Here is a 112,315-nt window from a genome sequence, read left to right on the forward strand (position 1 = left end):
CAGAGGGTATTATCTGTTGAACGCCGGACTGGAAAAGAAGTTGATGGATAACAAATTATCCTTCGTTTCAATGCAGAGAATCTGCTGAACTTATAGATCCGAAGGTACTTCTCAGGCGGGCGTTTATTCTTTGCAGGTATTGCTTATCACCTGCGGTAGCAGCAGTTATTTCTTACTTTGCCGGGTCCGATGCCAAAGGTTTGGTAAATGCGCGATTGAAGTGTGATACATATTTGTAACCGGTTAATGGGCCACTTCTGTAATGGAGGTGCCTGACTGCAGGAGTTCTTTGGCTGATTCATCTTGGTAAAATGCAGGTAGCCAATACGGTGGTGCCGAACACTGTTTTGAAGTGACGTTTCAGATATGCATCATTGGTGCCTACCTGTGTGCCAGATCAATGAGAGAACAGGGGCTTTGCAGGTTAGATACGATGATTTCCCGTGCCTGATGCATTCTTTCGATATCAGCCGGTCTGAGTGTCTTTTCTGTTTTGCCACGACGGGTCTGCAGATTTTGCTCGAATGCATCCAGTTCGATAGACAGTAATTCGCCCAGTTTACTTTGATATAAAGCTGTTTATATCTGCCATCCAGCGGACAATTGATCATCTTATACAGGATACATTACTTTCTGTTTGCAGGAAAAGATTTGAACTGCTCATGGGCGTTGTCTCATTCTTTTCAATGCTCCGGTGTAATAGTGCGTAAAACGGATGTTCCTGCGGAAGATAGTTAAGCATGAGTTCCGGACTGACACTGACTTCAAATATTTCAAGTCTTTCTCCGGGTTGCCAGTTCAGATGTACCTGTTCTTTTGAGAAGAACAGATAATTGTACTCCTGTTTTTGAAGGGAAGTACCCGGTGTTTACCATTATGTACGTGATAACTTTTGTTACCACTGATGGTGTAGGTGAGTTGTATAAACGGTTGGTATTTTTAATGACTACTTTGCCCGGTTGGCTGGATGTTACATTGTAATATCCCAGGTTAATGCCATCAGGTGAGGATAGTCATAAATAAGGCCTTTATGTCCGCCTTGTGCAACTGCGCGGCGTCTTTCCTTTAAAGCAGCTTCTTCCGCCTGATATATGTCAAAATTACAATACATCACCCCTGCATTCTTTTCAAAAAGCATGTCTTCCATGGAGAGGAATAAAAATTTACGGTTGGTCGAATAGGTAAATACCGCAATACTATGTTTTTTAATGCCAGCCCTCTTTACGCATTTGGGAATTTTTTTGTCTGGCAATGAAACGTACTTATTTACAATGAGATAGATAGAAAATTAGATTCCGTAAATGGTAATTAATTCCGTTTATGGTAATCGGGAGAAATGTGCATGAAAGATCAGGGATTACGAATGGGTTATCTTACGTCCATTCATCATCCTGATCCGTTGTTTTTATTGTTGCTATTTTTCTCTTCCTTTTTCTTGACTGACTCTTCATCTTCGCCGAAGTTATCATCTCCGGCTTCTTCCAATTTTTTGATGATAGAAGAAATGGGGCCTTCCATATGCTCCTGCGGTTCCGGTCCTAATGTTTCAGGATCGGGTTGTATACCGGCATCTTCATTTTTCTTTTTTACTTCCTTGTCTTTGGGATCGTTGTTTATCATGGCATTATAGGTTTATTGTAGTATATCTGTCAAAAAAATCATGCCAGCGGAATACAACAATACATGGGGCTGTCTGTTTCCCTGTAGGCTGTGGTATTCCGTCACCGGACTGGTGGTTTGAATTTTGTAAGCATCGCATTGATATTCGCAAGCTGTGGAAATTCAGGTACGATTACCTTTGTTGCCAGCAATTTAAAACGTAAACATATATGAAACTAACAGGCAATAAAATTCTGATCACTGGTGGCGGAAGCGGCATCGGTCTTGGATTAACAGAGCGGTTTCTGCAGGAAGGCAATACGGTAATTGTGTGTGGCAGAAGAGCGTCAGCATTACAGGAGCTGACTGATAAATATCCGGCAGTGATCACAAAAGTTTGTGATTTATCCACAGAGGCAGAAAGAATCGCCCTTTTTAAATGGGTGGAAGAGCAGCACAGTGACCTGAATGTACTAATAAACAATGCGGGTATTCAGCAATGGACGAATATTACGGAAGCGGACTTCTATCAGCGTGCTAAGGAAGAGATTGCTACAAATGTGGAAGCGCCTGTACATCTGACTGCGTTATTCAGCGGATTGGCCTCCCTGAACACGATTATGAACGTAACTTCCGGACTTGCTTTTGTACCATTTACAAAGGTGCCGGTATATAGTGCCACGAAGGCATTTTTCCACTCTTTTACCGTTTCCAGCCGTTATCTGCTGAAAAATAAGGGCATTGAAGTAATAGAGATCGTTCCGCCTGCGCTAAATACAGATCTGGGTGGAAAGGGGCTGCATGATGCAGCACCTCCTGTAAGCGACTTTATTACAGCCATTTTTGCACAATTGGCAGAGGGTAAAACAGAACTGACCTTTGGTTTTAGTGAAGCGATGGTGAATGCTGGTCCGCCGGAAATCACTGCTGCTTTTAACAGATTAAATCCGGTAGTATAAGCTATCTGTTTATATGGCTTGATCATACTTAGACTATAGTCAAGCTACGTTAATGCTACGTTATAAACGTAGCATTAACGTAGCTTGACTATAGTCTAAGTATTGTATTTGTACCCACTTTGCTTTGAATGCCCTCTTTTTCTTCAAAATAGTACTTCGCATGCCTTATACATGCTTGATATACGACGCATATACGACGCATATACGACACATCTCATAAATAGCCATCCTTAAGAATCCTGTTTTATATCCGATATCATTGTTGGAACATTGGTTTTGTGTGGATAACTAGTGTTTAACTTGTAAACGGATGGTGGTGATCTGAAACTGTTTCAAGGTAAAATATACGATTCCGAACATAGCACCAAATGAAATGGTGAAGGCCCATGCGGACAGGTGTTGATGTGGCAGGAAGAGATGCCCTGCAAAGGTCTGTAAAAGCTTTTGTGGATTAACGACTGCATCCCAGCTATTAAAGCGCAGATATCTGCCGATATAGACCCCATAACCACATAAAATGAAGCTGATGATCACGAGTCTGCTGACCCATCTCACCCGCATGTGACGCAGCAGATATTGTTCAACCTGCATCAGTGATACGATACCTAGTAACAATCCATTCCATGCGGCTGTAGTCACGAGCAGCAGGTCATACCATTTAGGCATGGGCGGTTTCTCTTCGTAATGAAACAGATCGGTGATCAGGTAGGGCGCATTTGGGAAAAATGCCAGCCAGCAGATCATCAGCAACAGGGCTTTTATATTGTACCGGGGCATGCGTAACAGGATATGACTGAATACCAGCGGCAATATGCCGAGGAATGTGTTCCATGCATAGAAAATATAGGTCAGTTCTTTTGTATAGATCATGCGTACTGCCAGCAGTGACATTGTAAAGGTGACGGATACCAGCAGCATTTTTCGAGAGGAGATAGGTGTCTGATCATGATTATTAGGCAGTTATACCGTTTAGATAATAGATTTTTTTATGACTGATCGTATTATGAATACTCCTGTAATATTTGTATTTCATTTTCTGCAGATAACTGCTGAAAGTATGTCCGCCGGCAATAAATACGTTTTTGTAGGCGGTCCAAGCAATAAGTACTGTACCTGCGAAAAAGACTTTGTATAAGTGCAGACAGATGAACCTTGTGGTCCGGGACCTGTTTTGAAAGAAAATAGAGAGGCGTTCACGCTGGAAGGCGACATGATGTGCCTCATCGATGAGGATATCCGTAGAGATCTGTTTTAGCAGGGCACAGTGAGTCGCATCTTTCAACGACTGATAAAAGAGCTGTGCGATGCTTTCCACTACCAATACGGTAAGCGTCCAGATTTCCATGCTGGTGTTGAAATATCTTACTTTTCTGAAGAGGGTGTCGCAGATATCTGCTTTTAATCTGGGTTTACCGATGCGATCGAGGTATGCGCCGAGATTGTCGCTATGTTTTTGTTCCTCGTTGATGAAAAGGCCGATGGCTTCCAGATAGGAAGGATCATTCATTTTCCGGGCATATTTGCGCGTCGCCTTCAGTAGGGGGCCACCATCCGGTGTTTCCCCCAACTGCCATGACTGAAATGACCGCAGGATAGGGGATAACTCCTGTTCTGTAACGGTGGGCGCCAGGCTCCAGTCAATACGTTGTTGGGTGGCATTTTTTCTGAAATGTGAGATCCATTGATGACTAGTTCTCATGTTGCTTGTTTTATCAGGTTAATTTGGATGAGGGTAAAAGTGCTTTGTTTTTCAAAGTAAATGCTTCAAAAAAGGGCCTTTATGGCCTTTTATTACATATGACTATATTGATGACAGCCGATAGCGATGACTTTCTGGGATCAATGTAGCCGGATATTTATTTACTTTGAAATACAAAGTAAAGCAATAAAAAGCATATCGTGGAAAATTATTTTGCGAAAGTGCCGAAAATTAATGAATGGCAAATGCTTCTGACAAAAATGAAAGAATCAGCATAAAGGGGCGGTATTAAAGCGATTAATTGAATAAAAAGCGCCTGCATCATACTTTGATGCAGGCGCTTTACCACAGATTAATTATTGTTTTGTAAAACATTTACATAGATAACTTCGGGCAATCCTTTAAATACATATTCTGTTACCTCACAGAGCCACATTTCCTGATTAACAGGTGTTCCTCTGAAGTTTTCCATCAGGTAATTGCCGCCACCGATAGACTGTTGAAGATTCTCTATCAACGTTATCGGATCTGCGCCTTCAAATGATTCATCACTCATTTCAACAAAGCATTCACTCGTATAGTCGCTTACTTTATCGAGCATGGTATCTGCACCTAATACCATTTCAAGTGCGGCAATATCATCCTGCCATTCGGGAATGTCAATGTACCATCTGTTTTCAGGCGTCTTGTAAAATCTGAACGTATTTCTCATGACAATAGGTTTGGGGACGGCAAAGATAGCGCTTCGAAAAATAGAAAAAGGCAACATGGATATGTTGCCTTTACAATTGGGAGATTCAATACAATAGATGTTACCACATTTGCACAGCCGTGGTTTAACTAATAGAAAGACCTAAAAACTATATGAAACAGATGCACTCAGAACTTCTCCGCTGGAAGATCCCTCATCTTTCATCTCTCCGTCTACAAATACCTGTAACTTCAGTGTAGAACTGGCATTTACACCTGTTGCACTTACAGCAGCATTTGCTATAATAGTGCCTGCAGGCACTTCAAATTCAGGGCTTGTCCAGGTAGTGCCGGACAGGCTGCTCGCAGTAGTGGCCTTACCGTCATATCCCCATACAGCAACAGAGATACTGGAACCCGAACTTGCGATCGCTTTGAAATAAACTTTGTGAGAGGATGAAGATGGCTTATTGTCATCATCTTTGGAACAAGCAACAAACACAAGAGATAACAACAGCGCCAGGAAAGCGTAATTTTTCAATAATTTCATAATAATGGTTTAAAAAGTGCCTACTCTATCATTCAGTTTTCGGCATACCTGTTCATCGGATGACAAAGGTAAATACGGCTGCCAGCCGGGGCAATACCGGGAACCCACGATTTATTTCTACCTGTTTCCAGGTATTTTTTCTATTTTTCGGCTATGATCCGTTTATATATCCTGATAACATTAACCATAGTCATATCCATATGTTGTAAAGCCCAGATGCCGTTGAACCAGCAACGATATTTTGACAGCCTCACTACTATGTTGCGTGAACCCGGAACAGACAGCGTGAAGGCAAGGGCTAATTTTGCACTGGTGGTATACTGGGTATCCAGAGATACAGCCAAAGCAAGACAATGTATTGATGAAGGCCGTCGCCTCAGTAAGGGTTCCTCCTTCCTCCACGGATTATCGTATGCTCATGAAGGATATCTGTATTATGGATCTGATATCAACAGAAGTGAAACTGCTTTTAAAAAGGCGGATAGTCTGCTGAGTTCTTATCTCACAAAAGATGCCTATCAGATACGCGCAAATGTCTGGATCAATCTGGCGGTTATTCAGCAGAGAAGAGATGATGACAGAGCCTATATTGACTTTGTATTAAATAAAGCAATTCCGTTGGCTTCCAAGGCCGGCGACAGTACTATCCTCGCTTCTCAGTATGTGGGTGTAGGGGTTGCTTTTATGAATATAGAGCAATATGACAAAGCGGAAATATATCTTAACAATGCTATCCGCATTTATAAAAATATTCATGCCTCAGGTCCGAAATTGATATCTGCCTATAACAGAGCAGGAGAGAACTACATCTGCCTCGAAAAATATGAAGATGCCAAACGTACTGTTGATGAGGTGAAACCTTTGCTGGCGCCTTATCCGGAATCAGAATTATATGCCGGTCACTATATGGTGGAAGGCCTGTATTATCATCACCAGCAACAATATGCGGATGCTATCAGATGCTTTGACAAAGGTATGGCAGCGGCAAAAGGACCGAATAAAATATACGCCATTCAGGAAATACAGTTCTATAAAGTGAAATCGCTGCTGGCGGCAAAGATCTATGGGCCGGCAAAAGATATTCTGCTGACATTGATGAAAGATGAAGATGTGATGTCCCTGAATAGCAGCCGGCTGGAGATCTATGAAGGACTGGCAGAAAGTTACTCCGGTCTCGGACAGATGAAGCCCGCTTATGAGTGGTTACGACAATCAAGGCATCTTAGCGATAGTCTGCATGAAAGTGACGTTGCCAATGACATCAATGCACTGGAAATGAAATATCAGCGTGCAGAAAGCCAGAAGCGGATCATTGCTTTAGAAGGCAAGAACGCGCAGGCCGCATTGTCTGCAAAAAACAGTCGCCTCTACAGCTGGCTGTTTGCCTCCACCAGTCTGTTCCTGCTGGTTGTAGCTACTTTTGCTTTACTCTACTATCGTAGTAACAAAAAGCTGCTGGCACAGAAGGAAGTGAACCATCTGCAACAATTGATAGAGATAGAACAACAGCAAAGACTGAAGTTTGGACAGGCTGTTTTACAGGGTGAAGAGCAGGAACGACATAGATTGGCACGTGATCTGCATGATGGGCTTGGTGGAATGCTGGCAGCGGTTAAACTCAATCTCTCCGGACAACTATCCGGCGTAGACACGAAACAGACAGAATTACGCAAGATCATCGGACAAGTGGATAGCTCTGTAACAGAACTACGACGTATTGCTCATAATATGATGCCGGTCAATCTGTTGAAATTCGGGTTGGAAACAGCGTTAAGAGATATGTGTGAATCACTGATGACGGCGCAGCTTACAATTGATTTTCAGGCATATGGGATCAGCAAAACATTACCCGAACAGAAACAGGTACATATCTACCGGATCGTACAGGAAATGCTGGTTAATGCTATCCGTCACGGACAAGCGGACAATATCATTTTACAGTGTAATCAGGATGGAAATACCTTCCTGATCACATTAGAGGATAATGGAAAAGGATTCGATACCGCTATCAGCGGAAAAGGAATAGGACTCAGCAACATCAGGAACCGTGTCGGGTTCCTCGATGGGAATATAGAAATCACTTCTGTTATTAATGAAGGAACAACAATAAACATAGAACTGCATGTCGGATAAAAGCGCCAGACTGGCCATAGTGGATGATCACCTGATTGTATTGGAAGGATTGCAGCAATTGCTGCTGCATGCGGAGACTATTTCCGTTGCAGGCAGCTTTACAACCGGAACGGAATTTCTTAGCTTTCTGAAGAAAAATACCATAGATATCGTATTGCTGGATATCAGTCTGCCGGATATCAACGGCATTGACCTGTGCCTTGAAATAAAGAAACTTTCTCCCTCTACCATTGTCCTTGCATTAAGTAACCATAGTGAACGCAGCATGGTATTGCAGATGTTACAACAGGGAGCATCAGGGTATTTACTGAAGAATATTTCCGGAGAAGAGTTAGTCGCGTGTATCCATGAAGCATTGGATGGACAGATCACTTTCAGTCAGGCAGTAAAAGAAATCATGTCCCGTCCGTCAGTCACAGAACTGAAAGGAGTGCCCCGCCTGACAAAAAGAGAAAAAGAAATATTACAGCTGATCGCAGAGGGACAAACGACCCCGGATATAGCAGCTACGCTGCATTTAAGTCCGTTGACTGTAGAAACCCACCGCAAAAGCCTGTTACAGAAATTTGAAGTCAAGAATGTTGCCTTGCTGATCAGAACAGCGGTAGAACAGAAGCTTTTATAGATCAGAACCGCATATTTTTCTTTAAGAGGAAAGCACTACATTTTTTACAGAAACCCGTTTCCTGATCTGTAGGATCGCCCCCTTTGGCATCCCGCATATAACAGGTGCTGACAGGACAATGGGGAAGCCCCATATTATGTCCAAGCTCGTGAATGACCAGCTTGGTGAAATTCTTCTTGTTTTTCAACCGGTAGCTGGACACAACGCAGGCATTACCCGGACAATATCCCAGTCCCATAATACCAAAGTCTTCGTGTTTCCCTTTGGAAGCACTGATATCCTGCATGGTGATACCCACATATATTTCACCGGGTCTCGCCATACGGCTCATCCACCGGATCAGTGAATCTGCCCTGTTGCGGTTACGGGGCTCATAGTAGGTGAATGCCGGCATATCCTGCGCAGGTAATACTTCTGTTGCCGGAGAGATATCTTTTAATTCCTCATAAGTTTCCCTGATCTGAATATCTTTTACTCTGCCTAGCGGGAGTATTTTGATATGCACACCTTTTATGGCAATGTGTGACTTGTTTTTATTAACACAGGCTGTCAATAGCAGACAGACCAGTAATATACTATACCTGTTTAGCATGTTCGGCTCTGTCTTTTACAATCTGCAGAATATTGTTCTGGATATCTTTCATAATCCATCCCGCCCACCAGCTGGCGTAGAAATTGAAAGAAGTGGTTAATTTGAAATGACTGAACAGATGGAGCCGAAAAGTATTATCATTCAGCTGCTCCAGTTCGTAGGTACCATTGAGCACATCAAAATAAGCACCACCGATTACAACATGTTCGTCCATAGTAGTGGATGGTATATCATAAGGATTGGCTTTGATGGTAAATGTCATTTTCCGTTCATGCTCATACTCGGTTACGATTTCATCGAAGACCAGTCCTTTGTCAAAAATCGCCTTTCTGTATCCACCCAACCCCTCATAATTCAGCTCTGCTTTAATTGGGCGGGGAAATCCCAGCATACGGGTGAACCAGCCTTGATCCTGTTTAGCACTAATCTCACTTACCCTTGTCACATTGCTCCAGATATTTTCTTTCGGCGCCTGAATATCTATATAGGTATCCGCTTTATAGCGGCCCGGAATCTTTGACAGCTGTTGCTCTATGGGGGACAATAATAATGGCAGCAGGGCGAACAGGGATATTTGCAGGGTTTCCCGTTTATGATGCTTTATTTTATAATGTCCTGCTATCAGACCACCGATGGTAGACGCCAATATAAAGAGCGGAAGTACCATTATCCAGCAGGCCCATCCCTCTAATCCCAGAGCTATACTTGTGCCCAGAAAGACGATAACTGATATCCATGGCATCATCACACGGTAGCGCTTCTTTTCCACATCTGCTATTGGTGAAAAATAGATGGTGATGGCTCCCATGGCAAATGGAACACAGAATAGAAAGGCCAGCGTCATGACAGATAACAGGCCCTCAAACTCACCGAGACCGAAAAGCACCCTTGTGAACAGCGCAAATAATACGGGGGGAATGACGCAGAGCAGCAGCTTCTTTGGTAAGAGAAAAAAAGAATACATTGGTATAGGATAATAAGCCCCAAAGATACTCAAATCAGCTACGGCAAATAAATTTATTTGTCCGGGCAACCCTTTCACAGTAAACTGCATTTATAAGTGCATAAACCCGTTGTTCTTTTGATTACACCTGAACTTATCAAAGACGCCAAAAAAGGCAGTGCTGCCGCCCAGAGATTGCTGTTTGACCAGTTTTCAGACAGGATGCTGATGGTGTGTCGTCGCTATGTAAAGAATCAGCAGGACGCGGAGGAGTTGTTGCTGGATGGGTTTTATAAATGTTATGCCGCTCTGCCGGGACTACAATATCAGGGAGAAGCAGCCCTGTACAGCTGGTTGAAGAGGATTATGATCAATGAGTGCCTGATGTTTCTGCGGAGGAAAAACAGCTTTGTAATTGTATCTGAATATGTTGCTGAAACCGTGGCTTTAGAAGAAGATGTACTGAACATACTTTCAGCAGCAGAGATTTTTAATCTGGTGATACAGTTGCCCGCCGGGTACAGAACAGTTTTTAACCTGTATGTCATAGAAGGGATGAATCATGGGGATCGCAGCACTGTTAGGTATTACAGAAGGAACTTCCAAATCTCAGCTGAGCAAAGCGAAATCATTATTACAAAAAATGCTCACGCAGCAAAATATTGAATATGCTAAACGAAAATCACAGCAATAGCCTCCCGGATAAGATGGATGCACTGGACAGACTGCCAGGGGAAGCACCTTTCAATAAAGGAGCTGCATGGGATCGTCTGCAACAGAGAATGGAGACACAGGCGCCGGCAAAGAGCCGCATGTGGATCTGGTGGGCGGCAGCAGCTATGCTGGTAACGGTAATAATGCCATTCCTGCTGCGGCACAAGACATCACCTGCTTTGCCACCCGTGAAGAAAGTGGTATACACGCCTGTCCCCGGAGCTTTATCTGCACCTTCGTCCGCACCTTCGGCTGTCGTAAAAACTATTAAGGAGATTGCGTCGCAACAATATCAGGCAGTCCGGATTAAAAAGCAGGACATCATACAGACAGATACACCCGGCGTCACACCTGATGTGGCTATCTTACAACCACCAGTGGAAAAAACAATTATTAATGATGATTCTCTATTAAGGGCGCGTACAGCAACAGCGGCCACTACCTCAAAAATGCGTGTTGTGCATATTAATGATGTAGGGGGAGATGTCATCGGTAATACCTATATAAACCCTGACCATAAACAATTCAGGATTGGAGTCGGTGGACGCGCCGGTTTCGCCAGTCAGATTGTATCGGATAAATCTTCAAACAACATTCCCAAAAACTAGACAATAGATGAAAAAGTTATTTGCTTTTTGATGCTCCTGCTGAGCATCACAGGGACGCTTTATGCCCAACAAAACACACACTTCTAATGAAGATAAAGTATTTGATGTACCTGAACAGGAGATCAACAAACGCTTCCTGATCTCACTTGACAAAGGAGATAAGATGCAGGTAGAACTGGTAGACATGAGAGACCTGGCGCGTGTAGGGAATATTGATTCACTACTGAAAATATTCCTGAAAGATATGATGCCATTAAAAGATTCTTTGCAGGATGAATTATCCGTTAAACGGATTGATTATGTTATGGAACCACCAGCTGCTAAGAAACTGCGATTTAAACAATTTCGTCCTGCCGGTACGAGTTATCTTGTACAACAGGGAGAAGTGGCAGCCCTGAAACTGGAACAGGATACGGTCCATTTTATCGGCATGGTGCCTGTACCCGGCAAACAACAGGTACATCGTTATCGTATCAGTTTTTTTGTGAATCAGCTGAATGATCTTGCTGCTTATACGGATGGCCGTCTGCAGGCAAAGCTGGTCAGTCTTCGCGAAAATGTACATACTGATTGGGTGAAAGATGACAAAGGAATGATGCATATCCGGAAGGATTATATGATCTCGGCCGGTCTTTCAGGTGGGAATATCGGGGCACATAACGACTATATCTCTTTCAACGGAAGTGTGAATATCCAGAACTATAAAAACTATTTCGTGCCTTCCTTCAGTATAGGGGCAACTGCAGTGACCTCAGTATTCAGTGGTAAACATACTATGGAGTTTGGTGCATATTGGGAGCCTAACTTCTTCTTTGGCCGGGATAGTGAGGGCAAACTGAAGACTTACCGGAATGATTTTGTGACGCTGATGTATGGTGTTGGTCCGGCGAAAAGAGAACAGGGAAAGAAAGAACCTTATCTGCAATTTGTCGCTTCTGTCGGATATCTTGTACATCGCAGCGGAGACTATTTTGATAAACATTCTTTCCGTGTGGGATTAGGACGTTTATCACTGCTGGAAGGAAAAACGAAGATAGAACCTGTGATTTACTTCCATGAATTCTTTAAGGGCGTAACGCCAGGTTTGCGTCTCATACAAAGCTTTTAATACCCGGTTACCCCATATTCTGTTGTATACAGCTGGCCATTGTGCCGGCTGTTTCTTTTGAGTGGTATCTGCAATTAGCTGAAATACCCGTAATTTTCAGTTATGTATATCAGGAACCTCACCCAGCAACTGGAGATTGACTACGTGGTCAAGGATATCTGGCCTTTTCTATTGCATAAACATACACATTTTGAAATGCTGTATATCATGCGGGGAAGGGGGCAGCATATGATCAACGGAACGACCTACAACTATGAAAAGGGCGACTTGTTTATACTGGCTCCGCAGGATAGTCACTTCTTTGTTTTTCAGGAACGCAGCGCTATTTGTATCATGAAATTTCATGAGGGCTATTTCAGCGACTTTCTACAGGATGCAAAATTCAAAGACCTGTTTACTGCATTATCTTCTCCTTACCGGAAGATATCTGCCGCCTGCAAAAACAAACAGGATATTATGCAACTGATGGAGCTGATCGTCCGGGAGCACCGTAAGGAAAGCGCTCATCAGCAGATTATTATAAAACATGCGCTGTCACTGATCGTGACACTTACCGCAAAAGATGCCGGTGAACAGCTGTCTTCCGCCAAAGATGATAAGATACAGTCTATTCTGAATTATATCCACCAGCATATTGCAGACAAACATTTGTTGTCCGTACAAAAGATGGCAGATACTTTTCATATCAGCAGGAGTTATTTTAACCAGTACTTTAAGAATGCGACTGGCAGCGCCTATAAAAAATATGTGCAGGAATATGCCCTCAAGCTGATTGCCAGTCAGCTGGTAGTTAGAAACAAGACCCTTACCCAACTGGCTGAGGAATTCGGATATAGTGATGAAAGCCACCTGAACCGTGCATTTAAGGCACATTTCAATCTTACGCCTTCAGCCTTTAAAAAGCAACAGATGGCACTCTGAGCATTGATCTACAGTTTATACAGGATAATCTCCGTTTCATCCAATACCAGATCTGCGCAGACAGGTGAACTTTGCATGACAGGTTTAAATGAATAACACATGCATATTGATCATACTACGATAAGAACGGATAATCTGGCTGAAACGAGGGATTTCTTTATTAAGGTCTTCGGACTGACAGAAGGGCCTCGTCCTGCGGCAATCGCGAGGGCCATACCGGGTCACTGGCTATACTGGAAAGAGGCACCGCTGGTACACCTGATACCTGCTTCTTTTTATCATGACAGAACAGGGCAGTCGCCGGCCGAGGCAATTGACCATACTGCCTTCTTTATGGAAGATTATGAGGGCTTCACACAACACCTTAAACAATTGGGCATCCGTTTCACCCCTATGGACCTGCCAGATATCGGGGAGCGGCGGATCTTCCTGCGCACACCGGCTGGCATATTACTTGAAACAGTTTTCAGAACAGATAATGGCATAAGTACGACACCAGAGGAATAGTCCCCTTACGGTTCTTACGTATGTTCATTAACTTTGTAGTAATCCGCCAAAGAATCTACGCATGAAAAATGACATACTGGACCTCTCCGGTGACAAGGCACTGCCTCTCCAACTGGACGCCGCCATTTCTTTCAGATTATTCACTGACTATCTCCGTAAAAGAGTAGCAGGGGAAAGAACGGCCAAGGCTGGTATCTATAGAAATACCCTTGAGCTTTTCGATAAATATCAGGTGAGCAGCAAGGATATTGCGCTTGCCGATGTGCATGAGTATAGTGAGTTACTCGAACAATTATATGTCTGCCTGTCTCCTCCGTTAGCAGACGAAAATGAGATGGCCTGGGGCCTGAGCTTCCCTTTCCACCCACTGATCTTTTATGGTACAGAAACCCTGTATCAGCTGATGTCGAATAGGGTGGTTGATCATGAAAAGTATATTGTATCCAAACACCGGAAGAATTTCACAGGAGCCGTCTGCAGATGATTTATTCCTTCATCCTGCAGCGATTGTACAATTTCCGTATGTCTGTAAAAACGGAGCAATATCATGCCGGTATCAACAGGGAAACCGGACTATTGCAATACTTTCAGGTGCATATCAATACAGACTTTCTGGAGGTGGAACCCATAGGTCCGCTGCCCACGCCCGATTTCGGTGAAATATCACTGATGCTTGCTGAGGATGAGGGATACGACTTATTGCTGAAAATGCTGCCGCTTACTGCTTTCCGTTTCAGGGGCTTCTGTATCGTATCAATATCTGATGTCACTGTACAGAAGGCAGTAGAAAATATTGAAAATGTACGCCTGAACCGTACCCCGGATAATGACGAGACGAGTTACCTGAACGTCATACAGTCACTCAAGACTATTGTTGGCAATAAACAGATAGAGTTTGACCTGTTTCCGCTGGTGAAGATCAATAATGAACCTGTTTATGGCTATAAAAAGGCTGGTACAGGTATTCTTTTTGAGGTGTGGGGAGAGCGCTTATCGCCGGAAGTCTTCCGTAAACAGGCCAAGGGGTATTTCTCTAATCCGAACTCCTTCTTCTCCCATGACCTTTTTGGGCCAAAGGAGATGGAAATTGCTTTCCTCGAACACTTCCGGAAGCTAAAAGTGCGCTCTCTTGCCTTACTCCCGGTATTTTATAATGGAAAGCCGGTCGGTGTGCTGGCTATGCATACCTGGGGAGACGAAACCTTGAAGAAACGATCGTTTCTCTGCTGGAGCCTGCATTACCGGCTATGCCAGTTATTTGAAGTATATATCGATGAGTTCAATCTGGAGATTGAGAATATCATCAAGGAGAAATTTACCTCTATTCAGCCTTCTGTACAATGGAAGTTCAATGAGGTAGCCTGGCATTATTTACATGACAGGAAGAAAGGCCTGCCGGAAACAGCTGAGACAATCTGTTTTAATGGTGTATATCCGCTTTATGGCGCCGTCGATATCCGGAACTCAACCATAGAGAGAAATAAGGCCATTGTTACTGATCTGGACACCCATCTTGACCTGCTGATGAAAACATTGCAGTCCTTGCAGGAAGACCATCATTCCGTACTACAGGAAGAGATGATCTATAAATGTGGGAAATGGAAAGAGACGCTGGGTTTACAGCAATTGAACGGGAATGATGAGAACAGACTGGTGACGTTTTTCAGGGAAGAAACGACTCCCTACCTCAAACATATGTCCAAACAGAATGGGAACAGCCTGATATTGAGGAATACCTGACTGCCTGGATAAATTCAACAGCAACCTGTATGGTAGCAAGCATGCGCTGGAAATGTCCATGCAGATGATCAATACGGTGGTGAATAACTATTTCGAAACGGAGAAAGACCAGTTGCAGACTTCTTATCCCTGCTACTTTGAGAAGTTCCGTTCTGATGGTGTTGAATATGATATTTATAGGACAGTCTTTTGCACCGGAACAGGCTTTCAATCATTTTCACCTGAAGAATCTGCGCCTGTGGCAATTGTCTTCTATGGCGGCAGTAGCGCGGTTAACCACATCTTTATTACCAGATATGCCGGTTCCGCTGCGTACTACACAACTGATCTTTGTGCATAATCATACGATTGATATCAGTTTCAGGGCAGATGAGCGGAAGTTTGATGTGGAAGGTGCTTATAACATCAGGTATCAGATGATCAAAAGCGGATTGATAAGGTGCATCTCCGTAATACGGAAGAGCGCTTAACGCAACCCGATAAGATTGTACTGATCTATTTCGACAATAAGGATATAGAGGATTATTTGCCATTTATCCATTATCTGCAGGAGAAAGGTACTCTGAATAATGATCTGGAAGAACTGGAACTGGAAGATCTGCAGGGGCTGAGTGGATTGAGAGCATTAAGAGTAGGGGTGGCCGATCTGTGACTATAATGAGTAGCTTTTTACGAAGAATTATGAAAAATAATAAAAGGGATCAGAAGTGTGCTCGTAAAATTACGATATGTCGTAAGTGTGGGTTATGGATAGTGTGATGTAATTGTTTGTTTTTCAGTTATTTAGGCCTGTGGCATTTTGATTGCCTGTTATAGATCAATTAAATAGGCCAGTTTTATGATCAATAACCAGAAAAATGCACAGTTGAAATCAAGGATTCAGATTCATTCATTTGAATCATCAGATATGATTATACGCTTTCTGATAAGGAAGCGTTTAAAATAGAGAATGTTGAGATCCTCTGGTCTAAGTATGGTACAGGCACTGTACAGGCAGACGGTAAGATCATGTCGGTAGAAGATCATCAGATCTATTGTTTTCTGCCCGGTCAGATGAGAAAGTTTCAGCTGGACGGTCCTGTCAACGGGTACTATATTTCTTTTTCGCCTGATTGTCTTTATCTGGCGTATAACCTGAAAGACATGATGTCTTCCTTCGAAGAATCTATATTGAATATGCAGTTGCTTAGTTTCAGGGCAGATGAAGAAATGCAGGAAGAGCTGGAAGAAATTGTACGGAAGATGCAAAGAGAGTGTGAAAGTAATCTGTGGATGCGTTCTGAAGTTTTATCAGGATTGTTGAATGTATTTATGATCTATTTGTCCAGAGAATTGGGTGTAGGCGGACAAACACAGGTGTTGTCCAGAGAGGGAGATGTAGCGAGGCGATTTATGACAATGTTGAAACAGCAGTTTATTCATTGTAAGAAAGTGGCTGATTATGCAGAAGCACTGAATGTGACGCCTAATTATCTGAATACAGCTGTTAAAAAAGTGACGGGTTTTACTGCCAGTTACCAGATACATAAACTGATCATTCTGGAAGCAAAGCGCCGGATGTTGTATTCTGATAGTAGTCTGAAGGAAATTGCTTTTGATCTGGGTTTTGACAATCAGGCACACTTTAGTAAATTCTTCAAAGCTAAAACGGGCATGAACTTTACAACCTTCAAACATAGCATGGCCGAGATGGTCTGAGATAAATAACAATAAAAAACCGGGAAGAAGTTGTCGTCATCTTCTTCCCGGTTTTTTTATTGTATCATTTTCTTATTGCTGGTAAGCAGTCAATGCATGTTTTACTGCTTCTGAAGAAGGCGCATAGAATGCAGGACCTGACAGCAGCGTAAGTTTCAGCACTGGTTTAAATACAGACATCTTTTTCTCTTTCAGCTGTAGTTGTGTGTTATAGGCATCAAATGCGCCCTTTATAACATTCTCAGCTACTGCTGCGGTTGGAGAATCGATACCGGCATCTTTAATGTCGCTCGCATGCGAATAGGCAGTTACACCCAGTCTCAGTGCTTCTCTCATACCGATGGCGCCTACGGTGTACATTACATCTGCATTGAACGTATTTCTGTTGCCCAGACCGATCAGCAATAACTGTTTCGCCTTGATGGTACCGGCAGGAGGTGTGATCAGCAATGTTTCAAATGCGTGTCCGGTAAACTTTCCACTCTTCCGAAGGTCTGTGATGATACCATGTAAAGCTTCATCGAGGTGTAGCATGCCATTCAGCTGTGCCGGTAGTGCAGGTGGGTTGGTGATATCTCCTTCTGTGTATTCAAACACGCATGCGATCTGTAAAGGTGTTTCCTGCGCGGAAGGCCCCTGTACTTTTACTTCCACAGCAATACCATTTGCTTTTCCCACTACTGCGGAGGTACCGACTGCCGGTAGCTCCTTTACCTGTGCATTTACTGCGAATACGACAAACAGCAGTAAGCTGGTCAGACTTGTTTTTAACGTTTTCATATTTTAGAACTTAAATGATAACTGTGTATTGATAAAGAAAGAATTGGCAGAAGGACTCACCTGTTCTTCGATGAAGGCGCCTGTATCAAAATATTGCAGGCCGCAGCTCAGTTTGACGAATTTGCTGAACGCATAATCACCGCTCAGCAGATAAGCTGTCCCTATATAACGTTCATCGGACCCTGCGCCGGCCATGTTGAATGAGCCGCTGGGTCTGTAGATACCGTCACCTGTGGAATACCGCCAGTTAAATACAGCGTCTGCCTGCATGGAGAACTTATTACTGAAGGTCAGATTGCCATAAGGATGGATATCGATCAGATTGGAGGGGCCTATGCGGGGATTGAATCCGAAGTATCCTCCTTTGGGGTACAATGGATTGAAGGTCTGCAGCTTGCCGTCACCGGGCGTCTTATCACCGGAAATGTAGTCATTACGTATGTTGACGCTCGGCTTGTATCTGGCGTGTTCGAACGTATAACCGATATCAATGGCAGTGGTCCATGCACTGATGTGGCCATTACCAAAGGTGCCGAACTGGTAGGCGGATTCCAGATTGTAGATAAAGCCGCCGCCGTATTTCCAGTAACGGACAGCAGCGGTGTGTCTGAGTTCTTTTTGTGTCCCTTCTTCAAATCTCCCCTGATCTCTATGGGTGCCCAGATAGTAGAGATCAAGGTTTCCCTGTTTGGGGAGGATGATGTAAGAATAAGCACCCCACAGATTTGCTTCATGGATCAGGTGATTGTCGAATACACCAGGATTTACCTCGTCATCCATCATGACAAAGGCGTCAACACCAAAGCGGGGTGCATTATACATCAGTTTTCCACCGGTAAAGTATTTACGCACGTTGGTGCCTTCTCTTACAGAGATGAGCCGGCCGGTACCGTAGTCGAGTTCCTGTCTGCCTGCTCTTGCTACCAGTTTACGTTGCTTTGCAGTCCACGTCTTGAGGGTGACGTCTACAAAGAGGTTCTCGACGTTCAGGGCGTCTTTATTGACCGGGCTGGGATCAAATTTGCTGAAGTTTTCCAGCGCACTATTGAGTTGTGCGAACACTCTGACAGAAGGTCCGAGATGCAGATCGGCGTGGAGGCTGTAACGCTGGAGGACCATGTCATTGTAACCATCGCCGTATTTCAGCCAGTTGTCATGAACGGTGGCGGCATATTCGTAGCGTGCTTCTCCACCAAATGACAGGTAGTAATGATCTTTATGAAAGAGGGGGATGTACTTGATATGATTGTACCAGTTACCTGTTGTGTCATTACGCAGGTAATAGTAGTCTTCATTAAAGCGCATCAGTTTAAAGCTCTGTGCCGACAATGACTGTATGCCCAGATATAGCCATAGGAAAAATGATGCTATGATCTTTTTGTTCATGATGATTGTATTCTGCCCGGGGAACATGCGGCATCCTGATTAGATGCCTGATCCTGTTCTGGAATCAAAGTTATTTGAAACCGGCAGTACAGCGGATTTACAAATCATCGCAACTGTTGTACAATTCCATAGATCTGAAAAAATGATCATGTAAGGGGACGAGCGGTAAGGCAATAAAAAATGCCGCAGTCATATGAACTGCGGCATTTTCTATTTATGATAGAGTAGGTTTTAACCTCTGTAGTGGGCTCTTAACATCCACGCCATTTTCTCGTGTTCTTCCAGCAGACCGGTGATGAAATCACTGGTACCTGCATCTTTGAAAGTGTTGGCAAATGCGTCGATATTACCACGGATAAATTCGATGATGCTTTCATGATCACCCAGCAGTTCTTTAATGAAACCCAGGCTATCGTTCTGTCTTTCGCTGTATTCTGTCAGGTGTGTCAGTTCCAGAAAGCTTTTCAGTGTAGCCGGCGCATAGTGACCCAGAGAACGGATCCTTTCAGCCACGCTGTCCATGATCTCATCCAGTTGATTGTACTGTGATTCGAAGAAGAGGTGCATGGAATGGAAGTCTGGTCCTTCTACATTCCAGTGTGCATTACGCGTCTTTGTATACAGTACATATTCATCAGCCAGTAATTTGGCCAGCTGGTTGGATACCTGCTGTCTGTTTGCTTCTGTGATGCCAATATTCGTATTCATATGTAGCTAGTTTTAAATGCTTGTTTGTGTACTGCTAAGTTATGACATTCCAATTGGTTTAAGACCATCTGGTTATAATTAACACATCGTTAGCAGTAATGATGACAAACATAAATCAACGTAATACAGCGAAACAATATATGCCCTGCTAATGTAAAGTAACGTAAGGCTATAAAACGAAACGCAAATCGGCAGGGTGCCAGTAACAGAAAAACATGTCTCAGTCATTGGTACAACCTGATGGAATATACGAAACAATTATCGGGATAGTGTTTGTTTAACGATTTCCAGTCCCTGTAAAACCCTGTTCATATCTGCTTCTGCACCCATAGCGATCCTGATATATTCACCGCTGGCGCCGGGGGCAGCAAAGAAGGCACCTGCCATTACTTCTACGCCTTTTTCACGCAGGTCATGGTATAATTGAGCAGACGTAAATCCTGCCGGTAATTTCAGCCAGCAGTGAAAGGCATTTTGGTGTCCCTGTATATCAAATCCGGACAGAAAGGCTTTTGTCTGTTCCTGACGTTTATTACCTTCTATGCGTTTTCTGTGTAGCAGGTCTGCCAGTTCTCCGGTCCTGATCACATCAGATACCAGCGAGGTAAAGAAGGTGGAAGGATTACTGGTAGTCAGTTTGATAGCTACAGTGATCATCTCCTTATATTGTTCCGGCGCTACGATGTAGGCGACCTTGATATCTGGCGCAAAAGGTTTGGATAAGCTATAAATAAACCAGCCCAGATCGGGTGCCAGTTGTGCGAAATTGGCAGGAGGATTTTCTTCCAGAAAGCCATAGGCATCATCATCAATGATGATCTGTCCGTTTTTACGGGCAGTTTCGATCAGTTCAAGTCTGCGTTCGGTCGGCATTACAATACCGGTAGGATTGCTGATGGTACCCATCACATACACTGCTTTGATGTTATATGTGGCGCTGGCGGCTTCCAATGCAGAGGGCAGCATTCCTTTTTCATCACCGGCGCAGGCGATCACTGTTATGTTCAACCAGCGGGCAATGCTTACAAAATTAGAATAGGTATACTCGTCTACGGCGATAGTAGTACCCTGAAGACCGGCAGCGATCATAGTGACCATAATGGCCTGATGTCCTGATGTCACAATGGATACCCTGTCTTCACTGATTGCAGGTCCTTTACCTGATAACCAGGCGGCTGCAGTCTTTCGGTCTTCTGCTGTGCCATCAGCGGGTTTGACATTCAGCCACTGATTGTAGGAACCATTGTGCCTTTCTATAATGCTTTTGAAGTCGGTCTGCTGTGCTGCGAGTACCGGGTAGTTCGAACTTAAGGAGATCATGTGAAGTGGGAATTTGGATCGCCAAAAGTACAAATAAATTGTGCGAATGAACTTATCCTGTCAGGTTCCCTTGTTTATTGTTCATCGGAGATCTTTCCTGCCTGAGATGCCAGCAGGACAATACCGGTGCCCAATAATGCGATGATGGCGAATGACCAGCGCAGACTGGTAGCTTCTGAGATGAAGCCTATCATGGGTGGTCCGAGCAGGAAACCGAGGAAGCCAACGGTAGATACGGCGGCAATAGCAACACCGGGTGCCATTGTTTTCGATTTTCCGGCTAAGGCAAGTACTAATGGTACAACAGAGGATACCCCGAATCCGATCAGCAGAAAGCCGATGGTGGCTGTTACAAGCCATGGAAGAAAGATAGCGATGAGTAATCCGGATGTGGTCATGATACCACTCATCTGTAAGACTCTTTTAGTACCCAGCCGGGTAACAAAGCGGTCTGCAATAAAGCGGCCACCGGCCATGGTGCTCATGAAGGCTATATAACCTGCTGTGGTAAGATGTTCAGGTGCTCCGACGATCTTCTGAAAGTAAATACCGCTCCAGTCAAACATAGTACCTTCTGTGACCAGACTGGAGAAAGCGATCAGCCCCAGTTTAAGGATACTATTGTCCGGTCTTGCGAAGAGCGGTTGCGCATCATCCTGTTGTTCATCAGCAGGCAACAGGTATTTGTAGGAGAACAGTACCAGCAACCAGCAGATGGCACATATCAGCAGGAAATGCGGCAGTACGGGCATATCGAGTGAAATGGCAATTGTGCCTATTCCTACGCCGGCAAAGCCGGCTAAACTCCACAGACCGTGGAATGAAGCCATAATGGACCTGCCATATAAAGCCTCTATTCCAACAGCCTGTGTGTTCATGGATATTTCAAAAACGTTGTTCATAAATCCAAAGCAGAACAACAGCAACACTAACTGCCAGATACCCGGAGCGAGCCCTATTGTTACAAGCATCAGCGGAAACAGAAGTCCGGCGCTGATCAATACTTTACCGCTTCCTATACGGGTGACCAGCCAGCCGGATATCGGCAGACTCACCATCAGGCCCACCGGCAGTGCAAACAATACACCACCGAGTGCGGCATTGTTGAGACTAAAAGCCGCCTTGATATCATGGATCCTGCAGGCCCAGCTGGAATAGGTCAGTCCGGCGATAAAGAAAAATACACTTGCTGCAATACGGTGTGCGCGCTTCAGGTTTAAATTGACAGTCAGGTCTTTCATGCGTTATCAGGAAGTTAATGTCAAAAGGCCAATATGCTGTTCCAGCTCATCATAGTCGGATATTTTGGTGATATCCTGTAGATGGGCCAGTTTCTTATTATCAATACCGATAAACTTTATGCCAAGTTGCAGCGTAGCCTGATAATCCCAGTTGCCATCACCTACATAGATAATGTCTGAAGGATCGGGCGCTGTGTTGTGGCGTTTGTTCATCTTACTGATCGTGTGGCCGATGATATCGCGTCTTGCAAAAGCATCCTGTGCAAAAGATGCTGCACTGCAACCTTCAATATCGATACCTGCACATTGTAGTTTAAAAAGGGCCGATTGCTTCCAGCCACCGGTTGCCAGACCTATGCGCAGGTCTTCATTGCGGACCAGGCTGCTGATAATTCTGCCGGCTTTTGGGATCTCCTGGAAATAGTGTGCCTGCTTATCATAGGCACGTTCCAGCAGGTTCAGGAAGCAGTCAATGAAATTTTCTATTTCGGTCACTGTGCAGGGACGATTCCTGCGCTCGAGAGAGAGCTGATTGAGAATGCCTGAATCTGTGGTATTCTCATAGTGGCCGTAATTGGTATTAAAATCGGAGAATCCGAAGGTTTCAGCGATGGCCTGTGTATAACAGAGATCGTCTATCTCGGTTGTGTTGGTAAGTGTGCCATCTATATCAAAAATGATGTACTTCATGAAAAAGCAGATTTAAAACTTGATAACTGATTTCAGACTGCTGATGTCATTGTTGCGTTGCCGCTTGCTGACATTACAGCCGAGGTCCAGTACTGCAGACTGAAATTCATCAATGCCATAGGCTTTTGTGATGATCTTTTCCAGTCCCAGTACCTGACTGTTGATCAGATCAACAGCATGTTTAAAGGTGTCCTGAGAATCGATGGAACCGATGATGGAAATACTGCGATCTGTGATTTCTCTCGGATTGATGGTCTGCTGATTGTTACGCAGTCCTATCAGTGCAATTTTCCCACCGTCGGCAACCGCATCGATTGATTTTTCCAGCATGCTGCCTGTTGTATCAACAATCAGGTCATACTGATGTTTACGAGGTGCAAAATGACCGGACAGGTACCATCCTGAACTGAGTATATCATTACTGCTGATCAGGTTTGTTCTGTTGGCAGAAGTCTCATAGATGGTACCCGCCTGTATACCGTATTGTTTCAGCGCGAGATAAAAGAGCAGGCCTATCGGACCGCCACCAAGAATTGCTACATTGTAGAAGGGGGTGACTGCCAGTTTTTTTACGGCGGTAAGCACACAGCTCAAAGGTTCTGACATAGCGCCCTGTTCGAAGGGTACATTGTCTGCCAGAGGATAGATGAAACGTTTGGTAGTCTTGAAGTACTTTGTAAATGTGCCGTCAATAGATACGCCGGCTTCCGTACTGGATTTCTGGAAACAGTGGTTACGTAATCCTTTGCGGCAATTCTCGCAGTATCCACAATAGTAGGTAGGGTCGATGATGACACGATCACCTACATTGAAGTTTTCCACACCTCTGCCTTTATCTACGATCACGCCGGCTGATTCATGACCGATGATCACTTTTTGTTTGGCGTTGTATTCGCCGGAAATGATGCTGAGATCAGTGCCACAGATACCTGTAGCGCGTATTTCAACAATGACCTCATCAGGGAGCGTGATGGCTGGTTCTTCGCGTTCTTCGAGCTGAATGTTCCAGGGGCCGTTATAAACTATAGCTTGCATGGGTAACTGTTTTTACCTGACTGAATATTTTGTCCAATCTGCCGCAGATTTCTTCGATGTCATCTACAGTGGCAGTGAGTGCGGGTCTTACTTTTACGACATTGCCAAAGCCATAGCGCGATCCTCTGAGGATCAGCTTGTGATCAGTGAGTGCATTGTCGATGATCCTGTTGGTGAGTTTTACATCCGGAGCGCCGTCTTTGTCAACTATTTCGAGGCCCCACATGTATCCCATACCTCTTACATCGCCGATGAAATGACCGTATTTTTCTTTCAGGCCATTCAGCAGATTACCGAGTACGATACCGTTTTCACGTACGTTCTGCAGAAATCCTTCACGGGATACGATTTCCATGGTTTTCTTTGCTGCACCGAGGGACAACAGGTTGCCACCGGAGGTGTAGGAATGTTCCCATTTTTCCAATACAGCAAACTCGGGCTTGTACAGGATAGCCGCAGTTGGTATACCGATACCGCCCAGGCCTTTGGCCAGTGTGATGATATCAGGTTCCATGTCAAAGTGTTCGCTGGCAAACATGTAGCCGGTCCGGCCGATACCTGTCTGTACTTCATCTGAGATGAGTACGATGTCCAGCTCTTCGCAGATCTTTTTGATCCTTTCGAAGTAGCCTGCCGGAGGGACGATGTTGCCGCCGTTACCCAGAATAGGTTCCATAATCATGCAGGATACATGATTGCTGCTGCCATATTCAACGTAGTCATATACCGCCTCTGCACAGAGATATCCGCAGTTAGGATATTTGGCAGAGAATGGACAGCGATAACAGTAGGGGGCAGGGACTACTGCATGCTGACTGTGCATGGTATTGGAGAATGATTTTCTTCTGAACGCGTTTCCGGAGATGTTAGTCGCAAAGAGTGTCTGTCCGTGATGGGAGAGAGACAGACTGATGACTTCATTTTTTCCGTTGAACTTGTTTGCGATTTTTACAGCACCTTCATTGGCCGTAGAACCAATGATATCGCGCATCCATCCGTCAGTAATACCCTGCGGAGCATGTTCGAGTATGCTGTTTAAAACATCAGCTGCAAGATCGCCGGTAAAGGAAGAGGAAACGTGTATCAGATCTTTTACCTGTTTCTGCAATACCTCGACAACTTCCGGATGACTGTATCCGAGTGCGAGGTTAAATGTGCCGGATACGGCATCAATGTATTCTTCGTCATGCGAAGTATAAAGGCGTATGCCACTGCCTTTCGTGAACTCAATGTTAGCAGACATGAGGGTTGGGTTTACATAGAATCAATAAAAAAAATAGTGGAATGGGCGTAAGATAACGGTCAGATAGACTGAGTTACATAACGAACAAGGGTTTCATGAACTTCCTGCAGGGAATCCGGGTTACACAATCGGTTTTTAGACGTGGTAGAAAAAAAGTTGCATCAAACTTCGATATCAAAATTGACGATGGAAAAGTAGAATCTATTTGCGGAAATTTATTTTTTTTCTTTTGATTGAATCATTTATTTTTTACTAAATAGGTTATTGATAGTAATAGTAAAAGGTGAAATAGCATCCTTTGTAATGCTTTGTGGCAAATGGTTACAGTGTTAAGGTGTGTATAGGCTGCATGTACTTCTCTGATGTATTACTGCATCACTTTGTTGATAAAAAGAGGGCTTTATGCTTAGTCACTGAAACAACGCAGCAGTTATAAATTGATAGTAATTATATAAAAACAGAAACGGCTATTCCGAGTCAGATCGGAACAGCCGTCGCCGCATTATTTTTCATCCTTTTTATACAGAACAACAAACGTTGTTATTCTATCGAAGTAATACGTCCGTTATAAAAGCCGGAAACAACATGTTCTTTGCCAAATTCCAGCGTATATTCGAACGTTTGCGCTCCGGCGCCGGTACCGGGATAGAATTTAAGTGTACCAGCAGTCGGTTTACTATATGCTTCTCCACTATTTGCTACTTCCACACCATCCTTATACTCCACATTTTTGTACATGATAGCGATGTCGAAATTTTTTGTTTTATCGAAAGCGGTTGAATCAGAAGGTATGTATGTATAGCTTCCATTCTGACGCAATGCATTCAGCAGAAACTGAACTGAATTTACTCTGCCGGTGAATCCGGCTGAAGGTATCGGATCTGTAAAAGCTATAACTGTTCCCCCTGTCCAGTTCTTTTTAACAGCATAATTAGTATAAATCAAAGTTCCATTGTCGCTAAATCCGTTTGCAGGCGGTGTATCATCTTTCAAAGTGCAGCCGTAGAAAGCAAAACATAGTATTACAGCTAATAAGCGGTTTGCTGATCTAGTCATTTAGTTGTAGGTTTCTAAGTCTTATTACTGATTATGGCTGCAAATATATAAATAGTTTCTGATGGAATAAACACATTTGCAGCACATAGATTTTTTTGTAATGCTATAATAATGTCCTGAATATGAAGCGGAAAGTTCCCCGGAAAACCTTTTGTATGGATCGTTTTGCGGGTATTTGTCAACAGTTATATCCAGATTGTCCCTATTTGCTTTTTCTGAGCCCTAATTTACTGATAATGTGAATATTGTAGCCGAAAAAGATTTTTATCCGGGACAGGCCTTTTTTTCTGCATTAACAGTATGTTAATAAGCAGGTGTCAGTTCGCCGTTATACTCTCCTTTTACGGTCGTATTCACATATTTAAGATCGTATACGATGTTGTACACATTATCCACCAATCTCAGAGTAACCATTCCTCCGATCAGCGAGTCCTGTACCTGCGCATTTGCAGAGAATTCACCATTGGCGAAAGGCTGGTTGTTATAAACAGCCGCATAGCCGAAGTGTTGCTTTTTGTCATAACCGGCTGCATCGCTCTTTTTGAACGTGTATGTCTGACCAGAGATGATGGTGTCAATGTCTATGCCTACGGCACTGGCATTTGTTGAAAGACCATCCAGTATCAGTTCCTTATCTGCGAATATCAGTTGATTCCCTTCGCTTCCCCAGTCCATGATATAACCGTAAGGGGTAGTTATCTCTTGTCCGTTGTAGGTAAAGGTATTGGCCGGGCTTTGGTTTTCATCCTCATCTTTTCCACAGGCGGTGAGGACAAGGGCAGCCGCCAGCAGGCAAAGCGCAAGTTGCTTCATGTTTTCTATTGGTTTTTATAGGTATAGCTGTAATATCGCCATGAGGCGAATCTTATTCAATCAGGATAGTATACTGCAAAGATATAGATATCATATTAATGTTTATTTGACTATAATAAAAAAGACTGCATTATGCAGCCTTTTTTAGTTTTCAGCTATGGAGCCTGACCGTTACGGCCAGTATAAGTTTATAACGACTGACTATTCAGTGCCGCCTGTAACTCGGCTTCATTTGTCAGATCCAGTCGTAAGGGGGTGATGGATACAAAATCATTCTCCACGGCCCATCTGTCAGTCCCTTCTTCCGCCGGTTCCAACGGCGTGACCGTAAACCAATAATGCTTACGATTCATCGGGTCAGTACCGGGTACGATCTTACCGTCATATAAACGTACGGATTGTCTCGTCCAACGGATGCCTTTAGGATGAGGGGGGAAATTGACATTAAACAGGCTTAATCCGGGTTTTTCCAGCAATAATTCCAGTACTTGTGCCACATATTCCTCAAAGGCGGCAAAATCGGGCTCAGATTTACCCACAGGGGTACTCAGCGCGATGCCTTTAATGCCTAAAAGTACAGCCTGTTTGGCCGCCGCCAGTGTCCCGGAATGCCACATGCCGTTTCCAAGGTTCGGTCCCATATTGATACCTGACAATACAACATCCGTTTTGGTATACAGATGTGTTCCCAGAGCGACACAGTCAGCCGGGGTACCATTTACACGATATGCTTCGATACCTTCGAAATTGATGGGAGAGGCTTTAAAGGAAAGAGGCCTGGAATGCGTAACTGCATGTCCCATGGAAGACTGTTCCACATCCGGAGCAACTATCCTTACTTCTCCGAACCGGGCCGCTATTCTGGCCAGCGCTGCTATGCCCGGACTGTAAATGCCGTCGTCGTTTGTGATAAGTATTCTCATACTATTGCGGCCTCCAATTTCATGCCATTGGGGTGGTACTCTTTTTGAATATTGATGTGTATGAAAGCGCATTTACTGCACAACCCCAAAGCTGGTGACCAGGATCACTCAGAAGCTGCTCTGATGAAAAAGATCAGTGATCAGCAGATCAATTGCAAATATTCTTCTGCTAAAAAGAATTGGTGTAAGGAAATCTCTCCTGATACAGATTTTGTCATTATCGCAGGCGGTGATGGTACGATCAGGAAGGTAATACTTGAGTTTCTCACGGGGAAAGCAGGGGAGAAGCGATATCCTCTGGCATTATTACCAATGGGGACCGCCAATAATATCAGTCGTTCGCTGCATGTCACCGGGGAAGAAGAAGATATCATTGCTTCGTGGCATAAACATCATATACAGCCATTTGACGTAGGGGCTATTGCCGGTTTCCATGAAGGGATGTTCTTTCTGGAAGGCTTTGGATTCGGCGTATTCCCGGTATTGATGGAGGCCATGAAACAACTGGAAGAACCAGATGAACCAGAAGAAAAAATCAGGCTTGCGCTTGAAATGTTACATGACATTATCGATAACTATCATGCACAGGAATGTAAACTGGAAATTGACGGAGTGGATCACTCCGGTAAGTATCTGATGGCCGAAATAATGAATATCCGGTCGATTGGACCGGGCTTGAACCTTAATGGAGATGCTAATGTAGGTGACGGAGAAATGGAGATCGTACTGTTAGGAGAAGACAAACGAAAAGCATTTTCGGCTTATATTAAAGACAGGATCGCGTCTGCTTCGCATAAAGACTATGACCTCCCTGTCATCAGAGGGAAAAACGTCCGTATATCATGGGGTGATGAACATGCACACATTGATGACGAACTGATACGTTCCCGGGATGGTAAAAGCTACATTGTCAGCATTTTGAAGCGGGAACTGGAGTTTTTGGTGCCAGCCTGAGCTTCTTTACTTGCTTCCTCACCGTTTAAGTGGTAATTTGCAGCTTTTTATGTGATATCAGCTTTATATGAATTTGTTAGAAGTAACGGACGTGCGCAAGCAGGAAGGGGAAGAAGAAGTGCTGAAAGGCGTAAGCTTCACACAGAAAGCTTTCCAGAAAATAGCTATCGTAGGAGAGTCGGGATCTGGTAAGAGCACCCTGTTGAAAATAGTAGGTGGTCTGACACAGTCAGACGGCGGCGAAGTGCGGTTTGAAAATGTGAAGGTAAAAGGCCCTCTGGAGCGATTATTACCCGGACAGCCTGGTATCGCCTATCTTTCCCAGCACTATGAACTGCGTAACCATTACCGCATGGAAGAAATCCTTGCGTACGCCAATCTGTTAGCTGATGAAGATGCGGAAAGGCTCTATGAGATCTGCCGCATCAATCACCTGATGAAAAGAAAGAATGATCAGTTGTCCGGTGGAGAAAAACAACGTGTGGCTTTAGCCCGCCTGTTAACTACAGCTCCCCGTCTGCTGATTCTGGATGAACCTTATTCCAATCTTGACCCCATTCTCAAAAATACACTGAAAGCTGTGATCCGTGAGATCAGTGATGACCTGAACATCACCTGTCTGCTGGTATCGCATGATCCGGTAGATACCCTTTCCTGGGCAGATGAGGTGATCATCATGAAAGATGGACGGATTGTGCAGCAGGGTGCGCCTGAAGTAGTGTACCATCAGCCGGTAAGTGAATACGTGGCGGCATTATTCGGCAGCTATAACATGATCCCATCAGCCAAAGCAGGCGATTTCAGTCAGGTATCCGGTGTGCATCTCAATGGTAAAAGCCTGTTTATCCGTCCGGAGCGTTTCCGCATTGTGGAAAAAGGACAACATGAGCTGAGCGGAAAGATCAAAGATGTGAGTTTTATGGGCAGCAGTTATGAAGTGGCGGTAGAACTGCCTGCTGCAACGATCACCGTAAAAACAGATAACAACGATCTCAGAAAAGGAGCAGATATTTATCTTTCTTTATCCCCGGAGGATGTCTGGTATGCCTGATAATAACGCGAGATGATGTAAATTCGGGCCATGAATTTGACCCAGGAGCAGGCTGCCATTATCAAAAGTAAAGGAGATATCAGGATCATCGCCGTTGCCGGCGCCGGTAAGACCACTACCCTTATTGAATATGCGAAAGCAAGACCGGATAAAAGTATCCTTTATCTGGCATTCAACAAGACCGTTAAACAGGAAGCAGAGCGGAAATTTGCAGCAGTGAACCTCGCAAACGTGCGGGTAGAAACGGCGCACTCACTGGCGCATTACTTTATTGTCAGAGGGTCAAAATATACCATCAAAGGAGAGGGCTATAAGCTGAATGAGATCGTGGATATCCTCAATCTGCGTGGTCTCAAGGGCAAACATACAGAGTCCATTCTCGCTACACATATCAATGCCTATCTTTCTTATTTCTGCAACAGCGCACCCGCAAAGGTGCAGGATCTCGATTATGAAGATACGCTTACTGACAGGGAGGCGATAGCGTTTGCTACCAAATACAAAAAAGATATTCAGTATCAGACCCGGCTTTTCCTTGACAAAATGAATAAGGGGGAGATTCCTATCACACATGATTTCTATCTGAAGAAATTTCAACTGGCCAGACCTATACTCAACTATGATGTAATCCTGTTTGATGAAGGACAGGATGCTTCCGGCGCTATGCTGGACGTATTTCGTTCACAGGAAGGCACGAAAGTGCTGGTAGGTGATAGTCACCAGCAGATCTACGGCTGGCGTTATGCCGTGAATTCACTCGATAAACTCAATTACCCCCTATATACACTCAGTACCAGTTTTCGCTTTGATCAGGATATTGCGGATCTGGCATCATATGTCATTCAGTGGAAGAAGCTGTATAGTAATCCTCTGACAGTTAAGGTCATCGGTTTTGGTAAGTCTCGTAAAGCCAATACCCGGGCGGTTGTAGCCAGAACGAATGCGGGCTTATTGGTTAAAGCAATCGAACTGTTAATTGAAAAGAAAGAGATCAAAACGATCTATTTTGAAGGCAGGATCGAAAACTATACCTATGCCAATGATGGCGCTTCCATCTATGATATCCTGAATCTTTATACCGGCGATGTAGGCCGTATACGTGATAAGACGATTGCTACAATGGATAGTATGGAAGATCTGGAAGAGTATATCAAAACAACCGGTGAAACGCAGCTGAGTATGCTGGTAGATGTGGTGAAGAAATATGGTGCAAAGATTCCCGGTTATATCAAAAAACTAAAGGACTGTCACCTCGATCATGATGATAAGGAGCAGGCTGATATGATCTTTTCTACGGTACATCGCTGCAAAGGAATGGAATATGATGAGGTTACACTCACCAATGATTACATCACCCATGACAAGGTAGTGAAGCAGGCAGAGAACATCGATAAAGTTAATATGTCGAAGTTGTCAGAAGAGATCAATCTGCTCTATGTGGCTATTACAAGAGCAAAGAGCCATTTATATATTCCACAGGAGATCCTGACCGGTCAAAAGAAAGCGATACCGGTACTTAAACAAAGAAGGGTCTCCGGAGCAGAAACAAAGGGTGAAAGCTATGTCTACGCCGGAGTAAAAAAGTAAAGATCAATTCTTTTTGAAATTGAGCAGGTCTATCATCAGATTGAACGCATCCATTGCGGACGGACTGTTGAGTTTCAGTGGCTTGATGATATACCCGGATACACCCAGCTTCTCAGCAGTAGTCTTGTCTGTTCTGTCACCGGAAGTAGTCAGTACAAAACGTTTGATCTGTTTAAATTCTTCTTTCTGGTGCATGTATTCCAGCACTTCAAAACCATTTACCTTGGGCATATTGATGTCAATAAGCATAACATCAGGTAAGGCGTCATTGCCTGCATTGATCTGCTCATCCAGCAGTGTAATGGCCTCTTCGCCATTTCTTGCATTTGTCAGTTTATAGAAAATATTCAATTTATCAAGTGAACGCTTAATATCTATCACATCCAGCTTATCATCTTCTACCAGTAAAATATTAATCGGTTGCATTTTAATCTTTTGACCAGGTGAATGAAAAGACAGAACCCTTGCCCGGTGCGGAGACCACATTGATATGCTGCTTCTTGGTCTCTATAATTTTTTTGACAATTGCCAATCCAACACCTGTGCTTTCGAAACTATCCCTGTCCTTTAAAGTCTGAAAAATAGTAAAAATCCTCCGTTGATAGTGCTTTTCGATGCCATTTCCATTGTCTTCGATGAAAAATTCATAGTGATCAGGCTGTTCTTTAAAGTAGATTTTTACAGCAGGGCCGGGCTTTTCATTGTGTTTGACCGCATTCCCGATAAGATTTGAAAAAATTTGAAACAACCACAATTTTTCTCCGTGAATAATGGGAAGATCAGCGATTTCAACCCTTACAAGGTGCATATCGGGTAATGTATCTATTACTTCTTTCACCAATGAAGTGAGGGCTATTTCTTCTTTTTCGATCTCTTCTTTGTCTGCTTTTGCATAGGACAGCAAGCCTTCAATCAGGTTCTCTGCCCTTATTACACGGCCCTTTATCAGCTCCATGTATTCGCTTACTTTCAGAGATAGTTCATCTTTATGATCTTCCTCTATCCATGAGACTACATTACTAATACCTCTCAGCGGGGCTTTGAGGTCATGTGATACAATGTGTGCAAACTGGTCCAGCTCTTCATTAGATCGCTTTAAGAGGGTAATATTCCTTGCTAATTCTTCTGTCATGTGATTGAGTGCGTCACCTAATGAGCTCAGTTCATCCCTGCCTGTATCTTTGATGGTGACATCATAATTGCCCCCGGCAATGTTGTTGGCCATATCTGTCATGACTTTGATACGCCGGGATATCTTCATGGTTACATAGATGATAATGAAAAGGCCCAGTACGATAGAAGCGGATGTCAGCAATAACGATAGAATGTTTGTATTGATAACAGAAGCTGCCAGTTCTTCTTTGCGATCATCCCGACGGGCATATTCATATGCTGAGAATGTTTTGAATTTATCCTGCAATGCTGCCTGAATCGCCTGCTCATGCCCGGAAACAAATTTTTCCTTGTAGATCATGTTGAATGTGTCCAGATGCTGACGACTGATTGAAGCAGACATTTTCGCCTGTTTCAAAGGATCTGTATACTCTTCTGTCCACTGATCATTCAACTCCTTGATCTGGCGCAGCATGTCGATCTGTAGTGTATCTGTGAGCATAGACGAGAGCTCTTTCAGAATAAGCTCATTTTCAATGTTAGCCGTATCATATGCTTCAACAAAAGACTTTTCACCGGTGAGCAGATAACCTCTGAGACCATTGACCATCGTCAGCACATTCCGTTGAAAACGACTGCTGTTACGTACCAGATTAGTGGAACGGGTGAAATAGGCATTGTTTTCTGTCACAGCATTGGACAGACTGAAGTTCACAAATGTCGTAATGGAGAACAGTATCAATACTGACACGAATCCAAGGAATATATAGTGAGAAATCTTCATAGAGCGCAATGGTAACAAAAAATGTGAAAACAGTCAGTAGTACTATTCAGGAAAATAGTAAGCAAAGTATGAAAGATCCGGTATAGTTTTAGCGGCAATCTATTCTTTGTCAAATCACTTTACGTACGTCAATTACGTTATGTGTTTGCAAACATAACGATTTTGTGTGTTAATGCATACTATTCAGTAATTTGTATATAACCGGCATCTGAAAAGTTTTTAACCTTATGATAGCATCTGCCATTCGTCATATTCACAGGTGCCGGTATCTGATAAATTGACTATGTTGAAACAATGTCTGGTACAGGAGATACAGAATAGCCCTACATGAACTATTACACAGATAAGGAATAAGAAAATACTGTCAAACTGATAACGAAGCAAGATTATGGACGACCAACTCAGGAATGAAGAGCAAAACGGTACTTCCCGGCGCTCTTTCCTTAAACAAACCTCTTTGATGACAGCGCTGGCGCTTGCGCCGGAGACTGTGCTCAAAGCTGCTGAAAGCGGTCTTGATGAAAAGATCGCGGCTGCTATTGAGACAATGCCTCTGAATGTAGTCATCAATGGTGTAAAACAAAGCGTCAGGATAGAACCACGGGTGACCCTGCTGGATCTGTTGCGTGAGCGACTGCAGCTGACAGGGACAAAGAAAGGTTGTGACCACGGACAGTGTGGCGCCTGTACTGTACACATAGATGGAGAACGGGTGAATGCCTGTCTGACATTGGCACTTACAACAGAAGGCCGTGAGGTGACTACCATCGAAGGGCTGGCACATGGAGATGAGCTGCATCCCATGCAGGAAGCATTCCTTGAGCACGATGGCTTCCAGTGTGGCTACTGTACCCCCGGACAAATTATGTCAGCCATTTGCTGTATCAGAGAAGGACATGCAGGTACACCCGATGAAGTCAGGGAATATATGAGTGGAAATATCTGTCGTTGTGGCGCTTATTCCAATATTGTAGATGCAATCATGGATGTAAAACAGGGAGGGAAGAAGATATGAAACAGTTTAGCTACGTAAGGGTCACTTCCAGTGACGCAGCTATTGCCGCTGTCTCTAAAGATAAATCAGCCACATTTCTGGCCGGTGGTACTAATCTTGTCGATCTGATGAAGAGTGGTGTTACAGGACCAGAGAGACTGGTAGATATCAATCGTCTTCCGCTTACAAAAATTGAAGCGACAAAAACAGGACTGCATATTGGTGCATTGGCTAAAAATACAACAGTAGCGGAGCATCCGCTTGTCATTAAACATTTTCCGTTGCTGTCGCTTGCATTGAAGGCAGGTGCTTCTCCCCAGCTGCGGAACATGGCGACTGTGGGTGGTAATATGATGCAGCGTACCCGTTGTCATTATTTCTACGATACTGCTATGCCTTGTAATAAACGGAATCCAGGTTCCGGTTGCGGTGCTATCGGAGGGTTCAACCGTATGCATGCCATCTTTGGTGCAAGCGATAAATGTATTGCCGTACATCCCAGTGATATGTGTGTGGCACTGACTGCGCTGGATGCCGTAGTAACAGTGCGTGGCCCTAAAGGAGAACGTACTATTCCATTTGGTGATTTTCACCGCCTGCCGGGAGATACGCCTGAAGTGGACAACACATTACAACGCGGAGAACTGATCACTGCTGTGGATATCCCTTTTAATGAAGTAGCGGGACATGCACATTATCTGAAAGTACGTGACCGTGCTTCTTATGCATTTGCATTGGTATCTGTTGGCGCTGCATTATCTCTTAAAGACAATAACATCTCTGATGTTCGTCTGGCAATGGGTGGTGTGGCTCATAAGCCATGGCGCCTGAAGGAAGCAGAAGCTTTCCTCAAAGGAAAGAAGGCTACAGTTGACAACTTTCAGGAGGCAGCCCGGATAGTGATGGGACCTGCAAAGTCGCAGGGCAGTAATGAATTTAAACTCACACTGGCGCCCAACACAATCGTGGAGGCACTGAAACTGGCCGCTGCAAACGGTAATATCTAAACGCTTAAAACCCGAATAATGGGAACAGATAAAAAAAGTGAACCGCTGAACAGGGTAGACGGAAGAGCCAAAGTAACCGGTAAAGCGAAATACTTCGCAGAGTTCGAAGTACCGGGTCTTACTTATGCTGTGATGGTGACCAGTACAATTACCCGCGGTACAATCGCTACGATCGATACAAAAAATGCGGAACGTGCACCTGGTGTACTGGCCGTATATACACACCTGAACATGCCGGCGATACCGGGTTGGGCAGATCAGCCAAACAGTAATGCAAAACTGCCTTCCGGTGGAGAAAAATACCGCATGCTAGGCAGTAATAAGATACTCTTCAATGGTCAGCCGATTGCGCTTGTAGTGGCGAATACACTGGAGCGTGCACAATATGCCGCTTCACTGGTAACAGCCAGCTACAATAAAACGGAACATCAGACGGACCTGCTGAAAAATACACAGAAAGCAGCCATGCCCGGCCGGTTCGGGGATTATACCCGTGGTGAGCAGAAAGAGGCGTATAAAACAGCTCCTGTTACCATTGCAGCTGATTATACCATCCCTGTAGAAGTACACAATCCGATGGAACTGGCGGGTATACTGGCTATCTGGGAAGGGGAAGATCAGCTGAAAGTATATGCTAAAACTCAAGGGGTAAAAGCAACACAACGTACTCTGGCAGGTGCTTTTAAAATACCGGAAAAGAACGTACAGGTACATTCCGAATTTGTCGGCGGAGGGTTCGGTATGGGATTGCGCACATGGCCACAGGAAGTAGCCGTAGCTGCTGCCGCACGCCAGCTGAAAAAGCCGGTTAAACTGGTGATGACACGTCAGCAGATGTTCTCACTGGTAGGACATCGCCCCTACACCGTTCAACATATCAGTATGGGCGCAGACAAAGATGGTCAGTTACAGGGCATCTATCATGAAGCTACCGCTGAAACGGCGAGTTACGACGACTTTACAGAAGGTACCGTAGCCATGACACGTTTCATGTATGCCTGTCCGAATGTAACAACGAAATATCGCATTGTACCACTGGATAGAGGCGTTCCTATCTGGATGCGTGGTCCCGGTGAGGCGACAGGTGCTTTTGCTCTGGAATCGGCTATTGATGAAATGGCCTACAAAGTGAATATGGATCCGCTGGATTTTCGCGTGAAGAACTTCGCAGAAACCGATCCGGAAAAGAATAAACCCTTCTCCAGTAATAACCTGAAAGAAGCCTATCAGCTGGGTAGTGAGAAGATCGGCTGGAATAAACGTGATCGTACACCCGGTTCTATGAAAGACGGAGAGTGGCTGGTAGGGTATGGTATGAGTACAGGTGTATTTGGTGCGCATCGTGGCGAATCAACCTGCCGTGCACAGCTGAATGCGGATGGTACATTGATCTTACAAAGTGCGACCAGTGATATTGGTCCGGGTACCAGTACCGCAATGGTGCAGATTGCACATGAAGTAACCGGTTTATCTATCAATAAAATACGTTTTGAACTGGGAGATGCGTCTTTACCACCATCTGGCAGTCAGGGTGGTTCGGCTACTGTTTCTTCTGTAGGTTCTGCTGTATTTGATACCTGTACCGCTCTGAAAGCACTGCTGGCAGAAGCAGGTCTCGCATTTGAAGAAGGGACAGTGAAACCGGTCACAGGTAAAACAGCCACCATGCAACAGGTGCTGGCTACACAGAACAAGACCTTTTTTGAAGTTACCAAATCATCCAAAGGAGGTGCGGAGCAGGATAAATACTCTATGTATTCCTTCTCCATCCATTTTGCAGAAGTGAGAGTACATCCGCATACGGGTGTTGTGCGCGTAAAACGGGTGGTGACAGTGGCTGATTCCGGCAGGATTGTGAGTCCGAAGACAGCAGCCAGTCAGATGATCGGTGGTGTTACCGGTGGTATCGGTATGGCATTGACAGAAGAAGCGGTTATTGATCACCGCTTTGGCCGTTTTGTGAATAACAATCTGGGTGACTATCATGTACCGGTAAGTGCCGACGTGCCACATATTGAAACGATTTTTATTGACAAACCCGACCCATATAGTAATCCGATGGGATCTAAGGGGATGGGAGAAATTGCCCTCATAGGATTTTCCGCTGCTGTGGCAAATGCGGTGTATCATGCTACCGGAAAGCGTATCCGGGAATTGCCGATCACACCCGATAAGATATTGTCCGCCTGACGGTTTTGTAAGAGGCTCCCATTCAGGGGGCCTCTTTTTTGTATGCAAGCGCGCAAAATCGTAATTTCACAGATTGCCTCTGTCGGGGAGGCTGACGAGATATGCATACAATCAACGACGTTCACCAACAGTTTGCAGAATATTTCCAGATACCGGCTTTAAAGCCTTATGCGTACCTGCTTTCGCGGAAACTCAGCGAAGGGCATATCTGCCTGCACCTGAATAAACCTGTGGAGGCTGCTGGCGACCTGCCGGCATTCTGTGAAAATCTGCCTGCTGGTAGCAGAGCCTTACAGCAGATACCACTGGTCGCCAAAGGAGGAAGTGATAGTCAGCCTTTTGTGTTGTATCAGGAGCGGTTGTACCTGCAAAGGTATTTCCGGTATGAAACGATCTTCCTGCAACGTATTCGCCAGTTTCTGGCTACAGAAAAGGCTTTATTGGCCGACAGACTGAAGATGCTGGAGACCAACCGCGCTTTTATCAGTAGTCTGTTTGCCGCCGGACCGGCATTTGTTGCCGATGCAGCTGATCCGGCTGACTGGCAGCTCAGTGCTGCTGTCACCGGTGTACTGAATAACTTTACCATTATCACAGGTGGTCCGGGTACCGGAAAGACCACTACCGTGGCTAAAATACTTGCTATACTTTACTATCTGGATCCTTCCCTGAAGGTTGCCCTGGCTGCACCTACCGGTAAAGCAGCTGCCCGTATGGCGGAAAGTTTGCGTAATACGCAATTGCCTGTGGATGATACCATCACCGCACAGTTCCGTAGTCTGGCCCCCGGTACCATTCACCGTTTACTGCGGTCCAGAAAAGATAGTCCTTACTTTGTGTATAATGCGGAGAATCCTCTGAACTATGATGTGGTGATCGTGGACGAATGTTCCATGATCGACGTGGCACTGTTTGCAAAGCTGCTGGCTGCCATCGGTAATGGTACCCGACTGATATTGCTGGGCGATAAGGACCAGCTGGCATCTGTAGAAGCAGGGAGTTTGTTCGGTGATCTTTGTCAGGCACAGGATGCTCTGAATATGTTCACTGCAGAGCGGCTGGCTCTGATTAATTCCTTCATCCCGGATGAAAGAAGAAAACTGCCGGCCAGTCAGATCAGAGATAATGATCAGCATCCTTTGTTTCAGCATCTCGTTGAATTACGCCGTAGCCATCGTTTTACTGGTGACAAAGGAATTGGTAAATTCAGTAAGGCGATCATTGCCAATGATCAGATGGCCATACAAGGTTTCTTCGCTCCGGGAGCAGATGAACAGGTGGCAATAGATGAAACGTATTCCAAAGAATTGTTCGCACAATTTGTAGCCGGTTACAGTGCCTTTATTGTGGAAAAAGATATCCGCAAAGCACTGCAGCTGCTCAACGACCTGCGTGTCTTGTGTGCGATCAGAGAAGGTGAGGAAGGCTTATATGCCATCAACAGAAATATAGAAAAGATCCTGCATGATAAACGCCTGATCCGTGTGAATGCTGAATTCTACGAGAACAGGCCTGTGATATTGACCCGCAACTACTATGAACACGGACTGTTTAACGGAGATACAGGTATCATCCGTACGGATGAACAGGGTGTGCTGATGGCATGGTTTGAAGACAGTAATGGTGAACTGAAAGCCATCCTGCCGGGATACCTGACAGAAGCAGAAACCGTATTCGCTATGACCATTCATAAGAGTCAGGGATCTGAGTTTAGAGAAGTAATGGTGATCCTGCCACGCGCAAAAGACGTCCCTATTCTGACACGGGAGTTGCTCTATACCGGTGTGACCAGAGCCAAACAGAAAGTATATATACAATCCTCAGCGGAAGTGTTGTTACTGACAGCAACACGCTTTGTGGAAAGAGCTTCGGGCATCGGACAGCGTTTTGCAGATGATCGCCCCTGATAATTGAATAACACGTATGGCACTATATCTGAGAGTGTCCAATTCACTGGAGAATCTCTCCATGGGACTGGCACAGACATTGAAAGCTTCTAACAGCCAGGTGTTTGAACAACACCTTATCGTCACACAGACGGAAGGGATGAATAACTGGTTGAAGCTACAGCTGGCAGAGTACCTCGGTATTGCTGCCAATTGTCGTTTCCTCAAACCGAATGATCTGATCCATCAGATCTATTTCCTGATGGATGGCCAATATTCGGAAATGCTTTCCGGCAGAAATCTTACATGGTTGTTGTACAAACTGCTGGGAGAAGATATCTTCCGGGAAACCTATCCTGCCGTTGCTACCTATTATCATACCACAGAACCAGATAGCGATCTGAAAAGAATGGCGCTGGCAGAAAGGACGGCTGACCTTTTTGATCAGTACCAGATCTATCGTCCGGAGATGATCAATGAATGGAACGCACCTCCGGAAGATCCTTTTGCAAAGGTAGACTGGCAGCAATATCTCTGGACGGAAGCCAAGAAAGTATCTGGTCATGCACTGCCGGATAAAACCATTATCGGACAGCACATACTGGATATGTTAAAGAATCCGGATCATCAGGAAACGCTCGCACACCGGATGAATACCGTGCACTTGTTTGGCCTCTCCATCATCACGGCCTACCACGTACAGATCCTCCATGAACTGTCTTCTTTCATTGATATCTATTTTCATATCATCAACCCTTCTCCGGAACTGTACTGGTTTGATGACAAGAGTGAAAAACAACAGGCACGCTGGCGTCTGAAAGGCCGCCCTATTCATGAATCTGATGTAGCCGGTAATCCCTTGCTCATGGGGTGGGGAAGAGTTGTGCAGGATACCTTCGGCCTGTTCTTCAAATATGATGCTTTTATCAATGCCTACGAAAGTGAAGGACTGGTAGAACCACAACCAGATACTCTCCTGAATAAAGTACAGCATGATATCTTTCTCAATGCCAATGATCAGCGACATCCTATCTTCCCGGAAGATGTGGAAGATGGTTCGATTACCATCAATAACTGCTATACTGTTGCCCGTGAGGTAGAAGTACTGTACAACTATCTTGTACATCTTGTAGATAAAAAAAGAGAAACCTTATCTCCACGTGATATCGTTGTCATGGTGAGAGATATCGATGTATATGCACCTTATATCAAGGCGATCTTTAATAACGCGCCTTACAAGTTCCGTTATACAATAGCGGATGAAAGTTATGCGGATAGTGATAATCTGTTCAATGCACTACATGCCATCCTGCGATTGAATGAAGAAAATTTCAAAGCAGAGGAAGTCCTGCAGTTACTCGATTCTTCCTATATCCGTAAACGATTTGCCATCAACAATGTACCATTGATCCGTCAGGTGGTTGATCAGGCGAATATCCGTTTTGGTATTCATGGTGCGAAAGAAGATGAGACCTATCTGGTCAGCTGGAAATATGGGATCAGACGTATCATGTATGGTATCTGTATGAGCGGTGATCAGGAATATGGCAGGGGAGAAGAAAGCTTTTTCCCATTGGATATACTGGAAGGCAGCGATAGCCTCGAAGTGATCCGCTTCTGTCATTTTGCAGAAGTCCTGATCTCTGCCATTGAAGATCGTAAAAAAGAACGCAGTATCAGTGGCTGGGTAGAGTATATCGAAGGCATACTGCATAACATGGTCTATGAACCGGAAGAAGAAATAGACGAAGATTATAATACACTCATGCAGCAGTTGTCAGATTACAACCTGCTGAATGAATATATGAGCGATACAGTAGCTTTTGACGTATTCAGTCATAGCTTCCTGCAGACATTGACCGGTACTACCCGTACCGGCTTATTTGTAAACGGAGGGATCACCTTCTGCTCCCTGATCCCCATGCGTAGTATTCCTTTCAGAGTAGTGGCGATGCTGGGACTGGATTATGATAAATTCCCCCGCCGGGAACAGCCCATCGGTTTTAACCTGATGGAGAAAAACAAACAACGTGGTGATCGTAATGTAAAGGATAACGATAAACACCTGTTTCTGGAAACAGTGCTCTCTGCACGACAATACCTGTATATCAGTTACGTCGGGCAAAGCGCCAAAGATAACAGCCGTATGCCGCCCTCTGCATTGGTGGATGAATTACTGGATTATATAGAATCCGGTTGTGAAGACCCGGAAGGTGTCAGGAACAGGCTTGTTACCAGACAACCTTTACAGGGTTTTAGCAGGAAATACGGACAGGGAGATGAACGGTTATACAGCTATCTGAATACCTCTGTACCGGAACGGACTATCACCCGTGCTGATAAAGCGATGGAACAACAACCCATTGAAGAGATTGATCTGGATGAACTGGTACGGTTCTTTAAAAATCCTTTCAAGGCTTACTATAACAAAGTACTGGGGATCTACTATAATGATGAACAGGTACTGTTGAATGAAACGGAGATCTTCCATCTTGATAGTTTACAGAAGTGGAGTCTGAAGAACGAGTTATTACAGATGGATACCAATGCCATCGCTAATATGAAGATCCGCTTAGTGAAGACGGGCCGTCTGCCCCTGAAGAATATGGCTTATGTCGCATTGCAGCAGATAGAAGCCGAGGTACAACCCGTACGAGAGAAATTCAGGGCCTGTACCAATGGCGCAGAAGAACAATCTGTACAGGTAAATCTGGATATAGAGGGCACGTTATTAAAAGGAACTATTAACAGCGTATTCGATGAAAAGCTGGTACAGGTATCGTGGTCTAAAAGAGAGGATAAATACCTGATGGAAGCCTACATCAGATATCTGGCGGGACGTGCAGCCGGTGTACTGCGTGGCATGTGCTTTATCTCCGGTGCCAGTAAAAGAGAAGCTTTTGAGGCAATTCCTCTGACACAACAGGAAGCTTTGCGAAGACTGACTGCATTGGTGAAGATTTTCAGGGAAGGTTTTGAAAAGATCACACCGTTTTATCCTGACTTCGATATCAAACCAGCTGATGTGGCAGGACTGGATTTTAGCAAATTCAGTAAAAAAGTGGATAAGGCATTGGATAAAGGAGACGATATCACCATCGATCCATATATCTCCCGGGAGTATGAAAATGGTTTCTTTAAAGATGAAACCATTCTCGATACTTATAAAGTCATTTGTAGTCATCTGCTGGTTCCGCTGGCAGAAATGATTCCGGGTTATTACAATTAATACAGGCAAGGACAAGATGAACGAACATATCAACTACCAGGATTTTAATGCGGCTACCGTACCTCTTCAGGATAGCAACCTGATAGAGGCCAGTGCCGGTACAGGGAAAACATATTCCATCGCTATTCTCGTATTGAGACTGGTGCTGGAAAATGGACTTTCTATTAAAGAAATCTTGATGGTGACTTTCACCAAAGCAGCCGTGGCTGAACTGGAAGAACGTATCCGTCTGTTTGTACGTACGGCGTATAAGATCAGTCAGGGACAGGAAACCAGAGACGAGAATATCTTTCGGCTGGTAGAAGAAGCGGTAGAACGTAACGGACTGGCAGCTGTACAGCAACAATTGAGAGATGCCGTACTCTTTCTGGATGAAACAGCCGTATTAACTATTCATAGTTTCTGTCAGAAGACCCTCAATGAATTTGCCTTTGAAACAGATCAGCTGTTTGGTGCGGAAATGATTCAGGATACTAAAACCCTGATAGCAGAAGAAGTCCAGAAGTTCTGGCGCAAATATGTTACCACATTACACATCCGTTTACTGGAAAAGATCTGGGAACCGGATATGATGCAGGGGATCAATGTAGCGTTGAATGAACATATGGGTGGTAAACGTTACTATGCTTATCAGCCCGGTAAGAGATATGTGATCAGACTGAAAGAACAGGAAGAGTGGTTGCAACAGCTGGATACCATAGATGAAAAGAAAGCCTCTGCTGAGAAAGTGTTGCTGGAGTATGTGACCAATGAACGGGAAACACTGAGAGGACTGTGTGAAGGAAACAGGTATGCTAAAACCGCTTTACTGCCCTGCGTAGATGATCCTGCATTGTTTATAAAGACGGTAGCTGACAAAAGAAGCAGCGCCAAATATATCAGCACATTGTTGCCTGACATGCTTGTACACATGGATCAGGTAGCTGTTGTGGACGAAGAACGTAAAGGGATTGTACAGCAGGTGATCAGCCGTTTGTACTGCTTTGCCATAGAAGAGATTGCGGCAGGTGTAAAAGGCTTTAAAAAGCGAAATAACCTCCTGAGCTATGATGATATGATCACCAATCTGCACAAAGCGTTGGTGGATAGAAATAATCCGCGACTGGAAGAAGTGCTGCGCGAAAAATATAAGGCGGTGTTTGTGGATGAATTTCAGGATACTGACAGAATGCAGTATGAGATCTTTGAAAAGGCTTTTGGCGATAGTACCATCCTGTTTTATATCGGTGATCCTAAGCAGAGTATCTATGCCTGGCGTAAGGCGGATATCTTTACCTATTTCAAGGCAAGGGGCAGTGTACAGCACGTATATAGTATGAACCGCAATTTCCGTTCATCTGAACCCTTTATTGCCGCGATGAACCAGTTCTTCCTGCCCGTACCCGGATTTGATACTTTCTATTCGAAGGAGAGGGCAGCGCTATTAACTATATCAAGGTGGATAGTCCTGATAGTAACAGCAAAGGATTACTTTACAGAGGGGATGAGCCGGATGTGCCCATCTCCGTTTTTAATGCATCAAACGGTACCGAATTGTCTGAGAGCGTGGCCGCACAGGTAGCAGCTTTACTGAGAAGCGGTGAATATTTTATTGGTGATGAGGATGACGTCGTCCCGTAAAACCATCTGATATCGGTATCCTTGTGCGTACCGGCCGGCAAGGTCGTGAGGTCAAAGCACAGCTGGCGAAATTGGGGGTACCTGCAGTTACCGTGGATGATGCAAAAGTCTTACAATCAGAAGAAGCCACTTATCTGTTATACCTGATGGAAGCCATGCTGGCTCCCGACAGGTCTTCTATCAACCGTGCCCTGTTATCGCCTTTTACAGGCCTGAAACTGGAATCTGTACTGACGCTGGATGACGAGGTAACGTTGGGCTTATTCGGTAACTATAAGAACAGATGGCAGCAGGATGGTATTTACACCGCGATGATGGATTTTGTGACCGACTTCAATGTGCGCAATGTGTTGTTGCACGCACATACAGAAAGTGGGGAACGTATCATATCAAATCTCTTCCAGCTGACGGAACTGGTGCATCAGATCCAGAGTCGTAAAAACCTGTCTATGACAGAACTGGTATCATGGCTTAAACGCGGTATTGACGGCATGGCTACAGAAGGGGACGAGTATGAGCAGCGTATGGAAAGTGACGAAGAAGCCGTAAATATCGTAACCATTCATAAGAGTAAGGGACTGGAATACAAAATTGTGATGGCGCCTTATCTCGATTTTGTAGAAAACAAATATATAGAGTTCTTCAGCTTCCGTGATCCGCTGACGGGAGACTATGTGGGTGTGGAAAAGAAACGTATGACTGATGAACAGCAGGCTTCTTACGCACGGCAGGCCGAACAGGAAAACAGACGTCTGTTATATGTGGCGATCACCCGGGGTGTGTATAAGTGTTTTGTGTTCCGTAATAACTATCATAAGAAATCTACCTTACTGACCTTCCTGGAGGCACTGATAGCAGCAGCGCCTTCTTCCGATATTATCCGTTTTGAAGAAGGGATTCCGGTAGCACCTGAACAGCAGGTCAGCAATAAGATCTTAGCACTCACACCGGTTAACCCCGATCTGCCTGTCAGGTTTGTGCTGAAAGAACAGAACTGGCGGAAGATGAGTTATACCATGCTGGCGGCAAAGGCAGAACACAATCTGCGGACAAGGGCCTCACAACAGGAAGACCCTTACGAGACTTTTATTTTCCATACCTTAAAACGTGGCGCCAAGACAGGTAATCTGTTACACTTCCTGTTTGAGAATATCAATTTCTCAGAGGATAGTCGCTGGGAAAAATGGATCACAGAAACAATCCGTCGTTTGTACCGGGACAACAGGAATTGTATGGACCTATGTTAAAGCAGTTGCTGGAACATGTGTTACAGACAGATATTACGGTGGATGGCCACACATTCCCATTGGCCGCTATCATCTGGCATAAACGTATTCCCGAATTTGAATTTGATTTCCCGGTATCTGCATTTTTTCCCGATATGCTGAATGGTCTTTCTGATGACAGGACGAGTGTGGTAGTGCGTCGTTTTCATGAACAGGGTAGCAGTGAACTGGAAGGGATCATGAATGGGAAAATGGACCTTTTCTTTGAGCATGAAGGCAGGTATTATATCCTCGACTGGAAATCCAACTACCTCGGAGGAACGCCGGAAGATTATACCCCGCAGCCGTATCCGCAGCGATGAACGAAAATAACTATCACCTGCAATACCTGATCTATACTTTGGCGGCTAAGAAATACCTCGAAAGCCGCTTACATGCATTTGACTACGAAACACAATTCGGTGGTGTGATTTATTGTTTTGTCAGGGGCATAAGAAAAGGGCAGTCTACTGGTATATTCACCATTAAACCACCCTTATCCAAGATTTTGCAGCTGGAAAATAGTTTATCTCCTGACGCAAACAGGAAACAACCTCCTCAGCAAAAATTATTTGACATCTACTAACAATGCCTGTCGCTGCTGTTCCAGTTTAGCCTGTACCAGTAATGCATGCAGTACTTCCGTAGAAAATCCATGCAATAACAACCGGAATGCCGCTCCTGCCATAGGCAATGGTATCATCGGGTGTTTGTTATTGAGTGCCGTCAGTTTTTCCGGACAATCCATAATCGTCGCTGCATAGATGCCGATCACTTCATCCAGTTGGAGTGAGTTGGTGGCCCGCCAGAAATCGGCGTCTGTCAGGAAGAACTGATACACCGGTGTGAATATCTCTATTGCTGTACCAAGGTCAATGAAGTTGGTCCACCGGTGGCGGAACTGCTCAAAAGGGATAGGCGTAGTGGAAATAGCACTGAAATCAGGCTTTTCCTGTTTGCTGACCTTTATCCCTTTCTCATCAATTGCCTTATTCAGATTAATGATAAAGTTATAAAGGTTCAGGTCATGTTCCAGAAAGAGGTTATCCTTAACATGACTCACCGCTGTCGGCTTCAGTGGATTCATGGGAATGTTTTCTGCTCCACTTACATTGTCTTTAATAAAGCGTAAAACCTCAGAACCGAGGTAAAATGCCGTAAGATCAAAAAGTTGGCCTCCGGGGTGATAAAGTATCTCATGCCCCAGAAAAGGCTCTTATGCAGCATTTTGGGCGCGTTGATCAGATTGGGGATAAAGATCTTAAAGACCTGCATCAGCACAATGCTGATCCTTGCAAAGGCTTTTATCACCGGATAAAGGAATTGCCGGCTTTTTGTAGAGGAGTCGTACAGGAAAGCAGCTTTTGCATCCGGATTGAAAGGGATGCTTTTATCAAGGAAGAGCGCATGCCAGTGACTCGGATTGCGCGTGTCATGCGGCATCTGCTCATAGTACTCTTTAGTATGTAACATGTGAATATCTTTGTTAGAAATTGTCCAGTTCTTCCAGCTGCATCCGATAGAGCCTTGCTACTACTTTTGCCGTTTTCACAATCTTCTGCGCCATTTCCTGCGTCAGCAGGTCAGACTGTATGGCATTCTCGAAACGTTCGAAATGATTGTCGTTGCTGTCACTGCTTTCATGATAGATGAAAAAAGATACCTGATCCGCATTCAGTTGCAGCTGTTGCTGAATAGCGCGTCCCCATTTGCCGGATACCCTGTTGCCCAGTCCCTCGATGATAAACATACCACCTAAAAGATCAAAAGGGTCCGGCTGGCTGGCCCGCTGGAACATGTAAGCACTTAACGCTTCACTACCGATATTCTTTTCACCTGTATACAGGTCTTTTTCATTCCCGCCACAGTTAATATAGTTCTTTTCCAGTATCTGATAATCACGGTGCTCGTCAGAAGAGTGTCTGATAAAAGAAGATCGTACGTGGAAGTATTGCATGCTGACATTAGAGGCTGCACGCGCGATCCATTGCGAACCGTCAATTACCTGCTGACGAAGGTTCAGCAGCAGTCGTTTGTATTCTTCCAGTGTCAGCTGACCATTGAATATTTTCTTTACGACCGGTATTTGTTGCAGGGAGCGTTCGAAGTCAAACCATACGCCGGTCAGCTGTCTTACCAGCCATTCCTGAACAGGTTTCTGTTGTGTTCTGATCTCAGGTGCCTTTATCGTGGCGATGTCTTCTGTAACTACACCGGGAGCTGCCGGAGCCACTACTCTCAGCATCATATAACCGGTGATGAAACGGCCGCTTTCCGGTACCATACAAAGTACCTGCTGACCATGTTTCAGTTTGCCGCTGTGTAGCAGTTCATCCAGCATAACAAATATGGAAGCAGAGCCGATATTACCAACTGTGTATAAGTTGGTAAACCATTTATCTGCGGGAATATCTGCCCCGCCTTTCTCCAACAGATCTGTGATCTGTTTTTTGAAGTGATGAGAGGAATAATGACACACCAGCCAGTCAATAGTCGCAGGTGTGATCTTCTTTTCATCCACCAGTTCAAAGAAGCGTTGAATACCCAGTTTGACGATGTTATCCACCAGTTGCATATCCTGCTTCAGGTTGACAGCGCCATCTTTATCGGCCGCACTCATACTCTCGTAATCCAGCCAGGTTTTGCTGATGCTGCCATCGGCCTGTTTGTTGGTACCTGTGTACATACAAAGCTCGTACTGGTTTGCGTAAGAGCGAAGATCGATCCATTCAATTTCCAGCGATACTCCTGTACGGGAAGGAGCAGGTTGTAATAACATAGCGCCTGCACCATCACTCAGCATCCAGCGGAGGAAATCGATATCCGCCGGTAATGCGGCGTCTGTACCAATAATGGATTGCCCTGCAAAGCGGGAAGCTTTGAACATTCTGCTGGGCAATTCTGCAGCACAGGATACAGCATTACGTGACTGACCTGCCTGTACGTGCATATAAGCATTCTGTATGGCCATGATGCTCGCAGCACAAACGCTTTGATGCGAGGCAAGTGTACAGGTGCCAATGCCACTTTCTCCCTGTACCATACTGGCGAAACCCGGTACGGGCAGATCACTCTGCGTGGTGGCAGTACTGAGGAAGTCTATATTTTGTTTGCCGGCAGCAGCGCCTTCCAGACAATCATTGATAGCTTTGGCCGCCATTTCATACGCCTGATGAGTGGTTTGCTGCTGAGTATCGAGCGCATAATAACGTGATTTGATACCATTCTTTCTCAGGAAAATATCTTTGGTACGGGATGGCTGGCCGTTAATTTTGCCCAGATAGTCTTCCATCGCTTCATTGGGGATAGATGTATTGGGTAAAAATTTTCCGGTAGCCGTGATAAATACTTTATGCATGCAACTACTTTTACTAAATATGGGTATTGTCCTGTTAACAAAAAAAGCTCTGTTCCATTGCTGAAACAGAGCAGAAATATAGATAAAATCTTATAAAACGGAGGTCTCCGCCTATATTTTTAGCAATTCTGCAACATACCCGGCATTTACCATAAGCGGATCATCCGCCTGTAAAACCCGGTCAGCATGCAGAGCGATGCTGTCGGAAAAGTTGTTCCCTTTCTGCTGAATGCCGTATCGGCTGCATATATCCCTGTACACACGGAAAGGTTTATTGAATAGTATCTTGTCCGCTATAAATGAGGCAAGCGTCAATTGTACTGCACTTAGCCACTTGTGTATAATATTGGTGGCCCGTATTTCCTTCCCGGCAGAGGTAGCACCGAAAGTCAGCACAGGAATATGCAGTTTGTTGCGTACAATCGGACCGGCGCTAAACATACAGTCGGTGATCACCATATCAAATGGAAAAATGTCCCGTATATCACGGATGTCTTCATAGTATTTCGTGGCAGGAAGTATAAAGTAATGTAACATGTCGAAATTCATACGCGCTGCTTCGTTACTGATGTTTTTCCGTTCGGGTAACATGTCATTTATATTCCGGCTATTGATATCATTTGCTCTTTTCAACGGATAATTGTAGATCATTAACTGATGGAACAGTTGCGTATAACATTTCGATGCATACCATCTTACATCACAGCCTGCGTGTTGCAAGTATTTAGCCAGACCAGTGAGGGGGTGAATATATTTGTCGCCTGATACCGTTGCGAACAATATCTTTCTGCCGGCAAGTTGTTGTGTACTACTTGTCATAAAAATCAGAATGGAGTATGTTGATAAAACCTGAAAAAGTATACCTGAAAAATGGTTATTCCTATGTTAGGATGAACAGTGGAAACACGTTGCGAGGTTTCAGCGTAGGTCTGTAAAGTGATACAAATCTAAACGTTTTATTGAAAAAACAATATTAAAATCCGATAGCTGTTAATTGTCATTATAACACCTTATTTTTATAGGACTTAAAGATCCACGTTCCATGTATAAGATGAAAGACTGGCATATATCGCGCACCATTGCGCTGCTGACAGTGTTAGTGGTTGGCTGTATGCAGCGGACTGTTGCGCAACTTAACACTGTATCCCGCTATGATGTCAGCTGGAATTCCCAAAGCCTGCATGCGGGTGAATCTATGCCCTGTGGAGGTGGGGATATCGGGCTGAATGTATGGGTGGAACAGGGTGATCTGCTGTTTTATATATCCCGTAGCGGAACCTTTGATGAAAACAATGCCATGTTAAAACAGGGGAGGGTAAGAATAAAATTATCTTCCGGCCCTGTCAGCAGTGATGGATTTGTACAACAACTGAAATTACAGCAGGGCTATGTCAATATCCGTGATGCAAATACCGATATAGATATCTGGGTAGACGTATTTCATCCTGTCATCCATGTGGATGTAAAGCATACAACGCCGGTGAAGGTAACCGCCACTTACGAGTCGTGGAGATATCAGGACCACCTGATCACGGATAACCGCGAATGCAGAACAAACTCTTACAAACGTTTACAATCTTTCCCGGTGATCACCTATAAAGATGATATCAGTTTCCGGGGTAATGAAGTCTTGTTCTATCATCGTAACCGTGCAGATGTACAGGACATCTTTAACTATACCGTAGATCATGAAGGAATGAATGCCGTAAAGGGGGAACTATATGATCCGCTGCGCAATAATACCTTCGGGGGTATCATGCGTGGAGTGCAGATGATAGCGGCGGGTGTGGACTCCGGTAAATATGCAGATGCAGCTTTTTATGCGTGGTCTTTGCAAAGTAAACAGCCGGTACGCAGGCAACAGCTGATGATAGGGTTGGAAGTTGCACAGGCTGAAAGTCTGGATACATGGATGCAGGCATTACAACAGACCATGCTGCAGGCAGAAAGGAATGTGCTGGCCGATCGTCGTAAAACAATACAGTGGTGGAAGGACTTTTGGGAGAGGAGTTATATTACTATCGATAGTAAAGATAGCGCAGCTGTCACAGCCGGTCGTAATTACCAGTTGTTCCGGTATATGCTGGGATGTAATGCTTATGGGCAATGGCCTACTAAATTCAATGGGGGCTTATTCACATTTGATCCACGTTATGTAAACGAGGATTTGCATTTTTCGCCTGATTTCCGGTTGTGGGGTGGTGGTACTATGACGGCGCAGAATCAGCGGCTTGTGTATTACCCCTTTCTCAGGAGCGGCGATTTCGATATGATGAAAGCCCAGTTTGATTTTTATCTGCGTACAAAACGGAATGCGGAGTTGCGCAGCGCTACCTACTGGCAACATGCAGGGGCCTGTTTTACGGAGCAGATTGAAAACTTTGGCCTGCCCAATATTTTCGAATACGAGCTGAAAAGACCTGCGGGTGCTGATCCCGGCGTAGAATATAATGCATGGCTGGAATATCAGTGGGAGACAGTATTTGAATTTTGTCTGATGATGCTGGAGGTGAACAGTTACACCGGTGTCAGTCAGCCGGAACATCTTGCATTTATAGAAAGTTGTCTGACTTTCTATGATGAACATTACCGGCAACTGGCCAGAAAGAGAGGGGTACGTGAGCTGAATGAGCAGGGACAGTATATTCTTTTCCCCACATCCGCAGCAGAAACTTTCAAGATGGCCTACAACTCCACCACTGTGATCGCCGCTTTAAAGGTGATTGTGGAAAGGATGCTGGCATTACCGGAAAACCAGCAGGATACCCTCCGCAGTAAAAAGTTGCTGCAGCTGCAAGAGAGGATTCCTCCGATTGCGCTGACGGCGTTTGAAGGCCATCAGACGATTGCGCCTGCACAGGTCTGGGAGCGGGTACAAAATTCTGAGGCGCCACAGTTATACCCTGTTTTCCCGTGGGGAATATACGGAATGGGGAAACCGGGACTGGACATTGCGCGTAATACATGGGAATATGATCCACATGTAGTGAAATACCGTAGCCATGTTGGCTGGCGTCAGTATAATATTTTTGCTGCCCGTCTGGGCCTTACAGCAGAAGCATCCCATTATACCCAATTGAAATTTGCCGATGGCCCCCATCGTTTTCCGGCCTTCTGGGGCCCCGGTTTTGACTGGACGCCAGACCACAACTGGGGAGGTTCGGCCATGAGCGGTTTACAGGAAATGCTGTTGCAGACCGATGGAAAGAAGATTTATCTGCTACCCGCGTGGCCGGCAACATGGAATGCTGTTTTTAAGCTCCATGCGCCCTATAATACAATTATAGAAGGGCAGGTGGTCAATGGTAAGGCGACCGTACTAAAAGTGACTCCTGCTTCCCGGAAAGCCGATATCATCATCCTGTAATTGTGGTGGCATGTGGTTTGTATCAGCATCAGCGGTCTTTCCTCAAAAACTACAATAAATTTTATATGAAAAACGGTACGATGATGCAGTACTTCCACTGGTATACGCCAGAGGATGGAAGTTTATGGAATACAGTGAAAAAAGAAGCGTCTAAACTGGCTGCCATGGGTATCAATGCCATCTGGCTGCCACCTGCCTATAAAGGTGCAGATGGTACCAGCAGCCGTGGATATGATGTGTACGACCTGTATGATCTGGGGGAATTTGATCAGAAAGGGACAGTTCGTACCCGTTATGGTACCCGTGAGGAGTTTGAAGCTGCTGTTAAAGCTATTCACGAGAGCGGTATGCAGGTTTACGTAGATGTGGTAGCCAATCACCTGATGGGTGGAGACGAAACAGAGAAAATAACAGTACGTAAGGTTGACTCCGAAAACAGGAACGAGTTTATTTCTGAACCAATGGAAGTAGAAGCTTATACCCGTTTTACTTTTCCGGGGCGTAAAGGCGCTCACTCTGATTTTGTCTGGGATCACCAGTGCTTCACCGGCATTGATCATATCAGTAACAGCGACGAAGAAGGCATCTTCACGATACAGAATGAATATGGTGAAGGATGGGAAGAAGTGATAGACACGGAAAAAGGCAACTATGACTATCTGATGGGGGCTGACATAGAATTCCGTAATCCTGCTGTCAGGGAAGAATTCAGAAGATGGGGAGAGTGGTATTACAATGCTGTTAAATTCGACGGTTTCCGGCTGGATGCAGTGAAACATATTACTCCTTCTTTCTTTAACGAATGGCTGGATCAGATGCGTGAATACACCGGCAGGGAGTTGTTTGCAGTAGGAGAATACTGGGCGCCCGGTCAGCTGGACCTGTTGTTAAAGTATATCGAAGCTACGGAAGGTAAGATGTCTTTATTCGATGCTTCCCTTCATCATAATTTCTTTGACGCTTCTTTGAAGGGGAAAGATTATGATATGAGGACCATATTTGACGGTTCACTGGTGCAGGCTAAGCCTTTTCTGGCAGTCACAGTAATCGGCAATCATGATACCCAGCCTTTGCAGGCTCTGGAAGCAACAGTGGATTATTGGTTCAAACCGATTGCCTATGCTCTGATCCTCTTGCGCGAGCATGGCTATCCCTGTGTTTCTATCCTGATCTGTATGGTGCAAAATATACAGATAAGAACAAGGAAGGTGAGGATACAGAGATAGAACTGGTGCCGGTGGAAGGGCTGGAATTATTGATTCCTGCCAGAGATCAGCACGCATATGGTGTACAACGCGATTATTTTGATCACGCCAACTGTATTGGCTGGACACGTGAAGGAGATGATGCGCATACCGGTTGTGCGGTAGTGATCTCTAACGGAGAGGAAGGCAATAAGCATATGGAGATCGGAAAACGTTATGCCGGAAAGCGGTTTAAAGATATACTCGGCAAACGGGAGGAGGAGATTGAGGTAGATGAAGAAGGATGGGCTGATTTTCTTTGTGCCGCAGGCTCCGTGTCTGTGTGGACATTAGCTGAATAATGTGTTTCTGCCCGTATTTTGATGGCATTTCTCCTTTTATCCTAAAATAACAGAAGGAGAAGTGGTGATATATTATATTTACGGCAGAACCATTTATCAATCAGTTTATGATCAGCAAAATCTTACTGCCCCTGCTGCTGGCAGGCGCTGTGTTTACACAGGCGACTGCCCAGACTTCTGAGGCGCAGATGAAACCCTCGCCTTCCCGTTTACTGGCCATTGACTCTGCTGTAGTTACCAGACATGAAGTAACGATCAAAGGACAACGCGTACCTTATACCGCTGCTGCCGGTAGCATTCCGATCTGGGATGAAGAGGGTAAGCCATTGGCAGGTGTATTTTATACTTACTACGAAAGAGAGGATGTGAAAGATAAATCCGGCCGTCCGCTGGTGATTTCTTTCAATGGTGGTCCCGGTACCCCATCCGTATGGATGGAGATAGGGTATACCGGTCCGCGTATCCTGAATATAGACGATGAAGGATATCCTGTACAGCCGTTTGGAATGCGCGATAATCCACAGTCCATTCTCGATATTGCAGATATCGTATACGTAGATCCGGTGAGTACAGGTTATTCCCGTCCGGTGCATAAAGACGTTCCGGGTAATAAGTTTTATGGGGTGAATGCTGATATAAAGTATCTGGCAGAATGGATCAACACCTTTGTGACCCGTAAAGGCCGTTGGGCTTCTCCAAAGTTCCTGATTGGTGAAAGCTACGGTACAACCCGTGTATCAGGTCTGGCATTAGAGCTGCAGGATGCACAATGGATGTACCTGAATGGGGTGATTCTGGTATCTCCGACGGAACTGGGTATAGACAGGAATGGTCCGCTGGATGCGGCTTTGAAGCTGCCTTATTTCACAGCCACTGCGTGGTATCATAAGAAATTGCCGGCCGATCTGCAGCAGAAAGATCTGAATGAAGTGCTGCCGGAAGTAGAGAATTTTACCATCAACGAACTGATTCCTGCACTGTCAAGAGGTGGTTCACTGGATGAGACGCAGCGTAAAAGTATTGGCGCCAGAGTAGCCCGTTACAGCGGTTTAAAAGAAATTGTGGTACAGGAGAATAATCTGGATGTATCCACTAATCTTTTCTGGAAGGAGCTGCTGCGTGATCAGGGATTTACAGTGGGCCGTCTGGATTCCCGTTACAGGGGTATAGACAGACAGACCGGTGGTACCAGCCCTGATTATAATGCAGAACTGACAGCATGGTTACAGGCGTTTACACCGGCGATCCAGATTTATCTGCGCGATGAACTGAATTATAAAACGGATCTGAAATATAATATGTTTGGTCCTGTGTTCCCGTGGGATTCAAAGGATAACAAGACCGGCGAGAACCTGCGTCAGGCGATTGCCCAGAATCCATTCCTGCATCTGCTGGTCCAATCGGGTTATTATGACGGCGCCTGTGATTATTTCAATGCGAAATATAGCATGTGGCAGCTGGATCCGGGTGGCAAACTGAAAGACAGACTGAAATGGGAGGGGTATCGCAGTGGCCATATGATGTATCTGCGAAAAGATGATCTGGCTGCGGCAAATGATAATCTCCGCAAATTTATTCTCCAATCAATACCGGCTAAAGGACAACCGGCAAAATACTGACAATGTGAGGCTCCGTTTCGGAGCCTCCTTTCTTTGGTGTAATATTGTGTATGCAAAGGCTCATCACACATATCAGCAAGTTTGTCGAACTGACTGAAGAAGACAAAGAAGCGATTCTTTCCATCATGCAGTATCAGCAGGTAAAAAAGAAAGAACACCTGCTTCGGCAGGATGCGGTGTGTAATGCGAATTATTTCATTCTGAAGGGCTGTTTCCGCAGGTATTATATTGATGAAAAAGGTAATGAGCAGACCATTCAGTTTGCTATTGATAACTGGTGGATTACAGACTATGACAGTCTCGAAAGAAGAGCGCCTTCCGAATATTTTATTCAGGCTGTCGAAAGCTCTGAAATAGCAGTACTGGATAAAAGAGTACAGGAAGACCTGTTTCAACGGGTGCCGGTGATGGAGCGGTATTTCAGACTGGTGCTGCAAAGAGCCTATGCGGCCTCTGTGCAGCGTATCCGCTATATTTATGATTTCTCCGGAGAAGAGCGTTATAACCACTTCAGTGACCTTTTCCCCGAATTTCTGCAACGTATTCCCCAATATATGCTGGCTTCTTATCTGGGTTTTACCCCCGAGTTTCTGAGTAAGATCAGAGCTAAGAAAATCTGACGGTTCTTTTCTTGAACTTGATTAACTTTTTCCAGCTGCAGCTGCTTCAACTTTGTGTCAACAAAAACACAAAATTATGCAAACACGTTTCAATATGCCCGAAGTAGCACCAGAAGGTTACAAAGCATTACTGGCAATGGAAAAGTATTTACAGACAACGAAGATTGAACCCCTGCACAAAGAACTCATCAAGATAAGGGCTTCTCAGATCAATGGATGTGCTTATTGTATCGATATGCATACGAAAGATGCCCGTAAATACGGTGAAACGGAGCAGCGTATTTATGCATTGAATGCGTGGAGAGAGACCCCTTTCTTTTCCCGCGAAGAAAGGGCAATTCTGGCATTGACAGAAGAAGTAACCCTGATCAGTCACCATGTTAGCGAAGCGACCTATAATGAAGCAATAGCCGTATTGGGAGAGCAATTAACTGCTCAGGTAATGCTGGCGGCAGTCGCTATTAATTCGTGGAACCGGATTGGTATTGCTACCAACCTGATGCCGGCAAAAAGCTAGTGTTTTCCACTATTTCCGGTTTATTTCTACCATTAGACCCTTACTGCGCCGGTAGTATGCCGTTATCCGTCCGTTCAGCAAGGAAGGGGTGTCGGTATAGTAGCGACGTAGTAAGGGTATGAAGCGAAAAAAAAGCGCACAATGGGACACAATCGGACGATACCCGCCCCGGGCAATGTCAGTTACATAGATAGGAAAAGCGTCAGCTGTTTATTTTAATTGCTTTATCAGGAACGCGGCCGTCGCTTTATCGACCATAACGGCATTGCTGTATTTCATCCAGTGGTGCGTATCATCCGGGATAGCGAGGTATTCGAAGGGAATACCTTTGGATTCCAGCCGTTTGAAGAGGTCAACGCTTTGGGTGAAAGCAACATTGCGGTCATCGTCGGCATGAATGATGAGTACGGGGGATTTCCATGTGTCTATATAAGCTACCGGAGAGGATTTCCATGCGACTATTTCTGCTGTGTCAGCATCAGGTGCGGGTGTGGAGGATGGTGGCGGCAGCAATTCAGTGCGCGTATGTACCCCATGAATATCTACGCCTGCGGCGAATAACCGGGAGTCGCGACCCAGCGCATGTGCAGTCAGATACCCCCCATAGGAACCCCCATAAACGCCTATTTTCTTCGGATTAACAGTGGGTTGTGCTGCCAGCCATTCACCTGCAGCTTTTATATCCTGATATTCTGCTGCGCCATTGATCCCGGCATGCGGTGGTTTATGAAATTCATATCCGTAACCGGTACCCAGACGATAATTAACAGAGAGTACAATAAAGCCCTGACTGACCAGATATTGATTTACAGCATATGCATTGGCATAATAATCCATGTAATGCCATCCCAATAACATCTGTCTTTGCGGACCACCGTGTATATATACAATCGCGGGGTGTATACCTTTTTTGTCTGCCGGTTCGAATAGTTGTCCGTGTATGGTTGTACCATCAGGTGCTTTGAAGGAAACCTGACGCGGGCTGACCAGTTGTGCCAGTGGAAAGCCGGCTGGTAGCAGGGATGTACAGATACTGGCGGGGACCCCTTTCCGGAAAGGCATGATGGCGGGTAATACCGGTTGCTGCGCATTACCGGCAAGCGTCGCCAGTGTATTACCATCACCTGTTATTACGGGATAGGTTTCTATACCCTTGCCAGTTGTCAATAGCTCCATGGCTGCTTTATCGACGGGGACACGTGCGATATGCCGGCGATCGGTGTCCGTCGTATCAGTACCCGTATTGGCACTAAATACTAACCATTTCGCATCAGGTGTCATATCGACATGCTCTACCATAAAGTTGCCCGGTGTGAGGAGGAGGGGAGCGCCGCCTTTGCTGTTGATGGAGTAAAGGTGTGGCCATCCGTCATGGTATGACAGAAATGCGATCCGGTCAGGCGTGGGCCATATCAGATTGGTTCCACCATCTGTAGTCGGTATGGAACCGGCGAGCGTAGCGGGTGCTTTCCATAGTAATGTTCCTTCACCGGTATTGACATCGGCTGTCCAGATGGCCCATGGCTGGTGTTTGCGTACGAGCAGGGAATCTGGTATACCACCTGCACCTGGAGTACGGACAAAAGCGATCCGCTTCCCGTCGGGAGACCAACGGGGAGAGGCATCTTTGGAGAAGGCCGGTGCTATCCATTGCAGGGGCGTATAGGCGTTCCTGTATATACCAATGAAAGCATGATCCGAACGATTGGCCACAAAAGCGAGTGCGGTACCATCGGGTGACCATATCAGGCTATGACAGTTCCCTTTTACGGAGAACAGGTTTCTGGCAGGCGCGGTACCATCAACAGGAACGATCCATACCTGTCCGTTCCGGATGAACACGACGCTGTCAGCCCGGGGAGATATCACCGGGTAATCACCTTCAGACAGGACCTTTGCGGGGCCACCGGCGAAGGGAACAGACCATATTTCCGTTTTAGGCGGTACCAGCAGATGGGCTGGATTGACCGGATTACTGCCATCTTTTCCGCTGTGATCTCCACCACGGCAATACACAACCCATTGGCTGCCGGCGGAAATAGAAAGACCAGTTATTTCCTGACCATCGTCGTGGGGATATGCAGTAAGTTGTCGCGGAGAGAAATCAGGGCCGGCGGCCACATACACGTTCCTTTTTCCCTGTTCATTGAACGCCCAGGCAATACCGGTGCCGGTTGAAGCACTGGTTAATTCTGAGGGACAGGGATAACTGGTGACAGCTTCAATGGTGAACTGCTGTGCAGTCACAAGGTGAATGTTAAGGAAAATGACCGTTGCAAGAAGAAAGGTGGGCCGTGGCATTGTCAATCAGGAGTTACGAAATTAGGAATTACGAATTGGGTTCTTTGAGTGGTCTTACAAAATACAAATTGGCAGCTTATTTTGAAAGGCAAAATTGTATCTGACACAATTAAACTGGCGAATGACCATCGCTATTTTAGTTCCTGATTCGTAATTCCTAAATCGTAATTGACAATCATTCTTACTGCTTTTGTTGCTGTTGAATGATGTTCCTTATTACAAATTCGGTGAGTGCATTGCGGCCGGCGATGCCGAGTTTGCCCGCAATCCTGTACCTGTGATTCTCGATCGTACGGATGCTCACATTGAGTTCGTCTGCCATCTGCTTGGTACTTTTTCCTTCCGCAATCATTTTAATGATGCGGTTCTCAGCTTTACCGAGACGGTGATAAAGTGCCTGTTGCGCAGTAGTTGAGTTGGCCAGGGAAACGCTTCTTGTTTCATCCGGTGTGTGCACATGATTGAATTTAGCGAATCTGCCGAGACGGGAACGGATACTGAGCAGGAGGTCCCTTTTTCTGAAGGGCCTTGCCAGATAGTCGTCTGCGCCGAGGTTCATCGCCATACGCATCTCCTGTTTGTTATCTTTTACGCTTATGAAGATCAGGGGAATATGGTCAAATCCAGGATCATTTCTTAGTGCCATGATAAAATGGTGTCCGCCTGTTCCTCGCAGGTGGGCGCCACAGATGATAAGGTCAGGTTGTTGTTGCTGACAGATGATGATTCCTTCTTCTTCTGAGGAAGCTGTGTAAATATCATAAGATTGGGTAATCAATAACTGCCGGGTCTGTCTCACAAATACCTGGTCCTCATCTACAAGTAAAATTTTATAGACTGCAGTATTCATCAGAAAAGTGTTTGCAGGTTGATATACAGGTAAGATTGTAAACAGTTACAATGCCCATACATAAAGCGGGTACTTTTCACATATGACATACGGAACGGGCCTCCGGGCAGCGGAGTAGAGCTTGTTATAACAACAGAATGGAATGGTCGTGTGCATTTTAATTTGGTTAATATTAAGAAGTTAGCGGTAGATGCAGATACACGAGATGGCATAGTTTTCCGTCGTGCATCCAGCCTCCATCAGCTGTTTAAACATGGTTTTTCAGGTAGAAGATATGGGAATGGTCTTTCCAGTGGCGTAAATATGTATAGAATAACGGGTGCGATTTCAACTAATGCTCGTCGTCATATATAAAATAAGCGCTAGTACTCAAAAAAAGGTGTGCATGTACTTACTCCCTGTTACCGCGCTGACTGCTACTCTCAGCATAAGCGGGGACCTTTATATAAGTAAATATAGCGATTTGTTTGAATATGGCAGATTCCTGTCTGAAGCCGATGAAAAGTTTAGACGAAGTAGCCTTATTTACATTTTTGGGAAAGGGTACAGACATGCCTTCAAAAAGTGGAAATAATAGTAAGGAGGGCATGCCATCATAAAAGGCGTTTTACGGCCAATCCATCGATGAATGTCAATGACTTTTGTTGACCTGTAAACCCTCAATATCTATCATAATCAGTTAAAATAATATTAAGAAAAAAGTACTACTCAAAATATGCGTACAAGTACTCCCTGTAAAGTTATCCACAATAATGCTTGTTTTTAAGGGTTAAATTGTGGATAACCTCAGCTTTCGTGTACGCGACAAGGATAGCTATAACGTTGAATACCCGTCTCTTTATTGTATAAAATAAAAAATATATTTGAATAGGCTGAAGCCCTTTACAGGATGGATAATTCATCTCCTTATATGTGCATTAAACACCATGTGAATCCTCCCGGAAAATGGCCATTTTTGCCTCCCAAAAACCATAGTATGAAGCCAAGTTTCATTTGTAATCTTCTGATTTATAATTGAGAAGTTGGAAGGGGTGAGGGTTATTAATTTTTAAAAAGATATTGTTTTATCAATAAATATAGATATTTTTATATTCGAATTTACTATATCCCTGACTATCGGATACTAATAAATCATAATCCATAACCAATGAAAAAATCTGCCTTATATGAATTGTGGACCGCTCTGGCAGCGGTATTTCACAGGTCAGACCGTCATCCCCGTCTTGCACGGATATATGTATATAATAATAAGATGACAGTCGCTTCACGCCGTTTCTAATGAGCGCGATAAACATTGGTACAATAGCATTCAAAACATACTATCCGCAGTAATCCTAAGCCTATGCGCACAAATTGTTACAATTCTACTCGTGTAAACCTGCTAGAAGCTATGCAGCGACGAGTTGGCCTGGTCCTTACTGATATCAAAAAAATGTCTGATCTCGGCCTTTTCATACTGCTTTTTATAGTGGGTATGAGCTGGTTACCGGCAAAGGCAGGTTCTCTGCCAGCTGCTAAGACAGACAAAAACAGTATCGCCTCAGGTGTAAAGCCCTATACCAAGTCAGCCCAGATCTGGATGACCTATGGTTATACTCCTTCTGGTACAGATCAGGCGGTGACCACTGGTGACAGGATTGACTACAGGATCTATATCCGTAACACCGGTGACGAGCCTCTGACAGGTTTGCGTATTGTGGATACCATTCCACTGCATACAACTTTCTTCGGTGCAACTAACGGAGGTGGTCTTAATGGAGGTCTCTCAAATGGAGTACTGACATATAATAATGTAACGATTCCGGTAGGCGGCACCATCTACGTGAATATCTCCGTGGATGTATCAGCTAACCTCACAGGTGTTGACTATATTAATAATACAGGTTATGTTGATCTGGGAGATGGAGCAGGTCTGCGTCATACCTTCGGTCCTGCAGCTGATAATAATATCACTGCTTTACCGGGAGCAGACAGAGGCTGGCCTTCTACCAGGACTCCGGTTGACAACGGTATGAATACCGTTGCATGGAAAAGCTCCGGTTATATCGGTACAGGTCCTGATCGTACGATTCAGTCCGGCGACGTAATCACTTATGTTATCCATGTAAAAAATACCGGTACACAGACACTGACTAATGTGCTGGTGACTGACTACGTGCCTGTATATACTAACTTCTACGATGGTGATGAAAGCGTGACACCGGATGCCAACAATCTGCTGTCATGGACTATACCTACACTGGATCCGGGACAAACAAGCGTGCGTACCTTCCGTGTAAGGGTGGCGACTGACCTGACTGGTGCAAAGTCAATCGATAATACTGCTTATGTAAATAATGGTAACGGTAAAGGTTCTGTTGCAACATTACCGGCCCTGTCAAATGATCCGAGCCAACCGGATCCGGGTGGTCTGGGCAAACCTTCTACCACTATTCCAATCAAGAGTGTTACTTCATTTGAAAGCTGGAAAATCGTACTGAACAGCAGCGGCGAAACAAAGGTAAAATCCGGTGAAGAACTGTCTTATATTATATATGTACGTAACACGGGTAATATCACTATCCCATTACTGCAGGTAAGTGATCCGGTTCCTGACTTCACTACATTCGAAAGTGCTTCCGATGGTGGTCTGCACTTTGATGGTTCCAATACGGTTGTATGGGCGGTGAATAACCTCGCAGCAGGTGCAATTGCAACACTGCACTTTAAAGTAAAAGTGGGTGATATCCCTGAAGGTATCAAGAACATCAATAACACAGCGAGGGTGCAGATAGGTGGTAACTCAGACTCTACTTCCAGGCCAACCTACCATTGTGATCCGAAAGAAGCAGGTTGTGATAAAGGTACTGTAACCAGTATAGAGGCGGTGAAAGGTAAACCAGGTCTGATGATCTCTAACGTGGTGACACCAAATGGTGATGGCAAGAACGACTACTTGTTTGTAAGAGGAATAGATAAATTCCCTAATTCACAGTTGATCATTTTCAACCGTTGGGGAGGAGTTGTATACCAGAATAAAGATTATCAGAATAACTGGAATGCGACGGGACTAAGCGAAGGGACCTACTATTACCGGCTTGAAATGAATGACCCTGCCGCCGGCGTGACTGTTTACAAGGGTTGGGTAATGATTATTAGATAATGAACTGTGATCCTAAAAGTGCAATTATGTACACGACAAAAAAATGGTTTACTGTAGTATTATTACTTTGCCTTGCAGCAGGTTCCCGTGCTCAGCAAAGTGTCCAGTTCAGCCAGTATATTTTTAACGGATTGGCAATCAACCCGGCCTATGCGGGTTATAAGGATGTACTACACCTCAACGCTTCGTATCGCCAGCAATGGACAGGATTTGATGGTGCTCCGCGTACCGGATCTATCTCTTTGGATGGTCCGCTCAACCGTGGCAACAGAGACGCCAATGTTGGTCTTGGTATACAGGCGATGATGGATAACCTGGGACCACAGAGTGCAATCTCCCTTTATGCTTCTTACGCTTACCGTATCCGCCTTGACGAAGAAGACACCCGTCGTCTTTGTTTCGGTCTCGGTGTGGGCGCTACACAATATGGAATGAATGGTAAGGACCTGGTTTATGAAACAAGTGGCGACCGTATCATTCCTGATGGATCTGCAAAAGCGACTACGCCTGATGCGCGTGTAGGTATTTACTACTATACTCCTTCTATGTATATCGGAGTATCTGTACTGGATCTTTTGTCCAAGTACACCAGCTCCGGTTATAAATGGAGAGGTTATACATATGAAAGTATCCGCAGAAAACAACATCTGTATGTGACTGCCGGTTACATGTTCAATGTGAACGACGATATTTCCCTCAAACCGTCAGTACTGTTTAAAAGTGATTTTGCTGGTCCGGCAGGACTGGATGCTACGCTGATGATGCACATCGATGAATTGTTGTGGGTAGGTGGTTCTTATAGAACGAACCTCTCCGTTTTAAACAAGAAATCTGTTGTGAACAATGTAGGTCTTGACAAGGCCAACGCTGTCAGCGGTATCCTCGAATATTATATCTCGCCAAAATATCGCATAGGTTATTCTTATGACTATAGCATGAACAAACTGGCAGGTATTCAGACCGGCACGCATGAACTTTCGATCGGTATATTATTTAATTCAAAGCTATTCAGTACGTCTAATCCCCGCTATTTTTAATTTCTAAAAGATCATCAAATCTTTATATGCTACGACGTTGTTACGCGATATTATTGTGCACCACTCTGACGGTTCCGGTGATGCTGTATGGCCAGGAGCAGAAAAGCGTTCGGGTAAGGGCTGATGAAGCTTTTGAGAGACAGGAATATGCTGTAGCGGCATCTTTGTATGGAAGGATCATTTCTAAAAAGAAAACGAAGACTTCCATTGATCTGCTGCAACGTATCGCACTCTGCAACCGTGAAATCGGTCAGTATGAGGATGCTGCTTTCTGGTATGAGAAAATGGTCGACCGTCCGGATTGTCCACCAGTAACGTTTCTGCAATACGGGGAAGTCCTGAAGAGTGTGGGCAAATATGTTGAAGCAAAACAACAGATCGCTAAATTCACTACTGGTAAACAGGATAGTCTCAGACTGAGGAATGTGATGATGGCAGGTTGTGATAGTGCGATCGTCTGGAAGTCCGGCCGTCTGGATATGGCGATGGAGAATATCAAAGAGCTTAGTTCTTCCGGTTCTGACTACGTAAGCGGGGTAACAAGACAGGGTTTGCTGCTGGTATCCAACGGTTATCGTAAAATGACCATGAACCTGCTGCCTGAACGTAATCCTGCGATTGATACGCGTACTAACCAGCCTTACTACAAAGCATACATTTTTAAACAATATTCACAGGGTGTGGCCAATACTTTCGTAGAAGAAGTAGTGCCGCAATTATTAGCCCTCGTGCCTTATCACATCGGTCCTGTTTGTTTCAATGCAAGAGAGGATACCATTTACGTTACACTGAACTCCTGGCAACAGGATATTGCCAACCGTAAAAAACGCGGTCCGGTAAATGGTGAACGTGTAATGATGGTGTTCTGGTCAGTGAAAACAGGTGATGACTGGAGACCTCTGGAGCCACTGAAAGAGATCAACTACCCTGGTGCCTCTACTGGTCATGTGGCACTGAGCCGTGATGGCAGAACCATGTATTTTGCATCCAACAGAAAAGGCGGACAAGGTAGAATGGACATCTGGTTCAGCGAAAAACAAAAGAACGGCAGATGGAGTAAACCTAAGAACTGCGGTCCTATCATCAACACTCCTTTCGACGAAGCATTCCCGACTTATAATGAAGACAACATGCTTTATTTCTCCAGTAAAGGACATCCTGGTCTGGGCGGATTTGACATGTTCCGTATAGCAGGTAAAGGTGCTGACTGGACTCGTCTGCAGAACCTTCGTTATCCTTTCAACTCCGGTGGCGATGATCTGGGCTTCATTATGAAAGCGAATATGTATGAAGGCTACTTCTCTTCCAACCGTCCGGGTGGTGGTGGTAGTGATGATATCTACCGCTTTATGGATACTCACTTTGCTGAAAGATTTGACAGAGATCCGGGTATTCAACCTTATAAAGAGATCGAAGCAGGTATTAAACCAGACCTGCCGGCCCTCGCAGATAATACAGCAGTTGTTGTTGACAAGCCGGCTGAATCAGTAGCAAAAGCTACAGGCCAGAAAGAACCAACTGTAGTGTCTCCAAGACAACAGGTAGTTGCGCCAATCACTTTGCCAACAGCATCAGATCCTGTTCCTACCTCGTCTAAAACGACAGAAGAACCGGTTGTGACGAATCCAAGACAGGCAGTAACTGCGCCAATCGATATCCCGGGTTCCGTACCGACTTCACATCCTGCTGAACCGGTAGTAGCGAAAAATGATCCTGTGGCAGAACCAGTGAAAGAGGAACCGGTAAAAGAACCGAAGTCACCTACTCCTGGAAGACGTGGACCGGGCTCAAAAGCGACAACGCCTGTTAAGAAACCGGTGAAAACACCTGCAGTAGCTGTAGCTGCACCAGTAGTAGCAGCACCTGTAACAGAAGAACCGGTGGCAGAGAAAACGCCTGAGAAAGCACCTGAGAAAATACCTGCAAAACCAGTTGAAACGGTAGCAGTAGCGAAGCCGGAAGCCAGACAGGAGAAAGAAATGGACGAAATGGACGCAGCTATCCAGCATAAGATGGAAGGCATGGAGTTCTACTACGATTATAACAGTGCGGTACTGACCACCAAGTCAAGAAACCTGCTGGATAGAGTAGCGGTGGTATTGAACCAATATCCTGACTGGAAACTTCTTGTTCGTTCTTACACAGATAGCCGTGGTTCTGACGCATACAACAAGGACCTCTCTGCACTGCGTTGTTATGCAGTAATTGAATATCTGGTACGTAAGGGTGTATCTTCTACGAGACTTTACTACGAAAACATCGGTAAAGATCCTGAAGATCCATGCGGTAAAGGTGTACCTTGTACGGATGAACAGTATATGCACAGCAGACGTACTATGTTGAAAATCATTCACAAATAACCGAATACAAATTACAATAAGAAACGCCCTTCCGGTTCACTACCGGGAGGGCGTTTTCTTTATGGCAAAAAAAATTACATTTGGGATAGTACTATACCACGTTAGGTACGACACCTTTATCAGAGAGTCTGGAATTAGGAACCAGTAGTAGACAATTAACCATAATACCTTAAAATACCATTTTACCTGTGAAAACCGGTCTTATATCTGCACATCCCTATTTAGAGAGCAAACTGACATCGTAATATTACCTGTGGCCCGGGCATGTTAGCAGACATAAACCAGTACTTCCATATCGTCTCAAAAAAACCGTTATAAATGAAAGTAAATTCTACCTTTCGTAGCGCGGTGTCTTACCATTATGTAAGACATGCACTTCTGCTTTTACTACTCATGATGGGACTATCCCCCCTCATGGCGCAGGTAACTCCGCAGGTGCCCGCCACCACGAAGAACCACAGCAAGCAGGTGATAGGTTATATCACCCAATGGGATGCCTGGAAAGATGTTGCCGGTATCGTTCCCAAGGGTGGCTATAATCAGCTGAATGTGGACTATTCGCAGTACACTATCCTTAACTTCTCTTTCTTTGGCGTGGCCAAAGACGGTTCCTTACACAGCGGGGACTTTCGTAACAAAAACATCTATCAGGTTGGCGCCGTACAGGAGCCGGGAGCACTGGTAAATGAAGATATCTACAGCAGCTGGGATATGTTCCTGTTATATGGTGAACTGGATGCTCCACTGTACTATATATCAGAAGGAAGCTATGCATACACGCTTGGCTACCGCAATGAAGGCAGTGGCTGGAAAAATGTAAATACCGGCAAAACCGGTGCTTTCCCTTTATCTGTACCTAAACAGGGTGGGGCACAGGGCGTACTCGACCTGGCACACTCCAAAGGGGTAAAAGTAATGGCTTCCATCGGTGGATGGAGCATGTGTAAACACTATCCTGAAATGGCAGCTGATGCGACCAAACGGGCGAAATTTGTGGCTGGTTGCGTAGAGCTGATCAACATGGGTTTTGACGGTATAGATTTCGACTGGGAATATCCGAACGATCCGGGTATGAACATCGAAAGATATAGCACAGCTGATTATAACAACTTCGCTGCACTCGTAGAAGCTGTAAGAACTGCGATCGGTCCGAATAAACTGATCACAGCTGCTTTCGCTGCTTCTCCTGCCAAACTGCAAGGGTTTAACTGGTCCCGTCTTAATAATTCTATGAATTATTATAACATGATGACCTACGACTACAATGGCGGATGGTCTAATAAAGCAGGTCACAACGCTCCCCTGTATGATTATCCGGGTGCAGAATATACCAATTTCTCTGTTGACGCAACTGTAAAGGCACTGAAAGCGCTGGGCGTAAATATGTCCAAAGTAAATATCGGTGCACCTTTTTATGGTCGTGGTGTGGTGACTTCCGGTGCAGCAGCACTGAATGGCGCTACTACCAAACGTGCTGAAACTGTGCAGCCGGATGGTCCTATTCAGACCTGTGCTGACTACACTAACTGGGCAAAAGACCTTTGGGATGGTACGCCTAACTACAGCTACATTCTGCAGCAGACGTCTTCCGGCTGGACTGAAGGATGGGATGATGTAGCAAAAGTACCTTATAAGACAAAAGGCAACTATTTCCTGAGCTATGATAACGAACGCTCTGTAGGTGAAAAAGCCAAATATATCAAGGACAATGGACTGGCAGGTGTGATCATCTGGCAGGTATACGGTGATATGCTGAACATGACCAGCAGTACCGTTGCTAAGGGCAAGCTTATCTATTGTCCTAACACTACTTCTCCGCTTGTAAATAAGATCAACGCTGTTTTTGCTGATGGTTCCACTCCTGTAAATCAGGCTCCGGTGGTAAATCTGACTGCACCAACTGCTAATGCTACTTTTACAGCGCCTGCAAGTATCACTGTCAGCGCTAATGCTACTGACAGCGATGGCAGCATCAGAAGAGTACAATTCTATAATGGCAGCACCAGCCTGGGTATTGATTCTGTAGCGCCATACAGCGTTTCATGGAGCAATGTAGCAGCAGGTACTTATAGCATCACAGCTGTAGCTACTGATAACAGCGGTGCAAGCACTACTTCTGCTGCTGTATCAATTACAGTAACAGGTGGTGGTACTAATCCTCCTGTAGATAACAATAAGGTAGTCGTTGGTTACTGGCAGAACTGGAACCTCGCTGCCGCTCCTTATATCCGTCTGCGCGATGTAGACAGCCGCTATAATGTGATTGAAGTAGCATTTGGTACTACCAGCAGCGATCTCTCTACTGTTAACTTTACTCCGGAAGGAACAACGGTAGCTGACTTCAAAGCTGATATCGCTACATTACAGGCACAGGGCAGAAAAGTATTGTTGTCACTGGGTGGTGAAACCGGTACGCTGGTGATCAACACAGAGGCTAACAAGCAAGCGTTTATCTCCAGCATGAAGAGTTTGCTGGATAGCTACAACTTCGATGGTTTTGATCTGGACATTGAAGGTGGTATTTCTTTACAGCTGAACAATGGAGATAATAACTTTATGGCGCCAACTACGCCTAAAGTAGTAAACCTGATCGCTGCTGTAAAAGAGATCATCACTTACCGTAAAGCACAGGGTAAAAACTGTCTGCTGACCATGGCGCCTGAAACATATTATGTACAGACCGCTTATGGCGCAACTTATTCTCCGCTGGTAGGTGCATATCTGCCTATCATTTACGGTCTGCGTAACGAACTGTCCTGGATTCAGCCACAGTTATATAATACCGGTTCTGTAATGGGGCTGGATAATAAAGTATACAACTCCACTACTGCTGACTTTATCGTATCCATGACTGAAATGTTGTTACAGGGTTTCCCTGTGTCAGGCACCAGTCAGACATTCCCTGCACTGCGTGAAGATCAGGTAGCTTTCGGTCTGCCAGCTGCACCGGGTGCTGCAGGTAGTGGTTACACTGCTCCGGCAGAAGTGAAAAAAGCACTGAACTATCTGACGAAAGGTCAATCTTACGGTGGTACTTATGTGATCCGTAAAGGAGCTGGTTATCCAGGTCTGCGCGGTATCATGACCTGGTCAGTAAACTGGGATAAAGTAAACAACAGTGAGTTTGCTGCAAACTACTATCCATATTTCTTCGGTACTACTCCGGGCAATCAGTCTCCGGTTGTAAGTATTACTTCTCCGGCTGCCGGAGCATCTTTCACAGCGCCTGCTTCTATCACAATTACAGCAAGTGCTTCAGATGCTGATGGTAGTATTGCTAAAGTTGAATTCTACAATGGTGCGACCAGACTTGGTCAGGCTACGGCAGCACCTTATTCCTATACCTGGACTAATGTAGCTGCGGCTACCTACAGCTTAACAGCTGTGGCAACTGACAATGCGGGCGCCGTAACAACCTCCGCTGCGGTATCTGTTACAGTAAATGGTACCGGTAGTAACTCCTGCGATGGTATTGCTGCGTGGTCAGCTACTATTGCATATAATGGTAGCCAGCAGGTAGTTTACAACGGTAAGATCTACACTGCAAAATGGTGGACACAGGGCGATCAGCCTGATACGCACAGTGGTGCTGACCAGGTTTGGGCTTATGTACGTGACTGTGGTGGTTCTAATCCTGGCAATCAGGCTCCGACAGTAAGCATCACATCTCCATCAGCAGGTGCATCATTCTCTGCTCCGGCTACAGTAACCATACAGGCTACTGCTACAGATGCAGACGGTACAATTGCCAAAGTTGAGTTCTACAATGGCAGCACCAAACTGGGAGAAGTAACTGCAAGCCCATACACTTATACATGGGGTAACGTTGCTGCAGGTGCTTACAGCATTACTGCTGTGGCAACTGACAACGGCAGCAAGTCTACAACCAGTACTGCTGTGGCTATTCAGGTAGGTAGTGGTAACACAGGTAACTGTGCAGGTGTAGCTACTTATCAGCCGTTCCCGAAAGTGTACAATCAGGGCGACAAGGTAGTATACAATGGTATCCTGTATGAAAGCCAATCTAACGGTCTGTACAATGTAACACCGGGTACTGCTGACTGGTGGTGGAAACCAGTGGGTGCATGTGGAGCATCAGCAAGAGTAGCTGTAGTATCTCCGGCGCCTGATGCTGTTAACGTTGATAGCAAACTGGTAGTATTCCCTAACCCGCTGACAGGTACTGTACTGAAAGTGCAGATCAATGCAGCTCAGGGTGAGAAAGTGCTGATTGAACTGTGGAGCACCAACGGCAACGCTATTCTGCGTAAACAGATCATCGCGGGCGCTAAAGGTCAGCAGACTGTTGATCTGGATGTGTCTCAGGTACCAGCAGGTTCCTGGATACTGAAAACAAGCAATCAGCAGAGCGGCCGTAAAGGTTCCGCGAAGGTGATACGCCTGTAATATTTAATTAACAATTAGGAATTAAGAATTAAGAATTGGAGCTGCGGCAACGTTCTTAATTCTTAATTCTTAATTTTTCGGATTGCTATCAACCATGTCAGGCGAGAGTATTTTATGCTGCTTTTTATGTACTGTATTTTCACACGCTCTTTCTGTGAAGCCGGCAATGAAGGCCCACTTCACTTCCCTCAGAATAAATAAGGTTCTCTGTTAACGCTAAAATTCCAACGTATGATGATGAAATTTACACACTTATTATTACAGGTTTTTATGGTAAGCTGTCTGCTCCTGGCAGCTTATGAAAAGGTATCTGCACAGTCAGGTATCTATGGCGGTGGTCCCATCTACAAAAACCGCAGCTATGCAATCAATGAACTTAGAAATTCCGGTTACACTTATGTGGTGGTATGGACCATTCACATCGATGCAAGCGGTAATTTTAACTTCAATGCAGAATTTCCTTTAGTGCAGAATGGTACTTATATAGGCGGAAATTCCTATCCGAATTTTGTGGATGATATGGCCAGACTGAAGTCAGCGCCGACCACCATTAACAGGCTGGAATTTTGTCTCAGCGCATGGGGTTCATCCACTTTTACCAACATAAAAAATCTGATCGCCGCACAGGGTACCGGTAGTACCAGTACATTGTACAAAAACTTTCAGGCTTTGCGTAATACTTTTCCCATGGTAGATGCCATTGGCTTCGATGATGAAAGTGCCTACGATGTCAGCTCTGCTACAGCACTGGCCGTGATGTTGGGGAACCTGGGTTTTAAAGTAAGTCTGGTGCCGTATACCAATTCAGGTTACTGGACAAGTGTGGCGACCAATACAAATAATCAGCGTCCCGGCACAGTAGACAGGATCGACCTGCAATGTTATGCCGGCGGCGCCGGTAACTCTCCCTGTAACTGGAATTTCGGGACCATACCGGTGTATGCGGGATTGTGGGATGCGGAGAAGTCAACAACACAGGTACAGAATCAGCTGAATACCTGGAAGAACAGCTGTAGTGCACGTATCAAAGGTGGATTTATGTGGTTGTATGATGACATTGACAACAGTGCACAAACTGCGGCTTATGCCACTGCTATCAGGAATGTGTTTGGTGGTGGTACGCTAAGTACAGCAGCCGTTACATTTTATCGTGATTGTAATTATGGCGGATTGGCGATCAGTTTACCAACGGGTGATTACACCCTGGCAAGACTACAGTCTTTCGGCATCCGTAATGATGATATTTCTTCTGTAAGCGTCAACAGTGGGTATAGTACCCGCCTGTATCAGAACGACAATTTTGGTGGCACATCCCTCGCCCTGACAGCCAGCAATTCCTGTCTGGTAGGAGCCGGATGGAATGACCTTGCCAGTTCGCTGATCGTACGTGCAGGCAGTGGAGCAAGGACTACTGAAGATGCTGCGGCACAGAAGAGCACTATCTCTATGACACCTAAAAAAGGGTTCCTGCTCTATCCAAACCCTGCTGCAGGCGAGTTGAAATTTCAGGCAGATGAAGACCTGAGCGGTGCACGCATACAGATCTTTGATCTGAGTGGCCGGCTGGTGATGACTGCCCGTAATTTGGCGAACAGACTGGATATTTCCGGGCTGCATGCCGGTGTGTATACCATTGTGTTCAACAGCAATGGCAATATGATCACCCGACAGTTTGTAAAACAATGAAAATAACCATTTAAATCTCTGATAAATCCTTTTTGCAGGTTCTGCTTTACACTTCTTGTAATTGAACGTACTAAGGGAAACACTTCTTTGCCTGGAGGCGACGGGCGGAACTTGCAATCAGTAACGCCGGTGTATGGCCGGCGCATTTTAAATCCCTCAAAACATAAATCATGAAAGCAAAAAAATGGATGAAGGCAGGTCTGCTGTTTGCAGCAGGTTTGTTGCTGTCCGCACAAACTTTTGCACAGTTTAAAGTAGTAGGCTATATGCCCTCCTGGTCTGGTAGCGTGAGCGCAATCCAGTACAGCAAACTGACGCATATTAACTACGCCTTTGCCTTGCCTACTTCCACAGGTGGCCTGCAGCCGATTGAAAACCCATCTAAGTTATCCAGTCTGGTGAGCAGCGGACACGCCAATGGTGTGAAAGTGCTGATCGCAATAGGTGGATGGAATAACGGAGATGATGGTGCATTTGAATCACTGGCAGCCAACGCTACCTACCGTACTAATTTTGTGAATAACGTCATGAATTTTGTTAATCAGTACGGTCTGGATGGTGTGGATATGGACTGGGAATACCCTGACGCGGGTGCTTCTGCCAATAACTACCTGGCTTTGATGCAACAGCTGTCCACAGCACTGCATAACAATGGCAAACTGCTGACAGCAGCAGTGGTAGGAACCGGTGGGGCCAGCATCCTCAGCGGCGTATTTAACGTAGTTGATTTCCTTAACCTCATGGCTTATGATTATAATAATTACGAACATTCTACTTACACTTACGCATCCCAGTCACTGAGCTATTGGGTTGGCAGAGGTTTGCCAGCTTCCAAAGCAGTATTAGGGGTACCATTCTACGCACGTCCATCATGGAATAGCTATGCTACTTTGCTGGCGAATGGTGCAAGTCCTAATTCCGATTATTTCGGTAGTGACTACTACAACGGTCTGCCTACTATCAGAAGCAAAACCAACCTGGCATATGATCAGGGAGGTGGCATCATGATGTGGGAACTGTCACAGGATGCAACCGGCGCTAACTCATTGCTGAGCGCTATCTACCAGGTTAAAGTAGACCGTGGTGGCGGAACACCTCCGCCAACCGGTGGCACCCTCATCCAGGCAGAAAATTATACATCCATGTCAGGCGTACAGGTGGAAGCTACCACTGACGCAGGTGGTGGCTCAAATGTGGGCTATATCGAAACTGGTGACTGGATGGCATATGCAAACATCAACTTCCCTACTTCCGGCACATACAAGGTAGAATACAGAGTAGCCAGTCAGAGCACAGGTGGTCAGTTATCACTTGACCTGAATTCCGGTTCTATTGTACTGGGTTATCTGAATGTACCTGTGACCGGCGGATGGCAGACATGGACGACTGTTTCACACAATGTGAATGTTACAGCAGGTACGTACTCACTGGGCGTTTACGCACAGTCAGGCGGATGGAACATCAACTGGATCCGCATCACCAAGGTGGCTTCCGCTGCACGTACAACTGCTGCAACGAGTGTGAAAGAACCGTTGTTTGACAACAAGGTGGTTGAAAAAGCCCCATTACTCTTCCCGAACCCTGTGGCTACTTCACTCAATCTGAGAGGTGACTTTAACCAGCCGGGCGGTATTATTACCATTTATGATCTGAATGGTAAACAGGTACTGAACGCTAAAGGTGGTGTTACCAATATCAGTGTTGATAAACTTCCGGCTGGTACATATCTACTTGTATATGTAAAAGGTGCGAAGAGAGTAACCCAGCAATTCGTGAAACAATAATCTGACCGCCTGCCTCCGGCAAAGAGTGTTTCCCTTATTTAACAAGTCCCTTTTTATTAACCATTTAAAACAAAAACCCGTATGATGCGATCATTAAAGATGACCCTTATGTTAACCGCTGGTCTGGCACTCGGAAGTAGTGCCGCGTCAGCCCAGAACTGGCAGCTGGTCTGGCAGGACGAATTCACGAACAGTATAGGCCCTGACTGGGTATTTGAAACCGGCACCGGTTCCGGTGGCTGGGGAAACAATGAACTTGAGTATTATCGCCGCGAAAATGCGACCATCGAGAATGGTCAGCTGGTGATCACCGCAAAGCAGGAAAGCTTTGGTGGTATGAATTACACTTCTGCCCGTATGAAAACCCAGGGCAGAAAATCCTGGACATACGGTAAGATTGAAGCCCGTATAGCCATGCCATCTTTCCAGGGCTCCTGGCCGGCGTTCTGGATGCTTGGCAGTAATATCACTTCCGTAGGATGGCCGTCCAGTGGAGAGATCGATATTATGGAACACGTTAACACAGATGCCAATGTACATGGTACTGTACACTGGACCGGCACCAACGGAGGTTATGCTTCCTATGGCAGCTCTACGCCGGTAGGTGTAACAGGCTATCACGTTTACAGTATCGAATGGGACGCCAATGCCATTAAATGGTTCGTAGACGGCGTACAATTTAACGTTATTAACATTGCCGGTAATGTAGGCAGTACGGAAGAGTTTCACCGCGACTTCTTCATTCTGCTGAATTTTGCCATTGGCGGTAACTGGCCCGGCTTTACAGTGAACAATGCAGCGCTGCCTGCAAAAATGTACGTAGACTATGTGCGCGTATATCAGAATTCAGGTGGTAATAACAATCCTTTTTCCACGACTATTCAGGCCGAATCTTATAGCTCTATGTCCGGCGTTCAGATAGAAGCAACTACTGACGCAGGCGGAGGATCAAATGTCGGTTACATTGAAACAGGTGACTGGATGGCATATCCATCAGTGACCATTCCTACAAGCGGTACTTATAAAGTAGAATATCGCGTTGCCAGCCAGACTGGCGGCGGACGTTTATCGCTCGACGTAAATGCGGGTGCAAATGTGCTCGGTTATCTGGACGTTCCGTCTACCGGCGGCTGGCAGAACTGGACCACTATCTCGCATAACGTGACGATCAATGCCGGTACTTATAATTTTGGTTTGTTCGCACAAACCGGCGGCTGGAATATTAACTGGTTCCGCATCACCAAATTGTAAACCATCATCTTTTAACCAACATCTTCAAACAGTTTTACCCTATGAGCAAAATGTTAAAATATATAGCCGGCACGTCTCTGGCGTTAATGGCGACCGCTGTTACTTTTGCACAGCAGAAAGAACCCTATCGTCTTGGTACCCCTGCCGGTCTCCTGCAGGATATCCGTACACAGGCTACAAAACCACATGCAAGACTGGTAAGCGCTGCCGAACTGAAAGTTGGCCCCGGCACCGTGTTGACCGGTAAAGTAAATACCCGCCGTACTGATGGTAAGAATATGGAAGCAATGATCGGTGAGATCGAAAATGTACCAGGTTCTTCTTTCTTCCTTCAGGTAAAGGACGGTGTTGTTACAGGTAACATTATCCTGCGTAACAGCAAAAAAGGTTATAAATATTATACCGATAATACCGGTGCTGCTTTTGTAAAAGAAGTTGCGCTCGATTCACTGTTGTGTATCGATTATAATAAAGCACCGGAAGAAACAGCCGGCAGGACAGCCAGCGCTAACGATGTTGCATTGGCGCTCGGTGAACTGCAAAGTCGTCCAGGTGCTAATGGTGTTGTACTGTTAGATTTTGACGGACAGTATGTATCCGGTACGCTGTGGAACAACGGTAATCCGATCAATGCAGCAGCAGCTACGCTCACGGAAGCGCAGCAGTTGGAAGTATGGGAACTGGTAAGTGAAGACTTCCGCCCGTTCAACCTGAATATCACCAACAGCGAAGCAGTATATAATACATATCCTGCTAACAGAAGAATGCGTTGCATCTTCACACCTACTAATACAGCTGCTCCCGGAGCAGGTGGTGTGGCTTATATAGGCTCATTCAACTGGGGTAATGAAACACCTTGCTGGGTATTCAATGGTGGCGTAAAAGGCGCAGGTGATGCTGCTTCTCATGAAGTTGGCCACACCTTTGGTCTGGGGCACGATGGTCGTAACAGCCCTGCAGAAGGTTATTATGCAGGGCATGGTAACTGGGCCCCTATCATGGGTGTGGGTTATTATGTACCGGTAGTACAATGGAGCAAAGGCGAGTACACCAGTGCTAACCAACTGGAAGATGACCTTGCTAAAATTGCCAGCAGCACTTTTGGTGTAGGTTACAGAACAGATGATGCCGGTGGCTCTATCGGAGCAGCATCTCCGCTGACAATTAACACCGGTGGAGCTGTGAATACCAATGGTGTGATCGAGCGTACCGGTGATCTGGATTTCTATAGTTTCACTACCGGTGGTGGTGCACTGTCGCTGAATTTTGCAACACCAACCCGTCATCCTAATCTGGATATTCTCGCTACATTATATAATAGTAGCGGCGGCGTGGTGACCAGCAGCAATCCAAATGATCTTTCAGCTTCTATCAGTGCCAACCTGAGTGCTGGTACTTATTATGTATCTGTAACGGGTACCGGTTATCTTAATCCGCTGAATACAGGTTATTCTAACTATGGTTCACTGGGTAGTTATGCGATCACCGGTTCTATTTCTTCAGCTACAGGTGCAGCCGCGACAGTATATAAAGACTGTAATTACGGAGGTTATGCGGTAACGTTGCCGGTCGGTAGCTATACGCTGTCTCAATTGCAGGCAAGAGGTGTAGTGAATGATGATATCTCTTCATTGAAAGTGGCCAGCGGATATGAGGTAATTCTCTATCAGCACGACAATTTCGGCGGGGATGCTTACCTGTTCAGAGGCGATTTCTCCTGTCTGGTAGACCTCTCATTAAATGGTGCACCGCTTAATCTGAATGACTGGACCTCTTCCGTAGTAGTACAGCCATCAACAGCTGCTGCTGCACGTACAGCTGGTACTATACAGTATATTGAGAAAGTGAAAACGGAAGAACCAGCTGAAAGCAAACTGAATGCAAGCCTGAATGTGATGCCGAATCCGTTTGTGAATGAAGTGGTTGTGAGAACGACAGCTACCACGAAAGAGGGTTATCTGTATGTAAGTGTGTTCTCGCTGGACGGTAAGACCGTAGTGCCTGCGAAACGTATTGTAAATGGCGAAAGGATCGATCTGTCAAACGTTGGAACAGGCGTTTACCTGATTAAGATCTTTAACGGTAAGGACACTGAGATCAGGAAGATCATCAAGCAGTAATAATTTTCCTGCCTGACAGGATCATTTAATGGGCAAAAAACGGGAGTACCACCTAAAAAAGGTGAGGCTTCTGTTTTTTGCCTTTTTTGTTTTCTCCTTTTCTACAGCAGTAAATACATTTCAAATACTTTTAATTTAATTTTTTGTTATAAAATGCTATACAATAAAAAGAATTGTTACTATTTTATATGTCGAAAAGATGGAGAAAACATTGTAATGAAAACCCGGAGCCATTAAAACTGCCGTATAATTTGTACCCGGAGGGGCGAATTATATAAACGACGTGATATGAATACACAAGATGCCGAGTTAGTTATTAAATTACTTGCCGATGATGTAACAGCCTTTGATGCCCTGTACTGGAAATACCACCAGGCAGTCTACCGAAATATTTTCAAGTTTGTTAAGGAGCCCATTGCAACAGAAGATATTTTGCAGGAGGTCTATGCCAGGCTGTGGGAGAAAAGGAAAGATATTAATGCTGGTCAGTCTGTAGCCGGCTGGTTGTTTGTAATCAGTTTTAATCTTTCAGTAGATTATCTGAGAAAGAAACTACGCGAGCATACTTTTCATAAGGAGTTGTATAATCTTAATATTGACGCAGGCGACTGGGAAGACAATCCCGGCGCTTACGAAGAACAGTATCACCTGCTGGAAGAAGCTATCTCACAGTTGTCTCCCAAGAAACAGAAGATTGTCACCCTATGTAAACTTGAAGGTAAAACATACGATGAAGTAGCAGAAGAAATGAAAATTTCCAGGAACACCGTCAAAGAGCATTTATCCATCGCGATGACCCGTATTAATGAATACATTCAGAAAAACAAGGAGCACAAATATGTATTGTTGCTACTGTTGTTTCTGAAGAATTAGTTCGTAAACCCATGACAGTCTGCCGTTGCATGATAACAAAAACGCAATGTCTGCACTGTTGTACAATCAGAAACATATGTCAAATATCAACCAAAATAACCGTGGACACATTATTAATAAGAATATGTAACAAATTTCGTAAACGCACCCACCCATATGCTGAGGAGCGCCGTATTTAGGTTAAATAATCATTAAAATAGTGCAGAACAGGAAGGAATACCTAAAGCAACTGTTGCAACAAAAGGAGTGGAAACAGGAAGACCGGGATTGGCTGCTGCAGTATTTAAATGAGAACGATCTAACGGATCTGCGGGATGTGGCGTCAGAAACTTATAACGCTGAACTGCAAAGCGCAGACCCTGTACTGGAAAGAGAACACTCAGCACGTATACTGGAGCAGATACATCAGCGCATCAGCGTACCGAAGGGCGCTGTAGTAAGAAGTATGTGGTTCAGTCGCTGGAAAGTAGCTGCTGCTGCCATTATTATCCTGGTTGCAGGAGCAGGCATCCTGAGCCTGTTCAGAAAACCCGAAAAACAGCTTTTAGTTACAGCGGAAAAACAACGGAAAACATTTACACTGCCCGATGGGACCATCGTGTATCTGGAGCCCGGAACCACTATACAGTATGCTGCCAGCTATGGCAAAGAGGAGCGTAATGTGACACTGACAGGTGAGGCACTGTTTAAAGTAGAAAAAGATGACGCACATCCTTTCATTGTTGCTTCATCCCTGATCAGCACCAAAGTATTGGGTACCTCTTTTAATATGGAGGTGAGAAACAATTCAAAGGCGAAAGTAGTGGTGCTCAATGGTATGGTGCAGGTAGCGGCAAAAGGAGAGGAGAATCAGAAGGGAAAGGAACTGATCCTTACAGCCAACAAGAGTGCGGTATATAATAAGGACACGCATCTGCTTGAAATGTCTGATGCCACAGACGATGCACGGTTTTATTCGCAGAAACAACAAGGACGGTTTGTATATGATGGAGAAGAACTTATAAAAGTAGTAAACGACCTGCAGAGATATTATAACGCGGAGATCAGATTAGATAAACGAATACAGCACTGTGCATTTTATGGAGATGTAAACATTGTGGATGACCTGGAGAAGGCACTCGATCTGATCGCAGTGTCGCTGAACGCCAAAATCAATAAGGATAAGAATGGAAACGGCTATATGATTGCCGGAGGTAACTGTCAATAGGACAAAAGACACATCGCCAACAGTTAACCTGCCTGATGCCTTAGAATGTACTGAGCATACACATGTATGCTAGCCAGCTTGTTATTATACGTAGATTAAATATTGCACACAACCAAACTAAATCGCTTTATGACGAATCAGGAAAGAACGCCATCCGGTTAACTATACCCTATTTGAGTTAACTCAGTAACGATAACAATTGAACTGCACCGCAGCTGGTGCCCTATTGCCCTGGTCCCTCAAGGACTGGTAATGGGAATGCTATTTTCCGAACCGAACCAAAATCAAATCATACACGAAATGCTTAAGAAGGCAACCCTATCCCTCCGCCTGATTGTGCTTGCGCTGCTGCTGCTGTTATCACAGACCATCGCAGTTCCCGCAAATGCTTCAGGAATACAGGATGCGCTAGACAAGAAGATTTCTCTGGAACTGAAAAATGTGTTGCTGAAAGAAGCACTCGACCAGATTGGTAATCTCGCAGAAGTCTCTTTTATCTATGCCGGCAACAAAACGATTGTTGGCAATAAAGTAGATGTAAATGCTCACAATGAAAAAGTGAGTGACCTCCTTAAAAAGCTGCTAAAACCTTTATCTCTTTCCTATACGGTCGTATATGACCGCGTGGTGATCCGCCCCGTTGAAAAAAAAATGGAAGGCCTCTCCGTACCGGAAAGCGAGCGTCAGGTACCACAACGTACCCAGGACATAAGAGGTACAGTGGCGTCTCCAAAAAATGAAGCACTGCCCGGCGTGGCTGTCGTTATCAAAGGAACTACCCGTGGTACTACTACTGATGAGAAAGGATTTTTTCAGCTGAAAGGCGTTCCTGCCGATGCAATACTGGTATTCAACTTTACCGGTTACCAGCAGGAAGAAGTGAGTGTGGCAGCTCATAAAAATGGTGTGATCAACATTCAGCTGAAAGAGAAAACAACCAAACTACAGGAAGTAGTGGTGACCGGTTTTCAGGACATTGATAAAAGCAAATTCTCCGGTGCCGCTGCCCGTATTAAAATGGATGAAGCCAAGATCGATGGTATGGCAGATGTGAGCCGTATGCTGGAAGGACGTGTGGCTGGTGTAGCTATACAGAACGTATCCAGCACTTTCGGTACCGCCCCTAAAATACGCGTACGTGGTGCTACCTCTATTAATGGTGATAACAAACCATTGTGGGTGGTTGACAACGTTGTACTGGAAGATGTGGTGAATATCTCCAATGACCAGTTGTCCAGCGGTGACCCGACCACATTGCTGGGGTCTGCGGTAGCAGGACTGAATCCGAACGATATCGAAAGTTTTGACATCCTGAAGGATGCGGCAGCGACTGCATTATATGGCGCGCGCGCAATGAACGGTGTGGTGGTTATCACTACCAAGAAAGGACGTTCCGGTTTAAAACCTGTAGTTACCTACAGTGGTAATTACAGCACTCAGCTGAAGCCTAACTATAACAACTATAATATCATGAACTCCGCCCAGCAGATGTCAGTACTGGCAGAGCTGGAGCGGAAGGGCATGCTGACTTCCGATATTCTTTCCCGCGGCGATATCGGCGTATACGGTAAAATGTATGAGATGCTGAATGCAGATGATAAAGGTAATTTCCCGCTGGAAAATACGCCTGCTGCAAAACGTAATTTCCTGCTGCGTTACGCCTCCGCCAACACTGACTGGTTTGATATCCTGTTCAAGACAAGCTTTATACAGGAACATTCCCTGAGTATCTCTAATGGTAATGACAAGGGTCAGTCCTATTTCTCTACCAGCTTTTACCATGATAACGGTTGGACGGTTGCGGATAAGGTAAGCCGCTATACGCTGAACTTCCGCAATAACTACAAGATCTCCGAAAAGGTAAGTACCGGTTTCTCTGTACTGGGTTCTGCCCGTCAGCAAAGAGCACCGGGTGCACTAAGCCGTACGAGTAACCCCGTAGAAGGGCAATACGACCGCGATTTTGACATTAATCCGTTCAGCTATGCCCTGAATACCAGCCGTACCCTGACCGCTTATGATAAGGACGGAAAACTCGAATATTTCAGAAGGAACTATGCGCCATTCAACATCATCAATGAATCGGCGAATAACTACCTGAACCTGAGTATGATGGACCTGCGTCTCCAGGGTGATCTTTCCTGGAAGATAGCTAAGAACCTGCGATATGAATTTGTAGGTGCGCTCCGTTATGTGAAATCCTCCCGTGAACATCAGATCACGGAAAATAGTAACATGGCAAATGCCTATCGTGCAGCCGACAATGCTACTATCGCAGAAAATAACAAATTCCTTTACCGCGATCCCAATAATCCGGATGCTTTGCCGGTGATCGTACTGCCTTACGGTGGTTTCTATAACCGTACAGAAGATCAGCTCCTCAACTTCGACTTCCGTAACAGTCTGAACTACAGCACCACAATCAACCAACGTCACAGTATTACAGCAATGGTTGGTCAGCAGGTGAAATATGCAGACCGTCAGAACTCTTCCAATACAGGTTATGGCTACCAGTACAATAATGGTGGTGTACCTTTTACCGACTTCCGTATCCTCAAACAGACCATTGAGAGCAGCTTCCCATATTACGGCATGGCGAAGGACTATGATCGCTTTGCTGCTTTCTTTGCGACAGCTACCTATGGATTGGATGGTAAATATAACCTGACCGGTACCACCCGTTATGACGGATCAAACAGACTCGGACGCTCAAAGAGTGCCCGTTGGCTGCCAACATGGAGTGTATCCGGTTCATGGAATATCGATAAAGAAAACTTTGTACAGGAGCTGGGTTGGGTAGATTATCTGGCGCTCAGAGGAAGTTACGGTCTGACCGCAAGTCTTGGTCCCGCTACCAACTCCAACATCGTATTCCAGACAGTTAACTCAAAAAGAACACATCTCGATGAAGTAGAATCAGTGATCAAGATCGCTCACCTGCAGAACGATGACCTGACATGGGAGAAACTTTACACCACTAATATTGGTCTGGATGGTACACTCCTCAACAGACGTCTGAACTTCTCGATCGACGCTTACCGCCGTAACAGCTTTGACCTGATCAGTATCATCAAAACTTCCGGTATCGGTGGTGAGACTTTTAAAGCAGCCAACTACGCAGATATGAAATCGAAAGGTATTGAATTGCTGGTGGGAGGTGATATTATCAAACGTAAAAACTGGGGATGGAAGACCAGTGTGACCTTTGGCTACAATACCAACAAGATCACCAATGTAAAGAACATTCCGCGCATCTTCGACCTCGTAGTAGCAGAGGGTGGTGACAAAGAAGGATATCCTGTAAGGGGTCTTTTCTCTCTTGATTACAAAGGACTGGATCCACACACAGGTGCCCCACAGTTTGTTGACCAGCATGGTAGTCTGAGCAAGGATGTATTCCTGCAGGATCTGAATACAGATCACCTTGTATACCAGGGTCCTGTTGATCCTCCTGTGAATGGTGGTGTGAATAATACCTTCCACTACAAAAGTTTGTCACTGAACGTATTTGTGACTTACCAGTGGGGTAATAAGATCCGTCTCTATCCGGCCTTCAAAACTGCCTACTCTGACCTGGATGCAATGCCTAAAGAATTCTATGACCGCTGGATAATGCCGGGCGATGAAAAAGAAACACAAACGCCTTCTATTCTGGATGGATTGGAGCAGGCATTCCTGGGTGGTGCTTATCCTTACAACAACTATAATTATTCAACTGCCAGGGTTGCAAAAGGAGATATGATCCGGCTGAAAACGGTATCGCTGACCTGGCTGGTGCCAGCACCTGTGCTTAGAAAAACAGCCTTTAATAATATCTCGGTAACCGGCGCGGCTATCAATCCATGGCTGATCTATGCTGACAAAAAGCTGAGAGGACAGGACCCTGAGTTCTTCAACACCGGTGGTGTTGCACAGCCGATACAGAAACAATTTACACTATCCTTAAAAGCAGGTTTCTAAATAAGATGGTTATGACGAAATTTTTTACAAGAGCATCTTTTCTCGCTGGATGTCTGATAGCCATGGCCGGATGTAATAAGTATCTGGATAAGTCGCCGGATAGTACCTGGACAGAGCTGGATTCACCAAAAAAGGTATCCCAACTGCTGGGTACCGCTTATCCGCAGGCTAACTATATCGTGTTTGCGGAAGCCATGAGCGATAATGTGGAAGATAAAGGTGCCGGTGTTACTGACAGAACAAACCTCGATCCTTATTTCTTTAATGATGTATCCGCAACAGAGCAGGATTCTCCGGAGTACTACTGGCAAGCTTGTTATACGGCTATCGCAGCAGCAAACAATGCATTGAAAGCCTGCGAAGCAGCTCCCGATAAAAGCCGTTATACCGCCCAGAAAGGTGAGGCGCTGGTAGCAAGAGCTTATGCACACTTTATGCTGGTGACATTCTTTTCGAAATTCTATGATGAAGCAACTGCTGCTACTGATCCGGGTATCCCTTACGTAACGGAGCCGGAGAAAGTGGTGAATAAACAATACGAGCGTAAGACGGTCGCATATACTTACCAGATGATCGAAAAAGATCTGCTGGCAGGTATGGCACTGATCAGTGATGAAAATTATGCGGTGCCAAGGTATCATTTTAACAAGTCAGCTACCTATGCATTCGCTACACGGTTTTATCTCTTCAAGAAAGACTATCAGAAGGTGCTGGAATATGCTAATCAGGTATTCCCCAACAATGACCTGGCCAGCAATATGCGCCCATGGAATACTACCTATAAAACACTTAGTCCGGCTGCTATCTGGGATACCTACGCAAAGGCAACTGAAAAGGCGAACCTGCTGCTGGTGGAAACACAATCCATGTATGGTCGTTACGTAGCCCAATACAGATACGGACTGACCTATAATAAACAAATCGAAATACTGGGCAGCAATGTAAGTGGTGGTAGCTATGCATATCCATTGTATTACTATGGTACAAGGGATTACTTCGTACCAAAGCTGACTGAATATTTCGTAAAAGCTTCTGTAAATGCTACTATCGGAGACCCTTATGTAATGGTACCATTGTTCACAACCGAAGAAGTATTGTTTAACAGAGCAGAAGCGAATGCTTATCTCGGTAACAATAATGATGTGCTGGCTGACCTGAACCTTTTTGCCAGCAAACGTATAACGAACTACAATTCCGCTTCACACAGAATTACGCAGACAAAGATCAGGACTTACTACGGTATTACCGATGTGAGAAGCGGCTTGCTGCAAACCATACTTGACTTCAAACGGGCGGAGTTTGTACAGGAAGGTCATCGCTGGTTTGATATTCAACGTTACAAAGCGGCTGTTACCCATTATACCGACAAAGGTGCAAAGATGGTACTGGAAGCAGGTGATAAACGCCGCGTATTACAGATTCCTGCATCTGCCACTAATTCAGGTATCACATTGAATCCAAGATAATAGTAACCATTCATACAAGAACTCACAGATATGAAACGTATAAAAATATTCTTCTTACTCCTGACAGTAGCTGCATTCGCAGCCTGTGCAAAGAAGGAAGACGATCTCAGTGGTGTGCAAGATATCCCGGGCCTGGGTGGCGATACCTGGGTACCGGGATCTTTAGACGCCTGGTTACATGATACAATGACTGTCCCTTATAACATCGAAGTAAAATATAAATGGGACCAGTTTGAGTTTGATGTAACAAAAACACTCGTGCCGCCGAGAGAAGAGGTTGTAATCCCTGCCATCAGGGCGATTAAAAAAGTGTGGATAGACAATTACATCAGAGAAGCAGGAGAGATCTTCTTCAAGAAGTATTGTCCTAAGTTCTTTATACTGTCAGGTAGTGCCAGCTGGAATGACAATGGAACTATTACGCTGGGTACCGCAGAAGGTGGTCGTAAAGTAGTGATGTACCTCCTGAATGATTTCCGCACGAAGGAAATGCCGGGATACAAAAAGAGTGATACGGGCAATGTGAAGCAGATCTTTCATGTGATAGAACATGAGTTTGGACATATCCTGCATCAGACGGTGATGTATCCTGTAGAGTTCAAGAAGATCTGCGCAGGTTATTACACGGGTAACTGGAACAATATTGCTGATTCTGACGCAAGAAAAGACGGCTTTGTAACAGCATATGCCATGTCCAATGAGAACGAAGATTTCGTTGAAATGATTGCTATGATGCTGATAGAAGGAAAAGCTGGTTTTGACAGAATAGTGAACAGCATTCCGGAAGGCTTCAGTGTGAATGGTAGTTCTCAGGCACAGGCAAAGGACCGGCTCCGCCAGAAAGAGGCGATGGTAGTTAGTTACTTTAAAACTGCGCATAAAGTCGATTTCTATAGTCTGCAGGACAACACCAGAAAATCTATCGTACAGCTGCTTTACTAAGCCTTAACAACCAAGATCAATCAACACTCCTTATGAGAAAAAATCTATCATTATATCTTTTACTGCTCATCGTCGCACTTGCTTCCTGCCGGAAGGAGTATGATGATGTCTTTGATGAATCGCCAGACACAAGGATCAACGAGACACTTGCTGCTTATAACAAAACGCTCATAGGTGCTCCGAATGGATGGAAGGCACTTGTATATCCTTCTGCTCTGGAAGGCACTGCCTTTGGCTTTTATTTCAAATTTGACAGCAGCAACAGAGTGGATATGTTTTCAGATTTTGATTCGGTGTCTGCCGTTACTGTGCGGACCAGCAGCTTCCGTCTGAAATCATTACAGCAACCTTGTCTGTTGTTTGACACCTATTCCTATATCCATGTACTGTGCGATCCGGATGCCAGCAAGAACGGCGGATATTACGGAAAGGGATTATTTTCTGACTTTGAATTCGCCATAGACGGGGTCTATGGTGATACCATAAAACTTACAGGACGTCTGAATGGCAGTAAAGCCATCTTCGTCAAAGCTACCTCGCAGGAGGCACAGGATTATTACGATAAAAAACGGAACTGGGAGTTCAATAAATTTTCCCGGTTCCTTACTTATTTCAAACTGCTGACTGTAGGAAGTAACAGGTATGACATATATGTGGATCAACTGTATCGCCGTATTACCTTAAAATGGATTTCTAACAATGGCGAAAAAGAGTTCAGCACTAATTATTATTTCGATAATAATGGTGTGTCATTCACAACTCCTTTCAGAGACGGCGCTGTGTCTTTTGCCAATTTTTCTGACATCAAATGGGATGTAGCCACACAACGTCTGACTGTGAAAGCAGGCGAGAACAGCGGCGTTATTACCAGTTCCATTAAACCCCAGGTACTGGACAAAGAAGCCGGAAAGCGCTGGTATAATACCGCTGCTTCCACTGAAAGCTACTGGGTATCGCTGAGCGGTTTCCATGTTGATGGTGTGGATGATGCATACGGTGTGACAGGTATTGCCGGATTCAATTTCATGTTTTATTACCCCGTCTACGATGGAGAATATGACTTTGCAGGTATACTGCCGAGCCAGGGTGCATATGGTCCCGCTTTTACACCGGTGTTTAATACCAATGGTACCGTAGGCTTCGATTTCTCAGGACTCGCTTTTGGGCAGATCCCTGAAACTGCTTCTTCTACAATAGGCAACATCATTACCAAATATCGGGAAAGTGCAGGCTTTTATTTCGTGCAGACTGGCGAAAGTTCCTATGACATGGTCAATGCAAAAGATGCCAGAAGCTGGATCACCTGGCAGCAATAATGGCATCGCCATCGCATTATTCAAAGAAAGAAATACTTAAAACAAACAGCCATGAAAAATCAGCCTGTTTCTGTATTATACAAGGCTTCTTTATACCTGATCATGTTGCTGCTATCTGGTCTGCATACTTTTGCACAGATAGACATATCGATCGGGTCTAACAGCGGTGTCAATGGTAGCACCGGTTACCCCTGTCCATTGCAGGACTATTACGAAGGCTCCCGGTCACAGTTCCTTTATCGGGCCAGTGAGTTGACAGCCGCCGGTATGCAACCGGGTTATATTAATGCAGTAAAGTTTACTGTCAATAGCCTGAACAATACCGGTATTGTCGAGGACTACACTATTAAAATTGGCAGTACCACAATAGCAACACTTGATGCTGCCAGTTGGGTACCTGTTAATACAACTGTTTTCGGACCGGTGAACTATCAGCCGGTTGTTGGTGTGAACTCCTTCAACACCTTGCCCACTTTCTTCTGGAATGGTACAGATAATATCATTGTAGAGGTATGTAATGGTGGGGATAATTTTACCAATAACCCCAGTGTAAGATGGACAACAGGTCTCGGTTTTAATGGCTCTCATACATACAGGTCGGATAATCTGGGTAACCTCTGTGGTACAGCAAACGTTTCCAACACAGGTACCATGACCACCCGTCCTGATATCATATTAAATTATACACCTGCTGCTGCGTGTACAGGTACGCCGCTAGCTGGTACGACTGTTTCTACACAGACTACTGTCTGTTCAGGACAGTCATTTTCACTTTCCCTCAGCGGAAACACAGCTGCTACTGGTCTGACATATCAGTGGCAGTCTTCTACTGATAATGTTAACTGGACAAACATCGCAGGCGCCACAACGCCATACCTGCCCAATAAGATACAGACTGTTACTACCTATTATCGCTGCGTAGTGACCTGTTCTGGTAGCGGTGCTACAGCAAATTCCACTGCTGTGCAGGTAAGTAGTCCGGCACTGGTACGTGGTGTCTTTACGATCAATAAAAATGCACCTGCCGGTAACGGTAACTTCATTTCTTTCAATGCTGCTTACGACTATATTAAATGTGGTATTGACAGTGCGGTTGTCTTCAACGTCGTAACAGGCAGTGGACCTTATGATGAACAACTGATCATTACTCCTGTGGGTGGCGCATCTGCTACTAATACCATTACCTTTAATGGTAATGGTGAAACCATTACTAATCTTTCACCCAGTACGGCAGAATGGGCAGTAATCAAATTGAATGGAGCAGATTACTTCACATTCAATAACCTCAAAATTGTACCGAAAGGCACTACGTCTTCTCAACGTGGTATTGGTGTACAGTTGTTGAATGACGCTGATTTCAATACTATCAGGAATTGTACGATCACATTACAGGCAACCATTACTTCTACCAGCTATGTGGGTATCGCACTGAGTGCTTCTGCTACAGATCCGGTGGGAAGAGGTGCCGCGAATTGTGATGATAATACTTTCAGTGATAACACCATCATTGGCGGTTATTATGGTATTACACTGGTAGGTAGTTCCTCTGTGGCGAACCAGCGTAATAAATTGACCGGTAATACCATCACTGAATCTTATTATAGAGGTGTGTATGTACACGGTGCATTTAACGCGCTGATCAAAAATAATAAGTTCAGCCGTCCCACCCGTGACAATGTCACTACCTATGCGGCTATTCACCTGCAGGACCTGAGTACAAAAGTGATTATTGATGGTAACAGAATCAGTAATCCTTTTGGTGGATTATTGACAACCACTTCTTCTTTCTACGGTATCTTCCTCGAAAATGTAGAGGCTATTTCCCAGCTGGAAAATGAAGTAACCAATAACCTGATCTATAATCTGAATGGTCAGGCAAACCGTTATGGTATCTATAACAGCAATGCCAGCAACGTAAAGATCTATCATAATACCATCTCCATGGATGGTACTTCTACCTCTACCAATAATACTTATAAGATAGCCGGATATATACAGACGGGAGGTGCAGCAGGTGTTGAGTTTATCAACAACATCATCACACTGACTACAACTTCGAATATTGCGCAGTTTGGTCTGTATTATGGAAATGCTTATCCTAACACAGACGTGATATCTGATAAGAATGACATCTTTATCACGCCGGCAGCCGCTAACAAGTACACGGGTTACTATACCAAGAACCTGCCTACTTTACCGGAATGGCAGACCGCCAGCCAACAGGATGCCGGTTCATTTGCCGTGAATCCTTTATATCAGGATATTGCTACCGGGAACTATTCAGCCAGCAATGCCAGTCTGAATAACAGAGGTAATGTGGTAAATGTGGCGGTTGACATTAATAATACTGCGCGTAATATCAGCGCACCAGATCTGGGTGCATATGAATTTACACCACCGCCATGTGTAACACCGCCGACAGGAGGTACTACGCAGCTGAGCAAACAGGTAGTATGTGCCGGTACACCGGTTTTAGTGAGTCTGGTGGGTAACACAATGGGAGAAACACAGACCTATCAGTGGCAGACGTCCCCTACATTGAACGGTACTTATACCCCGCTGGGTGCTTCCTCCGCATATGCTGATACAACTATCATCGCCAGCACGAGTCTGTATTACAGGGCAGCGCTGACTTGTGGTGCCAATACCAGCTATTCAACACCGATACTGCTGACAGTGAATGGTGCACTGGCTCCTAATACTTATACTATTGATAAAACACAGCCAACCGGTGGTCTGAACTTTACCAGCTTCAATGACGCCAAACAGGCAATGATGTGTGGTATCGCTGGTCCGGTGATCTTTAATGTGATAGCAGGTCGTACAACATATGAAGAGCAACTGATCCTTGATTCAATCCCGGGAGCATCTGCTGTAAATACCATCACGTTCCGGGGTAATGGTAACACCATCCACTATTCCAGCTCTGATGGTGCAGAAAGAGCGGTGATAAAACTGCGCAAAGCAGATCATATCACTTTTGACAGCCTGAGAATAGACGCTACCGGTACCAATACATATGGATGGGGTGTACAGTTGTTTAATCATGCTGACAGTAACGTGATCACCAGATGTGAGATCATTACAAAGGCAGACGGAACCACCGGTGACCATGCAGGTATTGTGATGAGTACTTCAGAAACCGACGCAGCAAGTTCAGGTAGCAATACATTCAGTGTTAGTAATACCTTTAGTAAGAATAAAATATCAGGTGGTTACTACGGTATCACTGTGATGGGATACACTAATGCCGGTACATCCAATAACCGCATCATTGGTAATGAAATAAAGGACTACTACAGCAGAGGTATCTACTCTTCTTACACTGGCTTTACACTGATCGCAGATAATATCCTGACTCGTCCGACAAGAACTGGTTCAGACTGGACGCTGTATGGTATCTCTCTGACCAGCAGACATAACAATGCGAAAGTATTGCGTAATGCCGTGTCTAATGGTACGCCTGTACCGACTACTAATACGGTATACGGTATCAGCTTTGACAACGTGAACGCTGATGATACCAAACAGGATACCATCGCTAATAACATCATATACAATATGAATGTAGACGGTAGCCGTCGTGGTCTGTCACTGACATGGTCTACCAATATTATAGCGTTGCATAACACAATCTCCATTGACAGGGAAGGATCTGCACAGACATGGAACTCTTCTTATGGTGCGTATATCAACTTCTGTAATACCAGCAAATTTATCAACAATAATATCACCGTCACCAGCACAGGTAATGAGTCGAAGTACGCGATTTATCTGAGCGGTGATGCTGATATACAGAATAATAACTACTATGTAAAAGCAGGCGGTAAAGAGAACTATGCCGGCTATTTTAACGGTGCCCGTAAAACACTGGGTGAATGGAAAGCTGCTACACAGAAAGATTCTGCTTCTACGGACTATGATCCGATCTATGCTGATCTGCCTGATGGTAACCTTCAACCGGCATTCTATAAAATGGATAATACCGGTGTTCCACAGGGTGTAGCTACAGATATTCTGGGAAGAAGCAGAAGTACCACAACACCAGATGTAGGTGCTTATGAAATAAGTCTTCCATTATGCCAGACCCCAATTAACGCGGGTAAAGCTGTGGTGGCTCCGAATAATAACATCTGTATGGGTACACCTGTTACCCTCGACCTGATAGAGAATACAACAGCGGGTCGTCTGACTTATCAATGGCAGGCTTCTTACTCTGCCACTGGTCCATGGGTATATATCAGCGATACCGCTTATGTGCCTGCATTCAAAACAGAACTGGGTGCTAACAATTACTTCCGTTGCCAGCTGGTATGTAGTGGTACCGATACTGCATGGTCAGAAGTGGCTTTCGTGAATATGAATCAGCCACTGATCAAAGGTATATACCATTAATCCAACAGGATCGGGCAGTAGAAACTTCCCTTCATTTACAGCGGCCGTAGCTGCGATGGAATGTGGTATTGCAGGTGAGGTGATCTTCGATGTGGTGCCCGGTACTTATACAGAACAGGTGTATATGCACAAGATTCCTGGTGCATCTGATACCAGCCGTGTTACCTTCCGTAGCCAGAATGGTAACCCTGCATCTGTGACACTCACCTACGCCGGTACAACTGCAAGGAACTATGTACTGAGACTGGATAGTGCCAGCTATATCACTTATAAGAATATCACCATCACTGCTACCGATGCTACTAATGGCCGTGCAGTAGTATTTGGAGGTAATGCGGTAAGAGATAGTCTGTTGACAAATAAGATCAATGTGCCGGTTGCTACAACAGATAATACAAATGTAGTAGGTGTGTTTGCTGACGACTTCAAAGGTGGAAGCATTGCGATTGTTGGTAATACTATCAAAAACGGTGCAAGTGGTATCCACTTCTCCGGTACTTCTGCCGATGACGAAGTACGTGGATTGTTAGTAGATAGTAATAACGTGAGTGGTGTATTCGCCAGCGGTATCAATATCAATTTTGTGAGCCGTCCTGTTGTATCCCGAAACATTGTAGATCTCAAAGATCCGATGGCCGCATCTGGTTATGGTATCGTATTGAGCTCCGGAGATAGTGCATATAAAGTAATCAGCAATACGTTGACCATCAGTAACCTGAGTACTTCTATATGGGGTATTGCATTGCAGGATTGTAAAGGTTCTGCTGCTGCTACCGGACTGATAGAAGGTAATAAAGTGATCGCCGTAACTGGTAATACCGGTATGATCTGGGCGCTGGCAAACGTAGGTTCTTCTTACAACACGACTGTGAATAACGTGGTGTCTGTGAAAACAACTGGTCCTGTGGCCTACGGATTATACAGTAACGAAGGAAATAACATCAATTACTACAATAACTCCGTATACAATGCCTCTACAGCGGTAGGCGCAAATGTGACGGCTTACATTTCTCATACAAGCCCGGCAGATGGAAACGTGAAACTGCGTAACAATATCTTCTCGAATGAAGGTGGCGGTCTGGCAGCCGAAATAGCATTGAGTGATTTCATCAACAGTGACTACAACACTTATTATACAACAGGTACTACGCTGATCTCCAGAAGTGGTACAGGTGATGATTATGATAACCTGACTGACTGGATTGCGGCTTCTGATCTTGATATCAGCTCCATTGTACACAAGCCTGCATTTGCAAGCATCAATACATTGGAACCTGAGCTGACAAACCCTGATGTATGGGCTATCCATGGTCGTGGTGTACAGATTCCCGGTAACGACCACGATATCAATAAAAAAACAAGACCGGTAACGCTGACAGCAGGTGTACCTGATATGGGTGCATATGAGTTCCTGCCAACCGCAGTCCCTACTGTCCTGCAGGCGGTTCCGGCAATCCCGGCGCCCGGTATTACACAGCAGTTCCTCTACGGATCTGATACAGTTGCGAAAATTACCTGGGATCCTAATACAGCAGTACCTGCTACTATTACTCTGAAACGTTACTCAGGCGTAGTACCACCCAATCTGGCACAGGGTACACCATTTATGTACTTCTATACAGATGTGGACGTGACAGGTGCGGGTACCTATAAATTCAATCTGGAGCAATTCTATGTGGATTCCTGGCTGGGTTATATGGACAGAGAGAAGAATGTACGTCTCGGCAGAACTAATGCGTCCAATACCTGGATCGTTAATGATAGCAGCACAGTAGATGTAGCGAGGAACATCATTGCTGATACCGCTCTGCATTACCTTGATAAATTCACCGGTCTGAGAGGTAAGCTGATCTTTGAACCAAATGGACCCGTAGGCGCAGATACTTCGAATACAGGTACACGCTTCTGGGTAGCATACGGTCATGACAGAAGTTTCATTACTGACAATGATCAGAATCTCGCGCTGCACTTCGTAGCAGGTGCTACGGCTGCACACGTTGTTGTGAAAGTAAATGGCACGGCATGGGGTAGAGATTATACAGTACCTGCAAATGGTTCCTTCACAACTGACTTTATACCGAAATCCGGTCTGAGTGATGCCCGTCTGAGCGGCGAAGGTTTGTATCCTTTCGGTATCAGTATTGAGAGTGATGCACCAATCAATGCTTATGCACACCAGTATAGCTGGTCTACAGCAGGAGCTACACTGTTATTGCCGGTGGGTACATATGGGTATGAGTATCGTCCGATGACAGCCCGCCAGTATGCGGATGCTGACGCCTTCTCCTGGTTCTATATCATCGCTGACAATGATAGTTCTGTTGTAGAGATCACACCGTCACAACTGACAGCAGGTGGACATGCAGCAGGCGTACCATTCCAGGTAACACTGAACAGAGGAGAGGTATATCAGGTAATGGGAGCAATGAAAGACCTGAATGAGGGATATGACCTCTCTGGTAGTATTGTTCGTTCAGTACAGAATGAGAAAGGTAAATGTTATCCGGTAGCCGTATTCTCAGGTAACAGTTTCAGTTCCTTCGGTTGCGGTGGCTCCGGTGGTTCGATAGGTGCAGATGGTGAGAACATCGTACAACAGAACCTGCCGGTACAGTCATGGGGTAAAACATTCATGTCTGCTCCATCTTCCGGTATGACAGATCCGGTTCGTCTGATGAATAATATTTATCGCGTACTGGTGAAAGATCCGGCGACAATCGTGAAGAGAAATAATATACAGCTGCCATCGAATACATTGATCAATAACAGCTACTATGAATTTGAAAGCAAGGTAGCGGAGTATATCGTAGCAGATAAACCGGTAACTGTTGCACAGTATTTCGCCAATGATGGCGCCTGTGGTAACTCAGCCGGTGGTGACGTGGAAATGGTATACCTGACACCTGTTGAACAAGCTGTGAAGAAAGCCACCTTCTATCGTAATGCTGACGCTGGGGTGACTGCCAACTTCATATCCCTCGTGATTCATAAACAAGGTCTGAACTCCCTGCTCATTGATGGTAGCAATACATTCAGTTACACCTTTAACCATCAGAACAGAGCGGATTATGTTGTTGTCGTAAAACGCTGGGATGCCAGTGAAGGGTTGAGCACTGTAAAGAGTGATTCTGCATTCACCGCTATTACTTATGGTTTTGGATATGATGTCAGCTATGCATACAACGTAGCAATGCAGATCAGAAACCTGAACATACAGCCGGCATTTACCAATACAAACAACCAGACTACTAATAAGAATGCTTACACCTGTGCGAAGACGCCATTCCGTCTGAATGCCATGCTGCCAATGATACCAGCCACGCTGACCTGGCAGTTGAGTGAAGTAGCTAACCTGACACCGGCAACGGACATTGTATCCAACAATCCGGTGGCTGCTGACACGCTGGTGATAGATGGTGTGACATACTACCAGTTCCAGCTTACAACAGACTATACTTTCTCTGCACCGGGTGACTATGTGATTCCTGTGAAAGTAACTGATCCTGCTATAGAAAGCTGTGACAACAGTATCACTACTTATCTGAAAGTGAAAGTAATGGCTGCTCCACATGTAGACTTCGCCATCAGTTATAATGGTTGTATCAGCGATATCGCTGTATTGAACGGAACAGCAACAACAGAAAATAATGCGACGATCAGCAAGTGGAAATGGACGTTTGGTGATGGTACAACTGCTGATACACGCAATGTGACCAAACAATATCCTGCTGCGGGTGAATACACTGATACCCTGCAGGTGATCACGAAAGACGGTTGTGTGGGAGATACTGTGAAAAAGATCGTTGTGAACGAACCGGGTGCTGCTGCACTTGCCGCAGATACGCTGACAGTATGTGCGCATACAGATGCCACATTTACCGTACAGAATGCAGATGCCGGCGCAACATACAACTGGTATAACTCAGCAACCGGTGGTGCACTGATCGGAACAGGTACTACACTGGAAATCAAAGACGCAGTAAGTCCTGCAGTATACTACGTTGAAACGACCAAGGGTGGTTGTGCCGGTCTGGCACGTACACCAGCCACATTGCTGGTGAAACCACAACTGGCAGTACCGGTATTAAGAGTAGACTCTATTGGCGTAGATCAGATTCGCTTCACCTGGAATGAAATCGTGGGTGCGGAAGGTTATCTGGTATCTACAGACAATGGTGCTACATGGACTGCACCATCTTCTGGTGGAGAAGGATTGGAACATGTGGTGAAAGGCCTGAAACCTCAGCAGACAGTTACCCTGATGGTGAAAGCCACAGGTTGTGAGGACAAAGTATCACAGGCTGTTACAGGTAAGACATTACCAGATGGTGTATACATTCCATCAGGCTTCTCACCAAATGGTGATGGTCTGAATGATACATGGCAGGTATATGGTGCCGTAGTAAGAGAAATTCATTTCATGGTGTTCAACCAGTGGGGTGAGAAAATATTCGAATCCAATAATCAGAACCTGGGATGGGATGGTAGTTACAGAGGCAAGGCACAGCCTTCCGGTGTATACATCTACATCTGTAAACTGAAATTGGCTGATGGTACCAGCATCGAAAGAAAAGGTACGCTCAACCTCTTGAGGTAATCTAAAAAATGGTTTTATGGAGAAATGGACATTCAGATCAACCCGACAACTCTTTGCTTGCTATTGCTCTCCGCCTTATGGCGGGAGCAACAGCAGCAGGATGTTGTTCCGCAGCTGCTGCGCTGCCTTAATAATCCTGTTAACCTGTTTGCAAACCTATGGTCAGAATTTATCCAACAGAGGGAAAAGCTTCTGGGTAGGATATGGCCATCACCAGTTCATGGAGCCTAACAGAGGTAACTCACAGGAAATGGTACTCTACCTAAGTGCGGAAGAACCTGCCAACGTTACCGTTACTATTGATGGCACCACCTGGTCAAGATCTTATTCAATTCCAGCCAACACTGTTATTGCAACCGACCAGATACCTAAGACGGGTACTTTTGACGCAAGACTTTATTCAGTACCGCCTACTTTCGGTGGCACCGGTGGTGAAGGGTTATTCCAGCGGAAAGGTATTCATATCGTCAGTGACGTTCCGATTGTGGCTTATGCACACATCTATGGTAGTGCTTCATCCGGAGCCACCATGTTGATGCCGGAAGATACCTGGGGATATTATTATGTATCATTGAACAGTCAGCAGGACTATGACTTTGACTGTTTCTCCTGGATGTTTGTGGTGGCAAAAGAAAATAATACTGTAGTAGAAATCACCCCTTCCGTACCCACCCGTAATGGTAAATTACCGGGTGTGCCATTCACAGTTACCTTGAACAGAGGAGAGATTTATCAGGTAATAGGTGCATCATTGGGAGGGAGTGCCGGACATGAGATGACCGGTACGACCGTCAGATCGATTGCCAATGTCAATGATACCTGTTTCCCTGTAGCGGTGTTCTCTGGTAGTAGCCGCACAAGTATTGCCTGTGTCGGTAATTTCGGTTCCAGTGGGGATAACAATATTCAACAGGTATTTCCTTCACAGGCATGGGGAAAGCGATATCTCACCGCTCCCAGTTCTGTTGATAATACCCCCAGTAGTTTCATGACCAACCCCTATAAAGTGGTGGTAAAAGATCCGGCTACTGTTGTGAAACGAAATGGCATACAATTAACAGGTCTGCTGAATAATTCTTACTATGAATTTGAAAGTAATAGTCCGGATCTGATTGAAGCAGATAAACCGGTACTGGTAGCACAATACATGTCGTCTACCGGTGCATGTAACAATACCGGTGGTGATGGTGACCCCGAAATGGTATACCTGAGTCCTGTGGAACAATCCATCAAAAGGATCGGTTTTTACAGAAATAACCGGGAAAATATCAATGTGAATTACCTCACGATGATCATACCCACAAACGGTTTGAATACATTAACCATTGATGGTGTAGCTAATTCATGGAATGTGGCTATTCCACATCCTAATGTGCCGGGTTACTCAGTTGTTATTAAAAGGTGGAATGCCACACAGGCACAATGTGTTGTACAGAGTGATTCCGCCTTTACCGCTGTGACATACGGATTGGGATCGGTGGAAAGTTACGGTTATAACGCAGGTACACTCATCAATAACCTGAATGTAATAGGAGTTATCCACAACGAACAGGATACCTCATCTTATAAAAACGACTTTACCTGTACACAGACACCTGTTGAACTGTCAGTACTCCTTGCATATAAGCCGACGGAGATGCACTGGAACATTAGTAAGCTTGGTAATATCGTAACACCAAATGCAGATGTATCACAAGTGAATCCTTTACCGGTGGGAGAGGAGCTGGTAAACGGAGTTCCTTATTATAAATATACCCTACCTGGCACCTATCTTTTCAGCACGATCGGCAAATATGAAATACCGATTGTTAATACACATCCAGGTATTGAGAAATGTGACCATAAAGAGGAAGTAAAGATTTCGGTAGATGTAAAACGTAAGCCTGCTGCTTCATTCAGCACTGATTTCACTGGTTGTACAATGGATACGGCTTATTTCAAGGCAGATAGTAGTGGTAACGGGTATACCATTGATCGTTGGAAATGGACATTCCCGGGAGCAGTACAGGACAGTGGTGCAGTAGTCCGGCGTAAATTCCCGATAGGGCAGCAGAATATTCAGCTGAGTGTAATTTCAAAAGAAGGCTGTCTGGCAGATACTATCATTCCTATTACCGTAGTAGCGATTCCTGTGGCTGATTTTACGACTGTTCCAGCCGCTGTGTGTGAAGGGGGCAGTATACAGGTGACTGACCAGTCTACTTACGGAGGCACTGCACCTATGAAGAACTGGTACTGGAATTTTGGTAATGATACGACGGCATCACTTGATAATGATGCGGCACAGAAAGCGAACTACAGCAAATTTGGTACATATACAATAGCGCATGTCGTAAAGATCAGTGAACTGTGTGTGAGTGATACTGCGAAGAAGACGATCACTGTAAATGCAAATCCAATAGTAGGATTTACCTATCCGGATACCTGTCTGCTGGCTACCGGACAAGTACAATTCACCAGTACCACAACAGTACCTGACGGACAGGCGATCAGTACCTATGCATGGGACTTCGGAGATGCCAATGCTACTCCTGCCAATCCTAATACAGCTACTATTGCTGATCCGCTGCATAGTTATTCAAGATTCGGAACTTATACAGTTAAATATGCGGTTACCACTGCACAGGGATGTATCAAAGACACCACTGTACAGGCCACCTTTAATCTGAAGCCTGCACTGACATTTGGTGCATCACTGCCGGCTGTTTGTATAAATGACAAGTCGGTCATATCGGTGGCGAAAGCAACCGTAACCAATGGTGTGACCGGTACAGGTATTTATAAAGGCGCAGGTGTATCACAAGCGGGAATATTTAATCCTTTGACCGCAGGTGCGGGTACACATACTGTCTGGTATGTATTTACCGCGCAGGGAGGTTGTACAGATTCTATCCCGGCAACGATCACGGTATACCCTAAGCCACAAACGGTCTTTACTGCCAATGCAGACGTTTGTCTGGGAGAGGCGGTGAGTTTCGCAGATCAGTCAACTATCACTACAGGGAATATCGTCACATGGAAATGGCTTTTCGGAGACGGTAGCACAGAAAACCGTACAGATAATAACACATTCAATAAGACTTATACAGCGTGGAAAAATTATAACGCAAAACTGGTAACTGTCAGTGACCATGGATGTATCAGTGATACCGCTACAAGAACAGTTGCTGTACATGCTTTACCGGTTCCAGACTTTGCATTACCCACCAATATCTGTATGCCGGAAGGCGCTGCACAGTTCACCAATCAGTCAGCTGTGCCTGATATGTCAGCACTGACTTATCAGTGGGCATTCGGAGATGGCAGCACCGCGACAGATGCATCTCCTTTACATCACTATCAGGATGCAGGTGCTTATACAGTAATACTGACGGCTACGTCCGTATATGGCTGTACAGCCGTTAAAGAAAAGGTACTGGCAGATTTCTATGCGCAACCAATGGCTGATTTCACTGTATCTCCGGATACACTGTGTCAGGGGGCTGACAATGTCTTTACTGACAGGAGTGTGGATGCCAATAACAATATCGTAACATGGGCATGGACTTTTGGTGATGGTAGTGGTTCAACAGATCGTAATCCTGTAAAACGCTATACAGCACCTGGTGATTATACTGTGCAACTGGTAGTGGCTAATAATGCAGGTTGCATATCCGTTCCATATACCAGCAATGTAGTGGTATATCTGCAACCGGTCATAGATGCAGGACCATCCTTCATCGTTGCACAGGGTAGTCAGGTAATATTTGCCCCGACTGTGAATGACGCTTCGCAAAGCTTCCGCTGGACACCTCCCGATGGACTTTCTGATCCTACTGTATTGAAACCGGTACTGAAGGCGATGGAAGACCAGATATACACGCTGACAGCTATAGGTGAAGGTGGTTGCGCAGCAACAGACGAAACCTCCGTGAAAGTCTTCAAAAAAGTGAGCATCCCCAATGTATTCTCTCCCAATGGTGATCAGATCAATGACAGATGGGTACTGACCAATCTGGCTGATTACGGGGAATGCACGGTAGAGGTCTTCAACCGTTACGGACAGCGCGTATACTATTCCGAAGGATATAAGACGCCATGGGACGGCACTTATAAAGGCCATCTGTTACCGCAGGCCACTTATTACTATGTCATTAAACTAAACAATGGTACAGCCCCAATGACAGGCTACGTAGTCATCTTACAATAACATCTGAAAATATCGACCAAAATGAGAAATATACTATCTATCATCCTGGTATTGCCCTTTCTGATCTTCATAGGGAATACAGCAACAGCACAGACAGATCCGCATTTTTCCCAGTACTATGTGTATCCGTCATGGCTTAACCCGGCACTGACCGGTGCATTTGATGGCCAGTACCGCATTGGTGCCATCTATCGTAATCAATGGGGAAATATCAGCGATCCGTTTACAACGTATGGTGTTGCTGCTGATTTCACCACCAACAAACAGTTCAATTTTGGCGCCAGCGTATTGAACCAGAAAGCTGGCGATGGTGGTTACAACTATACGACTGCTTACGGTAGTGCCTCTTATACAGGCGTACGTTTTGGCGCTGAAGGGTATCACCGCGTAGTGTTTGGCTTACAGTTCGGTATGATCCAGCGTAAGTTCGATGCTTCCAAACTGACCTTCGGTGATCAATGGAACCCCATCACCGGTTATAATCCGGGTACGCCAAGCGCTGATGGTTTCAGCCGGACATCTTCTACCTCTTTTGATGCAGGAGCTGGCGTATTGTATTACGATGCGGAACCAGGAAAGAAGTATAACATTTTTGGCGGTTTCTCCGTAGCACATCTGACCCGTCCGACTGATCAGTTCAGCGTTACAGGTGACGCACGTTTCCCTATGCGCTTTACAGGTCATGCCGGTGTGAAACTGGCAGTGACTGATGCAATCAGTATAACGCCTAACATTCTTTACCTGAGACAGGGTAATGCAGAAGAGAAAATGGCCGGCGCTTACGGACAATTGTTTGTAAATCCCATCACTGACGTATTGCTGGGTGTCAACTATAGGTTCAAAGATGCGGTATCCACACATGCCGGTTTCACTTACAAGAGCTTTACACTGGGTGTGAGCTATGACATCAATACTTCTGAACTGAGCAAAATGGCGAGAGGCTCTAACAGTTTCGAACTGTCCCTCACTTTCATCGGCAGAAAGCTTTTCAGATCACAGGAAGCGGAGTTTGTTTGTCCGCGTCTCTAATATGAACCTCATCCGTCAACACGTATCAAAAGAAGAACATGAAACGTATTTTTCTTACCATAGCAATGTTTTCAGCAGTAGCCATCAGCAAGGCACAGGTGGCCTACAACTATCTGAGAGCTGCTGACTATTACTACAAGAATGCAGAATATAGCTCTGCGGCTCCTTATTATGAGAAATACCTGGCAGGAGCCAGAAAGATTGTAAGCGATGCCGCATACAGACCTTATAACACACAACCGTCTGCAAAGAAATCGCTGGCAACTGTCAGCAGTGAACAGCAGGCTATTTATAAACTGGCAGAAAGCTATCGTCTGTTACACGACTACAGTAAAGCAGTACCCTGGTATGCAGAAGCCACTGAGTTTGATAAAGCAGCATTCCCGCTCGCAGGTTACCACTACGCAGTAGCACTCCGTGCGCTGGGAAGACATGAGTTGGCGGAAAAGGCATTTACTGATTTTCTGACCTATTACACTGTAGAAGATAATTACCGTGCTACCGCACAACGTGAATTACAGAACCTGCGTTTTGTGATTGCTGAAATGGCTAAACCAGATCTGAACCTGTATAAGGTAGAAAAGGCGCCAACAATCATCAATCCGATCGGTGCTAACTATGCACCGGTATGGTATAAGGAAAATGTACTGGTCTTTACTTCTACAAGACCCGATAAAGATATAAAAGGACATGCCTTTGTAAACCGTCTCTACAGTGCGGATTACGCAACGGGTCAGCCTGATACGGTAAGCCGTCTGAATATTCCGCAACCGAAAGATGTGGATCAGGGTGTGATCGCCCTGACGCCTGATGGGAATACTTTATTTCTGACCCGCTGGACAGTAAAACAGGGTAAGAAAAGTGCCGCTATCTATAGCAGTAAAAAAACAGGTGATACCTGGAGTGAGCCGGTAATATTGGATACTATGCTTAATGTGCCAGGTTTCAGTGCGCAGCAACCTTTTGTAACTCCTGACGGCAAACGCCTGATCTATGCGAGTGACAGACCCGGAGGTGTAGGCGCATTTGATCTCTGGGAAGCAGAGCTGAATGGAGAAGGCACCCCTTTCTTCACAAAGAACTTAGGACCGGTTGTAAACACCCCATGGAACGAAGAAGCACCTTATTACCATGCAGCTTCCGGTTTATTGGTATTCTCTACTGATGGTCGTGTAGGTATGGGAGGATTTGATTTCTTCTATACAAAAGAGTCAGCAGGTACATGGTCTGAACCAGTGAATTTTGGTTATCCGGTAAATTCCGTGAAAGATGATATGTACTTCACCAGCAAAGGCAGTAAAGACAATATCCTCGAATCTGTATGGCTTTCTTCTGACAGAGATGCGGCTTGTTGTCTGGAACTGTTTTCACTGAAGAAAGTAGTACCACCACCTCCTCCGCCTCCACCGGCACCAAAACCAGAACCACAGATCATCGCATTGGAACCACCAGCAACAGATGGACCTATTGTGCTTGAAAATGTATACTACGACTTCAACGAGTCCTATCTGCAACCGGCTTCTTTCCCTTCATTGGATAGACTGGTAGCAATGCTGAAGAAGTATCCGAAGATTGTGATCGAATTAAGCGCACATACAGATAGCAAAGGCTCAAATGAGCTGAATGAAAAACTGTCTGATGCACGTGCGAAAAGTTGTGTTGACTACCTCGTAAGTCAGGGCATTGAAAGTACCCGTCTGCAGGCTAAAGGATACGCTGCTTCTCATCCGGTAGCACCTAACACAAATAAGGATGGTTCTGATAATCCTGAAGGCCGTGCGCGTAACCGCAGAACGGAGTTCAAGATCCTCAGCCGCGAATAAGCTAATGCACACCACTAAAAACAAAAAGCTTATGAAAAGAAAACCATTGTTGCTGCTGTTGCTGGTAGTCTTATCGCAGGGCTTACATGCACAACAACAGCCGCACTACACACAGTATATCCTGAATCCTTTCATTATCAATCCCGCAGTGGCTGGTATTGAAAACTACTGGGATGTAAAGGCAAGTCATCGTCATCAGTGGACAGGGTTGAACGGAGCACCGGTGACGACTTACCTGACAGTGCATGGTCCGCTTCGCAAAAGCGATTACCCTGTAGCCAGTGTAACCGGTTTAACCCCTCCGGGAGATAATCCCAGAGGCCGCGCATACTGGCAGGAGTATACTACGCCACCCGCACATGCGGGTGTGGGGATGACTATTTTGAATGATAAGACTGGCCCGTTGAGCAGGTTCTCAATCAGTGCAACATATGCACATCATATTCCACTGTCAACAAGACTGAGCATCAGCGGAGGTATCTCTGTAGGTATGCAGTCCGTATCGGTAGATGCGGCAAAGTTACAGTTCCAGCAACCGGGCGATCCGGTAGTAGCATCCAGCGCCCTGCTGAATAAATGGAGGCCTGAAGTGAATGCCGGATTGTTGTTGTACGGACCGGATTTCTATTTAGGTGCGGCAGCCCAGAATATCGTTCCCCAGGAGGTTGCTTATGATAATGGTAAAGTAGTGGGTGATTCTCTTTACAGAGGGAAGCTGGTGCCGCACCTCTTTTTCTCAGGTGGTTACAGATTGTGGCTGAGTGAAGATTTTACCATGTTGCCATCTGTAATGGTCAGACTGGTAACCGCAGCGCCGGTAAGCTATGATGTGAACGCAAAGTTCATGTATCGCGACCGCATGTGGGTGGGTGGTTCTTATCGTGTAAAGGATGGTTTTGCCGCGATGCTGGGTGTGAATATCAGTTCAACCATCAACATCGGCTATGCCTACGATTACACCACCTCTTCGCTCAATGCAGTCAGCAAGGGTACACATGAAATACTGATCGGTTTTCTGCTCGGCAACCGGTATGGTGACCTGTGTCCCCGGAATAATTTCTGATCAACGGATGGAATGACACTTTGATAATTTATTAAACCAAACATCTTAATTAAAACACAAACAATTACTTATGAAACGAATTTCCAGTTTTTTCTTTGTCGCGGTTATGTTCTCTTTAATGGTAGGTATGGCTTCCTGCGGAAAGGATGGTGATGTAGGACCTGAAGGACCTGCCGGTGAAAATGGCGCTAAAGGCGACAAGGGAGATAAGGGAGACAAAGGTGACGCAGGCTCCGCGAATATTATCTACTCTGAATGGCTCGAAACACAATTCGCACTGGATACAGCCAGCGGTGAATACGAATGGGCTGTTGAAGTACCTGAAATTACAAGTGAAGTACTCAACACAGGACTTGTGAAAATATACTTCAATCTGTACCTGGCTACAGATCCAAGAGTATCATCCGTACCTTATGTAGAAGGAGATCTGTATATCAGAGATCTGCTGGCTGAAGGCGGATTGATACTGTTGAGCAACTACAATGTAAGTACACAGACGAACTCCTCTGGTCAGAAGAGATTCCTGGTAAGATATGTGATTATTCCTGGTGCTGCCGCTGGACGTGTATCCAAAGGTATTGACTGGGGTAACTATGCTGAAGTAAAAGCTTACTTCGGACTGAAGAACTAGTTTACTAATGACCATCTCCATCAAAACCACATGTAAGATGGCTGCTTTATCCAGGGCGGCCGGTTTTTTTAACATCTTTTTTTGCCCGGTTTTTTAAAAAATTAATGACATGAACAGATATTGTGACCTGACAGATGAAGAACTCATAAGATTGTACAGATCCGGCAACGACCGTGCATTTACCGTACTTGTGCACAGGCACAAGAACAGGATCTTTACAACCATCATGCTGTTGGTAAAAGACAGATGCCTGGCGGAAGATATATTCCAGGATGTGTTCATAAAAATCATCAATGCCTTCAATGAAGGCCACTACCTTGACAACAGTCGCTTTATAGCCTGGGCCGTCAGGATCGCCCATAACTGTTGTATCAGCCATTTTCGTAAAAAGACAGCAGCTTTTGCCATTATCTACAGAGATGAAATTTCCAATCAAATATACCAACAGGTAGAAAGTCAGGAACAACGCATTATCACCAGAGAAACACATGCGTCCGTGCAGCAATTGATAGATCGTCTGCCTGAAGCACAGCGTGAAGCGCTTATCTTAAGATACTATGCCGACCTCTCCTTCAAAGAGATCGCCCAGATCGTCAATGTCGGTATTAATACCGCATTGGGAAGGGTACGGTATGCCGTCATGAACATGCGTAAAATGATGGAAAGAGAAACAAGCCCGGAAGCCGTATAAAAGCTCCGTATGGAGCTTTTTACTGCTTTTTTCCCCATACCGCAATCAGTATGCAGTAGCCCTATATTTTTACTGGCGGTCTCCCTAAAAAAGACTAAATTCATCTGACAAAACAGCATTATGCTGCAGGATACTTTTGCCACTTTACAGGAGACCCGGAATTATGATTGTTTGTTAGTAGCCGTATAGTCAAGTTAACCAGTTTGCCCGTTAGCCCGTAATCAGCAGTATCCATTCAACAGGTCTGAATTGAATTCCATATTTTCTTATGAAGAGGATCTTCCTGCTCATTTGTTTTTTTTGCTGCCTGCAAGCCTTGTCGGCGCAAACAACATATAACGTGTCAGGTACCATCAGAGACACCACCGGTCAGGAAATGATCGGCGCTAACGTGTGGCTGATGGCCGGACGAGATACCATGCATACTATCAGCAACGAAACCGGCAGATTCTCCTTTCAGCAGGTACGTCAATCTATATTTACCATCCGTGTCAGTGTACTGGGGTATGAAACCTGGTACCGGGAATTTTCGTTTCGGGAAGCCGGTGCACAAATTGACCTGCCACTTATTAAACTTACCATGAAAACCAACGAGCTGAAAGAAGTCGTGGTAAAAGGAAGACTTTCTCCCGTCATCATAAAGGAAGATACCATCGAATATCGTGCAGACCAGTATCGCCTCCGGCAGAATGCTGTTGCAGAAGACCTGCTGAAACGGTTGCCGGGTATGCAGGTGGATATGGAGGGGAATGTACAGACCATGGGTAAGAAAATTACCAAGGTCCGGATCAACGGGAAAGATTTTATGATCGATGATATTAAAACACTGACCCGCTTATTGCCCGTTGACCTGATTGATAAGATACAGCTGATCGACGACTATGGTGATCTGGCCCGTGCTACCGGCAGGAAAGTAGGAGAGCCGGAGAAAATACTGAATATAGAAACCAAAGCAGATCTGGAAAAAGTATATCAGGTACAGGCACTGGCAGGTACCGGTAATGATGGCCGGTATAATGCTGCCGCACTGGCTAATTTTTTCAGTGAAAAGCAACAACTCTCTATAAATGGTAATACCAATAACACATCGGCTCAAGTGGGGAATACAGTTGCTTCTATAGGCAACATCAACTATCGTGGAAACTATTCAAAGGCTTTTTCTTTGAATCTGGGTATCCTTGGTGGCCGTACTACCAGTGAACTGGAATCACTGAGTACCGTGAAAACAGTCACGACCGACGGTACCTTATCAAGTGTCAATACAAGTAATAACAGCAGCCGGACTGAAAACTATAACATCAATATCGGTACTGAATACAAGCCGAAAGAAGGAGATATGCTCAACTTCAACTTTAACGTATCCGGAAATAAGAGCACCAATAACAGTTTTACCAGCGCTATCCAAAGCGGATTACAAAGAAAAGATCAGATCACTGCGAGCAGTAACATAAGCAATACCCCCGTTTATATGGTAGGGATGTTTGGCACACACCGTCTCTCTGATCTGGGAAGGATAGTTTCTGTAGGAATATATGCTAATTCTACAAGTAATAATAACCTGCAGGATGGTATTGACAGTCTGCGGTACTATAATCCAGATAGTACCGTAGCAAAAGATTCTGTACTACATCAGTTACTGGATAAGCGGAATAAGACACTCACCGCCAACGGGCAGATATCTTATGTGGAGCCGCTTGATTCTGTCAATAGTCTTGAGTTTCGTTACTCCCTTAACTATAATCGTACTGACAATATACAGGATACCCGGTGGATCAATGCAGATGGAAAGATCAACAGGATAGACTCTCTCAGCAACAGCTATATCTATACACAGATACAACATCAGATAGAATTGAACTATCGGCGCGCTAAGAATAAATGGGATATGAACTTCGGTATGCGCCTGGTACCTGCAAGTCTGAACAGCAGTATGGCTGGCGGTATAAACAGGGCAGTCGTAAAAAGCAATAAACTGGTGCCGGTATTCCGTATACAGTACAAACTTCCCAGACAGGCAATGGTGAGCTTAGCCTACGCAGGCAATGTGATGTTTCCGACTTATCAGCAATTGCAACCTGTTCCCGATCTGACCAATGCACAGTTCCCGGTCATTGGTAATCCTGATTTACGCCCTGCATTTGCCCACGCGTTGTTTTTTAACTATAGAAATGCAGGTCTGAATACCTTGTTTTTACATCTGTCGGCTAATTATACACAAGATAAAGTAGTAACAAATGTTTCACTGGTCAGAGATAGTTTTAATACCGTCAAACAGGAAACCCGTTTTCTGAATACAAATGGTGACTATAATTTCCGTTTTATTTATGGATGGTCTTATCGGATCGATGATGGTAAGTACAACTTATTCATGGATGGAAACGCCTCCTACAATAACAACATCCTCTATATGGATAATGTGCGTAAAACAGGGCAGAATCTGGTGGTCAATCAAACAGTCCGCGCAAATATGCTACGGGAATGGATGGAGCTGACAGGTAGTGTTGCTTATACTTACAACCGCAATGTTTATGTACTACAGGAGAATAATATCACCAATATCAGTACATGGAATTTTAACCTCAATAGTAAAATATATTTTCTGAAAACATTTAGTATAGCCGGTGACCTTACGAAGCAGTTAAACACCGGATTCAGCGGAGCACTCACAGCTAATCCGCTGTTAGTGAACGGAACGATCGAAAAGTTATTCTTCAAGCGAAAGTTAACATGTCGTCTGCAGGGATTTAACCTTTTAGATGAGACCTCCAGATTATCTCAGACAATCACCGGAAATACAGTAGTGGAGAATCAGAACAGATTACTCGGGCGGTACTTTATGTTCTCTTTACAATGCGACCTCCGGTTGTTCAAGGGACTTAAACCCTGATTGATTTTATTATACAGAGAAAGGGTATGTAGTATTAACACTACATGCCCTTTTCGCTGTATGATATTACATTACGCAACATCAATTTCTTTTGATAAATAAACGTCCTGTATGGTGTGGAGCAGTGATACACCTTCTTCAAACGGACGCTGAAAAGCTTTTCTTCCGATATCAGGCCCATACCTCCTGCACGTTTATTGATCACAGCTGTCTTAACAGCTTCTTTCAGATCGCCTGCGCCGGATGATGCACCTCCTGAATTGATCAATCCGATACGACCACTGTAACAGTTCAGTACCTGATAACGACAGAGGTCAATAGGGTGATCTGTAGTGAGATCGGTGTACATTCTCTCATCCAGTTTGCCATAACTGCTGCTACCCATATTAAGTGCCTTGTAACCGCCATTGTTTTCAGGCAGTTTTTGTTTGATGATATCTGCCTGTATGGTTACACCAAGGTGGTTAGCCTGACCGGTGAGATCCGCCGATACATGATAGTCTTTTCCACCTGTTTTAAAGGCGTCATTCCGTAGATAACACCAGAGGATGGTCGCCATACCCAATGAATGCGCTTCTTCAAATGCAGCGGCTACTTCTGTAATCTGACGGCGTGCATCTGAAGATCCAAAATAAATGGTTGCACCTACTGCGACAGCACCAAGATTCCACGCATCTCTTACTGTACCAAACATGATCTGCTCAAAACTGTTAGGGTAAGTCAGCAGTTCATTGTGATTGATCTTAACAATAAAAGGTATTTTATGTGCATACTTGCGCGACATGAGTGCTAATCCCCCGTATGTGGTGGCCACACCGTTACAGCCTCCTTCAATGGCAAGTCTGACGATGTTCTCCGGATCAAAATACATAGGATTTGCCGCAAAAGAAGCACCTCCGCTATGCTCTATCCCCTGATCTATTGGTAAGATCGATACATATCCCGTTCCGCCAAGACGACCTGCACCATACAATTGGGCCAGGCTTCTCAGTGTCTGGGGTGTCCGGTTGGAAAACACAAAATGTTTGTCGAGAAAATCAGCTGAGGGCAGGTGTAATCGTTCTTTTGGTACTTTGGTGCTTTTGTAAGTGAGCAAATCCTGGCTTCGTCCCCAAGTATGCTGTTGATTTTTCTGGAGTCATGGTTTTGTGTTTTTTGTTATATGATGAACGTATATTACTTATAACACCTGATCAATTGTCTTGTTAATTGTTGTCTTTTGGTGCTGGTCTCCTATATCTTCTTTGTCATTTCATCCGTGAATCTGCCTGCTCCGCATGCGGAACGCAGACTATCCGGTGTGCCGGCACTACAAAAGAGAAGAGAATAGTAAGTAACAAATAAGTGCCCTCATTAAAAAGGGATTCTGGGTTGATTGCCTGCACGACTTCCATGCCAGAGAATTAACCAGTTGACTATTAATAGATTGTTTTTCAGACAGCACGGATAATACGATTGTATTTCGCCGATCAGCGAAATATAACAGATCTGTTAAACTGGACTTTGCTACAAGTTGTTATAAATCAGTTTATAAAGAAATGGCATCACAGTTGTTAAATCTGTGTCGGATTGATCGGGTATAGGATAAGCAGACCGTCCTTTATCCGGATAATCAGTCCGGTTTTTCAAGGATCGGATCCATTATTATCATTGATAGCATTTTTGCTTTGAACACATTACCGTTGCCTTCACCATTACTCACAGCTTTTTGTGCCTGAATTCCACGTTTGTTGACGTCTGGATAAAGTACCCCGTATATACAGTCGCCGCTGTTGTATCATTGCTGGGGGCAGGCTTTGCAATCTGGCGACTTAGCTGGCTGTATTATCAGCGCCTCGGAGAAATAAGACGTTTACGGTTTAAGCTGAATGAGTTTGACAGGTATCTGGGAATATTACCCGTGAAAAAGACTGGCTGATGGAAGAAACACATCACAGGGTAAAAAAATCTGCAGATGGCAATAAGTCTGCTGAATACACAATATACCTTTCTTGCAGATACGAAGCGCGTCAGCAGTCCGTAATACACAACACCGGATGTTTGCTATTTCTCTGGTATACCAGAAACTATATCAGGAAGACGCGTTGTCAACGATCGATATTCCTCAGTATATCAGTGAATTGTTGGATTCTCTTAAAGATGAATGAAGTAGATACCGATATTGACTTCCATCGTAAAACAGTACCTTTAAAGCTCGATGTTGCGCTTGCCATTCCTTTCGGCATTATTTATCACAGAAGCAATCAGTAATATTTTCAGACATGCATTTACCGGCCGGAAAAAAGGTATTGTAAACATCTCATTGCAAAGCAATGATGGCAAACATTATACATTACTGATAAAGGATAATGGAGAAGGATTACCTGTTGATTTTGACCCCTATGCAGACACCTCCATGGGATTGATGCTGATGACAGGCCTGAGCAGACAGGTGAGAGAACCTTACATATTTATATTATAACGGTGTTACCGTAGTGCTGGATTTTCTGAACGATGGCAGGCTGCCGGATAACTTGTAAATTACATTGAGAAATGACCATGAAGGAAATATACTGATCGTCGAAGACGAATTTATTGTGGGAAATGATCTCAACTGATGCTTAGAAAAGCAGTTATGCAGTCTGCGGCATTGCTGCTTCTGTTGATAAGCCAAGCAATGATAGAAAATAACCAACCTGGGTGCTGTTGGACATCTTTCTGTTGGATGGCTCATTAGGTACAGATCTGGCCGGATATCTCAGACAGAAGAATATCGGATTTATATATATATCTTCAAATACCAATCAGAGTATACTGGAAATTGCGCGTGCTACCAGACCTTATGGATTCTGGTAAAACATTCCGGGAGAAAGACCTCCTGATCATGCTGGACATCGCCAGATACAACCATCGAATAACCTGCAAATGGGATTGCAACGTGAACATTAATGCAAAAGCATTGCAGCAGATTCTTGAAGCGCCCTTTGAATTATCTGACAAGATCGCCCTATCCCGGGGGTGTTACAGACGTTTGTTCCATTTGATTATCTAAATATTGCTATCGCCGGCAAAAGGCCGAATACATTGGAAGACCTGAGCTTCCAGAGAACAGGCTACGATGAATACGAACAGCTGGATAACGCAGACTTGTGTAAATCTTTAGGCTTTGACAGAAATAACATACTTGCAGGAAAAATTACACAGCTGCAGGTGAAACAGGTCTATCTGAACGATGTCGAATTCGACAATGGATAGCTGACAGTCCATGGGAACGTAACTGAGTGATCATCTCCGTCTGAACCCAGACTGGCTATTGCGATCACATTATCCAATGGTATGCG

Annotated in this window: 83 protein-coding genes and 1 pseudogene; 57 read left to right on the plus strand and 27 right to left on the minus strand. The window is 45.0% G+C overall.

The features are described from left to right. Positions 1-970: 970 nt before the first annotated feature. Together FEF09_RS18790 and FEF09_RS18795 are read right to left on the minus strand one after the other, a co-directional pair. Complete coding sequence (locus FEF09_RS18790) at positions 971-1,252, minus strand: hypothetical protein (protein WP_146306545.1); 282 nt, start codon at positions 1,250-1,252, stop codon at positions 971-973. Positions 1,253-1,386: 134 nt separating this feature from the next. Further along, complete coding sequence (locus FEF09_RS18795) at positions 1,387-1,620, minus strand: hypothetical protein (protein ID WP_146306546.1); 234 nt, start codon at positions 1,618-1,620, stop codon at positions 1,387-1,389. A gap of 209 nt (positions 1,621-1,829) precedes the next feature. On the opposite strand from FEF09_RS18795, the gene FEF09_RS18800 reads away from it, so the two are divergent. Continuing rightward, positions 1,830-2,558 carry an SDR family oxidoreductase gene (locus tag FEF09_RS18800; protein ID WP_146306547.1) on the plus strand — a complete coding sequence of 243 codons (729 nt, stop codon included), beginning with the start codon at positions 1,830-1,832 and terminating at the stop codon, positions 2,556-2,558. Positions 2,559-2,846: 288 nt separating this feature from the next. On the opposite strand, the gene FEF09_RS18805 is transcribed toward FEF09_RS18800, so the two are convergent. From FEF09_RS18805 to FEF09_RS18820, 4 genes are all read right to left on the minus strand, one after another. After that, positions 2,847-3,476: a DUF1361 domain-containing protein gene (locus FEF09_RS18805; RefSeq protein ID WP_146306548.1), complete on the minus strand. Its 630-nt coding sequence runs from the start codon at positions 3,474-3,476 to the stop codon at positions 2,847-2,849. Positions 3,477-3,510: 34 nt separating this feature from the next. Beyond that, the gene (locus FEF09_RS18810) at positions 3,511-4,257 is read right to left on the minus strand and encodes a ferritin-like domain-containing protein (protein ID WP_146306549.1); all 747 of its coding nucleotides are present in this window, start codon (positions 4,255-4,257) and stop codon (positions 3,511-3,513) included. Positions 4,258-4,609: 352 nt separating this feature from the next. After that, the gene (locus FEF09_RS18815) at positions 4,610-4,969 is read right to left on the minus strand and encodes a DUF6717 family protein (protein ID WP_146306550.1); all 360 of its coding nucleotides are present in this window, start codon (positions 4,967-4,969) and stop codon (positions 4,610-4,612) included. 141 nt (positions 4,970-5,110) lie between these two features. Next, the gene (locus tag FEF09_RS18820) at positions 5,111-5,497 is read right to left on the minus strand and encodes a hypothetical protein (RefSeq protein ID WP_146306551.1); all 387 of its coding nucleotides are present in this window, start codon (positions 5,495-5,497) and stop codon (positions 5,111-5,113) included. 222 nt (positions 5,498-5,719) lie between these two features. Here FEF09_RS18820 and FEF09_RS18825 point away from each other — a divergent pair, with 222 nt between their 5' ends. Together FEF09_RS18825 and FEF09_RS18830 are read left to right on the plus strand one after the other, a co-directional pair. After that, the gene (locus tag FEF09_RS18825; RefSeq protein ID WP_186774402.1) at positions 5,720-7,630 is read left to right on the plus strand and encodes a sensor histidine kinase; all 1,911 of its coding nucleotides are present in this window, start codon (positions 5,720-5,722) and stop codon (positions 7,628-7,630) included. Then, entirely contained in the window at positions 7,620-8,255 is a 636-nt protein-coding gene (locus tag FEF09_RS18830; RefSeq protein ID WP_146306553.1) for a response regulator transcription factor, read from the plus strand. The genes FEF09_RS18825 and FEF09_RS18830 overlap by 11 nt, the downstream gene beginning before the upstream one ends. Position 8,256: 1 nt before the next feature. Here the strand turns inward: FEF09_RS18830 and FEF09_RS18835 are convergent, their stop codons facing one another. Together FEF09_RS18835 and FEF09_RS18840 are read right to left on the minus strand one after the other, a co-directional pair. Next, on the minus strand, positions 8,257-8,847 hold the full coding sequence (locus FEF09_RS18835; protein ID WP_146306554.1) for an archaemetzincin: 591 nt from the start codon (positions 8,845-8,847) through the stop codon (positions 8,257-8,259). Beyond that, the gene (locus FEF09_RS18840; protein ID WP_261387595.1) at positions 8,831-9,811 is read right to left on the minus strand and encodes a hypothetical protein; all 981 of its coding nucleotides are present in this window, start codon (positions 9,809-9,811) and stop codon (positions 8,831-8,833) included. The genes FEF09_RS18835 and FEF09_RS18840 overlap by 17 nt, the downstream gene beginning before the upstream one ends. 117 nt (positions 9,812-9,928) lie before the next feature. On the opposite strand from FEF09_RS18840, the gene FEF09_RS18845 reads away from it, so the two are divergent. The 10 genes from FEF09_RS18845 to FEF09_RS18875 all read left to right on the plus strand — a co-directional run bounded on the left by FEF09_RS18845 (position 9,929) and on the right by FEF09_RS18875 (position 17,086). Next, positions 9,929-10,456 (plus strand): RNA polymerase sigma factor, encoded by a 528-nt coding sequence (locus tag FEF09_RS18845; RefSeq protein ID WP_146306556.1) that lies wholly within the window; start codon positions 9,929-9,931, stop codon positions 10,454-10,456. A 2-nt stretch (positions 10,457-10,458) separates the two neighbouring features. After that, complete coding sequence (locus tag FEF09_RS18850; RefSeq protein ID WP_146306557.1) at positions 10,459-11,112, plus strand: hypothetical protein; 654 nt, start codon at positions 10,459-10,461, stop codon at positions 11,110-11,112. Between the two features lie 61 nt (positions 11,113-11,173). Then, positions 11,174-12,220, plus strand: a complete 1,047-nt coding sequence (locus FEF09_RS18855) for a hypothetical protein (protein ID WP_146306558.1) — start codon at positions 11,174-11,176, stop codon at positions 12,218-12,220. A 102-nt stretch (positions 12,221-12,322) separates the two neighbouring features. Further along, on the plus strand, positions 12,323-13,141 hold the full coding sequence (locus tag FEF09_RS18860) for an AraC family transcriptional regulator (RefSeq protein ID WP_146306559.1): 819 nt from the start codon (positions 12,323-12,325) through the stop codon (positions 13,139-13,141). 99 nt (positions 13,142-13,240) lie between these two features. Beyond that, positions 13,241-13,648 (plus strand): VOC family protein, encoded by a 408-nt coding sequence (locus FEF09_RS18865; RefSeq protein WP_146306560.1) that lies wholly within the window; start codon positions 13,241-13,243, stop codon positions 13,646-13,648. Between the two features lie 61 nt (positions 13,649-13,709). Next, a complete protein-coding gene (locus tag FEF09_RS31620; RefSeq protein WP_222597033.1) occupies positions 13,710-14,132 on the plus strand; it encodes a hypothetical protein in 423 nt (140 codons plus the stop codon). Positions 14,133-14,170: 38 nt separating this feature from the next. After that, the gene (locus tag FEF09_RS31625; protein WP_222597034.1) at positions 14,171-15,388 is read left to right on the plus strand and encodes a hypothetical protein; all 1,218 of its coding nucleotides are present in this window, start codon (positions 14,171-14,173) and stop codon (positions 15,386-15,388) included. Positions 15,389-15,525: 137 nt separating this feature from the next. Next, a complete protein-coding gene (locus FEF09_RS31630) occupies positions 15,526-15,858 on the plus strand; it encodes a hypothetical protein (RefSeq protein WP_222597035.1) in 333 nt (110 codons plus the stop codon). Next, positions 15,828-16,040: a hypothetical protein gene (locus FEF09_RS31635; protein ID WP_222597036.1), complete on the plus strand. Its 213-nt coding sequence runs from the start codon at positions 15,828-15,830 to the stop codon at positions 16,038-16,040. The genes FEF09_RS31630 and FEF09_RS31635 overlap by 31 nt, the downstream gene beginning before the upstream one ends. Before the next feature lie 356 nt (positions 16,041-16,396). Continuing rightward, positions 16,397-17,086, plus strand: a complete 690-nt coding sequence (locus tag FEF09_RS18875; RefSeq protein WP_146306561.1) for a helix-turn-helix domain-containing protein — start codon at positions 16,397-16,399, stop codon at positions 17,084-17,086. A gap of 72 nt (positions 17,087-17,158) precedes the next feature. Here FEF09_RS18875 and FEF09_RS18880 read toward each other — a convergent pair whose 3' ends face one another. From FEF09_RS18880 to surE, 11 genes are all read right to left on the minus strand, one after another. Beyond that, entirely contained in the window at positions 17,159-17,866 is a 708-nt protein-coding gene (locus FEF09_RS18880; protein ID WP_146306562.1) for a M17 family peptidase N-terminal domain-containing protein, read from the minus strand. A 3-nt stretch (positions 17,867-17,869) separates the two neighbouring features. Then, positions 17,870-19,252, minus strand: coding sequence for an alginate export family protein (locus tag FEF09_RS18885; RefSeq protein ID WP_146306563.1), 1,383 nt, complete (start codon positions 19,250-19,252; stop codon positions 17,870-17,872). Between the two features lie 231 nt (positions 19,253-19,483). Next, positions 19,484-19,960, minus strand: a complete 477-nt coding sequence (locus FEF09_RS18890; protein WP_146306564.1) for a Dps family protein — start codon at positions 19,958-19,960, stop codon at positions 19,484-19,486. Between the two features lie 258 nt (positions 19,961-20,218). Then, positions 20,219-21,280, minus strand: coding sequence for a PLP-dependent aminotransferase family protein (locus FEF09_RS18895; protein ID WP_146306565.1), 1,062 nt, complete (start codon positions 21,278-21,280; stop codon positions 20,219-20,221). Positions 21,281-21,354: 74 nt separating this feature from the next. Then, on the minus strand, positions 21,355-22,521 hold the full coding sequence (locus tag FEF09_RS18900; protein ID WP_146306566.1) for an MFS transporter: 1,167 nt from the start codon (positions 22,519-22,521) through the stop codon (positions 21,355-21,357). Between the two features lie 6 nt (positions 22,522-22,527). Next, a complete protein-coding gene (locus FEF09_RS18905) occupies positions 22,528-23,211 on the minus strand; it encodes an HAD family hydrolase (RefSeq protein ID WP_146306567.1) in 684 nt (227 codons plus the stop codon). A gap of 12 nt (positions 23,212-23,223) precedes the next feature. Then, positions 23,224-24,246, minus strand: a complete 1,023-nt coding sequence (locus FEF09_RS18910) for a zinc-dependent alcohol dehydrogenase (protein ID WP_146306568.1) — start codon at positions 24,244-24,246, stop codon at positions 23,224-23,226. Then, on the minus strand, positions 24,227-25,489 hold the full coding sequence (locus tag FEF09_RS18915) for an aspartate aminotransferase family protein (protein ID WP_146306569.1): 1,263 nt from the start codon (positions 25,487-25,489) through the stop codon (positions 24,227-24,229). Before FEF09_RS18915 ends, FEF09_RS18910 begins: the two co-directional genes overlap by 20 nt. A gap of 540 nt (positions 25,490-26,029) precedes the next feature. Beyond that, positions 26,030-26,545, minus strand: a complete 516-nt coding sequence (locus FEF09_RS18920; protein WP_146306570.1) for a hypothetical protein — start codon at positions 26,543-26,545, stop codon at positions 26,030-26,032. A 303-nt stretch (positions 26,546-26,848) separates the two neighbouring features. After that, the gene (locus FEF09_RS18925) at positions 26,849-27,358 is read right to left on the minus strand and encodes a hypothetical protein (protein WP_146306571.1); all 510 of its coding nucleotides are present in this window, start codon (positions 27,356-27,358) and stop codon (positions 26,849-26,851) included. Between the two features lie 188 nt (positions 27,359-27,546). Further along, positions 27,547-28,281, minus strand: a complete 735-nt coding sequence (gene surE / locus FEF09_RS18930) for a 5'/3'-nucleotidase SurE (protein ID WP_089808399.1) — start codon at positions 28,279-28,281, stop codon at positions 27,547-27,549. 60 nt (positions 28,282-28,341) lie between these two features. Between surE and FEF09_RS18935 the strand changes: the two genes are divergently transcribed. The 3 genes from FEF09_RS18935 to FEF09_RS18945 all read left to right on the plus strand — a co-directional run bounded on the left by FEF09_RS18935 (position 28,342) and on the right by FEF09_RS18945 (position 31,873). Continuing rightward, on the plus strand, positions 28,342-29,235 hold the full coding sequence (locus tag FEF09_RS18935) for a diacylglycerol/lipid kinase family protein (protein ID WP_186774403.1): 894 nt from the start codon (positions 28,342-28,344) through the stop codon (positions 29,233-29,235). Positions 29,236-29,302: 67 nt separating this feature from the next. Continuing rightward, the gene (locus FEF09_RS18940) at positions 29,303-30,286 is read left to right on the plus strand and encodes an ABC transporter ATP-binding protein (RefSeq protein ID WP_146306573.1); all 984 of its coding nucleotides are present in this window, start codon (positions 29,303-29,305) and stop codon (positions 30,284-30,286) included. Between the two features lie 30 nt (positions 30,287-30,316). Next, a complete protein-coding gene (locus FEF09_RS18945; protein ID WP_146306574.1) occupies positions 30,317-31,873 on the plus strand; it encodes a UvrD-helicase domain-containing protein in 1,557 nt (518 codons plus the stop codon). 3 nt (positions 31,874-31,876) lie between these two features. On the opposite strand, the gene FEF09_RS18950 is transcribed toward FEF09_RS18945, so the two are convergent. Both FEF09_RS18950 and FEF09_RS18955 read right to left on the minus strand, forming a co-directional pair. Beyond that, a complete protein-coding gene (locus tag FEF09_RS18950) occupies positions 31,877-32,299 on the minus strand; it encodes a response regulator (protein WP_146306575.1) in 423 nt (140 codons plus the stop codon). A gap of 1 nt (position 32,300) precedes the next feature. Then, complete coding sequence (locus FEF09_RS18955; protein WP_146306576.1) at positions 32,301-33,770, minus strand: ATP-binding protein; 1,470 nt, start codon at positions 33,768-33,770, stop codon at positions 32,301-32,303. 388 nt (positions 33,771-34,158) lie between these two features. Here FEF09_RS18955 and FEF09_RS18960 point away from each other — a divergent pair, with 388 nt between their 5' ends. The 9 genes from FEF09_RS18960 to FEF09_RS19000 all read left to right on the plus strand — a co-directional run bounded on the left by FEF09_RS18960 (position 34,159) and on the right by FEF09_RS19000 (position 46,547). Further along, positions 34,159-34,785 (plus strand): (2Fe-2S)-binding protein, encoded by a 627-nt coding sequence (locus FEF09_RS18960; RefSeq protein WP_146306577.1) that lies wholly within the window; start codon positions 34,159-34,161, stop codon positions 34,783-34,785. Then, positions 34,782-35,771, plus strand: a complete 990-nt coding sequence (locus FEF09_RS18965) for an FAD binding domain-containing protein (RefSeq protein ID WP_146306578.1) — start codon at positions 34,782-34,784, stop codon at positions 35,769-35,771. The genes FEF09_RS18960 and FEF09_RS18965 overlap by 4 nt, the downstream gene beginning before the upstream one ends. Positions 35,772-35,789: 18 nt before the next feature. Continuing rightward, entirely contained in the window at positions 35,790-37,961 is a 2,172-nt protein-coding gene (locus FEF09_RS18970) for a xanthine dehydrogenase family protein molybdopterin-binding subunit (RefSeq protein ID WP_146306579.1), read from the plus strand. A 101-nt stretch (positions 37,962-38,062) separates the two neighbouring features. Then, positions 38,063-39,868 (plus strand): exodeoxyribonuclease V subunit alpha, encoded by a 1,806-nt coding sequence (gene recD / locus FEF09_RS18975; RefSeq protein WP_146306580.1) that lies wholly within the window; start codon positions 38,063-38,065, stop codon positions 39,866-39,868. A 16-nt stretch (positions 39,869-39,884) separates the two neighbouring features. Further along, a complete protein-coding gene (gene recC, locus FEF09_RS18980) occupies positions 39,885-43,076 on the plus strand; it encodes an exodeoxyribonuclease V subunit gamma (protein WP_146306581.1) in 3,192 nt (1,063 codons plus the stop codon). Between the two features lie 16 nt (positions 43,077-43,092). Then, entirely contained in the window at positions 43,093-44,637 is a 1,545-nt protein-coding gene (locus FEF09_RS18985) for a UvrD-helicase domain-containing protein (protein WP_146306582.1), read from the plus strand. A gap of 76 nt (positions 44,638-44,713) precedes the next feature. Beyond that, positions 44,714-45,943, plus strand: coding sequence for a 3'-5' exonuclease (locus tag FEF09_RS18990; protein WP_261387603.1), 1,230 nt, complete (start codon positions 44,714-44,716; stop codon positions 45,941-45,943). After that, entirely contained in the window at positions 45,937-46,284 is a 348-nt protein-coding gene (locus FEF09_RS18995) for a hypothetical protein (protein WP_146306584.1), read from the plus strand. The genes FEF09_RS18990 and FEF09_RS18995 overlap by 7 nt, the downstream gene beginning before the upstream one ends. Continuing rightward, positions 46,281-46,547 carry a hypothetical protein gene (locus tag FEF09_RS19000; protein WP_146306585.1) on the plus strand — a complete coding sequence of 89 codons (267 nt, stop codon included), beginning with the start codon at positions 46,281-46,283 and terminating at the stop codon, positions 46,545-46,547. Before FEF09_RS18995 ends, FEF09_RS19000 begins: the two co-directional genes overlap by 4 nt. Here FEF09_RS19000 and FEF09_RS34845 read toward each other — a convergent pair. The 3 genes and pseudogenes from FEF09_RS34845 to FEF09_RS19015 all read right to left on the minus strand — a co-directional run bounded on the left by FEF09_RS34845 (position 46,530) and on the right by FEF09_RS19015 (position 50,138). After that, positions 46,530-47,434, minus strand: a pseudogene (locus tag FEF09_RS34845) (DUF6999 family protein). The gene FEF09_RS19000 and the pseudogene FEF09_RS34845 overlap by 18 nt on opposite strands. Before the next feature lie 13 nt (positions 47,435-47,447). After that, complete coding sequence (locus FEF09_RS19010; RefSeq protein ID WP_146306586.1) at positions 47,448-49,319, minus strand: beta-ketoacyl-ACP synthase III; 1,872 nt, start codon at positions 49,317-49,319, stop codon at positions 47,448-47,450. A 111-nt stretch (positions 49,320-49,430) separates the two neighbouring features. Further along, positions 49,431-50,138: a glycosyltransferase family 1 protein gene (locus tag FEF09_RS19015; protein WP_146306587.1), complete on the minus strand. Its 708-nt coding sequence runs from the start codon at positions 50,136-50,138 to the stop codon at positions 49,431-49,433. Positions 50,139-50,361: 223 nt separating this feature from the next. Here FEF09_RS19015 and FEF09_RS19020 point away from each other — a divergent pair, with 223 nt between their 5' ends. The 6 genes from FEF09_RS19020 to FEF09_RS19040 all read left to right on the plus strand — a co-directional run bounded on the left by FEF09_RS19020 (position 50,362) and on the right by FEF09_RS19040 (position 56,988). Then, positions 50,362-52,686, plus strand: a complete 2,325-nt coding sequence (locus FEF09_RS19020) for a DUF5703 domain-containing protein (RefSeq protein ID WP_146306588.1) — start codon at positions 50,362-50,364, stop codon at positions 52,684-52,686. 65 nt (positions 52,687-52,751) lie between these two features. After that, a complete protein-coding gene (locus FEF09_RS19025) occupies positions 52,752-53,912 on the plus strand; it encodes an alpha-amylase (RefSeq protein ID WP_261387598.1) in 1,161 nt (386 codons plus the stop codon). Positions 53,913-53,923: 11 nt separating this feature from the next. Next, positions 53,924-54,232 (plus strand): alpha-amylase domain-containing protein, encoded by a 309-nt coding sequence (locus tag FEF09_RS33265; RefSeq protein WP_261387599.1) that lies wholly within the window; start codon positions 53,924-53,926, stop codon positions 54,230-54,232. A 107-nt stretch (positions 54,233-54,339) separates the two neighbouring features. Continuing rightward, a complete protein-coding gene (locus tag FEF09_RS19030; RefSeq protein WP_146306589.1) occupies positions 54,340-55,851 on the plus strand; it encodes a S10 family peptidase in 1,512 nt (503 codons plus the stop codon). A gap of 50 nt (positions 55,852-55,901) precedes the next feature. Beyond that, positions 55,902-56,471 (plus strand): Crp/Fnr family transcriptional regulator, encoded by a 570-nt coding sequence (locus FEF09_RS19035; RefSeq protein ID WP_146306590.1) that lies wholly within the window; start codon positions 55,902-55,904, stop codon positions 56,469-56,471. A 76-nt stretch (positions 56,472-56,547) separates the two neighbouring features. After that, complete coding sequence (locus FEF09_RS19040; protein ID WP_146306591.1) at positions 56,548-56,988, plus strand: carboxymuconolactone decarboxylase family protein; 441 nt, start codon at positions 56,548-56,550, stop codon at positions 56,986-56,988. Positions 56,989-57,198: 210 nt separating this feature from the next. On the opposite strand, the gene FEF09_RS19045 is transcribed toward FEF09_RS19040, so the two are convergent. After that, entirely contained in the window at positions 57,199-59,235 is a 2,037-nt protein-coding gene (locus FEF09_RS19045; protein WP_222597037.1) for a S9 family peptidase, read from the minus strand. Positions 59,236-59,470: 235 nt separating this feature from the next. Further along, positions 59,471-60,139, minus strand: coding sequence for a response regulator transcription factor (locus FEF09_RS19050; RefSeq protein WP_012789848.1), 669 nt, complete (start codon positions 60,137-60,139; stop codon positions 59,471-59,473). Positions 60,140-61,529: 1,390 nt separating this feature from the next. On the opposite strand from FEF09_RS19050, the gene FEF09_RS19055 reads away from it, so the two are divergent. From FEF09_RS19055 to FEF09_RS19165, 23 genes are all read left to right on the plus strand, one after another. Beyond that, positions 61,530-63,281, plus strand: coding sequence for a gliding motility-associated C-terminal domain-containing protein (locus tag FEF09_RS19055; protein WP_186774405.1), 1,752 nt, complete (start codon positions 61,530-61,532; stop codon positions 63,279-63,281). A gap of 26 nt (positions 63,282-63,307) precedes the next feature. Beyond that, on the plus strand, positions 63,308-64,318 hold the full coding sequence (locus FEF09_RS19060) for a type IX secretion system membrane protein PorP/SprF (RefSeq protein ID WP_186774406.1): 1,011 nt from the start codon (positions 63,308-63,310) through the stop codon (positions 64,316-64,318). A gap of 26 nt (positions 64,319-64,344) precedes the next feature. Then, positions 64,345-66,678: an OmpA family protein gene (locus tag FEF09_RS19065; RefSeq protein ID WP_146306595.1), complete on the plus strand. Its 2,334-nt coding sequence runs from the start codon at positions 64,345-64,347 to the stop codon at positions 66,676-66,678. A 318-nt stretch (positions 66,679-66,996) separates the two neighbouring features. Next, entirely contained in the window at positions 66,997-71,085 is a 4,089-nt protein-coding gene (locus FEF09_RS19070; RefSeq protein ID WP_146306596.1) for a glycosyl hydrolase family 18 protein, read from the plus strand. 231 nt (positions 71,086-71,316) lie between these two features. Beyond that, positions 71,317-72,771 (plus strand): T9SS type A sorting domain-containing protein, encoded by a 1,455-nt coding sequence (locus FEF09_RS19075; protein ID WP_261387600.1) that lies wholly within the window; start codon positions 71,317-71,319, stop codon positions 72,769-72,771. Positions 72,772-72,941: 170 nt separating this feature from the next. Then, complete coding sequence (locus FEF09_RS19080) at positions 72,942-74,555, plus strand: glycosyl hydrolase family 18 protein (RefSeq protein ID WP_146306597.1); 1,614 nt, start codon at positions 72,942-72,944, stop codon at positions 74,553-74,555. A gap of 81 nt (positions 74,556-74,636) precedes the next feature. Next, a complete protein-coding gene (locus tag FEF09_RS19085; protein WP_146306598.1) occupies positions 74,637-75,806 on the plus strand; it encodes a carbohydrate-binding protein in 1,170 nt (389 codons plus the stop codon). A 41-nt stretch (positions 75,807-75,847) separates the two neighbouring features. Beyond that, on the plus strand, positions 75,848-77,926 hold the full coding sequence (locus FEF09_RS19090) for a T9SS type A sorting domain-containing protein (RefSeq protein WP_146306599.1): 2,079 nt from the start codon (positions 75,848-75,850) through the stop codon (positions 77,924-77,926). Between the two features lie 288 nt (positions 77,927-78,214). Continuing rightward, a complete protein-coding gene (locus FEF09_RS19095) occupies positions 78,215-78,799 on the plus strand; it encodes an RNA polymerase sigma factor (RefSeq protein WP_146306600.1) in 585 nt (194 codons plus the stop codon). Between the two features lie 199 nt (positions 78,800-78,998). Beyond that, a complete protein-coding gene (locus FEF09_RS19100) occupies positions 78,999-80,006 on the plus strand; it encodes a FecR domain-containing protein (RefSeq protein WP_146306601.1) in 1,008 nt (335 codons plus the stop codon). A 300-nt stretch (positions 80,007-80,306) separates the two neighbouring features. Next, positions 80,307-83,966: a SusC/RagA family TonB-linked outer membrane protein gene (locus FEF09_RS19105; protein WP_146306602.1), complete on the plus strand. Its 3,660-nt coding sequence runs from the start codon at positions 80,307-80,309 to the stop codon at positions 83,964-83,966. An 11-nt stretch (positions 83,967-83,977) separates the two neighbouring features. After that, a complete protein-coding gene (locus FEF09_RS19110) occupies positions 83,978-85,432 on the plus strand; it encodes a RagB/SusD family nutrient uptake outer membrane protein (RefSeq protein ID WP_146306603.1) in 1,455 nt (484 codons plus the stop codon). Positions 85,433-85,462: 30 nt separating this feature from the next. After that, the gene (locus FEF09_RS19115) at positions 85,463-86,374 is read left to right on the plus strand and encodes a putative zinc-binding metallopeptidase (RefSeq protein ID WP_146306604.1); all 912 of its coding nucleotides are present in this window, start codon (positions 85,463-85,465) and stop codon (positions 86,372-86,374) included. A gap of 32 nt (positions 86,375-86,406) precedes the next feature. Further along, complete coding sequence (locus FEF09_RS19120; protein WP_146306605.1) at positions 86,407-87,690, plus strand: DUF4302 domain-containing protein; 1,284 nt, start codon at positions 86,407-86,409, stop codon at positions 87,688-87,690. 51 nt (positions 87,691-87,741) lie between these two features. Next, positions 87,742-92,085, plus strand: a complete 4,344-nt coding sequence (locus FEF09_RS19125; RefSeq protein ID WP_146306606.1) for a right-handed parallel beta-helix repeat-containing protein — start codon at positions 87,742-87,744, stop codon at positions 92,083-92,085. Between the two features lie 55 nt (positions 92,086-92,140). Further along, a complete protein-coding gene (locus FEF09_RS19130; RefSeq protein ID WP_146306607.1) occupies positions 92,141-96,682 on the plus strand; it encodes a gliding motility-associated C-terminal domain-containing protein in 4,542 nt (1,513 codons plus the stop codon). Between the two features lie 148 nt (positions 96,683-96,830). After that, the gene (locus FEF09_RS19135) at positions 96,831-100,871 is read left to right on the plus strand and encodes a PKD domain-containing protein (protein WP_261387601.1); all 4,041 of its coding nucleotides are present in this window, start codon (positions 96,831-96,833) and stop codon (positions 100,869-100,871) included. 21 nt (positions 100,872-100,892) lie between these two features. Next, positions 100,893-101,900 carry a PorP/SprF family type IX secretion system membrane protein gene (locus tag FEF09_RS19140; protein ID WP_146306609.1) on the plus strand — a complete coding sequence of 336 codons (1,008 nt, stop codon included), beginning with the start codon at positions 100,893-100,895 and terminating at the stop codon, positions 101,898-101,900. Positions 101,901-101,938: 38 nt separating this feature from the next. After that, positions 101,939-103,723 (plus strand): OmpA family protein, encoded by a 1,785-nt coding sequence (locus FEF09_RS19145; RefSeq protein ID WP_146306610.1) that lies wholly within the window; start codon positions 101,939-101,941, stop codon positions 103,721-103,723. Positions 103,724-103,754: 31 nt separating this feature from the next. After that, positions 103,755-104,786, plus strand: coding sequence for a type IX secretion system membrane protein PorP/SprF (locus tag FEF09_RS19150; protein ID WP_146306611.1), 1,032 nt, complete (start codon positions 103,755-103,757; stop codon positions 104,784-104,786). Between the two features lie 70 nt (positions 104,787-104,856). Next, positions 104,857-105,417, plus strand: coding sequence for a hypothetical protein (locus FEF09_RS19155; RefSeq protein ID WP_146306612.1), 561 nt, complete (start codon positions 104,857-104,859; stop codon positions 105,415-105,417). Between the two features lie 109 nt (positions 105,418-105,526). Further along, entirely contained in the window at positions 105,527-106,108 is a 582-nt protein-coding gene (locus FEF09_RS19160) for an RNA polymerase sigma factor (protein WP_146306613.1), read from the plus strand. A gap of 340 nt (positions 106,109-106,448) precedes the next feature. After that, complete coding sequence (locus tag FEF09_RS19165; RefSeq protein WP_186774407.1) at positions 106,449-108,995, plus strand: outer membrane beta-barrel protein; 2,547 nt, start codon at positions 106,449-106,451, stop codon at positions 108,993-108,995. Between the two features lie 40 nt (positions 108,996-109,035). Here the strand turns inward: FEF09_RS19165 and FEF09_RS19170 are convergent, their stop codons facing one another. Then, the gene (locus tag FEF09_RS19170) at positions 109,036-110,091 is read right to left on the minus strand and encodes a class I fructose-bisphosphate aldolase (RefSeq protein WP_261387602.1); all 1,056 of its coding nucleotides are present in this window, start codon (positions 110,089-110,091) and stop codon (positions 109,036-109,038) included. Between the two features lie 895 nt (positions 110,092-110,986). On the opposite strand from FEF09_RS19170, the gene FEF09_RS19175 reads away from it, so the two are divergent. From FEF09_RS19175 to FEF09_RS30800, 3 genes are all read left to right on the plus strand, one after another. Beyond that, positions 110,987-111,142: a histidine kinase dimerization/phosphoacceptor domain -containing protein gene (locus FEF09_RS19175; protein ID WP_222597038.1), complete on the plus strand. Its 156-nt coding sequence runs from the start codon at positions 110,987-110,989 to the stop codon at positions 111,140-111,142. Between the two features lie 59 nt (positions 111,143-111,201). Further along, positions 111,202-111,456, plus strand: coding sequence for an ATP-binding protein (locus FEF09_RS19180; RefSeq protein ID WP_146306616.1), 255 nt, complete (start codon positions 111,202-111,204; stop codon positions 111,454-111,456). A 224-nt stretch (positions 111,457-111,680) separates the two neighbouring features. Further along, positions 111,681-111,830, plus strand: a complete 150-nt coding sequence (locus tag FEF09_RS30800; protein ID WP_222597039.1) for a hypothetical protein — start codon at positions 111,681-111,683, stop codon at positions 111,828-111,830. The last annotated feature ends 485 nt before the right edge of the window (positions 111,831-112,315 follow it).

It is taken from the genome of Chitinophaga pinensis, assembly GCF_007896845.1.
Classification (GTDB): Bacteria; Bacteroidota; Bacteroidia; order Chitinophagales; family Chitinophagaceae; genus Chitinophaga; species Chitinophaga pinensis_C.

What these genes read in the sequence shown, in the direction of transcription:
- FEF09_RS18795 (WP_146306546.1), bottom strand. Translation starts at nt 1,620, where the DNA reads ATGATAAACAACGATCCCAAAGACAAGGAAGTAAAAAAGAAAAATGAA.
- FEF09_RS18800 (WP_146306547.1), top strand. Translation starts at nt 1,830, where the DNA reads ATGAAACTAACAGGCAATAAAATTCTGATCACTGGTGGCGGAAGCGGC.
- FEF09_RS18805 (WP_146306548.1), bottom strand. Translation starts at nt 3,476, where the DNA reads ATGCTGCTGGTATCCGTCACCTTTACAATGTCACTGCTGGCAGTACGC.
- FEF09_RS18810 (WP_146306549.1), bottom strand. Translation starts at nt 4,257, where the DNA reads ATGAGAACTAGTCATCAATGGATCTCACATTTCAGAAAAAATGCCACC.
- FEF09_RS18815 (WP_146306550.1), bottom strand. Translation starts at nt 4,969, where the DNA reads ATGAGAAATACGTTCAGATTTTACAAGACGCCTGAAAACAGATGGTAC.
- FEF09_RS18820 (WP_146306551.1), bottom strand. Translation starts at nt 5,497, where the DNA reads ATGAAATTATTGAAAAATTACGCTTTCCTGGCGCTGTTGTTATCTCTT.
- FEF09_RS18830 (WP_146306553.1), top strand. Translation starts at nt 7,620, where the DNA reads ATGTCGGATAAAAGCGCCAGACTGGCCATAGTGGATGATCACCTGATT.
- FEF09_RS18835 (WP_146306554.1), bottom strand. Translation starts at nt 8,847, where the DNA reads ATGCTAAACAGGTATAGTATATTACTGGTCTGTCTGCTATTGACAGCC.
- FEF09_RS18840 (WP_261387595.1), bottom strand. Translation starts at nt 9,811, where the DNA reads ATGTATTCTTTTTTTCTCTTACCAAAGAAGCTGCTGCTCTGCGTCATT.
- FEF09_RS18850 (WP_146306557.1), top strand. Translation starts at nt 10,459, where the DNA reads ATGCTAAACGAAAATCACAGCAATAGCCTCCCGGATAAGATGGATGCA.
- FEF09_RS18855 (WP_146306558.1), top strand. Translation starts at nt 11,174, where the DNA reads ATGCCCAACAAAACACACACTTCTAATGAAGATAAAGTATTTGATGTA.
- FEF09_RS18860 (WP_146306559.1), top strand. Translation starts at nt 12,323, where the DNA reads ATGTATATCAGGAACCTCACCCAGCAACTGGAGATTGACTACGTGGTC.
- FEF09_RS18865 (WP_146306560.1), top strand. Translation starts at nt 13,241, where the DNA reads ATGCATATTGATCATACTACGATAAGAACGGATAATCTGGCTGAAACG.
- FEF09_RS31620 (WP_222597033.1), top strand. Translation starts at nt 13,710, where the DNA reads ATGAAAAATGACATACTGGACCTCTCCGGTGACAAGGCACTGCCTCTC.
- FEF09_RS31625 (WP_222597034.1), top strand. Translation starts at nt 14,171, where the DNA reads ATGTCTGTAAAAACGGAGCAATATCATGCCGGTATCAACAGGGAAACC.
- FEF09_RS18875 (WP_146306561.1), top strand. Translation starts at nt 16,397, where the DNA reads ATGTCGGTAGAAGATCATCAGATCTATTGTTTTCTGCCCGGTCAGATG.
- FEF09_RS18880 (WP_146306562.1), bottom strand. Translation starts at nt 17,866, where the DNA reads ATGAAAACGTTAAAAACAAGTCTGACCAGCTTACTGCTGTTTGTCGTA.
- FEF09_RS18885 (WP_146306563.1), bottom strand. Translation starts at nt 19,252, where the DNA reads ATGAACAAAAAGATCATAGCATCATTTTTCCTATGGCTATATCTGGGC.
- FEF09_RS18890 (WP_146306564.1), bottom strand. Translation starts at nt 19,960, where the DNA reads ATGAATACGAATATTGGCATCACAGAAGCAAACAGACAGCAGGTATCC.
- FEF09_RS18895 (WP_146306565.1), bottom strand. Translation starts at nt 21,280, where the DNA reads ATGATCTCCTTAAGTTCGAACTACCCGGTACTCGCAGCACAGCAGACC.
- FEF09_RS18900 (WP_146306566.1), bottom strand. Translation starts at nt 22,521, where the DNA reads ATGAAAGACCTGACTGTCAATTTAAACCTGAAGCGCGCACACCGTATT.
- FEF09_RS18905 (WP_146306567.1), bottom strand. Translation starts at nt 23,211, where the DNA reads ATGAAGTACATCATTTTTGATATAGATGGCACACTTACCAACACAACC.
- FEF09_RS18910 (WP_146306568.1), bottom strand. Translation starts at nt 24,246, where the DNA reads ATGCAAGCTATAGTTTATAACGGCCCCTGGAACATTCAGCTCGAAGAA.
- FEF09_RS18915 (WP_146306569.1), bottom strand. Translation starts at nt 25,489, where the DNA reads ATGTCTGCTAACATTGAGTTCACGAAAGGCAGTGGCATACGCCTTTAT.
- FEF09_RS18920 (WP_146306570.1), bottom strand. Translation starts at nt 26,545, where the DNA reads ATGACTAGATCAGCAAACCGCTTATTAGCTGTAATACTATGTTTTGCT.
- FEF09_RS18925 (WP_146306571.1), bottom strand. Translation starts at nt 27,358, where the DNA reads ATGAAGCAACTTGCGCTTTGCCTGCTGGCGGCTGCCCTTGTCCTCACC.
- surE (WP_089808399.1), bottom strand. Translation starts at nt 28,281, where the DNA reads ATGAGAATACTTATCACAAACGACGACGGCATTTACAGTCCGGGCATA.
- FEF09_RS18935 (WP_186774403.1), top strand. Translation starts at nt 28,342, where the DNA reads ATGAAAGCGCATTTACTGCACAACCCCAAAGCTGGTGACCAGGATCAC.
- FEF09_RS18940 (WP_146306573.1), top strand. Translation starts at nt 29,303, where the DNA reads ATGAATTTGTTAGAAGTAACGGACGTGCGCAAGCAGGAAGGGGAAGAA.
- FEF09_RS18945 (WP_146306574.1), top strand. Translation starts at nt 30,317, where the DNA reads ATGAATTTGACCCAGGAGCAGGCTGCCATTATCAAAAGTAAAGGAGAT.
- FEF09_RS18950 (WP_146306575.1), bottom strand. Translation starts at nt 32,299, where the DNA reads ATGCAACCGATTAATATTTTACTGGTAGAAGATGATAAGCTGGATGTG.
- FEF09_RS18955 (WP_146306576.1), bottom strand. Translation starts at nt 33,770, where the DNA reads ATGAAGATTTCTCACTATATATTCCTTGGATTCGTGTCAGTATTGATA.
- FEF09_RS18960 (WP_146306577.1), top strand. Translation starts at nt 34,159, where the DNA reads ATGGACGACCAACTCAGGAATGAAGAGCAAAACGGTACTTCCCGGCGC.
- FEF09_RS18965 (WP_146306578.1), top strand. Translation starts at nt 34,782, where the DNA reads ATGAAACAGTTTAGCTACGTAAGGGTCACTTCCAGTGACGCAGCTATT.
- FEF09_RS18970 (WP_146306579.1), top strand. Translation starts at nt 35,790, where the DNA reads ATGGGAACAGATAAAAAAAGTGAACCGCTGAACAGGGTAGACGGAAGA.
- recD (WP_146306580.1), top strand. Translation starts at nt 38,063, where the DNA reads ATGCATACAATCAACGACGTTCACCAACAGTTTGCAGAATATTTCCAG.
- recC (WP_146306581.1), top strand. Translation starts at nt 39,885, where the DNA reads ATGGCACTATATCTGAGAGTGTCCAATTCACTGGAGAATCTCTCCATG.
- FEF09_RS18985 (WP_146306582.1), top strand. Translation starts at nt 43,093, where the DNA reads ATGAACGAACATATCAACTACCAGGATTTTAATGCGGCTACCGTACCT.
- FEF09_RS18995 (WP_146306584.1), top strand. Translation starts at nt 45,937, where the DNA reads ATGTTAAAGCAGTTGCTGGAACATGTGTTACAGACAGATATTACGGTG.
- FEF09_RS19000 (WP_146306585.1), top strand. Translation starts at nt 46,281, where the DNA reads ATGAACGAAAATAACTATCACCTGCAATACCTGATCTATACTTTGGCG.
- FEF09_RS19010 (WP_146306586.1), bottom strand. Translation starts at nt 49,319, where the DNA reads ATGCATAAAGTATTTATCACGGCTACCGGAAAATTTTTACCCAATACA.
- FEF09_RS19015 (WP_146306587.1), bottom strand. Translation starts at nt 50,138, where the DNA reads ATGACAAGTAGTACACAACAACTTGCCGGCAGAAAGATATTGTTCGCA.
- FEF09_RS19020 (WP_146306588.1), top strand. Translation starts at nt 50,362, where the DNA reads ATGTATAAGATGAAAGACTGGCATATATCGCGCACCATTGCGCTGCTG.
- FEF09_RS19025 (WP_261387598.1), top strand. Translation starts at nt 52,752, where the DNA reads ATGAAAAACGGTACGATGATGCAGTACTTCCACTGGTATACGCCAGAG.
- FEF09_RS19030 (WP_146306589.1), top strand. Translation starts at nt 54,340, where the DNA reads ATGATCAGCAAAATCTTACTGCCCCTGCTGCTGGCAGGCGCTGTGTTT.
- FEF09_RS19035 (WP_146306590.1), top strand. Translation starts at nt 55,902, where the DNA reads ATGCAAAGGCTCATCACACATATCAGCAAGTTTGTCGAACTGACTGAA.
- FEF09_RS19040 (WP_146306591.1), top strand. Translation starts at nt 56,548, where the DNA reads ATGCAAACACGTTTCAATATGCCCGAAGTAGCACCAGAAGGTTACAAA.
- FEF09_RS19050 (WP_012789848.1), bottom strand. Translation starts at nt 60,139, where the DNA reads ATGAATACTGCAGTCTATAAAATTTTACTTGTAGATGAGGACCAGGTA.
- FEF09_RS19055 (WP_186774405.1), top strand. Translation starts at nt 61,530, where the DNA reads ATGCAGCGACGAGTTGGCCTGGTCCTTACTGATATCAAAAAAATGTCT.
- FEF09_RS19060 (WP_186774406.1), top strand. Translation starts at nt 63,308, where the DNA reads ATGTACACGACAAAAAAATGGTTTACTGTAGTATTATTACTTTGCCTT.
- FEF09_RS19065 (WP_146306595.1), top strand. Translation starts at nt 64,345, where the DNA reads ATGCTACGACGTTGTTACGCGATATTATTGTGCACCACTCTGACGGTT.
- FEF09_RS19070 (WP_146306596.1), top strand. Translation starts at nt 66,997, where the DNA reads ATGAAAGTAAATTCTACCTTTCGTAGCGCGGTGTCTTACCATTATGTA.
- FEF09_RS19075 (WP_261387600.1), top strand. Translation starts at nt 71,317, where the DNA reads ATGATGATGAAATTTACACACTTATTATTACAGGTTTTTATGGTAAGC.
- FEF09_RS19080 (WP_146306597.1), top strand. Translation starts at nt 72,942, where the DNA reads ATGAAAGCAAAAAAATGGATGAAGGCAGGTCTGCTGTTTGCAGCAGGT.
- FEF09_RS19085 (WP_146306598.1), top strand. Translation starts at nt 74,637, where the DNA reads ATGATGCGATCATTAAAGATGACCCTTATGTTAACCGCTGGTCTGGCA.
- FEF09_RS19090 (WP_146306599.1), top strand. Translation starts at nt 75,848, where the DNA reads ATGAGCAAAATGTTAAAATATATAGCCGGCACGTCTCTGGCGTTAATG.
- FEF09_RS19095 (WP_146306600.1), top strand. Translation starts at nt 78,215, where the DNA reads ATGAATACACAAGATGCCGAGTTAGTTATTAAATTACTTGCCGATGAT.
- FEF09_RS19105 (WP_146306602.1), top strand. Translation starts at nt 80,307, where the DNA reads ATGCTTAAGAAGGCAACCCTATCCCTCCGCCTGATTGTGCTTGCGCTG.
- FEF09_RS19110 (WP_146306603.1), top strand. Translation starts at nt 83,978, where the DNA reads ATGACGAAATTTTTTACAAGAGCATCTTTTCTCGCTGGATGTCTGATA.
- FEF09_RS19115 (WP_146306604.1), top strand. Translation starts at nt 85,463, where the DNA reads ATGAAACGTATAAAAATATTCTTCTTACTCCTGACAGTAGCTGCATTC.
- FEF09_RS19120 (WP_146306605.1), top strand. Translation starts at nt 86,407, where the DNA reads ATGAGAAAAAATCTATCATTATATCTTTTACTGCTCATCGTCGCACTT.
- FEF09_RS19125 (WP_146306606.1), top strand. Translation starts at nt 87,742, where the DNA reads ATGAAAAATCAGCCTGTTTCTGTATTATACAAGGCTTCTTTATACCTG.
- FEF09_RS19130 (WP_146306607.1), top strand. Translation starts at nt 92,141, where the DNA reads ATGGAATGTGGTATTGCAGGTGAGGTGATCTTCGATGTGGTGCCCGGT.
- FEF09_RS19140 (WP_146306609.1), top strand. Translation starts at nt 100,893, where the DNA reads ATGAGAAATATACTATCTATCATCCTGGTATTGCCCTTTCTGATCTTC.
- FEF09_RS19145 (WP_146306610.1), top strand. Translation starts at nt 101,939, where the DNA reads ATGAAACGTATTTTTCTTACCATAGCAATGTTTTCAGCAGTAGCCATC.
- FEF09_RS19150 (WP_146306611.1), top strand. Translation starts at nt 103,755, where the DNA reads ATGAAAAGAAAACCATTGTTGCTGCTGTTGCTGGTAGTCTTATCGCAG.
- FEF09_RS19155 (WP_146306612.1), top strand. Translation starts at nt 104,857, where the DNA reads ATGAAACGAATTTCCAGTTTTTTCTTTGTCGCGGTTATGTTCTCTTTA.
- FEF09_RS19160 (WP_146306613.1), top strand. Translation starts at nt 105,527, where the DNA reads ATGAACAGATATTGTGACCTGACAGATGAAGAACTCATAAGATTGTAC.